Source organism: Bradyrhizobium sp. B124, assembly GCF_038967635.1.
Taxonomy (GTDB): Bacteria; Pseudomonadota; Alphaproteobacteria; order Rhizobiales; family Xanthobacteraceae; genus Bradyrhizobium.
Genome location: NZ_CP152413.1, coordinates 1586467 through 1696505 on the forward strand (window position 1 = coordinate 1586467; position 110039 = coordinate 1696505).

At 64.0% G+C, this 110039-nt stretch carries 112 protein-coding genes and 2 tRNA genes (2 of these 114 only partly in view); 37 read left to right on the top strand and 77 right to left on the bottom strand.

All coding sequences use genetic code 11. The features are described from left to right. Both AAFG13_RS07510 and AAFG13_RS07515 read right to left on the bottom strand, forming a co-directional pair. Positions 1–144, bottom strand: the 5' portion of a protein-coding gene (locus tag AAFG13_RS07510) for a phenylacetaldoxime dehydratase family protein (RefSeq protein ID WP_342711618.1). Its footprint begins 909 nt before the window's first position; the window shows 144 of its 1053 coding nt (coding positions 1–144); it begins with the start codon at positions 142–144; the stop codon falls past the left edge of the window. 35 nt (positions 145–179) lie between these two features. Then, positions 180–1190, bottom strand: a complete 1011-nt coding sequence (locus AAFG13_RS07515) for a carbon-nitrogen hydrolase family protein (RefSeq protein WP_342711619.1) — start codon at positions 1188–1190, stop codon at positions 180–182. A gap of 208 nt (positions 1191–1398) precedes the next feature. Here AAFG13_RS07515 and AAFG13_RS07520 point away from each other — a divergent pair, with 208 nt between their 5' ends. The 3 genes from AAFG13_RS07520 (at position 1399) to AAFG13_RS07530 (ending at position 4413) form a co-directional block, all read left to right on the top strand. Beyond that, complete coding sequence (locus AAFG13_RS07520; protein ID WP_212318600.1) at positions 1399–2355, top strand: helix-turn-helix domain-containing protein; 957 nt, start codon at positions 1399–1401, stop codon at positions 2353–2355. Positions 2356–2507: 152 nt separating this feature from the next. Then, entirely contained in the window at positions 2508–2861 is a 354-nt protein-coding gene (locus tag AAFG13_RS07525; protein ID WP_212318597.1) for a PilZ domain-containing protein, read from the top strand. 130 nt (positions 2862–2991) lie between these two features. Then, positions 2992–4413 (top strand): MFS transporter, encoded by a 1422-nt coding sequence (locus AAFG13_RS07530; protein WP_342711620.1) that lies wholly within the window; start codon positions 2992–2994, stop codon positions 4411–4413. 93 nt (positions 4414–4506) lie between these two features. Here the strand turns inward: AAFG13_RS07530 and clpA are convergent, their stop codons facing one another. Together clpA and clpS are read right to left on the bottom strand one after the other, a co-directional pair. Continuing rightward, positions 4507–6912 carry an ATP-dependent Clp protease ATP-binding subunit ClpA gene (clpA, locus tag AAFG13_RS07535; RefSeq protein ID WP_212318590.1) on the bottom strand — a complete coding sequence of 802 codons (2406 nt, stop codon included), beginning with the start codon at positions 6910–6912 and terminating at the stop codon, positions 4507–4509. A 260-nt stretch (positions 6913–7172) separates the two neighbouring features. Further along, the gene (clpS, locus tag AAFG13_RS07540; RefSeq protein ID WP_106318898.1) at positions 7173–7505 is read right to left on the bottom strand and encodes an ATP-dependent Clp protease adapter ClpS; all 333 of its coding nucleotides are present in this window, start codon (positions 7503–7505) and stop codon (positions 7173–7175) included. A gap of 499 nt (positions 7506–8004) precedes the next feature. On the opposite strand from clpS, the gene AAFG13_RS07545 reads away from it, so the two are divergent. Then, positions 8005–9981, top strand: a complete 1977-nt coding sequence (locus AAFG13_RS07545; protein WP_342711621.1) for a pilus assembly protein — start codon at positions 8005–8007, stop codon at positions 9979–9981. Between the two features lie 73 nt (positions 9982–10054). On the opposite strand, the gene AAFG13_RS07550 is transcribed toward AAFG13_RS07545, so the two are convergent. Continuing rightward, positions 10055–10390, bottom strand: coding sequence for a phasin family protein (locus AAFG13_RS07550; RefSeq protein WP_092114837.1), 336 nt, complete (start codon positions 10388–10390; stop codon positions 10055–10057). A gap of 424 nt (positions 10391–10814) precedes the next feature. On the opposite strand from AAFG13_RS07550, the gene AAFG13_RS07555 reads away from it, so the two are divergent. After that, positions 10815–12611, top strand: a complete 1797-nt coding sequence (locus AAFG13_RS07555; protein ID WP_342711622.1) for a D-alanyl-D-alanine carboxypeptidase — start codon at positions 10815–10817, stop codon at positions 12609–12611. Between the two features lie 244 nt (positions 12612–12855). On the opposite strand, the gene AAFG13_RS07560 is transcribed toward AAFG13_RS07555, so the two are convergent. Then, positions 12856–13575 (bottom strand): DnaJ domain-containing protein, encoded by a 720-nt coding sequence (locus AAFG13_RS07560; RefSeq protein ID WP_212318580.1) that lies wholly within the window; start codon positions 13573–13575, stop codon positions 12856–12858. Between the two features lie 128 nt (positions 13576–13703). On the opposite strand from AAFG13_RS07560, the gene AAFG13_RS07565 reads away from it, so the two are divergent. Then, positions 13704–14111: a DUF302 domain-containing protein gene (locus AAFG13_RS07565; RefSeq protein WP_212318577.1), complete on the top strand. Its 408-nt coding sequence runs from the start codon at positions 13704–13706 to the stop codon at positions 14109–14111. A 13-nt stretch (positions 14112–14124) separates the two neighbouring features. Here the strand turns inward: AAFG13_RS07565 and AAFG13_RS07570 are convergent, their stop codons facing one another. Together AAFG13_RS07570 and AAFG13_RS07575 are read right to left on the bottom strand one after the other, a co-directional pair. Then, the gene (locus AAFG13_RS07570) at positions 14125–14865 is read right to left on the bottom strand and encodes a VWA domain-containing protein (RefSeq protein ID WP_212318574.1); all 741 of its coding nucleotides are present in this window, start codon (positions 14863–14865) and stop codon (positions 14125–14127) included. 97 nt (positions 14866–14962) lie between these two features. Then, a complete protein-coding gene (locus AAFG13_RS07575) occupies positions 14963–15907 on the bottom strand; it encodes an alpha/beta fold hydrolase (protein ID WP_212318571.1) in 945 nt (314 codons plus the stop codon). A 278-nt stretch (positions 15908–16185) separates the two neighbouring features. Here AAFG13_RS07575 and AAFG13_RS07580 point away from each other — a divergent pair, with 278 nt between their 5' ends. After that, positions 16186–16581: a hypothetical protein gene (locus AAFG13_RS07580; RefSeq protein ID WP_342711623.1), complete on the top strand. Its 396-nt coding sequence runs from the start codon at positions 16186–16188 to the stop codon at positions 16579–16581. On the opposite strand, the gene AAFG13_RS07585 is transcribed toward AAFG13_RS07580, so the two are convergent. Next, positions 16578–17699, bottom strand: coding sequence for a serine hydrolase (locus AAFG13_RS07585; protein WP_342711624.1), 1122 nt, complete (start codon positions 17697–17699; stop codon positions 16578–16580). The genes AAFG13_RS07580 and AAFG13_RS07585 overlap by 4 nt on opposite strands. 138 nt (positions 17700–17837) lie before the next feature. Further along, positions 17838–18761, bottom strand: a complete 924-nt coding sequence (locus AAFG13_RS07590; protein WP_092114844.1) for a division plane positioning ATPase MipZ — start codon at positions 18759–18761, stop codon at positions 17838–17840. A gap of 288 nt (positions 18762–19049) precedes the next feature. On the opposite strand from AAFG13_RS07590, the gene panC reads away from it, so the two are divergent. Then, entirely contained in the window at positions 19050–19901 is an 852-nt protein-coding gene (gene panC / locus AAFG13_RS07595; protein WP_212318564.1) for a pantoate--beta-alanine ligase, read from the top strand. A 74-nt stretch (positions 19902–19975) separates the two neighbouring features. Here the strand turns inward: panC and AAFG13_RS07600 are convergent, their stop codons facing one another. The 5 genes from AAFG13_RS07600 to AAFG13_RS07620 all read right to left on the bottom strand — a co-directional run bounded on the left by AAFG13_RS07600 (position 19976) and on the right by AAFG13_RS07620 (position 23186). Next, a complete protein-coding gene (locus AAFG13_RS07600; RefSeq protein WP_342711625.1) occupies positions 19976–20416 on the bottom strand; it encodes a DUF1489 domain-containing protein in 441 nt (146 codons plus the stop codon). A gap of 119 nt (positions 20417–20535) precedes the next feature. After that, positions 20536–21474: a hypothetical protein gene (locus AAFG13_RS07605; RefSeq protein WP_342711626.1), complete on the bottom strand. Its 939-nt coding sequence runs from the start codon at positions 21472–21474 to the stop codon at positions 20536–20538. A gap of 153 nt (positions 21475–21627) precedes the next feature. Next, entirely contained in the window at positions 21628–21831 is a 204-nt protein-coding gene (locus AAFG13_RS07610) for a hypothetical protein (protein WP_092114848.1), read from the bottom strand. A 216-nt stretch (positions 21832–22047) separates the two neighbouring features. Further along, the gene (locus AAFG13_RS07615; protein ID WP_176530795.1) at positions 22048–22416 is read right to left on the bottom strand and encodes a YidB family protein; all 369 of its coding nucleotides are present in this window, start codon (positions 22414–22416) and stop codon (positions 22048–22050) included. Positions 22417–22532: 116 nt separating this feature from the next. Continuing rightward, positions 22533–23186, bottom strand: a complete 654-nt coding sequence (locus tag AAFG13_RS07620; protein ID WP_173642448.1) for a glutathione S-transferase family protein — start codon at positions 23184–23186, stop codon at positions 22533–22535. Positions 23187–23307: 121 nt separating this feature from the next. On the opposite strand from AAFG13_RS07620, the gene AAFG13_RS07625 reads away from it, so the two are divergent. Continuing rightward, positions 23308–23985: a DUF599 domain-containing protein gene (locus tag AAFG13_RS07625; RefSeq protein ID WP_342711628.1), complete on the top strand. Its 678-nt coding sequence runs from the start codon at positions 23308–23310 to the stop codon at positions 23983–23985. Between the two features lie 196 nt (positions 23986–24181). Here AAFG13_RS07625 and AAFG13_RS07630 read toward each other — a convergent pair whose 3' ends face one another. From AAFG13_RS07630 to AAFG13_RS07700, 15 genes are all read right to left on the bottom strand, one after another. Then, on the bottom strand, positions 24182–25087 hold the full coding sequence (locus AAFG13_RS07630; RefSeq protein WP_342711629.1) for a hypothetical protein: 906 nt from the start codon (positions 25085–25087) through the stop codon (positions 24182–24184). Between the two features lie 193 nt (positions 25088–25280). Beyond that, entirely contained in the window at positions 25281–26066 is a 786-nt protein-coding gene (locus AAFG13_RS07635) for an aldo/keto reductase (RefSeq protein ID WP_342711630.1), read from the bottom strand. A 72-nt stretch (positions 26067–26138) separates the two neighbouring features. After that, positions 26139–27458 (bottom strand): cytochrome c peroxidase, encoded by a 1320-nt coding sequence (locus tag AAFG13_RS07640; protein ID WP_342711631.1) that lies wholly within the window; start codon positions 27456–27458, stop codon positions 26139–26141. A gap of 36 nt (positions 27459–27494) precedes the next feature. Further along, on the bottom strand, positions 27495–29198 hold the full coding sequence (locus AAFG13_RS07645) for an alkaline phosphatase family protein (protein WP_342711632.1): 1704 nt from the start codon (positions 29196–29198) through the stop codon (positions 27495–27497). A gap of 376 nt (positions 29199–29574) precedes the next feature. Further along, positions 29575–29814 (bottom strand): hypothetical protein, encoded by a 240-nt coding sequence (locus AAFG13_RS07650; RefSeq protein WP_342711633.1) that lies wholly within the window; start codon positions 29812–29814, stop codon positions 29575–29577. Between the two features lie 22 nt (positions 29815–29836). Further along, on the bottom strand, positions 29837–30721 hold the full coding sequence (locus AAFG13_RS07655; protein WP_212318546.1) for an alpha/beta hydrolase: 885 nt from the start codon (positions 30719–30721) through the stop codon (positions 29837–29839). A 29-nt stretch (positions 30722–30750) separates the two neighbouring features. Next, positions 30751–32163 carry a dihydropyrimidinase gene (gene hydA / locus AAFG13_RS07660; protein ID WP_342711634.1) on the bottom strand — a complete coding sequence of 471 codons (1413 nt, stop codon included), beginning with the start codon at positions 32161–32163 and terminating at the stop codon, positions 30751–30753. After that, a complete protein-coding gene (locus AAFG13_RS07665) occupies positions 32163–32927 on the bottom strand; it encodes an aspartate/glutamate racemase family protein (protein WP_212318541.1) in 765 nt (254 codons plus the stop codon). The genes hydA and AAFG13_RS07665 overlap by 1 nt, the downstream gene beginning before the upstream one ends. Continuing rightward, complete coding sequence (locus tag AAFG13_RS07670; protein ID WP_342711635.1) at positions 32924–33742, bottom strand: GntR family transcriptional regulator; 819 nt, start codon at positions 33740–33742, stop codon at positions 32924–32926. The genes AAFG13_RS07665 and AAFG13_RS07670 overlap by 4 nt, the downstream gene beginning before the upstream one ends. After that, the gene (locus tag AAFG13_RS07675; RefSeq protein WP_342711636.1) at positions 33739–34515 is read right to left on the bottom strand and encodes an aspartate/glutamate racemase family protein; all 777 of its coding nucleotides are present in this window, start codon (positions 34513–34515) and stop codon (positions 33739–33741) included. Before AAFG13_RS07675 ends, AAFG13_RS07670 begins: the two co-directional genes overlap by 4 nt. A 54-nt stretch (positions 34516–34569) precedes the next feature. Continuing rightward, positions 34570–35874, bottom strand: a complete 1305-nt coding sequence (locus AAFG13_RS07680; protein ID WP_342711637.1) for an MFS transporter — start codon at positions 35872–35874, stop codon at positions 34570–34572. A gap of 346 nt (positions 35875–36220) precedes the next feature. After that, a complete protein-coding gene (locus AAFG13_RS07685; protein WP_342711638.1) occupies positions 36221–37387 on the bottom strand; it encodes an MFS transporter in 1167 nt (388 codons plus the stop codon). Further along, positions 37384–37809, bottom strand: a complete 426-nt coding sequence (gene arsC, locus AAFG13_RS07690; RefSeq protein ID WP_342711639.1) for an arsenate reductase (glutaredoxin) — start codon at positions 37807–37809, stop codon at positions 37384–37386. The genes AAFG13_RS07685 and arsC overlap by 4 nt, the downstream gene beginning before the upstream one ends. Continuing rightward, positions 37806–38492 (bottom strand): MIP/aquaporin family protein, encoded by a 687-nt coding sequence (locus AAFG13_RS07695; RefSeq protein ID WP_342711641.1) that lies wholly within the window; start codon positions 38490–38492, stop codon positions 37806–37808. The genes arsC and AAFG13_RS07695 overlap by 4 nt, the downstream gene beginning before the upstream one ends. Beyond that, positions 38492–38851 (bottom strand): metalloregulator ArsR/SmtB family transcription factor, encoded by a 360-nt coding sequence (locus tag AAFG13_RS07700; protein WP_212318526.1) that lies wholly within the window; start codon positions 38849–38851, stop codon positions 38492–38494. Before AAFG13_RS07700 ends, AAFG13_RS07695 begins: the two co-directional genes overlap by 1 nt. 49 nt (positions 38852–38900) lie before the next feature. On the opposite strand from AAFG13_RS07700, the gene AAFG13_RS07705 reads away from it, so the two are divergent. Continuing rightward, complete coding sequence (locus tag AAFG13_RS07705; RefSeq protein WP_312011631.1) at positions 38901–39428, top strand: DUF6428 family protein; 528 nt, start codon at positions 38901–38903, stop codon at positions 39426–39428. Positions 39429–39466: 38 nt separating this feature from the next. Here AAFG13_RS07705 and AAFG13_RS07710 read toward each other — a convergent pair whose 3' ends face one another. From AAFG13_RS07710 to mgtE, 3 genes are all read right to left on the bottom strand, one after another. Then, positions 39467–39676: a hypothetical protein gene (locus AAFG13_RS07710; RefSeq protein WP_212318523.1), complete on the bottom strand. Its 210-nt coding sequence runs from the start codon at positions 39674–39676 to the stop codon at positions 39467–39469. A gap of 610 nt (positions 39677–40286) precedes the next feature. Beyond that, positions 40287–40607, bottom strand: coding sequence for a helix-turn-helix domain-containing protein (locus AAFG13_RS07715; protein ID WP_212318518.1), 321 nt, complete (start codon positions 40605–40607; stop codon positions 40287–40289). A gap of 146 nt (positions 40608–40753) precedes the next feature. Then, positions 40754–42175, bottom strand: a complete 1422-nt coding sequence (mgtE, locus tag AAFG13_RS07720; protein ID WP_212318515.1) for a magnesium transporter — start codon at positions 42173–42175, stop codon at positions 40754–40756. An 84-nt stretch (positions 42176–42259) separates the two neighbouring features. On the opposite strand from mgtE, the gene AAFG13_RS07725 reads away from it, so the two are divergent. Both AAFG13_RS07725 and AAFG13_RS07730 read left to right on the top strand, forming a co-directional pair. Then, positions 42260–43075 (top strand): polysaccharide deacetylase family protein, encoded by an 816-nt coding sequence (locus AAFG13_RS07725; RefSeq protein ID WP_342711642.1) that lies wholly within the window; start codon positions 42260–42262, stop codon positions 43073–43075. 95 nt (positions 43076–43170) lie between these two features. Then, positions 43171–44538 carry a polysaccharide deacetylase family protein gene (locus tag AAFG13_RS07730; RefSeq protein WP_342711643.1) on the top strand — a complete coding sequence of 456 codons (1368 nt, stop codon included), beginning with the start codon at positions 43171–43173 and terminating at the stop codon, positions 44536–44538. Between the two features lie 8 nt (positions 44539–44546). Here AAFG13_RS07730 and AAFG13_RS07735 read toward each other — a convergent pair whose 3' ends face one another. From AAFG13_RS07735 to AAFG13_RS07745, 3 genes are all read right to left on the bottom strand, one after another. Next, a complete protein-coding gene (locus AAFG13_RS07735) occupies positions 44547–44921 on the bottom strand; it encodes a hypothetical protein (protein WP_092114879.1) in 375 nt (124 codons plus the stop codon). Between the two features lie 245 nt (positions 44922–45166). After that, positions 45167–45251, bottom strand: a tRNA-Leu gene (locus AAFG13_RS07740). A gap of 92 nt (positions 45252–45343) precedes the next feature. Further along, positions 45344–45589, bottom strand: coding sequence for a FliM/FliN family flagellar motor switch protein (locus tag AAFG13_RS07745; RefSeq protein ID WP_021080574.1), 246 nt, complete (start codon positions 45587–45589; stop codon positions 45344–45346). A gap of 60 nt (positions 45590–45649) precedes the next feature. Between AAFG13_RS07745 and lipB the strand changes: the two genes are divergently transcribed. Then, on the top strand, positions 45650–46402 hold the full coding sequence (gene lipB, locus AAFG13_RS07750) for a lipoyl(octanoyl) transferase LipB (protein WP_342711644.1): 753 nt from the start codon (positions 45650–45652) through the stop codon (positions 46400–46402). A gap of 28 nt (positions 46403–46430) precedes the next feature. Then, on the top strand, positions 46431–46820 hold the full coding sequence (locus AAFG13_RS07755; RefSeq protein ID WP_342711645.1) for a hypothetical protein: 390 nt from the start codon (positions 46431–46433) through the stop codon (positions 46818–46820). Here AAFG13_RS07755 and AAFG13_RS07760 read toward each other — a convergent pair. After that, positions 46788–47252, bottom strand: coding sequence for a 4-oxalocrotonate tautomerase family protein (locus AAFG13_RS07760; protein WP_342711646.1), 465 nt, complete (start codon positions 47250–47252; stop codon positions 46788–46790). The two genes, AAFG13_RS07755 and AAFG13_RS07760, sit on opposite strands and share 33 nt — an antisense overlap. Positions 47253–47367: 115 nt before the next feature. Here AAFG13_RS07760 and AAFG13_RS07765 point away from each other — a divergent pair, with 115 nt between their 5' ends. Next, positions 47368–48225 carry a LysR family transcriptional regulator gene (locus AAFG13_RS07765; protein WP_212318498.1) on the top strand — a complete coding sequence of 286 codons (858 nt, stop codon included), beginning with the start codon at positions 47368–47370 and terminating at the stop codon, positions 48223–48225. Positions 48226–48246: 21 nt separating this feature from the next. Here AAFG13_RS07765 and AAFG13_RS07770 read toward each other — a convergent pair whose 3' ends face one another. Genes AAFG13_RS07770 through AAFG13_RS07785 form a run of 4 tightly spaced genes read right to left on the bottom strand, consistent with a single transcriptional unit; the run spans position 48247 to position 51365 of the window. Continuing rightward, positions 48247–48672 (bottom strand): hypothetical protein, encoded by a 426-nt coding sequence (locus AAFG13_RS07770; protein ID WP_342711647.1) that lies wholly within the window; start codon positions 48670–48672, stop codon positions 48247–48249. Between the two features lie 10 nt (positions 48673–48682). Next, positions 48683–50119, bottom strand: coding sequence for a TIGR01777 family oxidoreductase (locus AAFG13_RS07775; protein WP_342711648.1), 1437 nt, complete (start codon positions 50117–50119; stop codon positions 48683–48685). Beyond that, on the bottom strand, positions 50116–50781 hold the full coding sequence (locus AAFG13_RS07780; RefSeq protein WP_342711649.1) for a DUF4166 domain-containing protein: 666 nt from the start codon (positions 50779–50781) through the stop codon (positions 50116–50118). The genes AAFG13_RS07775 and AAFG13_RS07780 overlap by 4 nt, the downstream gene beginning before the upstream one ends. Positions 50782–50807: 26 nt before the next feature. Further along, positions 50808–51365, bottom strand: a complete 558-nt coding sequence (locus AAFG13_RS07785) for a MarR family transcriptional regulator (RefSeq protein ID WP_212318486.1) — start codon at positions 51363–51365, stop codon at positions 50808–50810. A gap of 240 nt (positions 51366–51605) precedes the next feature. On the opposite strand from AAFG13_RS07785, the gene AAFG13_RS07790 reads away from it, so the two are divergent. After that, positions 51606–52418 carry a methyltransferase domain-containing protein gene (locus tag AAFG13_RS07790; RefSeq protein ID WP_342711650.1) on the top strand — a complete coding sequence of 271 codons (813 nt, stop codon included), beginning with the start codon at positions 51606–51608 and terminating at the stop codon, positions 52416–52418. Positions 52419–52425: 7 nt separating this feature from the next. On the opposite strand, the gene AAFG13_RS07795 is transcribed toward AAFG13_RS07790, so the two are convergent. From AAFG13_RS07795 to AAFG13_RS07815, 5 genes are all read right to left on the bottom strand, one after another. After that, positions 52426–52725 carry an acylphosphatase gene (locus AAFG13_RS07795; protein ID WP_212318472.1) on the bottom strand — a complete coding sequence of 100 codons (300 nt, stop codon included), beginning with the start codon at positions 52723–52725 and terminating at the stop codon, positions 52426–52428. Continuing rightward, positions 52722–53588 carry an isocitrate lyase/PEP mutase family protein gene (locus AAFG13_RS07800; protein WP_342711651.1) on the bottom strand — a complete coding sequence of 289 codons (867 nt, stop codon included), beginning with the start codon at positions 53586–53588 and terminating at the stop codon, positions 52722–52724. The genes AAFG13_RS07795 and AAFG13_RS07800 overlap by 4 nt, the downstream gene beginning before the upstream one ends. A 123-nt stretch (positions 53589–53711) precedes the next feature. Next, the gene (locus AAFG13_RS07805; protein WP_342711652.1) at positions 53712–55727 is read right to left on the bottom strand and encodes an acetyl/propionyl/methylcrotonyl-CoA carboxylase subunit alpha; all 2016 of its coding nucleotides are present in this window, start codon (positions 55725–55727) and stop codon (positions 53712–53714) included. A gap of 177 nt (positions 55728–55904) precedes the next feature. Then, on the bottom strand, positions 55905–56111 hold the full coding sequence (locus AAFG13_RS07810; protein WP_342711654.1) for a hypothetical protein: 207 nt from the start codon (positions 56109–56111) through the stop codon (positions 55905–55907). 53 nt (positions 56112–56164) lie between these two features. Next, positions 56165–56293, bottom strand: coding sequence for a hypothetical protein (locus AAFG13_RS07815; protein WP_342711656.1), 129 nt, complete (start codon positions 56291–56293; stop codon positions 56165–56167). A 158-nt stretch (positions 56294–56451) separates the two neighbouring features. On the opposite strand from AAFG13_RS07815, the gene AAFG13_RS07820 reads away from it, so the two are divergent. Both AAFG13_RS07820 and AAFG13_RS07825 read left to right on the top strand, forming a co-directional pair. Next, positions 56452–57246 carry a thermonuclease family protein gene (locus tag AAFG13_RS07820; RefSeq protein ID WP_342711657.1) on the top strand — a complete coding sequence of 265 codons (795 nt, stop codon included), beginning with the start codon at positions 56452–56454 and terminating at the stop codon, positions 57244–57246. 91 nt (positions 57247–57337) lie between these two features. After that, positions 57338–59806, top strand: a complete 2469-nt coding sequence (locus tag AAFG13_RS07825; protein ID WP_342711658.1) for a PAS domain-containing protein — start codon at positions 57338–57340, stop codon at positions 59804–59806. A 19-nt stretch (positions 59807–59825) separates the two neighbouring features. Here AAFG13_RS07825 and AAFG13_RS07830 read toward each other — a convergent pair whose 3' ends face one another. The 4 genes from AAFG13_RS07830 to AAFG13_RS07845 all read right to left on the bottom strand — a co-directional run bounded on the left by AAFG13_RS07830 (position 59826) and on the right by AAFG13_RS07845 (position 64314). Further along, entirely contained in the window at positions 59826–60122 is a 297-nt protein-coding gene (locus AAFG13_RS07830) for a septal ring lytic transglycosylase RlpA family protein (RefSeq protein ID WP_249132367.1), read from the bottom strand. Between the two features lie 107 nt (positions 60123–60229). Further along, complete coding sequence (locus AAFG13_RS07835; RefSeq protein WP_342711659.1) at positions 60230–62941, bottom strand: EAL domain-containing protein; 2712 nt, start codon at positions 62939–62941, stop codon at positions 60230–60232. 132 nt (positions 62942–63073) lie between these two features. Beyond that, positions 63074–63580, bottom strand: coding sequence for a hypothetical protein (locus AAFG13_RS07840; protein ID WP_212318460.1), 507 nt, complete (start codon positions 63578–63580; stop codon positions 63074–63076). Between the two features lie 239 nt (positions 63581–63819). Next, complete coding sequence (locus tag AAFG13_RS07845) at positions 63820–64314, bottom strand: ArsI/CadI family heavy metal resistance metalloenzyme (RefSeq protein ID WP_342711660.1); 495 nt, start codon at positions 64312–64314, stop codon at positions 63820–63822. A gap of 94 nt (positions 64315–64408) precedes the next feature. Here AAFG13_RS07845 and AAFG13_RS07850 point away from each other — a divergent pair, with 94 nt between their 5' ends. From AAFG13_RS07850 to AAFG13_RS07870, 5 genes are all read left to right on the top strand, one after another. Then, positions 64409–64636, top strand: coding sequence for a hypothetical protein (locus AAFG13_RS07850; RefSeq protein WP_212318456.1), 228 nt, complete (start codon positions 64409–64411; stop codon positions 64634–64636). Positions 64637–64728: 92 nt separating this feature from the next. Beyond that, positions 64729–65079 carry a hypothetical protein gene (locus AAFG13_RS07855; RefSeq protein ID WP_342711661.1) on the top strand — a complete coding sequence of 117 codons (351 nt, stop codon included), beginning with the start codon at positions 64729–64731 and terminating at the stop codon, positions 65077–65079. A gap of 113 nt (positions 65080–65192) precedes the next feature. Next, positions 65193–66416: an efflux RND transporter periplasmic adaptor subunit gene (locus tag AAFG13_RS07860; protein WP_342711662.1), complete on the top strand. Its 1224-nt coding sequence runs from the start codon at positions 65193–65195 to the stop codon at positions 66414–66416. Continuing rightward, entirely contained in the window at positions 66409–69633 is a 3225-nt protein-coding gene (locus AAFG13_RS07865) for a CusA/CzcA family heavy metal efflux RND transporter (protein ID WP_342711663.1), read from the top strand. The genes AAFG13_RS07860 and AAFG13_RS07865 overlap by 8 nt, the downstream gene beginning before the upstream one ends. 138 nt (positions 69634–69771) lie before the next feature. Continuing rightward, a complete protein-coding gene (locus tag AAFG13_RS07870; RefSeq protein WP_342711664.1) occupies positions 69772–71613 on the top strand; it encodes a nucleotide pyrophosphatase/phosphodiesterase family protein in 1842 nt (613 codons plus the stop codon). Positions 71614–71675: 62 nt separating this feature from the next. On the opposite strand, the gene AAFG13_RS07875 is transcribed toward AAFG13_RS07870, so the two are convergent. Further along, positions 71676–72257, bottom strand: coding sequence for a hypothetical protein (locus AAFG13_RS07875; protein ID WP_092114902.1), 582 nt, complete (start codon positions 72255–72257; stop codon positions 71676–71678). 388 nt (positions 72258–72645) lie between these two features. On the opposite strand from AAFG13_RS07875, the gene AAFG13_RS07880 reads away from it, so the two are divergent. Continuing rightward, a complete protein-coding gene (locus tag AAFG13_RS07880; protein ID WP_212318446.1) occupies positions 72646–73305 on the top strand; it encodes a peroxiredoxin in 660 nt (219 codons plus the stop codon). Positions 73306–73326: 21 nt separating this feature from the next. Beyond that, on the top strand, positions 73327–74790 hold the full coding sequence (locus AAFG13_RS07885; RefSeq protein ID WP_342711665.1) for a deoxyribodipyrimidine photo-lyase: 1464 nt from the start codon (positions 73327–73329) through the stop codon (positions 74788–74790). Here AAFG13_RS07885 and AAFG13_RS07890 read toward each other — a convergent pair. From AAFG13_RS07890 to AAFG13_RS07900, 3 genes are all read right to left on the bottom strand, one after another. Next, positions 74787–75659, bottom strand: a complete 873-nt coding sequence (locus tag AAFG13_RS07890) for a DMT family transporter (protein ID WP_342711666.1) — start codon at positions 75657–75659, stop codon at positions 74787–74789. The two genes, AAFG13_RS07885 and AAFG13_RS07890, sit on opposite strands and share 4 nt — an antisense overlap. Before the next feature lie 515 nt (positions 75660–76174). Next, complete coding sequence (locus AAFG13_RS07895) at positions 76175–76579, bottom strand: hypothetical protein (RefSeq protein ID WP_342711667.1); 405 nt, start codon at positions 76577–76579, stop codon at positions 76175–76177. Between the two features lie 114 nt (positions 76580–76693). Further along, on the bottom strand, positions 76694–77872 hold the full coding sequence (locus tag AAFG13_RS07900) for an MFS transporter (protein WP_342711668.1): 1179 nt from the start codon (positions 77870–77872) through the stop codon (positions 76694–76696). A gap of 135 nt (positions 77873–78007) precedes the next feature. On the opposite strand from AAFG13_RS07900, the gene AAFG13_RS07905 reads away from it, so the two are divergent. Beyond that, positions 78008–78817, top strand: a complete 810-nt coding sequence (locus tag AAFG13_RS07905; RefSeq protein ID WP_342711669.1) for a helix-turn-helix transcriptional regulator — start codon at positions 78008–78010, stop codon at positions 78815–78817. 322 nt (positions 78818–79139) lie between these two features. On the opposite strand, the gene AAFG13_RS07910 is transcribed toward AAFG13_RS07905, so the two are convergent. Both AAFG13_RS07910 and AAFG13_RS07915 read right to left on the bottom strand, forming a co-directional pair. After that, positions 79140–79262: a hypothetical protein gene (locus AAFG13_RS07910; RefSeq protein WP_256459054.1), complete on the bottom strand. Its 123-nt coding sequence runs from the start codon at positions 79260–79262 to the stop codon at positions 79140–79142. 234 nt (positions 79263–79496) lie between these two features. Next, positions 79497–79943 (bottom strand): hypothetical protein, encoded by a 447-nt coding sequence (locus AAFG13_RS07915; RefSeq protein WP_021080599.1) that lies wholly within the window; start codon positions 79941–79943, stop codon positions 79497–79499. A gap of 222 nt (positions 79944–80165) precedes the next feature. Between AAFG13_RS07915 and AAFG13_RS07920 the strand changes: the two genes are divergently transcribed. Both AAFG13_RS07920 and AAFG13_RS07925 read left to right on the top strand, forming a co-directional pair. Next, on the top strand, positions 80166–80450 hold the full coding sequence (locus tag AAFG13_RS07920; RefSeq protein WP_342711670.1) for a hypothetical protein: 285 nt from the start codon (positions 80166–80168) through the stop codon (positions 80448–80450). 85 nt (positions 80451–80535) lie between these two features. Continuing rightward, positions 80536–80612 (top strand) — tRNA-Arg (locus AAFG13_RS07925). 1513 nt (positions 80613–82125) lie between these two features. Here AAFG13_RS07925 and AAFG13_RS07930 read toward each other — a convergent pair. Then, positions 82126–83073 (bottom strand): helix-turn-helix domain-containing protein, encoded by a 948-nt coding sequence (locus AAFG13_RS07930; RefSeq protein WP_342711671.1) that lies wholly within the window; start codon positions 83071–83073, stop codon positions 82126–82128. A gap of 9 nt (positions 83074–83082) precedes the next feature. Continuing rightward, complete coding sequence (locus tag AAFG13_RS07935; protein ID WP_342711672.1) at positions 83083–83562, bottom strand: MarR family transcriptional regulator; 480 nt, start codon at positions 83560–83562, stop codon at positions 83083–83085. A 184-nt stretch (positions 83563–83746) separates the two neighbouring features. Here AAFG13_RS07935 and AAFG13_RS07940 point away from each other — a divergent pair, with 184 nt between their 5' ends. After that, positions 83747–84031, top strand: coding sequence for a hypothetical protein (locus AAFG13_RS07940; protein ID WP_342711673.1), 285 nt, complete (start codon positions 83747–83749; stop codon positions 84029–84031). 746 nt (positions 84032–84777) lie between these two features. Here AAFG13_RS07940 and AAFG13_RS07945 read toward each other — a convergent pair. From AAFG13_RS07945 to AAFG13_RS08005, 13 genes are all read right to left on the bottom strand, one after another. Further along, positions 84778–85017, bottom strand: a complete 240-nt coding sequence (locus tag AAFG13_RS07945; RefSeq protein ID WP_342711674.1) for a hypothetical protein — start codon at positions 85015–85017, stop codon at positions 84778–84780. A gap of 646 nt (positions 85018–85663) precedes the next feature. After that, on the bottom strand, positions 85664–85831 hold the full coding sequence (gene ccoS / locus AAFG13_RS07950) for a cbb3-type cytochrome oxidase assembly protein CcoS (protein ID WP_212313114.1): 168 nt from the start codon (positions 85829–85831) through the stop codon (positions 85664–85666). Further along, positions 85831–88017, bottom strand: coding sequence for a heavy metal translocating P-type ATPase (locus AAFG13_RS07955; protein WP_342711675.1), 2187 nt, complete (start codon positions 88015–88017; stop codon positions 85831–85833). Before AAFG13_RS07955 ends, ccoS begins: the two co-directional genes overlap by 1 nt. 11 nt (positions 88018–88028) lie before the next feature. Continuing rightward, a complete protein-coding gene (locus AAFG13_RS07960; protein ID WP_342711676.1) occupies positions 88029–88529 on the bottom strand; it encodes a FixH family protein in 501 nt (166 codons plus the stop codon). A gap of 16 nt (positions 88530–88545) precedes the next feature. Beyond that, entirely contained in the window at positions 88546–90003 is a 1458-nt protein-coding gene (gene ccoG, locus AAFG13_RS07965) for a cytochrome c oxidase accessory protein CcoG (RefSeq protein ID WP_212313120.1), read from the bottom strand. A gap of 94 nt (positions 90004–90097) precedes the next feature. Continuing rightward, on the bottom strand, positions 90098–90970 hold the full coding sequence (gene ccoP, locus AAFG13_RS07970; protein ID WP_342711677.1) for a cytochrome-c oxidase, cbb3-type subunit III: 873 nt from the start codon (positions 90968–90970) through the stop codon (positions 90098–90100). A gap of 6 nt (positions 90971–90976) precedes the next feature. Continuing rightward, on the bottom strand, positions 90977–91141 hold the full coding sequence (locus AAFG13_RS07975; protein WP_097673061.1) for a cbb3-type cytochrome c oxidase subunit 3: 165 nt from the start codon (positions 91139–91141) through the stop codon (positions 90977–90979). A 9-nt stretch (positions 91142–91150) separates the two neighbouring features. After that, positions 91151–91885: a cytochrome-c oxidase, cbb3-type subunit II gene (gene ccoO / locus AAFG13_RS07980; RefSeq protein WP_212313124.1), complete on the bottom strand. Its 735-nt coding sequence runs from the start codon at positions 91883–91885 to the stop codon at positions 91151–91153. A gap of 8 nt (positions 91886–91893) precedes the next feature. Then, positions 91894–93546, bottom strand: a complete 1653-nt coding sequence (gene ccoN, locus AAFG13_RS07985) for a cytochrome-c oxidase, cbb3-type subunit I (protein ID WP_212313126.1) — start codon at positions 93544–93546, stop codon at positions 91894–91896. Continuing rightward, positions 93543–94040 carry a hypothetical protein gene (locus AAFG13_RS07990; protein ID WP_342711678.1) on the bottom strand — a complete coding sequence of 166 codons (498 nt, stop codon included), beginning with the start codon at positions 94038–94040 and terminating at the stop codon, positions 93543–93545. The genes ccoN and AAFG13_RS07990 overlap by 4 nt, the downstream gene beginning before the upstream one ends. 112 nt (positions 94041–94152) lie before the next feature. Further along, the gene (locus AAFG13_RS07995; protein WP_342711679.1) at positions 94153–94560 is read right to left on the bottom strand and encodes a hypothetical protein; all 408 of its coding nucleotides are present in this window, start codon (positions 94558–94560) and stop codon (positions 94153–94155) included. A gap of 240 nt (positions 94561–94800) precedes the next feature. Next, positions 94801–95550 carry a CBS domain-containing protein gene (locus tag AAFG13_RS08000; RefSeq protein WP_342713567.1) on the bottom strand — a complete coding sequence of 250 codons (750 nt, stop codon included), beginning with the start codon at positions 95548–95550 and terminating at the stop codon, positions 94801–94803. A 130-nt stretch (positions 95551–95680) separates the two neighbouring features. Then, complete coding sequence (locus tag AAFG13_RS08005; RefSeq protein WP_283815085.1) at positions 95681–95809, bottom strand: hypothetical protein; 129 nt, start codon at positions 95807–95809, stop codon at positions 95681–95683. Positions 95810–96246: 437 nt separating this feature from the next. On the opposite strand from AAFG13_RS08005, the gene AAFG13_RS08010 reads away from it, so the two are divergent. The 5 genes from AAFG13_RS08010 (at position 96247) to AAFG13_RS08030 (ending at position 100049) form a co-directional block, all read left to right on the top strand. Further along, entirely contained in the window at positions 96247–96603 is a 357-nt protein-coding gene (locus AAFG13_RS08010; protein ID WP_212313130.1) for a hypothetical protein, read from the top strand. 1 nt (position 96604) lies between these two features. Beyond that, entirely contained in the window at positions 96605–96832 is a 228-nt protein-coding gene (locus AAFG13_RS08015) for a hypothetical protein (protein ID WP_342711680.1), read from the top strand. A 93-nt stretch (positions 96833–96925) separates the two neighbouring features. Then, the gene (locus AAFG13_RS08020; protein WP_212313138.1) at positions 96926–98350 is read left to right on the top strand and encodes a PAS domain S-box protein; all 1425 of its coding nucleotides are present in this window, start codon (positions 96926–96928) and stop codon (positions 98348–98350) included. 2 nt (positions 98351–98352) lie between these two features. Continuing rightward, a complete protein-coding gene (gene fixJ, locus AAFG13_RS08025; protein ID WP_212313140.1) occupies positions 98353–98961 on the top strand; it encodes a response regulator FixJ in 609 nt (202 codons plus the stop codon). A gap of 101 nt (positions 98962–99062) precedes the next feature. Then, positions 99063–100049: a helix-turn-helix domain-containing protein gene (locus AAFG13_RS08030; RefSeq protein ID WP_342711681.1), complete on the top strand. Its 987-nt coding sequence runs from the start codon at positions 99063–99065 to the stop codon at positions 100047–100049. Here the strand turns inward: AAFG13_RS08030 and AAFG13_RS08035 are convergent. Together AAFG13_RS08035 and AAFG13_RS08040 are read right to left on the bottom strand one after the other, a co-directional pair. Next, positions 100046–102040: a cache domain-containing protein gene (locus AAFG13_RS08035; protein ID WP_212313144.1), complete on the bottom strand. Its 1995-nt coding sequence runs from the start codon at positions 102038–102040 to the stop codon at positions 100046–100048. The two genes, AAFG13_RS08030 and AAFG13_RS08035, sit on opposite strands and share 4 nt — an antisense overlap. 206 nt (positions 102041–102246) lie before the next feature. Beyond that, complete coding sequence (locus AAFG13_RS08040) at positions 102247–102543, bottom strand: hypothetical protein (RefSeq protein ID WP_249131868.1); 297 nt, start codon at positions 102541–102543, stop codon at positions 102247–102249. Positions 102544–102688: 145 nt separating this feature from the next. On the opposite strand from AAFG13_RS08040, the gene AAFG13_RS08045 reads away from it, so the two are divergent. Further along, positions 102689–102946: a hypothetical protein gene (locus tag AAFG13_RS08045; protein WP_342711682.1), complete on the top strand. Its 258-nt coding sequence runs from the start codon at positions 102689–102691 to the stop codon at positions 102944–102946. Between the two features lie 54 nt (positions 102947–103000). Here AAFG13_RS08045 and AAFG13_RS08050 read toward each other — a convergent pair whose 3' ends face one another. After that, complete coding sequence (locus tag AAFG13_RS08050) at positions 103001–103336, bottom strand: hypothetical protein (RefSeq protein WP_342711683.1); 336 nt, start codon at positions 103334–103336, stop codon at positions 103001–103003. Between the two features lie 95 nt (positions 103337–103431). Here AAFG13_RS08050 and AAFG13_RS08055 point away from each other — a divergent pair, with 95 nt between their 5' ends. Further along, a complete protein-coding gene (locus AAFG13_RS08055) occupies positions 103432–105843 on the top strand; it encodes a phosphoketolase family protein (RefSeq protein WP_342711684.1) in 2412 nt (803 codons plus the stop codon). 25 nt (positions 105844–105868) lie between these two features. After that, positions 105869–107053: an acetate/propionate family kinase gene (locus AAFG13_RS08060; protein WP_342711685.1), complete on the top strand. Its 1185-nt coding sequence runs from the start codon at positions 105869–105871 to the stop codon at positions 107051–107053. A gap of 82 nt (positions 107054–107135) precedes the next feature. Here the strand turns inward: AAFG13_RS08060 and AAFG13_RS08065 are convergent, their stop codons facing one another. The 3 genes in view from AAFG13_RS08065 to AAFG13_RS08075 are tightly spaced (at most 16 nt apart) and all read right to left on the bottom strand, a layout consistent with a single transcriptional unit that may run on beyond the window. Then, complete coding sequence (locus AAFG13_RS08065) at positions 107136–108242, bottom strand: MlaD family protein (RefSeq protein ID WP_342711686.1); 1107 nt, start codon at positions 108240–108242, stop codon at positions 107136–107138. A 16-nt stretch (positions 108243–108258) separates the two neighbouring features. Continuing rightward, positions 108259–108996, bottom strand: coding sequence for an ATP-binding cassette domain-containing protein (locus AAFG13_RS08070; RefSeq protein ID WP_212313156.1), 738 nt, complete (start codon positions 108994–108996; stop codon positions 108259–108261). Positions 108997–108998: 2 nt separating this feature from the next. Continuing rightward, a protein-coding gene (locus AAFG13_RS08075) for an ABC transporter permease (RefSeq protein WP_342711687.1) crosses the window boundary here: on the bottom strand, positions 108999–110039 show its 3' portion. It continues 72 nt past the right edge of the window; 1041 of the gene's 1113 nt are visible here — the last part of the coding sequence; the start codon falls outside the window, past its right edge; the stop codon is at positions 108999–109001.

Here is a 110039-nt window from a genome sequence, read left to right on the forward strand (position 1 = left end):
TACGCCGAAATAGGCCATGATGACGCTTGCGACCGCGGGCTTGTGGCGCGCGACGAACGACGGATAAGGCGGCGCGTAATCGTCGGGCACACGACGATGGCGGGAGCGCGCTGTTTGCAGATGAGAGGGAATGGCGGATTCCATGGCAGTCGCCTCCGGTTGGATGTTGCCCTGATGCTTCAGCTCGCGGCCGCGTCGACCTCCTCAAGACTGTCGAGCGGCAGCGCGAAATGCTCGACGCGCTTCGATGGCTTCTTGTTCAACAGCAGACGCGTGACGTCGGGCCGCGAGTAATGCCCGGCCGGATCGGCGGCGTTCTTGGCAATCCCGATCGCGCCGAGATCGATATCGGCGAGCAGCAGGCCCTCCTGGTCGGGCGGCAGCTTCTCGGCGATCGAACTGCCGTCCGGCCCGTAGATCGCGGCGTGCCCGCCGCCGACATGCAGCAGCGCGTGCTTGTCGTCGCGGTCGCACATCTCATCGATCATCGCTTGCGAGACGGTGGCACAGGGCGCCAGCACGAAGCACGAGCCCTCGACCGCATAGACCCGCGAGGCCGCGTTGTTGACCTCCCAGCCGAGCGCCGGCGCGAACGGATCGTACAGCGAGAAGCTCGGCCAGGCCGCGACATGCACCTGCTCGTTCTGGGCGTACATCGCGTATTTCGACAGCGGCTGCAGATGCTCCCAGCAGCACAGCGCGCCGAGGCGGCCGATGCCGGGGCGGTCATGCACCGCAAGGTCGCTGCCGTCGCCCTCGCCATAGACGGTGCGCTCGGCATGGGTCGGCCGCAGCTTGCGCCGCTTGGCAATGGTCTCGCCGTCGGGCCCGATCAGCCATTGCGCCAGATAGAGGCTGCCGCCGTCGCGCTCGGACAGGCCGAGCACCGCGGTCAAGCCGGCCTTCTTCACCGCCAGCCGCAGCTTCTCGGCCTGCGGACTGTCATAGCTCAGCGAGTTATCGAAATAGCGCTGCACAAAACCGCGCCCGATCGCCCAGGCCGGCGAGTCCAGCCAGATGTACCAAGGATAGCCGGGAATGAAGGCCTCGGGGAACGCGATCAGTTTTGCACCCTTCGCGGCGGCCTCCTCGATCAAGGCAATGCTCTTGGCGATGGAGGCGTCGAGGTCGAGCCAGGCAGGGGCCGCCTGCACCACCGCAACGCGATATTTCGGATGTTCGATGCCCATGATGTCCTCCTCGTGGCCGGCCGTTCCGGCCGGTTCGTACTTGATCGGCCGCAGCCGCTTCTGACATCATGCTGCCCCGGGACCGGGAGCGCCGTTCGACCAGGACGGAAGGAAAATTCGACTGCGGAGGAGATTTCCCCGGCCGTCCCCGGTACGAAGCTTGCTTTGTCTGCGTGGCCAGCGTTTGCACTCGTGAAGGGAGGAAATCATGCCGGCCCTGTTCACCACGGAAGTCGCGCCCACGCATCGGCGCCTGGCACTGTGGCGCGACATCGTCTGCGACGTGTTCGTGCAGCTCGACTGCAAGTCCGATCTCGGCACCGCCTTCCACGGCGCCATCACCAGCGCGCAACTCGGCGCGGTGAAATGCTCCGTCGTCTCGTCGGGCCGGCAGCGCGTGCTGCGCACGCCGTCGCGGATCGCACGCACCAGCGAGGATTTTGTTCTGTTCGCGCTCGGCCAAAGTGGCGCGGGCGCCGTGCTGCAGGACGGCCGCGAGACCGTGATCCAGCCGGGCGAGTTTGCGTTCTATGACACCACCCGCCCGTATGAGCTGCGCTTCAACGACGACTTCACGCAGACCATCTTCCAGGTGCCGCGCGCGATGCTGCACCGGCGCTTTGCAGGCACCCAGGGCCTGACGGCGACCACGTTCACATCGGATCGCCCGCTGCAGCGGCTCGCCTGGCAGTTCATCAGCGGGCTCTCCGAGATCGCCGACAAGCTCGATCCTGACAATGCGATCCGCCTCGCCGATCAGGCGGCCGACCTGCTCGCGATGGCGATCAGCGAGCGGCTCGGCGGCGTGGCGCTACAGGCCTCGACGCACCGCTCCGCGCTGCTCTATCGGCTGAAGGCGCATGTGCTCGCGCATCTGCCGAACCCCGAGCTCAGTCTCAGCGAAACCGCCGCGGCGCTCGGCATCTCGCCGCGCTACGTCAACAGCTTGCTGGCCGACGAAGACACCTCGTTCCAGCGCTTCGTGCTGGCGCAGCGGCTGGAGCGCTGCAAGCGTGACCTGGCCTCGCCGGCGCACGCGCATCGCCATATCGGCGAAATCGCGTTCGCCTGGGGCTTTAACGATCTCTCGCATTTCGGCCGCGTATTCCGCGACCATTACGGCCTGTCGCCGCGTGATTGGCGGCACAGCCGGGTGCCGAACTGACTTTCTCGGGTCGTTTGCGGCGCAAAATAGCCGGGAATCCTGACCTTCACAGATGCAAACAATTTACACTAACTACAACGGGTTCCGTTCGTACCCTTCTTTTCGCGCGTCCGGACCGGTACAGTCCTGCCATTGATTTAGGAGGATTTCCGATGCAGGACCGGCGCCAGAGCCCACGTGACAAGGTGTTTTACGGTGCGGTTGCGGAGATCAATGAGCGTGGCTCGACGATGGATTGCGTCGTCCGCAACATCAGCGAAGGCGGTGCCTGCGTCGAGTTTGGCGACGCCGCACACTTGCCCGAAGAGATGAATCTCAGCATCGCGCGCAAGGGCCGCTCGTTCCTGGCGCGCATGATCTGGCGCCAAGCCAACAAGGTCGGCCTCGCGTTCCGGATCATGACCTCGGACACCCCGGTCAGCGATCTCGACGAGCGGGTCCGCCGCAGCGAGATCAAGAAACGGCAGTTGCAGCGGCGGATCAAGGAACTGCTCGGCCAGGGCTGAGCGCTCTCCCGCGGCTCCCCGGCCGCGTTTCGATTGCGGCCGGCATCTGTCATTTCGGGGGTTGCAAAGGCCAGGTTAATCCAGCATCCGGTAGGCCCGCCAATGCTGGAACCGAGAGCCATTTCACGACATGTCGTCCGCGATCATCGAGCATCCCGACGGGCTGCCGCAACCGCAGCGCAATTGGGCCATTCTCACGATCGCGCTCGGCCTCGTGATGGCCGTCGTCGACAGCTCGATCGCCAACGTTGCACTGCCGACCATCGCGAGGGATCTTAACGCCAGCCCCGCATTCTCGATCTGGATCGTCAACGGCTATCAGCTGGCAATCACGATCTCGCTGCTGCCGCTGGCCTCGCTCGGCGAGATCATCGGCTATCGCCGCGTCTATCTGGCGGGGCTATTGCTGTTCACGCTGGCGTCGCTGTTCTGCGCGCTGGCGCACACGCTGCCGCTGCTGACGATCGCCCGCATCCTGCAGGGGTTCGGCGCCGCCGGAATCCTCAGCGTCAACACGGCGCTGGTCCGCTTCATCTATCCGCATTCGCAACTCGGCCGCGGCATCGGCGTCAACGCGCTGGTCGTCGCGATCTCGGCCGCGGTCGGCCCGACCATCGCCTCGTTCATCCTGGCGGTCGGGACCTGGCCGTATCTGTTCGCCATCAACGTCCCGCTCGGCATCGTCACGCTGGCGGTGGGCTGGCGCTTCCTGCCGCACACCAGGCCCGCGGTTCACGCCTTCGACTGGCAGAGCGCCGCGATGAGCGCGATCGCGTTCGGGTTCGGCATCAGCGCGATCGACAGCGCCGGCCATGGCGAGGCGCTGTATCTCTGCGCGTTGGAGTTCGCGATTGCCGCGGTCGCTTCCCATCTACTGTACCGGCGGCAACAGCATTTGCCCTCGCCGCTGCTGCCCGTCGACCTCTTGCGGATTCCGATCTTCGCGCTGTCGATCGGCACCTCGATCGCCTCGTTCTGCGGCCAGATGCTGGCCTTCGTCGCGATGCCGTTCTATCTCGAGAACCACTTCGGATATTCGGCGGTGCAGATCGGCCTGCTGATCACGCCGTGGCCGATCACGGTCGCGTTCGCCGCGCCGATCGCCGGCTGGCTGGTCGAGCGCTACCCGGCCGGCCTGCTCGGCGGCATTGGCCTGCTGCTGTTCGCACTGGGATTGGGCACGCTGGCGTTCATGCCGGCCAATGCGACACCGATCGACGTGATCTGGCGCATGGCGCTCGCCGGCGCCGGCTTCGGCCTGTTCCAGACCCCGAACAACCGCACCATGATCGCCGCCGCGCCGCGCGAGCGCTCGGGCGGCGCCAGCGGCATGCTCGGGACCGCGCGCCTGCTAGGACAGACCATCGGTGCCGCCTTGGTGGCGATGCTGCTGGCGCGCTATCCGGCCGACGGCACCAGGATCTCGCTGATGGTCGGCGTCGGCTTTGCCGTCGTGGGCGCTGTGCTGAGCACGCTGCGGCTGTCCTCAGTCGGCAGCCGCGGCGCCGATCAGGTACGGGTCCATGAGGGCCAGCGGCTCAAGGGCGAATGACGTTTCGCGCACGCGATGCGCGACTCCATCGGCGCAAACAAAAAGACCGGCTTGTTCAGCCGGCCTTTTCATTCTGATTATTCGCTTCGCGCCTCAGGCCTTGACCATCGGACCCTTTGAGGCCGGCCCCTTGGTGCCGCCTCCGCCGCCACCCGGACCGCCCTTCGGCGGCTTGCGCTTGCGCGGCGGCAGGTTCTCGGGCTTCGGGGTGACCGGGCCCTCGACATATTCGAACCCGATCTTGTCCTTGGCGGTCGCCTCGTCCTTGACCAGGATGACGCGGACGTGTCCGCCGCCCTTGAGCTGGCCGAACAGCACCTCATCCGCGAGCGGCTTCTTGATGTGCTCCTGGATGATCCGCGCCATCGGACGCGCGCCCATCTGCTCGTCATAGCCGTGCTCGATCAGCCAGGCCTTGGCGGGCTCGGACAGCTCGATCGTGACGTCGCGGTCGGCGAGTTGCGCCTCGAGCTGCAGCACGAACTTCTCGACCACCATGCCGATGACGTCGGCATTGAGGTGCGCGAAGGAGACGATCGCATCCAGCCGGTTGCGGAACTCGGGCGCGAACTGGCGGTTGATCGCCTCGTGGTCGTCGCCTTCCCGCTTCGAGCGGGTGAAGCCGAAGGCCTGCCGCGCGAGGTCGGCCGCGCCCGCGTTCGTGGTCATGATCAGGATCACGTTGCGGAAGTTGACCTGCTTGCCGTTGTGGTCGGTGAGCCGGCCATGATCCATGATCTGCAGCAGCACATTGTACAGATCCGGGTGCGCCTTCTCGATTTCGTCGAGCAGCACCACGCAATGCGGATGCTGGTCCACGCCATCGGTGAGCAGGCCGCCCTGGTCGAAACCGACATAGCCAGGAGGCGCGCCGATCAGGCGCGACACGGTGTGCCGCTCCATGTATTCGGACATGTCAAAGCGGATCAGCTCGACGCCGAGCGAGGCCGCCAGCTGCTTTGCAACCTCGGTCTTGCCGACGCCGGTGGGTCCCGAGAACAGATACGAGCCGATCGGCTTCTCCGGCTCGCGCAAGCCGGCCCGCGACAGCTTGATCGACGCAGCCAGCGCCTCGATCGCCTTGTCCTGGCCGAACACCGTGCGCTTCAGGGTCTGCTCGAGATGCTTCAGCACCTCGGCATCGTCCTTCGACACGCTCTTGGGCGGGATCCGCGCCATGGTCGCGATCGTGGTCTCGATCTCCTTGATGCCGATCGTCTTCTTGCGCTTGCTCTCGGCGACCAGCATCTGCGCGGCACCGGACTCGTCGATCACGTCGATCGCCTTGTCGGGCAGCTTGCGGTCGTGGATGTAGCGCGACGACAGCTGCACCGCCGCCTCGATCGCCTCATTGGTGTATTTCAGCCGATGGTAATCCTCGAAATAGGGCTTGAGGCCCTTGAGGATCGCGATCGCGTCTTCCACCGTCGGCTCGTTGACGTCGATCTTCTGGAAGCGCCGCACCAGCGCGCGGTCCTTCTCGAAGTGCTGACGATATTCCTTGTAGGTGGTCGAGCCCATGCAGCGGATCGTGCCCGAAGCCAGCGCGGGCTTGAGCAGATTGGACGCATCCATCGCGCCGCCGGAAGTGGCGCCGGCGCCGATCACGGTGTGGATCTCGTCGATGAACAGGATGGCGTTCGGATGCGCCTCGAGCTCCTTCAGGACCTGCTTCAGCCGCTCCTCGAAATCGCCGCGGTAGCGGGTGCCTGCGAGCAGCGTGCCCATGTCGAGCGAGAACACGGTCGCGGCCGCCAGCACCTCCGGCACATCGCTGTCGACGATGCGCTTGGCGAGGCCTTCGGCGATCGCGGTCTTGCCGACGCCGGCTTCGCCGACGAACAGCGGGTTGTTCTTCTGGCGGCGGCACAAGACCTGGATCGCACGGTTGATCTCGGCATTGCGGCCGATCACCGGATCGATCTTGCCGTCGCGCGCCTTCTTGTTGAGGTTGACGCAATAGGTGTCGAGCGCCTCGCCCTTCTTCTTGGCGTCCTCGTTGCCCTTGGTCTCGGTTTCCTCGTCGACGCCGCGCACCGGCCGCGCCTCGGACACGCCCGGCCGCTTGGCGATGCCGTGGCTGATGTAATTGACGGCGTCGTAGCGCGTCATGTCCTGCTCCTGCAGGAAATACGCGGCATGGCTCTCGCGCTCGGCGAAGATCGCGATCAGGACGTTGGCGCCGGTCACTTCCTCGCGACCGGACGACTGGACGTGAATCACCGCGCGCTGGATCACGCGCTGGAACCCGGCGGTCGGCTTCGCGTCGTCGGCGCCGTCCGTCACCAGGTTTTCGAATTCGGTCTCGAGATAATTGACGAGGCTGGTCCTCAGCTTGTCGAGATCGACGCTGCAGGCCCGCATCACCGCCGCCGCATCCGAGTCATCGATCAGCGACAGCAGAAGGTGTTCGAGCGTCGCGTATTGATGGTGACGCTCGTTCGCGATCGCCAATGCACGATGCAAGGATTGTTCTAGGCTTTGGGAAAAAGTAGGCATTCGCGTCCTCTATGGCCCCCGGCCATCATGATCGCCATTACCGGGTCAGGCAATAACAACCTTCGTGATCGCCATTGATATAGTTACGACGGATCGTGGCGAAAGACCGGTCCCGCGATGATGGTTTTCTTCTAAAATTCGGGCGCCGGGACGTGATCCGGCCGCGACCCGTGATCATACGGGAACGCCGTTCGCCGCCGTCAAAATGCGCGATGCAAGACCCGTTCCGCTTCCCGCGGCAGGTCAATCGTTCCCGCGAACTATTTCTTTTCCATCACACATTGCAGTGGATGCTGATGCTTGCGCGCAAAGTCCATGACTTGCGTCACCTTGGTCTCGGCGATCTCATAGGTAAACACGCCGCACTCACCGATCCCGTGATGGTGAACGTGCAGCATGATCTTGGTCGCCGCCTCGGCGTCCTTGTTGAAGAATCGTTCCAGCACGTGAACCACGAACTCCATCGGCGTGTAGTCGTCGTTCAGGATCAGGACGCGATACAGGTTCGGGCGCTTGGTCTTCGGCTTGACCTTGGTGATGACCGAGGTCGACGGGCCGCTGCCCGCTCCATTGCGGTTGTCGTCATTGCTCATTTTCGGCTCCGGTGCGGCGGACACCGCGGGCTTGGCCGAAACCGGCTCGGAGATCGGGACTGTCAACGTGTATCGCAGCATGGCTCAGGCGTTCGAATTCCCCAGGGGAAACCGGTTGGCGATTGGAAGGTGGTCGCGATTGCCGCAAGACTGATCGCGGAACCCCCAGCAATGCTTTCCAGATTGCCGCTCCCGGTCCGATCCGGCGGCCGGATCGACCTCCCGAATATGGGCCTCACGACGCCCTGCCGCAAGCGCAGACCCGCCGCAGCCCACCGGTCCGATTCCCGGCGCGGCAACCCTCGGAAGGTTAATCATTTCTGCCTGATTTGACAAAGGAGTCGGGCATCCAATTTAGCCGGCATTGACGATAGCGCGCGCTTTCGCCCTGCTTTTGACCGTCTGGGGGGCCCGCCCGCCGGGTTTCAGTTTCCCGATTCACCATCTGTTTAGCCGCGCACGTCGAGATGGCCGCGCAATCCATTTTGACGAGAGCGCCATGCTTGGTTCAGCCATTTCCAATCGCGTCCGCGCGGCCGTCCGCCGGTTTTCCAGGGCAACCGACGGCAATGTCGCGGTGATCTTCACCTTCGCAATCCTGCCGATCCTCGCCTTCGTGGGCGCAGCGGTCGACTATACCCGCGCCAACAACGCCCGCACTGCGATGCAGTCGGCGCTCGATTCGACCGCGCTGATGCTGTCCAAGGATCTGACCATGGGCACCATCACGGCCGCCCAGATCCCGAGCAAGGCGCAGACCTATTTCAACAGTCTCTTCACCAACAAGGACGGCAAGGGCATTTCCGTCTCGGCCACCTATACGACTCCGACCTCGTCCGCAGCCGCGACCATTCTCCTGAGCGGGTCGGGCTACATCAACACCTATTTCATGAAGTTCGCCAATCTCCTGCCGTCCGGCGGCAATTTCCAGACGATGAATTTTGGCTCCTCGACGACCACCACCTGGGGCAACGTCAAGATGCGCGTCGCCCTCGCCCTCGATAACACGGGATCGATGGCGGACAACGGCAAGATTACCGCGCTGCGCAACGCGGTGGCAGGATCCGGCGGCCTGATCGATCAGCTCAGCGCGCTGAGCAAGAACAACGGCGACGTCTACATTTCCGTTATCCCGTTCGCCAAGGACGTCAATGTCGGCTCCAGCAACTACGGCCAGAGCTGGATCGACTGGACCGACTGGCTAAATCCGCCCACGACCCAGCCCGCCAACGGACAGAGTGTCGCGACGCTTCCCATCAACTGGCATGCCGTGGGACCTGGTTCGAAATGCCCGTTCACGAACACCACTGGCAATACCAATGGCGCCGCAAACGGTGGCTTCGTTTGTAAAACGGGTCCCACAGCAAGCAACAGTTCGACTACGTCAACGATTCCGTCGACGACGGTCACAGTGAACGGCGCATCCGTCCAAAATCCAATTTGCCCGACCGCCGATAACAACACCCAGGCAAAGTACAACGGCTGCTGGAGCAGCGAACCAACCGGCCTCCAGGAGAAATTCTGCAGCGGAAGCTCGAACTGCAGCTGCCCAAAGAACGCCTCTGGTTCCAGCGTCTCGGGTTGCACTTGCACCGGCACCGGCAGCGGCAAGTCCTGTACCGGATGGACCTATGTTCACAACTGGACACAGCCTGGGCCTAACGACCTGACGGACAATTCCAATCAACCCAGAGTTTCCGCCATCGTCGGTTTCAAGGATAACAGCAATACCCCGAACAAGGACCACGTCTGGACCCCCAACGCTGTGGGGGTCGCAAATGACTGGCGCCAGCCTTCCACCAACCCGATCAGCACCTGGACCGGCTGCGTCGCAGACCGCACCCAGCCGAACGATGCGACGGGCGTGCTGCCGGCATCATCCGACGTGACGACGCTGTTTCCGGCCAACGAGTATTTCGACACCTGGGGCAACAACGCCTTTTGCAGCAGCAGCGCATCTACACCGCTCGAGCCCGTCATTCCGCTAAGCTACAATTGGAGTGCGCTCAAGACCGCCGTCAATGCGATGCAGCCGACCGGCGGCACCGACCAGTCGATCGGATTGGCCGTGGCGTGGCAGTCCCTTTTGGTGGGCGGCCCGCTGAATACACCGGCGGAGGACTCCAACACCACCTACAACCGGGTCATCATCCTGCTGTCCGACGGTTTGAATACTCAGGACCGCTGGCCCGATTACGGCGACGGCAGTTCGCAGGCTTCAGGCAATCCGATCGACGCAAGGCAGACCCTGCAGTGCCAGAATCTGCAGAACGCAAGGGATGCCAACGGTGCGCCGATGTACACGATCTACACCATCCAGGTGAACACCAACTCGCCCGCCGATCCGACCTCGACCGTCCTGAAGAACTGTGCCAGCAGCCCCGACAAGTTCTACATGCTGACCAGCTCGACCCAGATCCTGACGACGTTCAACACGATCGGAACCGCTCTCAGCAAGCTGCGGCTGGCGAAATAACCGCCCGCTTCCGGCGCAACAAAAAAGCCCGGCCGAAACGGCCGGGCTTTTCGTTTGTCTTGATCAGTGGCGCTTACTGAGCGGGCGCGAACTTGGAGACCAGGCCCTCGTAGGGCTTGAAGGTCTGCTTGGCGCAATCGCTGTACAGGCCGGCGATCTTCTGCGATTCCGCGACGAAGGTCTCGTAGGACGAGCGCAGGTACTCGGTCTGCGCCTCGAGCGCCTTGTCCAGCGACTTCACGCCCGACAGCTTCTCGACGAACGACTTGGTGTCCTCAAACGACTTCTTGGCGTAGTCGCCATAGGCGGTGGCGATCGCCTGGACGCCGCTCTGCAGGTTGTTCGCAGACGCAGTGACGGACTCGATATGCTCTTTGCCGTAGTTCTGAATGTCTTCGATCTTGACCATGGATTGGAATTCCTTTTCCCAGACTTGAAGGCGCAAATTCCCATTGCCGGGAAGCTCCCGGCCCCCTGACAACGATCGGAATATCGCATCGCACAATAAAGTCAACAAATATTGTGCGACGCACAACGACATTTGCCCGAATCCTGAGCATTTGCGATAAACCCCGGGGGACTACGCAACGGTTGCTTAATCTTTTGGAAACTCGGTCCGCCTAACCTGATTCCTGGACTTTGTTCGCCTTCCGACGGACAGCCTTGAAAGCTGTTTGTGAACAACACCTTAGCTAGAAGAGCGACCTGAGCCGCCACGAGGGCCGATGGTTCTGCCCGAAGTGGTCTGTTGCGCAGGCAAGGATCGACGGCCGCCGGGCACAATTTCGCCTCACGAGCCAGTGATCTAGATAGAAATTGGGACGGGGAAGTAGATGCTTCGAACAACCTTGGCCTCCTCGCGGGCGCTCCGAGTTGGCGTTCTTGGGCTCGTTACCGTCACGACGGCGATCCTGATCACCAGTGATAGCGCGGAGGCGCGCCGTCACCGGCGCCACACCGCCCGTCACCACCACAGCGAGGCCGCGCGCGAAAGCTACAGCCCGCAATTCGCGACGATCGTCGTCGACGGCAACACCGGCTCGGTGCTGACATCGAACAGTCCCGACGGCCTGCGGCACCCTGCCTCGCTCACCAAGATCATGACGCTCTATCTGCTGTTCGAGCGCCTCGATTCCGGAAAGATGAAGCTCGACACCGAGATGCCGGTTTCCGAGCACGCCTCCGAGCAGGACCCGACCAAGCTCGGCCTGCGGCCCGGCCAGACCATCAGGGTCGAAGACGCCATCAAGGGTCTTGTCACCCGTTCCGCCAATGACGCTGCGGTCGTGATCGCTGAGGCGATCGGCGGCAGCGAAGACGACTTCGCACGGATGATGACCCGCAAGGCCCGCGCGCTCGGCATGAGCCGGACCACCTATCGCAACGCCTCAGGCCTGCCCAACGACGAGCAGATCACCACCGCGCGCGATCAATCGACGCTCGGCCGCGCCATCCAAGATCGTTTCCCGCGTTACTATCGCTACTTCTCGACCACGGCGTTCAATTTCCGCGGCCACACGATCACCGGTCACAACCGCCTGCTCGGCAGCGTCGAAGGCGTCGACGGCATCAAGACCGGTTACACCCGCGCCTCCGGCTTCAACCTCGTGACCTCGATCCACCGCGGCAATCGCTTCCTGGTCGGCGTGGTGCTCGGCGGCCGCAGCGGCGGCTCCCGCGACGCCATCATGCGCAACCTCCTGGCCGAGAACATCGGCAAGGGCGCGACCACCCGCACGGCCGCCGCGATCACCGAGCGCAACCCGGCCGACGCCAATGTCGAGGTTGCCGATGCCGACAACGCCCGCAGCGCGGACACCGCGCCGGTCGCGGCGTCGGAGCCCGCCGCGGCAGCCGTCGCGGTGCAGGCGCCGCGCCCGGCCAGCAAGCCCTCGCTGATGGCCGCCGTCGCCGCCGCGCTGCCGCCGCCCCCGGCGAAGCCTGAGCCGCAGGCCAAGCCCGAGCCGGCCCCGCTGACCTCGGGCGTGATCCAGACCCAGCCGATCGCCGCGATCCCCGGCTCGGCCGAACCGATGAAGCCGGTCAAGGTGAAGACCGTGCAGGTCAAGGCCGGCCAGATCAAGCTTGCCGCCGCCGGCCCGGCACAGTCCGCGCCCCCGATCACCAGCACCATCCCGTCGCGCGGCGAAGTTCCCGAGACCTCCAATGCGATGATGGCGCGGGCTGCCGAGACCTCGAGGCCCGAGATGCCGCCGCAGCCGGCGAACTTCGGCACCGGCAACGGCATCCTCGGCGTGCTGCCGGCCTCGTCCGTCCATGCACCGGCCGCCGCCGCGGCACCGCAGGCCGTGGCCTCGATCGAACCGACGACCCGCAGCCTGCAGGCCGCGCCGCAGACCAGTGTCGTCAAGTCAGGCGCCGCGCATTCCGGCTGGATCATCCAGGTTGGCGCGCTCGAGTCCGAAGGCGAGGCCAACAAGCGCATCGACCTCGCGCGCAGCTCGGCCCGCGGCCTCCTCAGCAAGGCGGACCCGTTCACCGAGGTCGTGGCCAAGGACAATCGCAAGCTCTACCGCGCCCGCTTTGCCGGCCTTGAGCGCGATCAGGCCGAAGCGGCGTGCAAGACGCTGAAGCGCGCCGAGATCTCCTGCATCACCGTTCGCAACTGATCGACGCGATCTCTCGATTTCAAGGGGCCGGCGCCGCAAGCGCCGGCCCTTTTGCTTTGCAGGCCGCCGCGCCAACGACCGGCCTTTCCGCGCGCGGCGCGACCATGAGAACTTCTCGTCAATATTTTACGGTTAAGTTTTCCCGAAAGAACGATCGGCCACGCCGGACGGCGGCGGGCCACACGGGGCATCAATCAGAAACGGAAGGCAGCTCTCGGCTGTGGCGTCAATAGCGTAGCCGGAGTTAGAGATGCGTGCGAAGCAGAGTATCCTTGGCCTCGTTCACACGGGCAGCGAGATACGTCGAGCCCCCCTGGTCGGGATGGAGTTTCTTCATCAGGGTGCGGTGAGCCCGGCCGATGTCGTCACGCGACGCTCCCGGCTGCAGGCCAAGGATCTGATAGGCCTCCTCGTTCGTCATTTTGCCGGTCGCCGCCGCGCGGCCCTGCCCCCCTGTCCGGTCGCCCTGTGTGTCCTGACGCCAGGCGGGAAAGCGGCGGTCCAGATAGCTTTCAAGTAGCGCGACACTTTCGGCATCGAAGCTCGGGACCATCGCCAGAAGCTGCGACAGGTCGAACTCGTCGAGCATGCGGCCGGCCTGCGGTCCCGCCACGATCTGGCCCTTGAGCACGCCGCTGTCGTGATCGAGGCTCATGTCGAGATATTGCGAGCGCACCCGCGAGCTTTGTCCCTGATTGCGCGAACCGCCGAACATGCCGCCGAAATTGGGAAAGCCGGTGCTCCCGAACGGCGACCAGCCGAGCAATCCGGCGCCGAAGATGCCGAGCGGGATTGCGACCGCCAGTTCGCCCCGCACGCCGGTGAAGGCCGCAACGGCAAGCGCGAGCACGCCGCCCACGATCTTGATCGCACGCGCAAGCACGGCCGGATTGGCCGCACGAAACATCTGCAGTGCGGAATAAAGGATGACAATTGCGACGACGCCGGCGATCAGGGTTGGCATGCGCGGAATATAGGCGGCCCGGCGGCAAAAAGCATGCGAAGCTTCGTCTCACTGGAGCGTGAAGCGCCCTCGCATGGCGCCGCCCCCGGCGATTGAGTAGCTTGCGGCAACCGCGCTGGAGGAAGCTGATGGCGATTGACGGACTGATCAGCCTTCGCAGCCATGTCGGGCCGAAGCAAACCGCCGACCGGCTCAAGGCCGAACTGCAGGCGCGCGGGCTGACGTTGTTTGCGCAGATCGATCATGCCGCGGGCGCCGCCGGCGCCGGTCTTGCGCTCCGTCCGACTGAACTGTTCGTGTTTGGCAACGCGAAGGGCGGCACGCCGTTGATGCAGGCTGCGCAGACGATCGGGATCGATCTGCCGCTCAAGGCGCTGGTCTGGCAGGACGAAGCCGGCGACTGCTGGTTCTCCTACAATGATCCGGCCTGGCTCGCCGAACGGCACGGCGTCGCGGAAGCGACCGGACAGGTAACGGCCAACATGTCGGCGCTGCTCGGCGCAATTGCCAAAGCCGTGACGTCGGGCGGAGCCTGAAGCGCCAGGCGGCCTATTTCATCTGGCCGATCAGCCTGGCCGCGCCGCTCGTCGTCTTCGCCAGTTGCAGCAGCGCCTCGCGGCCGCCGGCAGCATAGGCTGCAGCGGCGCGCAGCAGCTCGCGGAGCTGCGCCGCCGCGCCGGGATCGAACCTGCACCATGCGCCGCCGGTCAGCCGCGCGATCTCGCGGAACGTCTGCTCGGCAGTTGGGTCCGCGCCCTCCTGGAACATGAAGACCGGCACCTTGAGCAGGCCGAGCTCCCCGGCGCTTGCGCACAGCGTGTCGGCGTTCTCCTCCATCGCGTCGCCCACGAACACGAGCGCGCGCACGCCTGCCGCAACCGCCTCGCGGCGGGTCTCCGACAGCACCTTGCCGATCTGGGTATTGCCGCCCTGGCAGTCGATCTTGCTCATCAGCCGCGCGAGCTGCGCGCTGTCGGAGATCCAGCCCGACGCGCGGCACTCGTTGAAGCCGCGATAGTAGACGAGGCGGATATCCAGGCTGCCGAGCGAGCCGGCCTCGCGGAACATGTCCGCTTGCAGCGTGCAGGCCATGTCCCAGGTCGGCTGCCGGCTCATCGTGGCGTCGAGCGCGAACACCAGCCTGCCGCGTGCGCCGGCGCGATGCGGCGACATCGCGCGCGCCTTCGCCACGAACGCGGCGATGTCATTGGCGCTCGACGCCGGCACGCCAGGCGCATTGGCCGGGCGCACGTCGCTTCCGGATGTCGGTTTGATCGTCTTACCAGCCATCAGCGCTTGCCTCGTACAGCAAACACTATGTGGGCCGCGGCATCGGATTGGTCAACGTGACGCACCCGCCTGCCCGGATCGGATCCCGGGGGCCTTGTCAGTTCGTGACCGACGGATCCTTCTTGGTCTCGCTCTTGGTGAACGAGAGCGACTTCTTGACCTTCTCGCCGAAGGTCTGCGGCGGCTTCTCGACCGGCACGTAGAGCGAGACGGGACCCGGCTCCAGAATCTTCAGCGGCGCATTCCTGGTATCGACCGCCGCGACATCGCTGTCGGTGTCGGCCAGGAATTTATCGAGCATCGCCTGGATCGAGTCCTTGGCCTTCTCGGGTCCGGTATCGCGCATGTCGTTGTGCTGGAAGTTGGTGTTCACAACGGTGATGCCGGCCTTCTCGCACTCCTCCTCGTCCGGCACCACGCCCGGATCGGGCTTGAAGTGCTGATCGTGCGACCGGAATGAAAGGATCTTGAACTTGCCGTCGGTCATGAACGGCACGCGCAGATTGTCCAGCGTGACGACCTTCTTGATCTCGTCCGGATACTGCTTGGCGAAATACATTGCGATGTCGCCGCCATTGGAATGGCCGACCATCGTCAGCTTGCTGTAGTCCGCGTTCGGCTGACGCTTCTTCATCTCCTCGATCGCGAATTTGATGTTGGTGATGCCGCGCTGATACTGCGGCAGGCGCCCGACATAGAGCTCGCCGACCTTGGTCACCATCGGTCCATCCGACGGCAGGTCGTTCTGAATGCTGACGGTCAGGTAGCCGCGCGCCGCGAACACATTCGCGAGGAAGGAATATTCGGTGAATTTGACGGTATTGCCATGATTGAGGATCGCAACCGGGAGCTTGATCATGCCGGCGTCGGCCTGCATCTCCTTGTCGAAGCGCACGGCAACGTCGACCGCGACCGGCCGCTCATCGCGGGTCGGATCCTTGAACATGAGCGTTTCGTGGCGGATCGCCCACTTGCTCGCGGTGAAATACGCACCCGTGATCACTACGGAGAGCGAAAGCAGAACGAGAATTCCACGCTTCATGACGTCCTCGAGGTGCCCGCCTTTACAGGGCGATTTTGGCCGGAGGCTCTTCGGCCTCCTTTTGAGAATATATGTCACAGCGCCGTGACAGGAAGTCCAAATATTGTGGCTTCGGTGGCATAACGTTGTGCGCTGCACCTATAGTTTGTGCAGATGCACACGCCTCACCGCGACCGGGTCGTGCTCTCCTCTCCTCTTCGACGTGAGTTCCCAAGGTTGCGTTCGAGCCTTGGATCGCTCTTGGATCGACGTTCAGGAGAAACTGGATTTCGGCCGCTTTGTTCCGGCTTTTTGGCCGTCGTGTGGCCGAACTCACCGGAAAAACACGGATTTCAACCAATTTCGGTGTAAATAGTCAGCTTCAGGCCGGAATCGTCGTTGGCCTGGAAGCTGGCGTACTCAAAACTGAGCCTGCCGCGTCTGGGGTGGCGGAGCACCTTCCGCCCGGCGACGCTGCTGCTGACGTCATGGGTTCACCACCAGGCGTCGAACTCGGGACAGCCCTGACGGAGCCTCGCCAGCAGGTCGACCGCGTCGTGCTGATGGGCGGCGTTGGAACACAGCGCGGACCCGGGGCTCGACCTGCCCTATCCCTCGATCACGCCAACGATGCCGTTGCGCACGCGGCCGCCAGAGGCAGGCCGTTCAAGATGACGGTGCTCAAGCCGAACTAGGCCGGAGGCGAAACCCCTTGCAGGACGTCCCTGAAGACGCCGTACTGCAATTGAAATGTTTGCGGGCTGTAGTCCTGGTAATATCCCGCGGTCACCACGACAACGAGATCGAGCTCGGGGACGATGCGGATCGACTGCCCGCCTCGTCCGAGCGCGCCAATCCAGTCGACCTTGCGCCCGTTGAGCCGAGACTGGCCGAGCCACCAGAGGTATCCATAGGATTGATGCTCCGTGGCCTTGAGTTTCGGCGCCGTCGAGGTCTCGATCCATGCCGTTGGGACGATCTGGCGACCGTTCCAGCGGCCGCCTGCGAGGACAAGCTGGCCGATCTTTGCCATGTCGCGCGGTCGCAGCCGCAACCCGCCACCGGCATCGCTATCCCCTTTGACCCGGCTCCATTCGAAGCTGGTAATGCCCAGGGGCTCGAACAACGCGGTGCGCGCAAATTCGTCGAGCGGATGTCCGGTCGCCTTGCGGACGATGGCCGACACCAGCGTCAGCGCGCCGGTGTTGTAGAAGAACGCCTGTCCCGGCGGGGCCGTTGCCGAACGACCGAGGACGTAACGGCACGGATCCGCCGCCCGATGCATGCGCACCTCGTCGTTGTCGTCTCCCGTCGCCGGGGTCGCCTCCACCCACGCCAACCCCATCGACATGGTGAGGGCGTGCACGAGCTGGATGCCGTCCTTTTCGGAGGACCGCAGGTCTGACAATTCGGGGAAGAAGCTGAAGATCGGTTCGTTGATGCTGCGTATCAGCCCGCGATCGATCGCGATCCCGACGGCGAGTGACGCGACGCTTTTTGAAGCCGACTTGATGTTGTGCAGCGTATCGGCATTAAACGCGACGTCTTCGACCCGGCTGCCGTAGAAGCGGCTGGGGACCTCGTCGGAACCGCTGAAGTACCGCTCGAACACCAGCTTGCCGCCGCGAACGACCAGCACCGCGTGCATATTGGCACCCGTCGTGAGCCGATCAGCCATCCTGCACAGCGCGGCGCGGTCAGCAAGCTTGTCCTCAGTGATGGAGGCGACGGACCAACCATCGTCCCGCGCGACCGGAACGCCACAGGTGTCGGACGGGTCGGCGTAGGCCGGCAAGGTGGCGAGCGGTGCCAACGCAGCTCCTCCGAGAAGGGACATGAACCGGCGCCGTTCCATTCGATCCTCCGTTCATCGCCTTGCGACCGCTCAAACCAATCGTTCGGAGAATCTGCCCGATGCTAGGCCGCCACCGGGATTACCGGCCTTGCCGGCCTAGCTGCCGATGATGTCGTCGACTTCCAGCGGCTTGTCGACCTGGCTGAACCATTCGGCCCGGTTGGCGGCGCGGCGGCGGCCACGCTCGTCGAGCGGCAGCTTGAGCTGGCGCAACAGACCCATCACCTCCTCGCGGGCGGTGACGTGCCCGAGGCTCGGGCGGGTGCCGAGCGTCGCCTCGTCGATGTCGTCGAGCGCTGTCAGCCCGCGCGGGAAGAATTCGCGGTAGACCACCCGCTCGGCAAAGCCGTCGACCGAACGGAACCCGAGCCGCAGCGACAGCTGCTTCAAGCCATCGGCGACCAGCTGCTTGTTGCGCGAGCCGAGCATCGACAGCCGGTTGCGCACCACGATCCAGTCGGTCGAGGCGCCGTCGAGCTGGCGGCGCTTGCGTCTGGTGTCGCGCACCATCTCCGCGTAATGGCTCTCGCCGATCACCGCATAGGTCGCGGGATCGACGGTGCCCAGCACGTCGAAATCGAGGAAGCTGTCGTTGATCGGCGTCACCAGCGTGTCGGCCATCGAATGCGCGAGCCGCATCAGGTAGCTGTCCGAGCCCGGGGTATCGATGACGATGAAATCATAGGCACGTTCCACCGCGCTCACCGCGGCCATGAACTGCTGGAATTCGGCGTTCTCGTTCTCCTCGATCTGCATCGTCTCGCCGTACTTGATGCAATAATGCGCGGGGAGTTCGAGATCGAGCCCGGAGCGACGCGCCCAGGCCTGGCGATTGCTGATGTAGCGGGTGAAACTCTGCTGGCGGCAGTCGAGATCGATGCTGGCAACGCGCTGTCCGGCCTTCAGGAGCGCAACGGCGATATGCAGCGCGGTGGTCGACTTGCCCGAACCGCCCTTCTCGTTCCCCAGCACCACGACATGTGCGGAGCCGGATTGACCCTGACTAGCCTGCACCAACATGATTCAATCCCCGCAATGATCTTCAAATCGCGCACGGCTGCGGTCAAGTGAAATGCATCACTGCGCAAGGAAATCAATTGCAGCCACCCTTAATGATGAATCGAACGCACAAGCCGGCTGCGTCGATCGGCTGCACGCGGCCTGCGATCCATGCGCGTGCGAGATCGGGTAATGCTTACGCGGCGGTTTGCTGATAGCGGTTCGGACTTGGTAAGCTGCGCCACCTGCCGAACGCCAAACATTCCACCTGGATTCCCCCACCCAGCCTGCCCCACGAGTCGAGACCAGATGCCGAGAAATCCCACCGTCGTCCGTACCGTCCCCGCCCTTCGTCGCGCCGTCGACACCCTACGCGCCAAGAAGGCGACCGTCGCGCTGGTCCCGACCATGGGAGCGCTCCATGACGGCCATGTGTCGCTGGTGCGGCTCGCCAAGCGCCGCGCCAAGCGGGTCGTCGTTTCGATCTTCGTCAATCCGACCCAGTTCGCGCCGACCGAAGATTTCGGTTCGTATCCGCGCACCTGGAAGGAAGATGTCGCCAAGCTCGCCGCCGAAGGCGTCGACCTGATCTGGCACCCCGAGGTGAAGGCGATGTACCCCGACGGCTTCGCCACAAGGATCGTGCCCGAGGGACCGGCCACCGCTGGACTCGAGGATCGCTTCCGGCCGCATTTCTTCGGCGGCGTCGCCACCGTGGTCGGCAAGCTGTTCACCCAGGTCCGGCCCGATGTTGCGATCTTCGGCGAGAAGGACTTTCAGCAGCTTCGGGTCGTGACCCAGATGGCCGCGGACCTCGACCTCGGCGTCAAGGTGATCGGATCGAAGACGGTGCGCGAACGCGACGGCCTCGCGATGTCCTCGCGCAACGTCTACCTCTCGGCGGAGGAACGGCGCGCAGCCCCCGAGCTCAACCGCGTAATGAAGCAAGCGGCGGGCCGCCTGCGCGCCGGCGAGGACGCCGCGACCACAATGGCCACCGGCGCTGCTGAGATCACCAAGGCCGGCTTCGTGCTGGATTATCTCGAGGTCCGCCACGCCGCTTCGCTGGCGCCGATCGGGTCGCTCAAGGACGGTCCGATGCGGATGCTGGTGGCGGCAAGGATCGGCAGCACGCGCCTGATCGATAACATCGCGGTCTGAATGGGGCCGGCTCTATCTCGTGACGCAGAGATCCGCGCCAGCCTTCTTCCGATTGCTCCGAGCGGTCCGATTGCTCAGAGCAATCCGAGGTCGCGCAACTCGCGGCGCATGGGTTCCGGCATCGACGCCACGCTGGCTGCGCTCGACTTGGTGAGATCTGCCGGCGCGGAGTCCGCGGTCAGGTAGCGCCAGCCCTGGAACGGCCGCATCGGCCGCGGCGAGACGGCGATCACCCTGGGCTGCATCACCAGCCGGCAGCGTCCGATGCCGTCCTTGTCGCGGAACGGCTCGATGGCGATAATCTTCTCGCGCGCGGCGATCTCGCCACGGATCACCCAATACAGCGAACCGCCGGCAAGGATCTCCTCCTCGCGCTTCGGCGTCATCCGCGTGATGTGGACGTGACGGAGCGGCAGGCCTTTTTTCTTCGCGGTCGCCATCCGTTCGGCGACCCAGCCCTTGAGTTCCTTGACCGAGTCGCAACCGACGGCAAGCTTGATGAGATGAAGCGGCATGCGCCGGATGTAGCGGCCGGCGCGCGCTTTGGAAAGGGAGCGATAGCAGCGGCAGTGGATATCGGGATTTGCTGCCCGGAACGGTGCGAAGACGGCGGCTCAAGCCGCCGTCATCACACTCATTCCTGGTTCGCGGCCGCCGGCGCACTCGCCGCGGCAGGTGGCGGCGCCGCAGCCGGCGCGATCTGGACCGGACGCTTCGCTGCGGGTGGGCGCTTCGGGGCTGCGGGCGGCGCGGCGGCGGCGCGTGCGGCCGGCGGCTGGGCCGCTGCAGCCGGCTTCGCCGGTTCGGACGTCATGATGCTGACCGGCGGCGTCGAGGACGCGCTCGGAAACTCCGCATTGGTCGGCTTGCCGGTGGGCAACGACTGCGGCAGCGCCGCGACCAGGCCGGAGGCGGCCGACGCCTGCGCGCCGCCCGGAGCGTTCCAGGACGCGGCGTAGCGCGTGACCAGGTTCTCGTAGGTCCGCTCGTTCATGTTGTTGATGATCTGATGGTTGTCGCCCAGCGAGCGGAACGCGGGACACGCGGTCGGCGTGCAGTGGTCTCGCGCCATCAGCGCGTAGGCCACCAGACCGTAGCGGTCGTGCTCGATGGCGCGGCGCAGCGCCTGCAACTCGGTGGTCGAATTGCGCTCCGCGGTTGCGAGGTCGCCGAGCGCGGTCAGGCGCGAAATCTGCGCCGCCGCATAGCTGACCGCCGCCGCGGCTGTATCAGACGAACCGAACAGCACCTTCTCGCAGGCATTCAGAACGGCATCTCCGGCGAGGTCGTCGACGCAGGCCAGCGCTGGCGCGGTCTGGCTGGTGAATTGCGCCGTCCGTGTGTCGGCGGGCGCCGCCTGCCCGCCCGGCCCGAAGCCGCGGATCGTGGCGGCGACCGCAACCGCGATCGACAGCAGCGTGATGACGGTCAGCGCGCCGTTGGCGACGGACTTTTCCGCGCGCAGCAGCGTGACCAGAACGACGATCCCAAAGAAGCCCGCCGCGGCCAGCGTCAGCCACATCGGGAAGGTCGGTGAGCGCCAGATCTGATCCAGCGAGGAAGCCCAATTCATGCGCGATGTCCCTCAACACAGCGTAAGCACAGCCGGCGACGGCGAACGCCGCCATCCCGACGTCCAACCTTCAGCACAATGGGTCTGCGAACAGGGCCTTTTGACGGCGACGGCGCGGAACCCGCTCCAGCCACCGGCTTGCGCACAACGCGTTCAGGACAGCGCGAGCTGACTCTCCTTGGCCACCCGTTCGAAAGCTTCAGTTGAGCTCTTGATGCGATACTGGCAATCGTCACCATCGGTCGGCAGCAGGCGGATCACCTCATAGGTGCCGCTCGCAGCGGGGCGCGCCACGTTGCTGGCCGTGAAATAGACGATCTCGCCAATCGAGTACTTATGCTTCAACGCCCTCTCCATTTTCTTAGAGATTGCTGGCTGAGCTGACAGTCCCGATAGCTCAAGCCGGCATTTTGAGAACCCTGCGGCAACCTAGCACATCGCACCGCCCCAAATCCAGCAAGATTGGGGCATGGCGAAGGTGCGATTTTGCAGGTTTTTCAGGGCGATAGGCAGCAATTTACGTGCCAGCTGGAAATTGCCCGCCGACCTCGGCTGGAACCCGGTTCCACAGCCTCAGGCGGTATGCGGCAACTTTCCGTTGGGGCTCGCGCCGTCGACCGCAGCCGGAAGTTGCTGGGCCAGCACCTTGGACAGCTGGTCGACCGGAATGTTGAACTTGGCGGCGAGCTGTTTGACGGTGTCGCTGCCCAACACCTCCTGGAGCTGCTCGGCGGTGATCGGCAGGTTCTGGCCGGTGCCGATCCAGGATTTGACCTGTTCGCCGAGGCCGGCCTGCTCGAGCTTGGCCACGATCGCCGACAAGCCGCCCTGCCCGCCATTGCCCATCACCTGACCGAGCACGACGGGGATGACGGCCGCCCCGAGCTGGCCAAGCATGCCTTTCAGCTCCGGTGAATTCTCCAGGGAATCGAGAATGCCCATGGTCTAAGTCCTTTCACGACTTGCAAAACCGGTCTTTCGGATTCGACGCCTTCGGCCCCGCGGCGTCAAGCCGCGATCTTTGCCGCCGCTGTCACAATTCGGCAGCGCAGGACCGGTCAGGCGTCCTCGAATCGCTCGATCCGCAGCGTCTCGGCCAGACCGTCGCGGGTCCATTGCTGGAACGCCGGAAGCTGCATCATCGCATCGACATAATGCTGCGCCTCGGCCTTCACCGGGATCGCGTAGGTGCGGAAGCGATGCACCACGGGCGCGTACATCGCGTCTGCCCCGGAGAATGCCCCGAACAGGAACGGGCCCTGCTTGCCGTAGCGCGCGTGGCAATCGGCCCAGATCTCCTCGATCCGCGCCACATTGGCCCGCGCATCGTCCGACAGCGCGACGGCGCGGATCGGCCGGTGCAGGTTCATGCCGCATTCGCTGCGCAGCGGCACGAAGCCGGAGTGCATCTCCGCCGAGATCGCGCGGGCATGCGCGCGCGCGGCGCGATCCGACGGCCAGAGCTTCGCCTCGGGAAACTTCTCGGCGAGATATTCGATGATCGCCAGAGAATCCCACACCGTGACGTCGCCGTCGATCAGCGTCGGCACCTTGCCGGCCTTGCTGAAAGAGAGGATGCGGTCCTTGTCGGCCTGGTCGGTGTAGAGCGGAACGAAGATTTCCTCGAATGGGATGTCGTTGGCGCGCAGCGCCAGCCAGGGCCGCATCGACCATGACGAATAGTTCTTGTTGCCGATGACGAGCTTGAGCATGCCTGTGAATCCTGTTGTCACGCCAGTTTGCCATAGTGCATTGCACGCGTTCAACCTGTACATGACGCGGGATGCAGCGCGGCGCGGACGGGCCGCCGCGCATTGACGAAGGAAGGCACCAATGACCGGCTATTGGGTCGACATCCTGGCCGTCGGCTTCTTCGCGCTGGAATGGCTGGTCTACGCCATCACGCTGGAGCACGCCGCCTACGGACGCGACAGCCTGTCGGCGCGGATGCATGTCTATCGCGAGATCTGGGTGCGGAATCTGCTCAACCGCGACGCGCGGATGGTCGACATGCAGATCATGGCCAGCCTGCAGAACGGCACCGCATTCTTTGCCTCCACCAGCCTGATCGCGATCGGCGGCGCGCTGGCGCTGCTGCGCGCGACCAGCGACGCGCTCGCGGTGCTCGGTGCGCTGCCGGTCAACCTGACACCCTCGCCCGCGCTGTGGGAGATCAAGTGCATCGGGCTGATCCTGATCTTCATCTACACGTTCTTCAAATTCGCCTGGGCCTATCGCCTGTTCAACTATGTTGCGATCCTGTTCGGTGCGATGCCGCCGGCCGGCCAGCGCGATACGCCGGAGGCCGAGGCCCATGTGATCCGCACCACGCGGCTGTTCGAAACCGCGGGCCGGCACTTCAACCGCGGCCAGCGCGCGTTCTTCTTCGCGCTCGGCTATCTCGGCTGGTTCCTCAGCCCCTGGGTGCTGTTCGCCACGACAGCCGCGGTCGTCATCGTGATCTGGCGCCGGCAGTTCGCCTCGAATGCCTGGCAGGCGATGGGAAGCTGAAGGCTTGATCGAGCAATATGCGCGACACTCCCGCTCCCCATTCTTACGGGGAGAGGGTTCGGGTGAGGGGCTGTTTCCGCATCGACCGAGATAGACGGACTCGCGGAGACTCCCCCTCACCCGGATTGCATCTGGCGATGCAACCCGGCCTCTCCCCGCACGCGGGGCGAGGCGAAGTTCGCCGCTCGTCCCTGCCCTACGATGCAAAATCGCGCGGCGTGAAGTCGAGGTCGAGCACCTTCCATTCGCCGTAGCGATCCCGCGGCAGCATCGCGTAAGGCTGGCAGGCCTGCAGCGCCTCGGTCGCGCTCTTGAGCAGCAGCGGCCCCTTTTCCGATGCCGTGGCTTCGATCAGCAACGGCGCCGTGCCGAGCTTGCCGTCGGGCTTCATGAACACCCTGAGCTTGATCCTGACGTCATCGCCGGTGCTCAGCGTCGCCGGGAGCTTCATGCAGCTCTTCAGATGACGGCGGAATTCGGCGACCACGCTGGAGCCGACGTCGGCCTGCTCGGTGGCGGCGGCGTCGAAATTGTCCTTGCCGGGACCGGGGCCGTGCGGCGCTTCGGCCGGCAGCTTGACGGGGATGTCGGGCGGCAAGCCAAGGAGGACATTGTATTTGACGGACAGGTCCGGCTCGGGCTGCACATAGGCGGGTGGCGACGGCGTCGCTGCTTGCTGCGCCATCGGCTGGGGCATCGGCGGCGTCTGCGGTGCCGGCGGCTCGACCGCAGCATGCTGCGGAGCCGGGCTGGGCTTGGGCTCGGGCGGCGTCGCCTGCTTCTGCGGCGGTTGCTGCTGGGCCTGTTGCGGCTGAGGTGCCGGGGCTTGCGCCGGTGGTTCGGACTTGGCGGTGTCGACCGGCTTGTCGAGCGACGGCAACTGCAGCTCGGGCGTCGGCGACGGGCTCGGCACCGGATCGGGCTTGGTCTCAGTCTGGACCTCGCTCCTGGCAACCTCCTGCGGCGTCACGATCTCGACCGGCACCGTGTCAGCGGCGACCGGATCGAACTGATGCACCTCCGAATACAGGAAAATCAGCGCGAGCAGCATCAGGTGCACGAACACCGATGCCATCAGATCCGCGTTTGGCCGAAACTTCATCCCACTCGATCACATCAGTGTCGTCTCCCCGCCGGTCACAATACCGGGTGGAACCCGCCTGCCTCAATCCCCATTCGGTGCAAAACCGCAATCGGCCAGCGCGCAATAGCATGATCGGGAGCGCTGCCCAGCCATATTCCGCGCGGCGATTCACAGGCAAGGACCCAACGCGCCATGGGCCATCAGATGGGCATCACCGCGCGGCCGCGCTCCCGATCGCCAAAATCTCGCGCATGTCCTCATCCGACAACTCGAAGTCGAAGATATCCAGATTTTCCTGGAGCCGCTCGAGCTTCGAGGTGCGCGGGATCGCCGAGACATTCTGCTGCACCAGCCAGCGCAGGCAGACCTGGGCAGCCGTCTTGCGATAACGGTCGCCGATCCGCGCCAGCGCGCGGTCGCCCTTGACGCGGCCCTTCGCGATCGGGCTGTAGGCGACGAATGCCATGCCATGGCGCGCACACGCCTCGATCACGTCGGCCTGGCCCAGATAAGGATGGTACTCGACCTGATCGCAGGCGAGCGGCTCGGGGCACGCCGCCACCGCCTCCTCGATCAGCGCCACGCTGAAGTTCGAGACCCCGATATGCCGCGCCAGCCCCGCCTGCTTGACCCGCGCCAGCGCACCAAGCGTCTCGGCAAGCGGCACGTGGGGATGCGGCCAGTGCAGCAGCAACAGATCGACCTCGGTCAGACGCAAGCGCGCCAGGCTCTCTTTGGCCGAACGTTCGAGATCCTTCGCCATGAAATGTGTGGTCCAGATCTTGGTGGTCAGGAACACATCGTCGCGCTTGACGCCGGAGGCGCGCAGCCCCTCGCCGACCTCGCGCTCATTGTCATAGATCTGGGCGGTGTCGATGTGCCGGTAACCGAGCCGCAGCGCCTGCTCGACGATGCGGGCGCAGGTCCGCCCGCGCAGCTCCCAGGTGCCGAGCCCGATCGCGGGAATTTTGGCGCCGTTGCCTTCGACGACATTCATGCGCCCATTATGCGCGCATGACGAGGACCTGCCAACTCACGCATGGGTTCCGCGATGAGCCGTCGCGATCGCTCACCGCTCCGGCTGGTAACCGTCGGTCAACGTCTTCAGGAAGGCGATGATGTCGGCTTCGTCCTGCGCGGTCATCGCCGGCGTGTCGCCGAGATGGCGCTCGAACGGCGGATCAGCGACGTCGACATTGCCGTGATGTTTTTCCGGCAGATCGTCGTATTTCCGCACCGTACCGTCGGCCGCACGCGGGTAGACCTTCTCCGGATTGGTATCGCGGAAGTTATAGAAATCGAGCACCTGCTCGAGGCTCGTGAAGACGCCGTTGTGGAAGAACACGCGTCGGGTTGCGGTGTTGCGCAAGGTCGGCGTCAGAAACATCCCGCAATATTGCGTCTGCTCCGCAATGTCCGTGCGGTACGGGCCGCAGACCCCGAGATCGAAATAGTTGGGATCGCGGTTGCTGGCGAGCGCGGCGTTGCGTGGCGCGCCGAGCGCCTCATACTGGTGGTCGGTGAACAGCGGCGGCAGGCCGTCGCGGGTCGGCGCCGACGTATGGCAGCCGGCGCAATTGGCCTTGTCCGGATCGTTGAACAATTGCAGGCCGCGCAACTCGCTTTCGCTCAGCCGCGTCTTGCCTTCCAGCCAGTAGTCGAACTTGCTGCTGTAGGGATGGAAGCTCGGCTCTTCCACCTGATAGCGCGCGACCGCGAACATCGCCTCGGCGACCAGCAGCCGCGTATTCTCGAAAACCTGAGCGCCGAACAGTTCGGCAAAGCGCGGGGCATAGCTCGCCTGGCGCAGCTTCTGCGCCACCACCTCGATGCTGCCGCCGTCCATCTCATTGGGATCGAGCAGCGGGAAGATCGCCTGGTCCTGCAGTGTATCGGCGCGGCCGTCCCAGAACAGCCCACCCTGCGGCACGATGTTGACCGCCGACGCCGCGGTCCCGGTCGCGACCTTTTTCGCACGCGCAGCCTGCTGGCCTGCCGCGGCCAGTTGCGCGAAGTCGACGAGATTGTCGTCCTCGTCCTTCTCCGGTCCGATGCTGAAATTCGGCTGGCGTTCCAGATAGGTCAGGCCGGGAACGGCGCGCGTTCCCTGCCGCGATTGCGCGGGCCCGCCGAACATCACCGCCGCATTGTTGGGCGGTCCGTAGGCGTGGTCCGGACTGTGACAGGAGGCGCACGACAATGCGCCCGACGACGACAGCGACGCGTCGAAGAAGATCATCTGCCCGAGCTGCGCCATGCCGGACAGCGGGGCGACCGGCGGACGCCTGAGCTGCACCGGGCTCGGATTTGTCCCCGGAAGTCCCTGGGTCTCGACTGCCGCAACGGCGCCGGCCATGCAGAGCAGGCCGGCGCCGAGAAGCCACAACATGCGGCCGTTCATATGACGTCCAGTGATCCCAGAGCGTTAGTGATGGTGATGATCGTCAGACGGGCTGACGATGACCGTGCCGGCCGTCGGATCGAGGAACAGCTTGTTCTGCCGATCGTCGCCGTCGTGGTCGTGGTCGTGGCCATGATCGAAGTCGAACATGTCCGTGATCGATTCGACGCTGTCGTCGAACGAGCCGCCGCCGAGACGCTGGCCGTGCAGCCAGTTGTCTTCGATGAAGCGCACGACCGACGCCTGCGAGATGCGGGTGTGGCTGACGAAGTTCTTCTTGGCGTAAGGCGAGATCACAATGAACGGGATCCGCGTGCCGGGACCGCAGCGGCCGTTCACCGGCTGGCCGTTCAGGCCATTCGGCTGCGTCTGCTTGCCGATGCCGCGGCCACACTGGCCGGGACCGTTGACCTGGTCGGCGGCCGGATCATACGAGGCGCTGATCGGCGCCGTGTACTGGTGGTCGTACCAGCCGTCGGAGTCGTCATAGGTGATGATGACCGCGGTGTCGCGCCACTCCTTCTGCTTCTGCAGGAAGTTGATCAGCTCGACATTGCCCGCCTGCTCATCGAGCGGATCGGAGTTGCCGGGATGTCCGTCCTGATAGGCCGGCATCTTGATATAGGAGACCGCCGGGAAGTTACCGGCTTTCACCGAAGCGTAGAAGTCCTCGAGATCGTAGGCGTGGTTGGCCGGATCGAGCGTCTTGCTGCCGGGGACATAGGTGTGGCCGACCGCATCGACCGAACTCGGCCGCGCATGGGTCGGGTTGGCGGTCGACTTGTAGTACTGGAACCAGGCGTGGTGCGGGATGTAGTCGACGATGCTGCCGTTGACGTTGCTCGAGAAGGTGCTGCGGGCGCAGTTGGTGGTGCCGTTGCTGTTCTTGAGCGTCAGGTCGAAGCCGCCCATGAAGCTGCCCCAGCTGATGTGCTCGGCGTTGAGCAGGTCGCCGATGTTCTTGCTGGTCATCAGGACCTGGCTGGTCGTGCTCGAGCACGCGTCGTAGGCAGGGTCGGTATCACCGATCAGCGTCAGGCCGCCCTGGCCGTCGGCGATCGACGATGACGTGCCGACGATGTTCTGCGCACCATTGGTCTGGCCGGAGACCACCTCGAGCGCGCCGGGCGTCGACGGACCGAAAGTGTCGGTCCAGTTGTTGTCGCTCATCGCGAAGTTCTGCGCGTAATTCCAGAACGCGGTGACGGTGTTGCCGTCGAAATAACCCATCACCTGCCCGTTGGTGCCGAAGGCGCCGACGCCGCCGGCGGTGCCGCGACCAGTGAACTTCGGAAACAGGTCTTCCTTGCCGTTGTCGACCGCCTGCTGCTCGGGCGTATAGGCGTGATTCTGCGAGCGCGTGTTGGCCTGGGTCCGATCGAGCCGGAACGGATTGGTCGCGCCGGTGCCGTTGGCCGCATTGGTGTTCGGGTTGTTGGTCAGCAGATTGGCGTTGGCGAGGTTGTTGACCTTCGGCGTATGCGGCTTGGCCGTGAACGGAATCGAGCCGGTCGGATTGGCCGCATTCGGGTAGGTTGCGAAATAGTGATCGAACGAGCGGTTCTCGTTGAAGATCACGACGAGATGCTTGATCGGCGTTTCCGTGTGAATGTCGTGCGGATGACGATGATCGTGATCTCGATCATCGTCGTGAGCGGCGGCGCTGCACACAACTGCAGCAGCAGCGACCAGACAGACTCCGACCGTTGAAAGGAATTTCGCCTTCACTTCTTGCCCCATTTTTTAAGGATTTATGACGTCGACATGCGACAAGTTATCCATCGCCGATGACAGCGCTGTGTAAGTTTCATCACAGCGATTCATCATCGCGCGTTCGATTCACGCGTCGGTTGCAGCGCGAGCAAACGGATGTTGCATCGTTGTCATCGAATCGATCGCGGTGTCGATAACGCCGCTATGCCAGCCGCATTTTCAAAAATCTGGTAGATCGAGAAGACTAACTGGAGACCAGGAGGTCCGCCTGCACTTGAACCGTCACGACAAGTCTGCCCAACGGATGCGATGCGACAATCGCCCGCAACACATCGCTAGTGCATATACATCCAAAAGAATTCCTCATCTGCCTTGTTCATGTCGCTCGACATCACAAGCCCGAGTCTTTGGGTGACTTCCTGCACCATAACGTATGCTCGCCGAAATTCGCCCGAGCCCACAGCTCCTTGAAACTCTCTAGCTCCACGGGATGGTTGTGGAGGAACATCTCCACTTGGTGTTCATACTCATTTTTCACTTCTTCGAGGGTTTTCATGTCGATGACAGTGAGAATGGCTGAAGAGTGACGTTCTGTATCGGAGTGCTGGTGATCGCCAATGTAGCTCACCATCGAAGCTGCCAGGCTGATCGCCTTAATCCTTCATCCCGGTGATCGAGGCGCTCACCGCCCTGGGATCGCGCTGTGGCCAGCGGCCGCTTTCGACCTGCGCCAGGAAATCGCCGACGATCCGGTTGTATTCGTCGGGCTCCTCGATGTTGATGGCGTGGCCGCAGTTCGGCATGACGGCGAGCGCGGCGGACGGGATGCTCTGCTTCATCAGGACGCCCGGCAGCAGGCACGGCCAATCCTCGTCGCCGGTGATGATCAGCGTCGGCACCGTGATGCGCTTCATCTCGTCGACCAGCGTGTAGAGCGAGGGACGCTCCTTCTGGACGCCCTGCTGGGTGTTGGCCGATCCCACCGCCGAATGCTCGGCCAGCATGGCCTTGAATTCGGCGTGGCCGCGCGGATCCTTGTTCTCGTACTGCACGCGGGTCGGGCCGTAGGCGTAACGCTCGGCGAACGTCGGCATGCCGTCCTTGCGGATCATGCCCGCGATCACGTCGGCCTCGGCGCGAAACGTCTCGCGCTTGTCGAGCTCGGCGCCATAGCCGCAACCGCCGATGCACAGCGACAGCGCGCGCGCCGGGTGACGCAATCCGAAATGCAGCGTCGCAAACCCGCCCATCGACAGGCCGACGATGTGCGCCTTCGGCGCGCCGATGTGATCGAGCACGGCAAGAATATCGTCGGCGGCGCGCGCCTGCGAATAGGACGAGACCTGCTCGGGCACGTCAGACGGTGGGAAGCCGCGCGCATTGTAGGCGATGGTGCGGAAGCGCTTGCCGAAATGCCGCATCTGCGGCTCGTAGCTGCGCAGGTCGCCGGCGAATTCATGGACCAGGATCACCGGATGGCCGGATCCGGTCTCCTCGAAATAGAGCCGCACGCCGTCATCTGTCGTCGCGTAGGGCATGGTGGTCTCCTGCCTTCTTGCTTTGCAGGTTACGGGATGGTCGCTCCTGCGGGTGGTTTGGCGCGCGGCAAATATGTGCCGTGGTCCTTGCTGCCGACAAGGGTGCCGTCGTCGACGACCACCCTGCCGCGCACCATGGTCAGCACCGGCCAGCCGGTGACCTCGAGCCCTTCATAGGGCGTGTAGTCGGAGCCGTCATGGATCAGTTCGTGGCGGATCGTCACCCTGCGCTTGGGGTCCCACAGCGCGATGTCGGCGTCCGAGCCGACCGCGATCGTGCCCTTGCGCGGATAGAGGCCGTAGATCTTGGCATGATTGGTGGCGCTGAAGGCGACGAAGCTGTTGAGGTCGATGCGGCCCTTGACCACGCCCTCGGAGAACAGGATCGGCAGCCGCGTCGCCACCCCGGGGATGCCGTTCGGTACCCAGCGGAAGCTGGTGCGCCCCTTCGGCGCGAGCTTGCCTTGCGGGTCGTCGTAGCGGAACGGACAGTGGTCCGACGAGAACACCGAGAACACCTTCTGCTGCAAGCCTTCCCAGCAGGCCTGCTGGCTGGCGACATCGCGCGGTGGCGGCGAGCAGACGTACTTTGCGCCCTCCATGTTGAGCTGATCGAGATCCTTCTCGGTCAGCATCAGGTATTGCGGACAGGTTTCGCCCATCACTCGCAAGCCCCGCTGCTGCGCGCGCCGGATCTCGTCCATCGCCTCGCGGTTTGAGACATGCACGATCATGATCGGCACATCGACGAGCTCGGACAGCGAAATCGCGCGGTGCGTCGCCTCGCGCTCGACCGGGATCGGCCGCGAGGTGGCGTGGAAGCGCGGCGCGGTGTTGCCGGCGCGTTCCAGCCGGTCGGTCAGGAAGCGGATCGCGTCGAAGTTTTCCGCATGCACCATCAGCATCGCGCCGGTCTCGCGCGCGACCGACATGGTCTCGAGCAATTCGCGATCCGACAGCGCCAGCCCCTCATAGGTCATGAAGACCTTGAGCGAGGTATAGCCGTCCTCGACCAGCGCCGGCAGCTCCTGGCCCAGCACATGCTCGGTCGGATCGGTGACGATCAGATGGAAGGCGACGTCGACGTGGCATTCGCCTTCGGCCAGCGAATGGTAGTGCTTGAGCGCCTCGCGCAGCGTCTGGCCCTTCTCCTGCAGGCAGAACGGCAGCACGGTGGTGTTGCCGCCGAACGCCGCCGAGCGGGTGCCGCTGGCAAAGCCGTCGGCCATCACGATGCCATCGCCCGATGGCTGGGCGAAATGGACATGGCTGTCGATGCCGCCGGGCAGCACGAGCCGGTCGGTGGCGTCGATGATCGTGGCCGCATCGCCGAGATCGCGGCCGAGCGCCGTGATCTTGCCGTCACGGATTCCGACATCGCAGGCGAAGGTGTCGGCAGCGGTGACGACGGTGCCGCCGCGGATGATGGTGTCGAAGGACATCAGTCCGTCCCCTCTTTCGGTGAGCGATGTTCGATGATTGCAGCAAGCGGCCCGGCCAGCCCGAGCGTTGGTTTCGGATCAGGCCGCCGGAAGGTGCCGGCGACCGCCTTGCGCGGCTTAAGCACGGCAAGCGTCTCCGCCTGGCGCACAGCGGCCGCGACCGGATCGACCACGGGCACCGGAATGCGGTCGCGGACCTTTGCGGCAAGGCCTGCGAGCGGCGCGCCTGACAGGATGACGACGTCGGCGCCGTCCTGTTCGACCGCCTGGTTGGCGAGCGCGACCAGCAGCTCTTCCTTCTCGGCCTGCACGTCGGAGATCGACTGGAAGCTACCGTCGAGCGTGCGGATGCCGGCGCAGCGCGAACTCAGCCCGTGCATGGCGACGCACTCCTCATACCAGGGCGCCAGCGCGCCGGCGAAGGTCACGATGGAGAACCGCCGCCCGAGCATGCAGGCGGTGAGCATCGCGGCCTCGGCCAGGCCCACCACCGGAAACGCGAACAGCTCGCGCGCGCCGAACAGGCCGGGATCGCCGAACGCGGCGATGATGGCGGCATCGATGCCGGCGCCGGCCTCGGCCAGCATCTCCAGCGCGATCGCGCCGCCGATCTGGGCCTCGGCGCGGGTCGCGATATACGGCACGCCGCGCGCGGCGGTCGCGGGCACGAGCTCGGTGCCGGCTGAAGCCACCTTGCTGCCGGCGGCATGGAGCAGATCCGTGACCGCCACTGTCGTGTTAGGATTGAGCAGCAGGATCTTCATGGCGCAACGCTCCTCGTCTTGCGGCCGCGCGGCTTTGCGGGAGTGTCCGGCGCCGCGGCGTCATCCGCCTCGTTGTTCAGTGCCTTGCCATCGAGCGTCTCGGCGACGATCTCGCCGGTGCGGCGCACGTGGTGGGCCAGCGTTTGCCCGGCACGGGCCGCATCGCGGCGCCTGAGCGCGGCCAGGATATCCTGGTGCTCGCGCACCGATTCATCCCAGCGCCCAAGCACCGAGAGTGCAAAGAAGCGCGCCCGCTCGGCCCGCGCCAGCAGTGCCTCGTGCGTCGCCTTCAGCACCGCGTTGCGCGCGAAGCCGACGATCGCCGAATGGATCTGCTGGTTGGCCTGGAAATAGTCGCGCAACTCGCCGCGGCCGTGATGCCACTCGATCTTGTCCTGCAGCGCATCGAGCCGCTCGAAGTCGGCATCCTCCATGCGCAGCGCGGCGAGTTCGGCGGCGCAGCGCTCGATGCCGCTGACGGCCTCGAACAATTCGGTCAGCTCGGCGCGGCGGAACGGCGCCACCACGGCACTGTGGTTGAGCCGCAGCTCGACCAGGCCTTCGTTCGCCAACTGCTTCAGCGCCTCGCGCAGCGGGGTCCGCGAAATGCCGAGCGCGTCGGACAAATCCGCCTCCCCCAGCGACTGACCCGGCGCCAGCTCGCCGCGCACGATCATCGTGCGTAGCCGAGCCGCCGCCTGCTCGTGCAGTCCGACCCGCGGCACGCGCAGCCGGCGCCGTTGCTGCGCCGTGATCGCGCGCTTCGGATCCTTGCTCCGTCTGGTCGCCTTAGCTTCAGTCTTGGCTTCGGTCACCGCACGCCTTCATCGTCATGATCAGGGATCGCGGTCGCTGCGCGCAGATCGGGGTTCGTGAACAGGCTGCCCCAGCCGTGCACGCGCGCCGGGTCGCAGCCCACAGCCGTGAGACACGCCCACAGCGTCACCGCAATCGAATCCAGCACCGGCACGCCAAAACCGCGCTCCAGCCGTTCCGCTGCGCCGGCGCCACGCATGTTGGTGCAGAGCACGACGGCAGCATCGCAGCCTTCGTGCACCACTTCCTCGATCAGGCCCGCGACCTCGGCCTCGCTGACCTCGGCAAATGAGAAATTGTCCTGCAGCGCGAGATGCCGCTCGGCAAAACAATGCAGCCCGGCCGAATTCCAGTTGGCGATGATCCTGTCCTGCACATCCCTGCGATACGGCGTCACCAGCCCGATGCGCCTGGCGCCGATCCGCCGCAGCAGGTCGCGATAGGCCAGCACCGTAGTGCAGGCCTTGATCCCGGTCGCCGCCGTGATCTGCTCGCACAGGCTCTCGTCGCGATCGAAGCCGAGCCAGCTTGCCGAGGTGCCGTTCCAGGCGATGACGTCAACCTTGGCATGCGCCAGCAACTCTGCCGCGCGAAGGATCTCGCTGGCGTCGAACTGGCGCAGCGCCTGTTCCGACAGCGCGATCTCCGTCACCTTGAAGCGCGAGAAATGCGCCGAGACGTCGTCGACGCCTGCCAGCATCGCGCAGGTAATCGGCTCGAGTGCGGTATTCGACGACGGCGTCAGCATGCCGAGCCGGATAGGACGTGTCATTCGTGAGGCCTCATCAACCGGCCGAACCCTTGGCAGGATTCGGCCGTCTTTGTTTCAGACCGGGAGCTTGCGGCTGTAATCGATCAGGGTCGAGCAGATCAACAGCGCAATGCCCGCGGCGGCAAAATACATCAGCGCGAGGAAGTAGGAGCCGGTGGCCTGCACGATGAAGCCGACGATCAGGGGTGTCGTGATGCCGGCGATGTTGCCGCCGAGATTCATGCAGCCGCCGAGGAAGCCGGACTTGCCGCGGCCGGCCAGCGCCGACGGGATCGCCCAGTACATGCCGCACCAGCGCAGGAAGAACAGCGTCGTCGACAGCAGCACCACGACCGCGACCGCGTTGGTGACGTAGGCGACGAGGAAGATCGACACCGTCGCCATGATCGCCGCGATCCCGAACAGGGTGCGGAACACGGTGTTGGGCGCCCCGCCCCGCGCGCGCCAGGCGTCGCCGATCCAGCCGCCGACCAGTTCGCCGACGAAGCCCGCGAAGAAGATGATGAAGGATGCGCCGCCGAGCGCCTTGATGTCGAAGCCGTGCACCTTGAACAGATAGGTCGGCATCCAGGTCAGCAGGCCGTAGAAGGTGGTGTTGAAGAACATCCAGCCCAGGCACATGCACCAGACCGAGCGGAAGCGGAAATAAGCCATCCCACTCGCGCCGGACGACGGCGGCGTCGCCGCGTCCTCGATCGCATGCGCCTCCTCGAGATAGCGCGCCTCCGCTTCATTGACCGACGGATGCTCGCGCGGCGCGTTGCGGATGTAGTACCAGGCCCACAGGCCGCACAGCATGGTGCCGATGCCCGCCAAGACGAAGGCGACGCGCCAGGAGCTGAACGCCGCCATCAGCCAGGCGATCACGATCGAGCCGAGCGCAGCGCCAAGCGGCGCGCCGCCGTCCAGCAGAGTGGCGCCGCGGCCGCGTTCGGTCTGAGTCATCCAGATCGCGTTGAGCTTGCCGCCGGCCGGATAGATCGGCGCTTCCGACGCACCGAGCCCGAGCCGGGTCAGCAGCAACAGCATCCAGCTGGTGGACAGCGCCGCCAGCGCCTGGAAGAAACCCCAGAACAGCGTTGCGAGCGCGATCACGATCCGCGGCTTGAAGCGATCGGCGAGCATGCCGCCCGGCACCTGCATCAGCGCGTAGGTCCAGAAGAACGAGCTCAGGATCAGGCCCTGCATCGCCGGATCGATGTCGAACTCCTTGGCGATGACGGGCATTGCGACCGACAGCGAGGCGCGATCGATATAGTTGATCGAGATCAGGAACAGCATCAGCAGGAAGATCTTCCAGCGCACGCCGGAAGGCTTCGCCGTATCTGCCATTGCGATGGTGGACACCTGATCGCTCATTGCTCGCTCCTCTGCCGGCAGATTGTTTTTGCCCCGCGCGACCTTCGTCATCGAAGGTCATCGGCCCTCTCCTGCCCCGCGCAAAGTCTGCTTCAAGCCGCGTGAGGCCACAAGCACATTTTGTATTCTGCATGCAATTTTATATATCATACTGATATTAATGCATATTTTTCTGAACAAGCCTTGCAATTGAGCAGCTGGTGATCAGCGATTGGGCTTCGGGCGGCGTAGCCCGCTTGAGCAGAGCGATATGCGGAAGCTGATGCCGCCCCGGATATCGCGCCGCTGATCCGGGCTACAACACCTGTCGTTGTTGCGCTCGCTCAGGGGATGAAAGGTCGCGACGCTACTGCGAGGGGGTCTTCGGCTCGGCCTCGAGCGCGAACAATGCCAGCAGCGCAGCCAAGCTAAGCGCCGATGTGACCGCGAACGTATAGCCACCGAGCGGTGCAATCAGAAATCCGAATACCAGCGGTGCGACGGCTTGAGACAGCCGCGATGGCGCGCCGAGCAGCCCCAAGCGGTAGCCGTAATCCTTCGGGCCGAATATCGCCAGCGGCAGCGTGCCACGTGCGATCGTCAGGATGCCGTTTCCCGCGCCGTGCAGCAGTGCGAAGATCCCGGCAAAGCCACCGCCGAACAGGCCGATGACGCAGGCGCCCAAGGGGTGCGTGATGCAGGCCAATCGCGCCGACCAGAGTGGATGGAAGCGCTTCAGCAGGCTCGCTTCGACAATCCGCGCCGCCACCTGCGCCGGGCCGATCAGCGCGCCCGCGGCGATCGCCTGGGTTTGCGTCGCGCCGAGTGACTCCAGAATTCGCGGCAGATGCACCGCCATCGCGGACGTGACGCTCCAGGCGGCCGCGAAGGCAAAGGCGAGCAACACCATCGCGCGGTCGATCGGAATATGCGGCTTTGGCGTGTCGGCCGCGATCCGATGCTCGCTCTTCAGTTTGGGGACCACGAAGGCGTTGAGCGGCAGGCAGATCAGAATGTGCGCCGCCGCCCAGCCGAAGCAGGTCCAACGCCAGCCGATGGTTGCGAGGCCCCACGCGGTCAGCGGCCAGCCTATCGTGCTGGCAAACCCCGCGATCAAGGTGATGCCGGTGATGGAGCGGCGCGCGGTGTTGCCATAGATTCGCCCGAGCGCCGCGAACGCCGCGTCATACAGGCCAAGGCCCATGCCGACGCCGAGCAGCAGCCAGCTTGCAGCCATCAGAACGGCCCCCTGCGAAAGCCCGAGCAGGATCAGGCCGAACGCCAGGATAAGATTGGACGCACAGAGCACTTCGCGCCCGCCCATGCGGTCGATCTGGCGGCCGACGCGCGGGCCGAGCAGTCCTGATATCACGAGCGCCATCGAGAACGCGGCGAACAGCCAGTTCGTCGATATGCCGAGGTCCCGCGCGATCGGGTCCGCAAGAATCGCCGGCAGATAATAGCTCGACGCCCAGGCCAGGGTTTGCGTGGTGCCGAGCGCGACGATCAGGACGTTATCTGCACGGCGGCTCATCCGGCGTGCGCACCCGGCTTCCTGGGCAAGACCACTTCGCCGTCTTCCTTGATGAACCGGCCGATGTCGGCGACGGCCAGGAGATCGAGAACCGCTTCGGACGGCCGGCACAACCTCACGCCCTTGGGCGAGACCACGATCGGCCGGTTGATCAGGATCGGATGCGCGATCATGAAATCGATCAATTCGTCGTCGCTCCATTTCGGATTGGCGAGATCGAGCGCGCCATAGGGCGTGCCCTTCTCGCGCAGCAGCGCGCGCGGCGTCATGCCCATGGCAGCGATCAGCGCGATCAGCTTGTCGCGCGAGGGAGGCGTCTTGAGATACTCGATGATCTCGGGCTCCTCCCCGCTTTGGCGGATCATTGCCAGGGTGTTGCGCGACGTCCCGCAATCGGGATTGTGGTAGATCGTGATCGTCATCGGACTGCTTCCTTAGTGGTTTCGGCGCCCCGCAGCAGCCAGGTCATGAATGCCAGCGCGACCATGGCTCCCAGAACCTCGGCGACGATGAATCCCGGCAGATCCTGCGCGCGGATGCCGGAAAACGTGTCGGTGAACGATCGCGCGATGGCAACGGCCGGATTGGCGAAAGACGTGGATGCGGTGAACCAGTACGCGGCCGTGATATAAAGCCCGACCAGCCATGGAATTGCGGCCTCACGAAACCGGAGGCCACCAATGATCGTTGCGATCAGTCCGAACGCGGCAACGAATTCGGCAAACCATTGCGGAAATCCCGTCCGTGCCTTCGCCGAGAACTCCAGGAGCGGCAGGCCGAACATGGCGTGCGCGACCATCGCGCCGAGGATTCCCCCGAGCACCTGCGCCGTGACGTATTGCGCGGCGTGCGGCGGACGGAGTTTGCCCTTGAGCATGAAGACCAGCGTGACTGCCGGATTGAAATGCGCGCCGGATATTGGTCCGAGGATCGTGATCAGCACCACCAGAATGGCGCCGGTCGGAAGGGTGTTACCGAGCAGCGCCAACGCCACGTCCTTGGTCAACGTCTCGGCCATGATGCCGGAGCCAACGACGGTCGCGACCAGAAGCAAGGTACCGAGGCCCTCGGCCGCCAGGCGCCGCGGCAGGTCGAAGCCGTGCATCAGGCGCGCGCCTTTTTCTTGGCCGTGGACGGCCCGCACTGAACATCGGCGAGCGCCGGCGCGCAGATGTCGGGGTGGCCCGCACAGCAATCCTTCATCAGGAAGGCGATGAGATCGCGCAAGCCGATGAAATCCGCCGAGTAGATGATCGAACGCGCCTCGCGGCGCGGCACGATCATGCCGGCATGCTCGAGGTCCTTCAGATGGAACGACACGTTGGATGGCGATACTGCGACCGCCTCGGCAATCGCCCCTGCCGCCATGCCATCGGGACCGGCCTGTACCAACAGCCGCACGATCCGCAGCCGCGTTTCCTGCGACAGCGCGGCGAAGGCGGTTCGGGCTTGACGCTCCTCCATCTTTCGATAATCCTACAATTCAATAATCATTGAAATGAGGATAGCAGCCGTGAACCCGCTTGCCAATACCCGATCGACCGTCGGCGCCCTGCTCCCGGTCGAAGAGCTCTCGTCCGCAGCACTGCTGTCCAGCCTCGAGGCGCACAGGGAGAAGCCGCTGATCTTCAGTTACGACGGCCGGGATGTCCGCCCCAGCTACCACGTCACCGAGGTCAAGACCGGCTCGTTCAGAGGGCTCGATTGCGGCGCCAACCCCGAGAGCTGGAGCGAGACCTTCATTCAGCTCTGGGACATCGAGGAGGAAAACCGGGGCCACATGCCGGCCGGGAAGTTTCTTGCGATCATCCGCAAGGTCGACGAGGCCGTCGGCTTCGATCCGCGAGCCAAGCTGACCTTCGAGGTCAGCGATGGCGTCCGGCCGATGCAAATCTATCGCGCGGAACGCATGGATACCGGCGACGCCGCCATACGGGTCTATCTCTCGGCGCGTCCATCGAGCTGCAAGCCGCGCGACCGATGGCTGCAGGAACAGCAGTCGTGCTGCGCTCCGAAAGCCAAGCAGCCGTGCTGCGGTTGATCACCAGACGCCAGCCGGGCTGACGCCCCGGCCGCGAGCTATCCGCCCTCGTCGAAGCGAGCCAATGCTCCCTGGATGAGCTCGATCTCCTCGGAAAGAGTCTCGTTCACGACCGATGGCCTGAAACCCGGAAAGCTGTGGGTTCGAACATCGTCCAGCAGGTGTTGGCGATGGTCTCGCAGCTGTTCCAGCGCTTGACGATTCTTCAGCGACACGTAGCCGGCAATGATCTGCTCGATGGCCTTCATGGGAAATCCACGCTTCAAAATAAAACGTACTGCAATCCTTCGATTAAAGCGGCCAAACCGCCTTGCTGGCAAGTCCCATGACGCTGTGCCGGGAGCGTTGACGCGGCTCCCCGCAAGACCACGCCTCGCGCTTCACAAGCTGCGGCGAAGGCCCTGTCGTCTCGTTGCGGCCGGCCCGCGCCGGCACCCGGCGTTCCCTGCGCCCTCTTTAAGAGAGAGGGCGAAACGAGATGCAAAGCTCGGACGATTCATGTCGCGAGAATGCGAAGCTGCGCCCCCACCCACATTGTCATCGCCCGCGCATGCGGGCGATCCAGTACGCCGCGGCTTCTCGATTCGAGCGCCGGCGTCTCTGGAATACTGGATCGCCCGGTCGAGCCGGGCGATGACACCGAGATGGTACGCAATTACGGTGCGTCGTATCGCGCGAGAACCATCCTCATCGTCGTCCTGGCGAAAGCCAGGACCCATTACCCCAAATGGTCATTGCTGCGCGACGCTGGGGCCCCAATCCCTCTCACAATCACATGCGGTGGTTATGGGTCCTGGCTTTCGCCAGGACGACTGCTTCCAAGAGACCGAGTGATGGTGGAGCCCGCGACGTACCCGCTCACGCCGCCGTCGGCTCGCTCGACAGCGCGGCGAACACCGTCTCCGGCGAATGGGCGATCACGGCGAGCAGCGCGCGGGCCGGTCCCCGCGGGGCGCGCTTGCCCTGCTCCCAGTTGCGGATGGTCTCCACCGGTACGCCGAGCTTGGCGGCGAATTCGAGCTGGGTGAGTTGGGCTCGGCGGCGCAGATCGCGCACGGCCGGTTGCGCGGCCGAAGGCTGTATCGCCGCCTCGGCGGGATGTGCGGGCGCGAGCGGGATTTCCTGTCCGTCCCGCAATTCGACGATCCGTCCGTCCGCCTTGAGCCGCAACCGCTGCATGATGGCCCCCCGTGATGGCCCCTTTGGAGATAGGACCATCATCCGCCAACCCCGTTAAGGCGCGATTAACGATAAACCGGCCGGCAAGGCCCCCCGGTAGGCATGACCTTTTCGGAACACCGCTTCACACTTTTCCGGGTCATGCTCTATTTCAGCCCGAACCACAGCGTGGCGATGCCGAGGAACGAGAAAAAGCCGACCACGTCGGTGACGGTCGTGACGAAGGTGCCGGAGGCGACCGCGGGATCGGCGCGCACCCGTTCCAGCACCATCGGAATCAGGATGCCGCCGAGCGCGCCGGCGACCAGGTTGCAGATGATCGCGAGCCCGATCACGATGCCGAGGCCGGGGATCTTGAACCAGGCCACCGCGGCGATGCCGGTGATGACGGCAAAGGCGAGGCCGTTGACGAGCCCGACCATGGTCTCGCGCAACACCACGCGCGTCGCGTTGAACGAACCGAGCTCGCGGGTGGCGAGCGCGCGCACCGCGACCGTCATGGTCTGGGTCGCGGCATTGCCGCCCTGGCTCGCCACGATCGGCGCCAGCACCGCGAGCGCCACCATCTTCTCGAGCTGGCCCTCGAACAGGCCGAGCACCGAAGAGGCCAGGAACGCGGTGGCGAGATTGACCAGCAGCCAGTTGAAGCGGCCGCGGGCGATGGTCCAGACCGTGTCGGACAGCTCTTCAGGGTGGGTAACGCCGCCCAGCGCCTTGAGGTCCTCGTCGGCCTCCTCCTCGATCACGTCGACGACGTCGTCGATGGTGATCACGCCGACCAGCCGCTCGGTGGTGTCGACCACGGGAGCCGCGACCAGATTGTACTTGCCGAACATCCGCGCGACCTCTTCCTGGTCTTCCAGCGCGGAGACCCGGCGGCGGCCCTCGTCGATCAGGTCCTTGACCGGAACCGGGCGGCGCGTGCGCAGCAGCACGTCGAGCGGCACCGCGCCCAGCAAGTGCTTGTCGGCGTCGACCACATAGATCTCGTAGAAGCGGTCCGGCAGATCGGGCGTGTCGCGCATGTAGTCGATCGCCTGCCCGACTTTCCAATCCGGCGGCACCGCGATGAACTCGGTCTGCATCCGCCGGCCGGCGGAATTCTCCGGATACAGCAGGCTGCGCTCGATGTCCTCGCGCTCGGCCGCCGGCAGCTTCTCCAGGATCTCTTCCTGGTCCTCCTCGTCGAGGCTTTCCAGGAGCTCGACGGCGTCATCGGATTCGAGCTCGCGGACGCCCTCTGCAACGGTCTCCGGCTCGAGTTCCTCGAGGATCTCCTCGCGGACCGTCTCGTCGACCTCGTTGAGCGCCGAGAAGTCGAAGTCCGTGCCGGTGATCTCGACCAGGGTGACGCGGTCGTCAGGCTCCAGCGCCTCGATCAGGTCGCCGAGATCGGCCTCATGCAGTTCCGCCACCACCTCGCACAGCAGGGGCCGGTCCGCGGCATGGATGGCCCGGGTGATCTCCGCGACGAATTCGGGGCGGAGCTGGCCCTCCTCGTCCCGCATCGGCATCCGGGCGAGCGGGTCGGCCTCGGCGGGTTCGGCAACGTCGATATTCTCGGCCATGCCGTGTTTCGCCGGTTTGACAGGAGGGGAAAAACTGCTCTGATGAGTGCGGAACGGATTACCTAATCGGTGGGGCCCAGTGCAATGAGAAAGATGTCGAGCGCACCGCGACCGATCCTGAACATTGTCGCGGCGCTGATCGCGCTCGCGCCTGTTGCGCTGATTAGCTCGGCGAAGGCCGCCGAATGCCCGCGCAAGGACGCGCTCGGCACCTCGCGTGTGCTCGAGGTCGACCCTGCGACCTATCCGCGCGTCGGGCAGAAAAGCTTTCCGCAGACCCTGCCGCTGCGGGATGGCGAGGTCGTGCTGACGTTCGACGACGGGCCGACACCTGGCGTCACCGACAAGGTGCTGACGGCACTGGCAACCGAATGCGTGCAGGCCACCTTCTTCATGGTCGGCCGCAATGCGGCCGATCATCCCGACATGGTCCGCAAGATCGCACGCCTCGGCCACAGCATCGGCTATCACAGCTGGGACCATCCGCATCTCAACAAAATGCCGACGGACCAGGCCGAGGCGAACATCAATCGGGGGATCGAAGCAGTCCAGACGGCCCTGCGCGGTACCGCGAGCACGGTCCCGAGCACGCCGTTCTTCCGGTTCCCCTATTTCGAGTCGACGCCTGCCCTGCTCGAGCGCATGGAAAAGCGCGGTATCGCGGTGTTCGGCGCCGATTTCTGGGCCAGCGATTGGAACAAGATGACCCCCGAGGAGGAACTCAAGCTGCTCACCGGGCGGCTCGAGGGCCATCGCAAGGGAATTATCCTGCTGCACGACCCGCAGATGCGAACAGCCGAGATGCTGCCGGCCTTCCTAAGGTATCTGCAGGAGCATAATTATCACGTCGTCCACATCGTCCCGGCGGCGTTGAAAACCGTGTCCGACCGGACACATTGAACCCGGCACCCAAGGTGGATTACAGACCGTTAAGGCGGCATTCATGGGGCCGCACCTAAGGATTCGTCAGTGCGTTTGGAATGCGGCCGAGATTGATGATTGCAGACGTCCTGGTGATGATCCGGAAGCGGTCGCGGACCGTGATCGGCGCGGCGCTGCTGGGCTGCTGCTTGATGACGCCGCAGGCCGGCCTCGCCGCGGATTGCCCGGGTAACCCCAACGCACTCGGCACCTCGCGGACCATCGTCGTCGATCCCCGGGAGCATCCGCGGATCGGCACCATGCAGTATCCGGAGACGCTGCCGCTCGCCGATCACGAGGTGGTGCTGACCTTCGACGACGGGCCGCTGCCGAAATACAGCAACCAGGTGCTGGCCATCCTCGCCAGCCAATGCGTCAAGGCGACCTTCTTCACCATCGGCTCCCAGGCCCGGTTCAATCCGGAGGGCGTGCGCAAGCTGGTCGCCGCCGGGCATACCGTCGGCACGCACAGCCAGAACCATCCGCTGACGATGAACAAGATGCCGCTCGAGCGGGTGCGGCAGGAGGTCGACGACGGCATCGCCTCGACACTCGCCGCGCTCAACGGCGACAAGAGCAAGCTCGCGCCGTTCTTCCGGATCCCCGGCCTGATGCGCGCCGAGATCCCCGAAGCCTATCTGGCGTCACAGGGCATCCAGGTCTGGAGCGCCGACTTCCCGGCCGACGACTGGCGCCACGTCTCGCCGCAGCGGGTCTACGACCTCGCGATCCAGCGGATCGAGGCCAAGCACAAGGGCATCCTGCTGCTGCACGACATCCAGCCGCGCACCGTCGCGGCGCTGCCGCGCATCCTCAACACGCTGAAGGAGCGCGGCTACCGCATCGTCCATGTCGTGCCCGCGACAGCGGACCGCCCGGCGACGCCGACCGAGCCGCAGCAATGGTTCATGCGTCCGCCGACCGAGACGGTCGCGATCACGCGCTGGCCCAAAATTCCGAACTTCGTCTTCACCGCGACGCGGACGCTGCCGGCGCCGGTGTTTGCCGACATGGATTGGCGCGATGCCGACATTCTCGATCACGCGCAGCGCGCGCGCGTCGGCGCATCCGTCCGCACGCTGTGGCCGCAGCCGCAGCTCACCCAGCCCGCGTCGGCCTCGACATTGCCGATCCCGGCGGCTGACGTGTTTCGCGTTCCCGAAGCACTGGACCTGACCCTGCTCGCGGCCCGCTCGGCGGCCGCGCAGCGCGCGACAGCTGTTGTCCCCGGCGTCGGCGCACCGCGCGCGCAAGCGATTTCGGCGCGCCAGGCCAGGCACCCCAAGCAGGCCGCGCATCAGATCCCCGCTGCGGCTCACGGCCGGCTTCACGGCGCACCGCTGCGTGTCGTACCGCCGGCCGCGAGCAATGCGTCGGTCCACGTCGCCAAGCGCACCCCGCGCGCCGAGGCCTTGGCGGCCAGCAAGCGCGTGCCTGACTAGAGCGCGATCTAGCTGACCACGATCTTGGCGACGCAGAGCAGGATCACCAGCGCCAGGAAGAAGATGTCGATATAGGATTTGATTTCGCCGGCATGCCTGAGCGCGGTGACGTCGGCGACGATCTGCTTGCGCGAGGCCACAGCATTGGGCCCCTCGCCGGCCGCAGCGGCGAGCCGCCGCGTCTCGCCTTCGAGGCGCTCGATACGCTGGAAGAAATAGAACGAGCGCAGGCCCGACAAGGCATGCATCGTTGCATAGACCAGGACCAGGATCGCGACCGTCGCGCGCTGCTCGTATTTCTCCAGCAGGTTCAGCGTGAAATAGACCAGTCCCAGGAACACGAAGTTGGAGAGGACACGGTAGGCATAGCTAGCAAAGATCATCGGGTGCTCCGGGTGGGGCAGGCTTGCGGCCGCGCGGTCGGGAGACGCGGCCGCCTCCGGTCGGCAGCGCCACACCGGCAAGGCCATGCATCCGCGAATCTACCTGACCGGTGTTACAGGACCGCATCGACCGGCGCCTCACGTCGCCCGCCGACGCTCATCGGACCTGCCCCGCGCGGGGCCGGCACGGCCAGGCCACGGCTATGCTTCGAAAAATCCAGCGATTTCAAGGATCAGCTGAGGTGTGGTGCGCTCGGAGGGACTCGAACCCCCACGGTGTTACCCACTGCCACCTCAAGGCAGCGCGTCTACCAATTCCGCCACGAGCGCTAAGGATGTCGGATGGAACCCTAAGGCGCCGCCGCATCGAGGGGGCCATGTAACAAATCATGCATGCAGGGACAAGGCGCTTGATGCATGAATTAACTGCGAACCCCGGGAGATTTCGGCAGCATCTGCTTGACCTCGACCGCAATCCGGTTGCGGTCGACCAGGACGACGCCGCTGGCCACCGGCAGGTTGTTGGCGAGGATCTTGACCTCGTCGGCCTCGGTGGCATCCAGTTCGATGATGGCGCCGCGGGACAGCCGCATGACCTGGTGGATCGGCATGGTGGTCGTGCCGAGGACCACCATGAGATCGACGCTGACTTTATCGAGGGTGGGCACTTCTGAACCGCCGAACTGGAACTAAATTGTGGATTCACCTGACCACGTTAGGGTTAGCCAATGGTTAACGACCGCCAAAGCCTCGATTTGACGACCTTTGCGCGCCCTTCGGGCGGCGAAGCGGTCGAGTGGCGGATTTCGGACCGTCCAGTGCCCTACCCCGATTCTCTCACTGCGATGGACACGAGGGTGGCGGCGATCGCCGAGGGCTCGGCGCCGGAACTGGTGTGGCTGCTCGAGCATCCGCCGCTCTACACCTCCGGCACCAGCGGCAAGGCCGATGACCTGCTCGACCCGCGGTTTCCGACCTTCCAGAGCGGCCGCGGCGGCCAGGTCACCTATCACGGCCCGGGCCAGCGCGTTGCCTATGTGATGCTGGACCTGAAGCGGCGCCGGCCGGATGTGCGCGCCTATGTCGCCTCGCTGGAGGAATGGATCATCCGCACACTGGCCGCCTTCAACGTCCGTGGCGAGCGCCGCGAGGACCGCGTCGGGGTCTGGGTGCGGCGCCCGGACAAGGGGCCGGGTCACGAGGACAAGATCGCTGCGATCGGCGTGCGGCTGCGCCGCTGGGTCTCGTTCCACGGCATCGCGATCAATGTCGAGCCCGACCTCTCCCACTTCCAGGCGATCGTGCCCTGCGGGGTGGTCGATCCGCGCTACGGCGTGACCTCGCTGGTCGATCTCGGGCTGCCGGTCACGATGGCCGATGTCGACATCGCGCTCCGGCAGGCATTTTCCGAGGTGTTTGGCGGCATAGACGCCGACCTGTCGGAAGCATCTGCCCCACGCCACAGTGACGCTTCGGTTTAAGGCGCGCATCCAGGAGCCGAGCGATCGTATGTGGTTTGCAGGCACGGTCATCCTCGGAGCCCTTTGTGTGGCGGGCGCGGTCGTGACGCTTATGCGCGTGCGAGGAGAGGTCCGGTTCAAAACCTACGACGAAGTCAATGTCGTCCAGCAATTGATGGTCTGGTCTGCGCAAAAGCTTTCCGGCCGCGAGGGCCAACGCCTCGCAGCCAAGGCGTCGACGCTCAGCAGCGACCAGATCGTGGCCCTGCAATCGATCTCGAGGGATGATCTGGCCGCCCTTGCTCCCTTCATTGATGAATGGATCGCAGGTCATTTGCCTCCGCAGAACTTGCCGGCCGAATATGAGGACTTTCGACCGCGAACCCTGCTGGGATTCAAGCAGCGGCTACAGTCCAAGGGGCTGTGGCCGGAGCGATGAACCGATCGGCGCCGCCTTCTGCGGCGCGACCTCGAGCTTGCCGGCGATGTAGCGGCGCTCCTGGGTCAGGCCGCCGAAGCCATAGGCATCGCCCTTCACCTCGTCGACATGGGCGTAGCTCTCGGTGTGGAGCGGGCCGAGCAATTCGCCCATCCGCTTGAACAGCGCCGCGAGATAGGCCGCCTTCTCGTCCTTGGTGTTGGTGCCTTCGGTGACGTGGACGTCGAGCCAATAGCTCGCGAGCCCCTGCTCGGCGAGCGACTTGCCTCCGGCGAACCAGTCGGTGGCGTCGGCTGACTTCACGATGATCGCGGTGACCTTGGGGTCCTTGTGCAGAATCCCTGCGGTCAGCTCCGACACCGCGGCGGCGATGTCGGACTTCAGTGACGGCCTCTCGCGGGAGGTTGCATAGGTGACGGTGATGAGCGGCATGATCGGTCTCCTTGAATTCGGTTGGCGCGGGTCAATCGCGCCTCCTCTAGCTAGACCTTTGCACATCATCTTGGTATCTTATCTATACGGATAGCAATGATAACGAATATTGATCATGACGGCGACGCTCGATATCGACACCGTGCAGGCCTTCCTCCTCGTCGCCGAGCTGCAGGGCTTCACCCGCGCCGCCGAGGCACTCGGCACCACGCAGGCGGCGATCAGCATGAAATTGCAGCGGCTGGAAACCGTGCTCGGCAAGCGGCTGGTCGAACGCTCGCCGCGCGCGGTGCGGCTGACCGCCGATGGCGCGGCTTTCCTGCACCATGCCCGCGCGTTGATCGAGGTGCATGACCGTGCGCTGTCGGGTGAGAAACCAGCGCGGCAGCAGTTGACACTCGGGATCAGCGATCACGCCGCCGGGCCGGAACTCGTGCCGCTGCTGGAGCGGCTGCACGCAATGGCGTCCCAGCTCGCACTCTCCGTGACCATCGGCTTCTCGCGCGAGATGCTCGACGCCTACGATGCCGGCGAACTCGACGCCGTGATCGTGCGCCAGGAAGGCAGCCGGCGCGGCGGCGAGAAACTGACCGAGGACGAATTCGGCTGGTTCGCCGCCAAGCGCTTCGTCTGGCCGCGCGGCGACGCACTGCCGCTCGCTACGCTGGCACCGCCCTGCGGCGTGCGCGCCCTTGCCGTGCGATCGCTCGACAAGGCCGGCATCGCGTGGACCGAAAGCTTCGTCGGCGGCGGCGTCACCGCGGTCGTGGCTGCCGCGCTCGCAGGCCTTGCCGTTGCGCCCCTCGTCCGCCGCATCGCGCCGCCGGGCCTGCTCGATATCGGACCCGCGCACAAGCTGCCGCGGCTCGGCGCGTCAAAGGTGATGCTGCATTCGAAGGTCAGCGATCCCGCCAAGCTCGCGGCGTTGCGGACGCTGGCGGCGACGTTCCGCAGCGTGGCCTCTGCAGCGTAGTGCGGGCACCGCTCTGCGGTATCACGAGGAATGCTCGGCGGCTTCCAGCTCTCTCACGACAAACCAGTAGGTCAGGCCTGCGACAAATCCGGCTGCGGCGAACAGGCAGACAAGTCCGGATGTCCAGACGGCCGGAGACCGCAGCAGCACCGTGATGCTCAACGCGCCGATCGCAGCGCCTGCACCGGCGAAGAACCCGGCGGATCGGATTTCAAACTCCTCGCTCAGCCAGATCACGACCGCTGAAGGAATGGCGGTCAGCACACACGTGATGACGAGAACCAGGAATGTGGGAAGCAGAAGCGCGATGGCGCCTCCCAGCAGCCTTATGATGTCGCCGCCGGATGCGACCATCAAGAGGGTCTGGACAACGCCGGAGAGAACCGCAGTTGCGGCCCCGCATCCGGCGAGCCAACCTCCAAAGGCACGGCAACCGTCATCAGACATCTCGCCCTCCTCACAAGATCGCCTCGAACGCGCTGCGCAAGGTTTCGTGGCGGAACACAAAGCCGTTGCTCAGCGCCTTGTTCGGCAGCACACGCTGGCCGCCGAGCAATAGCTCATTGGCGAAGTCGCCACCGACGGCGCGGAGCAGCGCGGCAGGCACGCGGAAGATCGCGGGTCGATGCAGGCGCCGCCCCAGCTCCTCGGTGAACTTGGTGTTGGTGACCGGGATCGGCGCGGTCGCGTTGATCGGGCCTGCGAGCTCCGGCTTCGCGATCACATGCGCGATCAAGCGCACCAGATCGTCGCGTTCGATCCATGACATCCACTGCTTGCCCGAGCCGAGCGGGCCGCCGAGACCGAATTCGAAGGGCGTCAGCATCCGCGTAATGAAGCCGCCGTCGGTGCCGACCACGAGACCGATCCGCAAATACGCCACGCGCACGCCATGATCGGCAGCGGGCTTGGCCGCATTCTCCCAGGCCTCGCACAGTTCATGACTGAAGCAGGCGTGGGATTTCGCCGACTCCGTCAGCACCTGGTCCTGCCAGAGACCGTACCAGCCGATCGCGGAGCCACTCACCAGCACCGACGGCTTGCGTTCGAGCCGCGCAATCAGCCTGACGACCTCAGCCGTCATGTCGATACGCGAGGCGATGATCTTGCGGCGCTTCGGTTCGGTCCAAAGACCATTGCCGATCGGCTCGCCCGCGAGATTGACGATGGCGTCGATCCCTGAGTTGGCGGGCAGTTGGTCGAGGCTCGTAATCAGCGTCACCGGCGGCGGCAGCATCTCGGCCTTCGCCGGATTGCGGATCAGCGCAATCACTTGATGGCCGGATGCGGTGAGGCTTGCGGCCAGGCGGCTGCCGACGAATCCGGTCGCACCGGTGACGAGCACGGTCTGCCGCGCCGGCAATTTCTCGACCAAGGTGGCGGCCGGCAGGCTGACCATCCGTCCCAGCCGCCTCGCAGCGGCGAAGTCACGGGCACCGAACAGCGCGGCGCCGAAGGCCGCGGCAGTTGCGAACACGCTCAGCAGGCCCGCATAAGCCGGCTCGACAGCCGTCGGCAGCGTCGCCCAGCCGATCAGCACCGGCACCAGCAGCACCAGAATGGCGCCGTAGTTGATCGCGAGCAGCGTATGATTGATCCGCTCGCTCGGCGGCAGTTTTCGGCTCAGATCCTCCTCGACGAAATCCATCAGCGTGATGACGACCTCGACGACCAGCACGGCCATGATGGCGATCGCAAAGATGCCGTGCACTTGAAGCCAGCCGAGCACGAGGAACAGCAGTGCATAGAGCATGTTGCGCACGCTGTGCAGCTGCAGCTCATGGCGCTGCGAGGAACGCCAGGCGAGCCGCTCGGTGAATTCGTGGTGATAGAAGGTATCGAACGCGCCCATCGCGATCTGGATCGCGACGAGGGTCCAAAGCAGCGGCGTCATGACGAGGCCTCCCTGAACACGGCGGACTGACGGATCAGCCGGCCAAAACGCGGGTGGATGATCTCCAGCGTGAAGCGGAAGTCGCCGCAGCCGAGATCGGAATGGGTCACGGTGAGATCGCCAGGTGTGAGCCATTCGGGCAATTGCATCCGAAACGGCCCGAGCCGCAGCGAATAGCCGACGCTATGAAACACCAGCGCCTCGTGCTCGACCGCGATCCGCAACGCCATGCTGACGCCGAAGCCGACATACTCCTCGAGCCCGGAGGGGCCGGCAAAACGCTTGGCGGAATGAATCACCTGCGGGAAGCCGTCGCGGCGCGCGCAGATGCGGGTCCAGATCTGGCCGCCGCTCGCGGCGTCCTCGGTAACGGTGACGATCATCGGCACGCCGGTCTCGGTGCCGGTCGGAAGCGGTCCGCCGATCAGCCGCGCGGCCTGTGCCAGCCACCAGCCGGCGCGGCTGCTCGAGGCTTCGTCGACCTCGCCGACATAGACGACGGTGTTGCCGTCCTCGAACCGCTTCGAGAAGCGCCGCCAGATCGCAACCGGCAGGCGGCCCCAATCCTCGTCGGGCAGCAACGCGCGGAAGCGATGGTCGTCGAACAGTTTCGTATCGGAAGCCGGCGCTGTCTTTAAGGTGGATATCCTTGCTGACGCCATCGCACACTCCCGTTACGCCGCCGCCCCTATTTGGCTCTGCCTGTCGGCAGGAAACTCACGATCTTCTCGCCGAGCCTGATCAGCGCGACCAGGCGCGGCCGCGGCACGTTCAGCATCTGCGTGTACCAGCGGTCGACCAGCTCGGTGAACGTCAGCATCTCCTTCAGCCGCTTGCTGGCGAGCGGGCTGATGGCGGGATCGTCGGCCGCGTCGGAGACGCAAGCGCGCAGCGCGGCAAGCGCGGGATCGATCTCGCGCTCCTTGCGCCCGGCTGCGATCTTCGCCGCGACCTCCCAGATATCGGTCTCGGCCTCGAAATGGTCGCGGCGGTCGCCGAGGATCGGCACCCGCCGGATCAACCCCCAGGACAGCAATTCCTTGATCGAGTTCGAGACGTTGGAGCGCGCCATGCCGAGCGTGTCGGCGATGTCCTCCGCGGTCATCGGCGCTTCGGCGAGATAGAGCAGCCCGTGGATCTGGCTGACCGAGCGGTTGACGCCCCATTCGTCGCCCATGTCGCCCCAATGCAGGATGAAGCGCTCGACGGCGGCAGGAAGTTTTTTCTTGGCGGTTATTTCTGTCATGACAGAAATATCAGACTGTTCGGAGCGGAAGTCAAGGGTCATCGATGCCGCTCAGGGACGCCGCGCGACCTAGCGTGCGCCTCTCGCCTGTGTGACCCCAGCGCGGGTGATCATCACAGATGACGAATTTTCCTTTGTCGCGACCGACGTCTTCGTCCAAGCTGATCCGGGTGGACGATTTTTCGGCCGGATCGCGGGCTGTCGACATGAGCCAGCTTCACGGCCAACAAGGAGCTTGCGATGCCCGCGTCCGACAAGGAGTTCGTTGGGTCCATTCCAGAACTTTACGACCGGCTCCTCGTGCCGATGATTTTTGAACCCTACGCACGCGATCTCGCACAACGCGCCAAGGCCGTTGGCCCGCGCGACCTGCTTGAGACGGCCGCGGGCACCGGGGCCGTGACCCGCGCGCTGTCGGCAGCGCTCGGCCGCGGCACCCGCATTGTGGCGACCGACCTGAATGAGCCGATGCTCGAACGGGCGAAATCGCGGATGCCGGACGCGGCCGATATCACGTGGCGACAGGCCGACGCGCTCAACCTGCCGTTCGACAATGCGAGCTTCGATGTCGTCGCCTGCCAGTTCGGCGCGATGTTCTTCCCCGACAAGCCCAAGGGCTATTCGGAAGCTCGCCGTGTCCTGAAGCCGGGCGGCCGTTTCCTATTCAGCATGTGGGATCGCATCGAAGAGAACGAGTTTGCCGACGTGGTGACCCAGGCATTGGCAGAGGTCTTCCCGGCCGATCCGCCGCGATTCCTGGCGCGCACGCCCCATGGCCACTACGCGGTAGACCCGATCCGGGCCGATCTTTTGGCCGCGGGCTTCAGCAAGATCGAGATCGACACCGTCCGGCAGCAAAGCCGGGCGAACGCGCCGCACGATCCGGCGATCGGTTTTTGCCAGGGCTCACCGCTGCGCGGCGAGATCGAGGCGCGCGGCGGGATCGGCCTCGACGCCGCGACCGAGCACGCCGCATCGGCGCTCGCGCGGCGCTTCGGCAAGGGCGCGATCGAAGGCCGCATTCAGGCGCTGGTGATCACGGCTGTTGCGTGACCACGCGTCATATCGTCGGCAGGATCGAGAACCGCTCCCCTGCCCGTCGCAGGTTCAGAAGATCGGAATTGCCTGATACGGCGTGCACGGCATCGACCCGCGCCGAGAACGGTCCGCGGCCGCAGGCCGCGATCATGTCAGCGACGACGGCCTCGGGGCCGACGAACACCGCCTCGACGCTGCCGTCGCGGCGATTGCGGACCCAACCCTCGAGGCCGCGCGAGGTCGCCTGCTCGTCCACCCAGGCACGATAGCCGACGCCCTGCACCCGGCCACTGACCGTGACATGGCGGATCACACCGCTCATTTTTTCAGGCCGAGGAACTCGCCGCTGCGCGCCTTGGTCTCCGCCTCGCGCATCACGCGGCTGGTCAGTTCGGACGAGGCGATGCCTTTCAGATTCTTCGGCGAGGCGCCTTCGCGCAGCGCCTTCAACGTTTCGTAGACGGCCTGGGTTGCGGCCGCGAACGGCGCGTGGCCCTGCAGCGCGATCCTGACGCGCTGGCTTGCCAGATAATCCAGCGCGGTCATCTCCTCCGGCGCGCCGCCGAGCACGATCGGCAGCGTCGTGGCGGCCGAGAGCGCCTCGAGCTCACCGCGCGACTTGATACCGGTGAAGAACAGTCCATCGACGCCGACCGCCTGATAGGCCCTGGCGCGCGCAATCGCGTCGTCGAGATCAGTGATCGAAACGGCACCGGTCCGGCCCAGGATGACGAGCGACGGATCGCTGCGGCCGTCAAGCGCGGCCTTCATCTTGCCGACGCCTTCCTCGAGCGAGATCAGCTGCGCCTTGGCCTGGCCGAACGCCTGCGGCAGCAGCGTATCCTCGATGGTGAGGCCGGCTGCGCCGGCGGCTTCGACCTCCTGAACCGTGCGACGAACGTTGAGCGCATTGCCGTAGCCGTGGTCGGCATCGACCAGCACAGGCAGGGTCGAAGCACGCGACATCCGGCGTACCTGTTCAGCGAATTCAGTCAGCGTGATCAGCGCAATATCGGGATCGCCGAGCACGGCGAGCGACGCCACCGAGCCGCCGAACATGCCGAGCTCGAAACCGAGATCCTCCGCGATCCGGATCGAGGTCGCGTCATAGACCGAGCCCGGGCGGATGCAGGATGATCCGCTGAGAATCGATCGCAGTGCTTCGCGGCGTTTGCGGAAAGCCATGGGGACACCCCTCACTCACGTCATTCCGGGGCGATGCAAAGCATCGAACCCTCAGGTGCGCAATTGCGCACCCAAAATCTCGAGATTCCGGGTTCTCGCTTCGCGAGCCCCGGAATGACAATCTCAGGCGAACTCCAGGATCAGCGCATCGACCGCGAGCGTGGCGCCGGCGGCGGCGTGGATCTTCTTGACCGTGCCGTCGCGCTCGGCGCGCAGCACGTTCTGCATCTTCATGGCTTCCACCACCGCGAGCGTCTCGCCGGCCTTGACCTCCTGGCCCTCGGTCACCGCGATCGACACCACGAGCCCGGGCATCGGACACAGCAACTTCTTGCCGGTGTCGGCGGCCGAGGTCACCGGCATCAGCCGCGCCGAGGTCGCCTCGGTCTCGGTGAAGACATAGACCGGCACCTCATAGCCTTGATGCGCGAGCCGGAAGCCATTGTTGATGGCCCGCACCTGCACGGCGACAAAATTGCCGTCGATGGTGCCCTGCCACACCGGCTCGCCCGGCGCCCAGCTCGACACCAGATTGTGCGGATTGCCCGGCAGCCCGTCGGCGCCGATGAAGCGCACTGCGATGGCGTCATCCTCGCGCGCGACGTCGAGCGCGATCTCGGCGCGATCGAGCCACACCGCGCGACGGCGCTCGCGCTGCACCACCCGGCCGCCCATCTGGCCGGAAATCTGCCGCTTGCGCTCGCCCAGCACGTGATCGATCGCGGCACCGACTGCCGCGAGCCGCCGCGCGATCTCGCCCTCGGGGGCGCGCGCCGAGAATCCCTTGGGGAATTCTTCCGCGATGAAGCCGGTCGAGAGCCGGCCCTCGCGCCAGCGCGGATGGTTCATCAGCGCCGACAGGAACGGAATGTTGTGCCTGATGCCGTCGACATAGAAGGCGTCGAGCGCGGTCGCCTGCGCCTCGATCGCCGCGGCGCGCGACGGGGCATGGGTGACGAGCTTGGCGATCATCGGATCGTAGTGGATCGAGATCTCGCCGCCCTCCTGCACACCGGTGTCGTTGCGGATCGTGATGCCGTCATGGCTGGCCTCGGCCGCCGGACGGTACTTCACCAGGCGGCCGATCGACGGCAGGAAGTTGCGGAACGGATCCTCGGCATAGACGCGGGACTCGACCGCCCAGCCGGTCAGCGTGACGTCCTTCTGCGCGAGTGCAAGCTTCTCGCCGGCGGCGACGCGGATCATCTGCTCGACGAGGTCGATGCCGGTGATCAGCTCGGTGACGGGATGCTCGACCTGCAGACGGGTGTTCATCTCCAGGAAGTAGAAGCTCTTGTCCTGGCCGGCGACAAATTCCACGGTGCCGGCCGAATCGTAGTTCACTGCCTTGGCCAGCGCGACCGCCTGCTCGCCCATCTTGCGGCGGGTCTGCTCGTCGAGCAGCGGCGACGGCGCTTCCTCGATGACCTTCTGGTTGCGGCGCTGGATCGAGCACTCGCGCTCGCCGAGATAGATCACGTTGCCATGCTTGTCGCCGAGGATCTGGATCTCGATGTGCCTGGGATCGACGATGAATTTCTCGATGAAGACGCGGTCGTCGCCGAACGACGACTTCGCCTCGGCCTTGGCGAGGTTGAAGCCTTCGGCGACTTCGCTCTTCGAATGCGCGATGCGCATGCCCTTGCCGCCGCCGCCGGCGGAGGCCTTGATCATCACGGGGTAGCCGATCTCGTCGGCGATCTGGACCGCGTGCTTGTCGTCCTCGATCACGCCGAGATGGCCGGGCACGGTCGAGACCTTGGCCTTGGCCGCGGCCTTCTTGGATTCGATCTTGTCGCCCATCGCGGCGATGGCGCCGGGGTTCGGGCCGATGAAGACGATGCCGGCGGCTTCCAGCGCGCGCGGAAACGCCTCGCGCTCGGACAGGAAGCCGTAGCCGGGATGCACGGCCTGTGCGCCGGTCTTGCGACAGGCGTCGACGATCTTGTCGATCAAAAGGTAGCTCTCGGCCGCGGCGGGCGGGCCGATCAACACGGCGTCGTCGGCCATCTCGACATGCAGCGCGTCGCGGTCGGCCTCGGAGTAGACGGCAACCGTCTCAATCCCCATACGGCGCGCAGTCTTGATGACCCGGCAGGCGATCTCGCCGCGGTTGGCGATCAGGATTCGTTTGAACATGCTCTTCTTGCTTGGGCTTTGGGCAGGATTCCTCCCCGCGCAATCCGGCACGGGCGATTGGCGTAACCACTCCGTGGTACAGCAAAATGCCCCGGAGGCAAATGCAGACCGGGCCCGGCGCCTGGCCGGTCCTTGGCCGGTCCTTGGCCGGTTCTTGGCGGTAGCCGGAGGGGTATTTCAGCCCGAATAAGTCTTGAAGCGGCCGCGCGAATGCGCCTTCGCGACGGCCTTCATCAGATCGCTAACCTCGTTCTCCAGGAATTCATTCGCCACGATCAGCGCCCGGATGGTCGCGCGCAAATTGCCGCCGCACGCGGAAATAGCCTGATCGACAGCCGCTTCCAGCCCGTCATCGTCATCAGATTCGGGCCGTGCAGACATCATGGGGCATCCGGGATTCAGGTGGCACATCATGTTCCTATTTTGTTCTCATTAAGTCAATCGGATCTTTGCTCGGAAGCCGTCTGCCGAGGCGCCTCTCGCTTCCGCCGCCAGCGCGCGAGGTATTGCAGGGTCCAGATGTCGGTGATGACATCCGCAATGAGGTTGATGATGAACTCGGCCATATCAGCATCCCTTCGATAGCAATGTCCGGCCGTTCTACGTCGCGGAATGCCGATCGGGATGTGACGGCGCGCACGCATCGCGTGCGAACAGTCCTTGGTTGGATCGCACCTGCCTGTGCTAGAAGTTCGGCTGCCCGCCAAAAATCTGAAGTGAGAAAATGCGGTTTCGGAATCCGGTCATCACGACGCTTCTCCTGACATGCCTGTCCGCGAGCCCTGTCCTGTCTGCGACGGCTGCGCTGTCTGCGACCGGTGGCCCCTCCACGGCTATCGTCAAGGACGCCGGGACGGTTCAGCTCGGCAACACGGTCTATCGGCTCGACGGCATCGACGCGCCGGCGGCCGACCAGCTCTGCATCGACGAGCACGCCGACGTCTGGACCTGCGGGATTGAAGCGCGCGACCAGCTGACCCGACTGATCGGCGGCAAGCCGATTCATTGCGACGATATCGGCGTCGATCCGACCTTCAAGAAGCGCCGCCTCGGCGTCTGCAAGCTCGAGGGCGACCCGACCAGCCTGAGCCAGGTGATGGTGCAGAAGGGCTACGCCCTCAACGTCGAGACGTCGGCCACTGGCCGATTCAAGCCGGATCAAGCCACCGCCACGGACAGTCGTGCGGGGCTGTGGAAGGGCTGCTTCGTGGCGCCGCGCGATTTTCGTCTCGGCAAGAAGGACGGCGCCCTGCTCGGCAACGCCTGCCCGGCCGACCGCGACACGCAGATCCGCAATGCGCTCTTCCCCGACGACCTGCCGATGCCGGCAAGCTGCAACATCAAGGGCAAGTACGCCGTGCGCGCCCGCGTCACCGGCAATGTCGGCATCTATCACCTGCAGGCGTGCCGCAGTTACCCGGGCCTTGGCAATCCGGATCGCTGGTTCTGCTCCGAGGAGGATGCGCAGGCCGCCGGGTTCCGCAGGGCCTATAATTGCCGCCCGCCCAAAGGCAAATGAAGGGCAAGTGACGGGCAAGTGATCGCCGCAAATCACGCTGGAAAAGCCGCCTCGTCCTGTGTGAAACTGCGCCGAGAGGTTGCCGGCGCGTATGACCCCACCCGATCCCGCTGATGTGCTTCCCGAAGCTGCGGCAGCCGAACGGCTGCGGCAGCACCTTGAGGAGATCGCGCGCGAACGCGACCGCGCCCATCGCGAGCTTCAGGAGCGCGAGGCCGAGCTGGCACGGATCCAGCGTATCGCGCGGGTCGGCGGGCTCGAGATCGATTTCCGCGACGGCGTGCGCAACCGCCGCTCTCCCGAATATCTGCTGGTGCACGGCCTGCCGCCCGAGGAGGTCAACGAGACCTATGAGAACTGGGTCGCGCGCATCCACCCCGATGATCGCGAACGAACCATCAAGCACCTGTTCGGCCTGCTGAAGGCCGGCGGCGAGGATTACACCGCCGAGTACCGCATCATCCGCCCGAACGACGGCGAGAGCCGCTGGATCCGTGTCGTCGCCAAGATCGACCGCGACCGCAACGGCCGTGCGCTGCGGCTGGTCGGTGCCGATCTCGACGTCACCGATCAGATGCTGGCGCAGGAAACCCTGCGCGAGAGCGAGGAACGCTTCCGCCTGATCGCCGACAGCGCGCCGGTGCCGATCTGGGTGACCAAGCTCGACCGCACCCGCTCCTTCGCCAACCAGGCCTATCTGGATTTCCTCGGCCTGCCGTTCGAGGAAGCCGTCGTGTTCGACTGGCGCAAGGCGCTGCATCCGGATGATCTGCCGAACATCCTGCAGCAGCAGATCACCGGCGAATTGTCGCTCAAGCCATTCGTGCTCGAGGCACGCTACCGGAATGCCGCGGGCGATTGGCGCTGGCTGCGCTCGGAATCGCAACCGCGCTGGGACCCGAACGGCAAGCATATCGGCTTCATCGGCGTCGCCCACGACATCACCGCGGCCAAGGAAGCCGAGATCGAGCTGCGCAAGCTCAACGAGTCGCTGGAGCGGCGCATCCTGGAGCGCACCGCCCAGCTCGAATCCCGCGAAGCGCAGACCCGCGCGATCCTGGAAACCAGCCATCAATATCAGATGCTGCTCAACCGGGATGGCGACCTGCTCTACACCAACCAGACCGCGCTGGCCGGCATCCGCGCCGAGGCCGCCGACGTCGTCGGCAAACCGTTCTGGGACACGCCCTGGTTCACTGCGACCGACGGCATGCCGCGCGTGATCCAGAATGCCTTTGCGACCGCGATGCGGGGCGAGGAAGTCAAGATCGAGCTGCAGCTGCACCTGCCGATCGGCGAGCGCTATTTCGATTTCGCGATGCGCCCGTTGCAGGACCAGCACGGCACGATCGTCGGCGCGGTGCCGGAGGCTGTCGACATCACCGAACGGCGCCTTGGCGAGGAAGCCCTGCGGCAGTCGCAGAAGATGGAAGCGGTCGGCCAGCTCACCGGCGGCGTCGCGCACGACTTCAACAATCTGCTCACCATCATCCGCTCCGCGACCGACTTCCTGCGCCGCCGCGAGCTGCCGGACGAGCGGCGACGCCGCTACATCGATGCGATCTCGGAGACCGTGGAGCGGGCCTCCAAGCTCACCGCGCAGCTCCTGGCGTTTGCGCGCAGGCAACCGCTCAATCCCGAAGTGTTCAATGTCGGGACGCAGGTCGATAGCGTGGTGCAGCTGATCCGTCCGCTGGTCGGCGCGCGGATCCACATCGAGGTCAGGATCGAGGATCCCGACTGCTTTGCGATCGCCGATATCGGCCAGTTCGAGACCGCGATGATCAACCTTGCGGTCAATGGCCGCGACGCCATGAACGGCGAAGGCCAGCTGACGATCGGCGTCAGGAAGGTCAAGCACATCCCTGCCCTGCGCGCCCAGGCCTCGCGCAGCGGCGATTTCGTGACGGTCTCGATCCAGGATACCGGCACCGGCATCTCGCCGGAAAATCTCGACGCTATCTTCGAACCATTCTTCACGACCAAGGAGGTCGGCAAGGGAACGGGCCTCGGACTGAGCCAGGCGTTCGGTTTCGTCAAGCAATCCGACGGCGATATCGAGGTGACCAGCACGCCCGGGCACGGCGCAACCTTCACCATCTATCTGCCGCAGGCGATGCGCCCGGCGGACGCCAAGGTCGCGGCCAGCGCCGGCATCGAGCAGGCCTCGATCGGCCGCGGCTATCGCGTCCTCGTGGTCGAGGACAACGACGATGTCGGCCAGTTCTCCACCGAGCTGCTCGAGGATCTCGGCTATTCGGTCAAGCGCGCAGCGAACGCCAACGCGGCGCTGTCGATCCTCTCCGAGAACGAGTTCGCCGCCGACCTCGTGTTCTCCGACGTGATCATGCCCGGCATGAACGGCGTCGAGCTCGCCGGCGTGATCCGCGATCGCTTTCCCGGCCTGCCGGTGGTGCTGACCAGCGGCTACAGCAACGTGCTCGCCGAGAACGCGCATAGCGGCTTCGAGCTGATCCAGAAACCCTATTCGGTCGAGGCGCTGTCGCGCACGCTCCGCAAGGCGATCGCCGAGCAGCGGGCGACCACCTCAAAACCCTGATCCCGCCGCCGGCCGCGCGCTACTCGATCACCACATGCGCGACGCCGAGCTGAAGGATGCCGAGCGCGCGCGCCGCCGTGGTCGAGACATCGATGATCCGTCCGCGAACGAACGGTCCGCGGTCGTTGACCCGGCACCGGATCGATTTCCCGTGATAGGACACGGTGACCATGCTGCCGAATGGCCGCTTGCGATGCGCGCAGGTCATCTCGCCACTCCTGCCGATCCCCCGATAATAGGACGCAAGGCCGCTCTCTGCGTTCGCCATGCTTGAGGCAAACAGCAGCATGGCCGCGGACACTACTGCGGTTTTCATTGATCGCCTGCCGGTCGAGCCCCGCAAAGGAACGCGGTTCCACGATTTCGGTTCCGCGCCGGTCGCGTCGGCAGGTCGATTTTTTGGAACTTTTCAGGGAAAGCCGCTCAGGCGGCGTCCTCGACGCTATCGGCCGCGAGCAGCGTCCGGAGGTCCTGCGCGGGAACCGGCTTGCTGAACAGATAGCCCTGCATCTGCGTGCAGCCGAGCATCTGCACGGTATCGCGCTGCTGATCGGTCTCGACGCCCTCGGCGGTCGTGATCATGTTGCGGTCGGCGGCGATCGAGACCACTGCGCGGATGATCGAGGCCGAGCCGCTGTTGCGGGTCACTTCCTTGACGAAGCTGCGGTCGATCTTGATCTTGTCGAACGGGAAGCGCTGCAGATATTGCAGCGACGAGTAGCCGGTGCCGAAATCGTCGAGCGCAATGTGGACGCCGAGCGCGCGCAGCTGGCCGAGCGTGACAAGCGCCGCATCGTCGTCGGCGATCAGCACCGCCTCGGTGATCTCGAGCTCGAGCCTGCGCGGGTCGAGCCCGCTCTCGGCGAGCGCGCTTGCAACTTTCAGCGCCAGCGTCTCCGACTTGAACTGGATCGGCGAGACGTTGACCGCCAAGCGCACATGCGCCGGCCAGCCCGCCGCCTCGATGCAGGCGGTGCGCAACACCCACTGCCCGATTTCCTCGATCAGCCCGGTTTCCTCGGCGACCGGGATGAACTCCGCCGGGGAGATCATGCCGCGCACCGGATGCCGCCAGCGCAGCAGCGCCTCGCAGCCGGTCACCTCGTCGCTGCGCAGGTCGACCAGCGGCTGATAGTGCAGCTCGAAGCGGTCTTCCGCCAACGCACTTCGCAGATCGGCCTCCAGCGCGCGGCGCAGATTGGCCTGCTTCTCCATCGCCGGATCGAAGAAGCGATAGGTCCTGCGGCCGGCGGCCTTGGCCGCGTACATGGCGAGGTCGGCGCATTTGAGCAGGCCGAACAGGTCGGAGCCGTGACGCGGGGCGATCGCGATGCCGATGCTGGCGTCGCTCGACAGCCAATGACCGTGGCAGTCGAACGGCGTGCGCAGTGACTGATAGACGCGCGCGACCAGATCGCTGACGTCGTCGTCCGACATGATGTCATGCTGGACGATCGCGAACTCGTCGCCGCCGAGGCGCGCGATGAAGTCGTTCGATCCGACCGACTGGCGCAGCTTGTCGGCCACGCGCCGGAGGAATTCATCGCCGATCGGATGACCCAGCGTGTCGTTGATCCGCTTGAACTCGTCGATATCGATGTAATGGATCGCGAACTCGCGGACGGTCGCCTCGCGCAACAATTCTTCCGCGTGACGCTGGAACAGCGTCCGGTTCGGCAGATTGGTCAAGGCATCGTAATGCGCGAGATACTCGATCTGCGCCTGCGCACGCCGCCCGTCGGTGACGTCCTCGAGCGTGGTAGCCCAGCCGCCGTCGGGTGCGCGTTTGTAGATCAGGCGGATGCTGCGGCCGTCGGGCGTCACGATCACCGAATCCCGGATTTCGTCACCCTTGGGATTGGTGAACCGCGCACAGTATTCATCGACATCGCCGACAAATGAACCGAGCGCCTGGCGATGCAGGATCAGATCGCGCAGATGGCAGCCGGGCCTGGCGACATCGGGCGACAGGCCGAACATGTCGATATATCGCTGGTTGCAAATCACGAGCCGCGCCGAGGCATCGAACAGCAAAAGCCCCTGCGTCATGGTGTTGATGGCGGTGTCGAGATGCTGGCTCTTCTCGGACAGCCGGCGCTGCGCCGCATCGTGCTGCCGCTGCAGCTGGCGGACGATCAGGAAGACCGCGAAGCTGATGACCAGTACCGCCAACACGGCCGCGCAGAATTGCAGCTTGGTCTGGGCGCGCCAGTCCTCCAGCGCGCTCGATGTCTTCGTAGTGGCGAGGATCAGGATCGGAAAATGCGACAGCAATCTGACCGCACCGACGTTCTCCTCGCCAGAAGCGCCAACGAACCGTCCCGACGTGTTGCCGCCAAAGCTGATGACCTTTTGGAACACTGGCAGGTTGATGATGTTGCGGCCGATCACGCCGGCATCCTGCGGATAGCGCGCGATGATCGTGCCGTCGCGGTGGATCATCGAAATCACGGTGTCGCCGCTCAATGCCAGCGAGGCGAGGAAATACTCGAAATGGCTGGGCTCGACGCCGCGGCTCGCAAAGCCGATGATCTCGCCGTTGCGCCCGGTGATCTTGCGCGCAAAGATCGTGGTCCAGTTGCCCGTCACCTTGCTCATCGCAGGTTCGACGATGACAGGCGACGTCGGTCGTCCCGAGGTGAACTCCTGGAAATAGCGCCGTTCGGCAATGCTGACGTCGGGCACCGGCCACATCTCGGACGAGTTGATCAGCCATCCCTTGGCATTGAACAAATTGAGCCCGCCGACATGCGGCAGCGCGGCCAGCCGCGTGCGCAGCATCTCGTGTGCGCTCAAAAGCGACATGTTCTTTTCGAACTGATCGGCGGTCTCGACCTGCTCCGACCGCAGATAGTTCACGATGTCGTCGTGGACATGCTGGAGGTCGCTGAGCTGCTGGTCGAAATGCCGCGACAGCAGCAGCGCGGTGTTGTTGAGCTCGCGTTCGGACATCTCCAGCGCGCGCTCGCGAAACTGCAGCGCGAGATAGCCGGTGCCAAGCGTGATGGCGAGCACCAGCAGCGCGGCGCTCAGGACGAGCCACTGAATGGCGCCCATCCTGGTGGCGCGCAACACACCCTTGATCGACAGCCGCCGGTGCTCCGGCTTCACGCTGTTCGTTGACACAACCGACATTTTCCTGCCCCTGCGGGTGCCCTTCTAAGGGAACACAACCCAAGGGCTCGTTAGGAAAGTCAGTTATCGGACTGTTAAGGTGGATGAATAGCTGAGCGCGATCAGCACGGGAATCCTCAGGGCGCGACCGCCTCAGGCCTCCTTCAGGCTGCACTCGATCAACGCGCCCTCGATGCTGAACTTCGAGAATGGCGAGAACGGCGTCGCGGCCTTGAGCGCGGCGAAGAATTGCGAGTCGCCCGGACTCTTGAGGAGAAAACGGATGTGGCTGGCCGCCAGCGCATCACGCGACAGCCAGACGACGCCGGAGAACAGGGCCACGAGCATCTGCGCGTAATCGCTGACATCGGCGAGGCCGAGATCGTAGATCGGAGACACATTGATGAAGCGCGTGCTGAGCGCCGGCGACGTATATCGGCTCATCAACAGACGTCTGACCTGGCAGACCGCGTGGACCCGTTCGCCGTCGGTCAGGTGATACAGCCCCTGACTGTCACCTTCCCTGGCCGTCAGCGCTTCAAAGGCTCCGATGCCGCCAAAGGTGGCAAAATCCTCTCCGACGCCTTCAGCGTCCTTCTTCCATTGTGCCTTGATGAGACGCCAGGACCGCTCAGGATCCTTGATTGGCAAAAGCCGCATGGTTAAGGGGCTGTTAGCACGGAGGGGAGTCGTCGCTGAGATAATATGTCGCAGGCATTAAGCATTTGCTTACAGCGGTAGCCGGCTGCGCCGACGCGACGGCTGGCCCGGCGGTGCGTAGCCCGGATGAAGCGCAGCGCAATCCGGGACCTGTATCAACGGTTGGCGGCTCCCGGATTTCGCTGCGCTTCATCCGGGCTACAAGAACTTCGACCCCTAGTGTGCGCGGCCGCTTCGACTCACGCCTTGCAGCAGGCCGGAGCCTCGGGCGGCGCGGCCTGGGGCTGTGGCGCACAACAGGCGCTTTGCTGCCCGTCCAGCTTCTCGTGTGCGACGCGCGCGGTCCGCTCGCCGCTGCCGTCGCCGTAGACGATGCTTTCGCCGGTCGTATGGAAGGTCTCCCACGCGATCCCCGCGGGATCATCGATCCACGACTTCTCGGACCTGGCATAGCAGCACACCGTCTGGCCCTGCTCGATCACCTCGCCGCCCGCCTTGCGCAGCCGGCCATAGACCTCGCCGAGCTCCTCGGCGCTCTCCACCTGAATGCCGAGGTGATCGAGCCCCGGCTCGCGGCCTCGGGTCGAGATCGCGAAGTTGACGCGGGGATCGTCGAGCATCCATTTGGCATAATCGGATTTCACGATCGTCGGTTCGGCGCCGAACAACGCCGAGTAGAAGCTGACCGATTGCGGGATGTCCTTGACGGCGACGTGAACATGCATGCGCTTCATGGGGGCAATCCTTTCAGGCAGCGACGCTGGATGGATATTCCAGCCCAAGCATGCTCAGATATCAACTGCGTTACAACAGGAGTCCTGCTGCGGAATGGATGCGCTCACGCTGTTCGGTTTGTTCGCCGTGACCATGATGCTCGTCTGCTACGCAGCCGAGGATCGCAGTCCCTGGTTCATCCTGGCTTTCGCCGTCTCCTGCGCGCTCGGCTCGGCCTACGGTTTCCTGCAGGGCGCCTGGCCGTTCGGGCTGGTCGAAGCGATCTGGGCTGTCGTCGCAGCGCGACGCTGGCTGATGCGCCGAACCGCTGAGAAAGTGTAACGTTATAGTATCCGCGGCAATTCTGTCGCAGCGTCGAACTTGAATGCGCGCGGTCGCGGCGCTAATTAGGGCCCATGGACGCTTCGCGCACCATGACTCAGCCTTCCACTCATGCAACAGGATCGCGCCGCTGGCGCAGCCTGCTTGCGGGGCTGATTTCGCTTGCGCTGGTGCTGTCGTTCTTCCACGGCTGGGCCTTCGACGGCGATGACGATGCAGCTCCCGGCTTCTCGATCGCGCAGTCGATCAACGATACCGGCGGCAAGGCTCCCGCGCATCCGGCCTCACTGCATGGCGATCACTGCCTGACCCACGTCGCCTCGGTGGCGCCGCAGGAGACGGCATTCCCGATCGCCTATGCGCAGCACAGCTATGGCGACAGCAGCATCGGGCTGCCGGCGTCGGCCGATCGCCTCTCCCCCTTCAAACCACCGCGCGCCTGATCCAGTCGGCATGACCGGCCGTGCGCCGCTGCCATCCGGTAGCGCGCACGCTTCCGCACAGATCGATGTCGCGACAGCGCAGGGCCAATGGCATGCGCTGCGGAGAGGCGCACATGAAACGGGTTGTTCTATTCTTCGCCGGCGTGGCTGCCGGCATTGCACTGATCATTCTGGCGGCCGGATGGATCGGCTGGCCAGTCAGGTTCCCGGCCACGACGCAGGAGACGGCGACCGCAGATCCACCGAAAGTCGAGGCCGCGCATGAAGCTCCCGGACATATCGAGCTAAGCGAAGACCAGATCCGTGAATCTGGCATCACGCTCGCACCGGCCGGCGGCGGCATGCTGAAGCGGCATTTCCTCGCGCCGGGATCGTTGATCCCCGACGCCGATCATATCGGCCGCGTCTCGGTCCGCGTGCTCGCGACGGTCACGGAACTGCGCAAGCGTCTCGGCGACGTGGTCGAGAAAGGCGAGATCGTCGCTGCGATCGAAAGTCGTGAGGTGGCCGACGCCAAGAGCGAATACCTCGCCGCGCGGCTCACCAACGACCTGCAGCAGACGCTCTACGCGCGACAGAAGACGCTGGTCGAGACCCGCATCGTCTCGGAAAACGAGTTCCTGCGCACGCGACTGACCGCGAACGACGCCCAGATCAAGCTCGACGGCGCGCGGCAAAAACTGTTTGCGCTCGGCCTGTCGGAAAGCGAGATCACCGATCTGCCCAACCAGCCGCCCGAAAGCCTGCGGACGCAGTTCCTGCGCGCGCCGATCAGCGGCCGGGTGTCCGAACGGCGCGTCGATCTCGGCGGCCTGGTCGGGCGCGAGGGGCAGGAAAGCGAACTCTACGTCATCGTCAATCTCGACGACATCTGGGTCGATCTGGCGGTTTCGCCCGAAGACATCGGCGCGGTCCGCGAAGGCGTTTCGGTCAAGATCCGCGCCATCGGCACCGAGGATGAAGCCAATGCCGGCGTGATCTTCGTCAGCCCCCTGCTCGACCGCGAGACCCGCAATGCCCGCGTGATCGCGACCATGCCCAACAAGGAGCACCGCTGGAAGCCCGGCACCTTCGTCACCGCGGAAGTGCCGCTGTCAGGCGCGCCGTCGACGGTGATGGTGACGAAGAAGGCCATTCAAACCATCAAGGGAACGCCGACCGTGTTCGTGCGCGACGCCGACGGCTTCGAGGCGAGGTCGGTACGGACCGGCCGTGAGGACGATAACGACATCGAAATCGTCGCGGGTCTTGCCGCCGGCGAGACCATTGCGGTGCAGAACACCTTCACGTTGAAGGCCGAAGTCGAGAAGGACGAAGCGGAGCACGGCCATGATTGAGCGCATCATCGGTCTCGCGATCCAGCGGCGCTGGGTCGTTGTCACACTGGCGGCCATCCTGATGTTTCTCGGCGGCCTCGCATTGACCAGGCTGCCGATCGACGCAGTGCCCGACATCACCAACAAGCAGGTCCAGATCAACACCGTCGCCCCGGCGTTGTCGCCGGCGGAAATCGAGAAGCAGATCACCTTCCCGATCGAGACGGCGCTGGCGGGCGCGCCGGGGCTGGAGAGCACGCGGTCGCTCTCCCGCAACGGCTTCTCGCAGATCACCGCGGTGTTCAGCGAAGCCACCGACATCTATTTCGCCCGCCAGCAGGTCGGCGAGCGCCTGACCGAGGTGCGCGCGCGCCTGCCCCAGGGCATCGAGCCGCGAATTGGCCCGACCACGACGGGTCTTGGCGAAATCTACATGTGGACCGTCCACTACTCCGGCCAGAAGGTGCAGACCGACGGCGCGCCGGGCCTGCAGAGCGACGGCCGCTTCCTGACGGCGGACGGCCAGGTGTTGCAAAGCGAGGTCGAGAAAGACGCCTATCTGCGCACAGTGCAGGACTGGATCATCAAGCCGCAGATCAAGATGGTGCCTGGCGTCGCCGGCGTCGATTCGATCGGCGGCTATCTCAAGCAGTACCAGGTGCAGCCCGATGCGGCGAAGCTGATCGCGCTCGGCCTCACCTTCGCCGACGTCGCCAAGGCGATCGAGAGCAACAATGTCAGCCGCGGTGCGCGCTATATCGAGCGCAACGGCGAAGGATTCGTGGTTCGGTCCGGCGGCCGCCTCGAGAACATCGAGGAGCTCGGCGCGGTCGTCGTCACCACCCGCGGCGGCGTCCCGGTCCGGATCCGCGACCTCGCCTCGCTCTCGATCGGCGGCGAGACGCGCACCGGCAGCGCCAGCGAGAACGGCCGCGAGGTCGTGGTCGGCACCGCACTGATGCTGATCGGCGCCAACAGCCGCACGGTATCGGCCGCGGTCGACGCCAAACTGCGTGCGATCACGCCATCCTTGCCGGCAGGCGTCGCAGTCGAGACGGTGCTCGATCGCACCCAGCTGGTCGATGCGACCATCGGCACGGTGGCGCGAAACCTCGCCGAAGGCGCGCTGCTGGTGATCGCGGTTCTGTTCGTGCTGCTCGGCAATTTCCGCGCGGCATTGATCACGGCACTGGTGATCCCGATCGCCATGCTGATGACGGCGATCGGCATGTTTCAGGGCCGCATCAGCGCCAATCTGATGAGCCTCGGTGCACTGGATTTCGGCCTGATCGTCGATGGCGCCGTCATCATCACCGAGAACAGCCTGCGTCATCTTGCCGAGAAGCAGCATGTGCTTGGCCGCGTGCTGACCCGCAACGAACGGCTGGCGACGGTGCAGGCGTCTGCCGTGGAGATGGTGCAGCCGAGCCTCTACGGCCAGGCCATCATCCTGCTGGTCTATGTGCCGCTCCTCACCTTCACCGGCGTCGAAGGCAAGATGTTCGAGCCGATGGCGCTGACCGTGATTCTCGCGCTCGCTGCCGCCTTCGTGCTGTCGCTGACACTGGTTCCGGCGCTGATCGCGATCGGCATCACCGGCCGCGTGCAGGAGAAGGAGAACTGGCTCGTTGCCACATTGAAGCGCTGGTACAGCCCGCTGCTCCGGCGCGCGGTTGCAACGCCCCTACCCGTCATCGCCGTGGCGGTCGTGTTGTTCGCGACCGCCCTGTTCGGGTTCTTCCGGCTCGGCCAGGAGTTCATCCCCTCGCTCGACGAGAAGAACATCGCCATGCACGCGCTGAGAATTCCGAGCACGGCGCTGTCGCAGTCGCAGGCGATGCAACTCTCGGTCGAGAAGGCCGTCAGCCGCTTTCCGCAAGTGTCGTTCGTCTTCTCCAAGACCGGCACCGCGGAGGTGGCGAGCGACCCGATGCCGCCGAACGCATCCGACACCTTCATCATCCTGAAGCCGCGCGCGCAGTGGCCGGATCCGTCGCTGACCAAGGAGCAGTTGATCGAAGACATTTCGAAGGCGGTCGGCCGGCTGCCCGGCAACGTCTATGAATTCACCCAGCCGATCCAGATGCGCTTCAACGAACTGCTCGCCGGCGTTCGCGGCGACATCGCGGTCAAGGTGTTCGGCGACGAGTTCGAGCCGATGCAGAAGGCCGCCAACCAGATCGCCGCCGCGCTGCGCGGCGTGCGCGGCGCGACCGACGTCAAGGTCGAACAGGCCGGTGGCCTGCCCGTGCTCGAGATCAAGGTCGACAAGGCGGCGATCGCCCGGCGGGGCCTCAGCGTCTCCGAGGTCCAGGACGTGATCGGTGCGGCGGTCGGCGGCCAGGATGCCGGCGTCGTCTACGAGGGCGATCGCAGCTTCGACATCGTGGTGCGGTTGCCGGAGAGCGTCCGCTCCGATCTCGAGGCGTTGAGCAATTTGCCGGTCGCCTTGCCGAAGGCAACGCCGAGTTCGCCGGTGCAGAGCCTGCCGCTCAACCGCGTCGCGCAGTTCTCCTTCACCGAGGGGCCGAACCAGATCAGCCGCGAGAACGGCAAGCGCCGCATCGTGGTGACGGCCAATGTCCGCGGCCGCGATCTCGGCTCGGTGGTCGAAGAAGCTCAGGCAAAGGTCACGCAATCGGTGCAGCTGCCGCCCGGCTACTGGATGACCTGGGGCGGCCAATCGGAAAATCTCGCCGCGGCGCGCCAGCGCCTTGCCGTCGTGGTGCCGGCCTGTTTTGCGATGATCTTCCTGTTGCTGCTGGCGGCGATGGGCTCGACGCGCCATGCGCTGCTGGTGTTCAGCGCGGTGCCGCTGGCGCTCACCGGCGGCGTCGCGGCGCTGTGGCTGCGCGGCATGCCGTTCTCGATCTCGGCGGCGGTCGGCTTCATCGCGCTGTCCGGCGTTGCGGTGCTGAACGGGCTCGTGATGCTGAGCTTCGTCAGGCAATTGCGCGAGCGCGGCGTGCCGATGCGGGAGGCCATCGAGCAAGGCGCCCTCACCCGCTTCCGGCCGGTGGTGATGACTGCGCTGGTGGCCTCGCTCGGTTTCGTGCCGATGGCGTTCGCCACCGGCACCGGCGCCGAGGTGCAGAAGCCGCTCGCCACCGTCGTGATCGGCGGCCTGATCAGCGCGACCCTGCTCACGCTCGCCGTCCTGCCCGCGCTCTATGCACGGTACGGGCATGCCGGCAGCGCCGCGCGCAATGAGAGCACCGCGGTTCAGCCCGCGGAATGACGGCGGGTTGACCGGCCGTCGCTAAGAAAAATCCGGCAGTTACAGCGCCCGGCAGGCGCTGTAACATTTCTGTCATGTGGCAAAACTAAACGAAGGCTGCGGCGGGCTGCCGCGGGGCTTCATCAGGGGAATAACAAAATGCGCCGTGCCATTACATTACTGTCCGCGAGCATGATCGCGCTTTCAGCCGGCGCCGCTTCCGCGCAAAATGCAAAACCCCGCAACCTCATCCTGTTCGTCCCCGACGGCCTGCGCGGCGGCATCGTGACGCCGCAGACGGCGCCTGCGATGGCCGAGATCCGCGACAAGGGCGTCCATTTCAAGAACTCGCATTCGCTGTTCCCGACCTTCACGATGGCGAACAGCTCGGCGCTCTCGACCGGCCACTATCTCGGCGACACCGGCACCTTCTCCAACACGATCTTTACCGGCTACACCTCGGTGCCTGCCGGCGACACCGTGGTTCCCTTCATCGAGAACGACGCCGTGCTCGCCGATATCGACGATCACTTCAACGGCGACTATCTCAACGAGGAGACGTTGCTGAAGATGGCCCGTGGCCAGGGTTTTAGCACCGCAGCCATCGGCAAGGTCGGCCCGACCCTGCTGTTCGACCACACCGATCGCGGCAAGAACACCATCGTGGTCGACGATTCCACTGGCGGCAAGGCCGGCGTGCCGCTCTCCGATGAGATGAAGGACGCGCTGACCAAGGCCGGCCTGCCGCTCGCCACGCCGAGCCGCGGCGACAATGCCAAGGCCGGCGATGCCAAGACGTCCGGCACCACGGTGGCCAACGTCGCACAGCAGGCCTACATGGCCGACGTCGCGACCAAGGTCGTGCTGCCGATGTTCAAGGCGCGCAACAAGCCGTTCGTGCTGGTGTTCTGGTCGCGCGATCCGGACGGCAGCCAGCACAATACCGGCGACAGCCTCAACACCATCACGCCCGGCATCAACGGCCCGACCTCGATGGCCGGCATCAAGAATGCCGACAACAACCTCGCCCAGCTCCGCAAGGCGCTCGACGAGCTCGGACTTTCCGCCAACACCAACATCATGGTCTCCTCCGACCATGGCTTCTCGACGATCTCGAAGGAGAGCAAGACCAGCCCCTCGGCCAAGATCGCCTACGACGACACGCCGACGGATTTCCTGCCGATGGGCTTTCTGGCGATCGATCTCGCCAAGGCGCTGAACCTGCCGCTGTTCGACCCCAACGACAAGAATGCCAAGGTCGCCGACAATGCCCATCCGAAGGCCGGCAACGGCGTGCTCGGCCAGGACCCGGCCAAGCCTGACGTCGTGATCGCCACCAATGGCGGCTCGGATCTGGTCTATCTGCCGAACCGCGACAAGAAGCTCGCCGACCGCGTGGTCAAGGCGCTGCTCGAGCAGGACTATGTCAGCGGCCTGTTCGTCGACGACAAGCTCGGCACCTTCCCCGGCACGCTGCCGATGTCGAACCTCAATTTGAAGGGCAAGGCGGTGACGCCGAACCCGTCGATCGTGGTCAACTTCCGCTCCTGGTCGAGCGGCTGCGAGATCCCGACCAACTGCTCGGTGCAGGTTGCCGACACCGTGCTGCGCCAGGGCCAGGGCATGCATGGCAGCTTCAGCCGCGGCGACACCTTCAACTTCACCGCCGCGATCGGCCCCGACTTCAAGGCGGGCTATGTCGATCCGCTACCGGTCAGCAACGCCGATGTCGGCATGACCGCGGCGCAACTGCTCGGGCTGCGCGCGCCGAACAATGGCGGGCTGATCGGCCGGGTGATGTCGGAAGCGCTCCCGAACGGCATCGTACCGAAGATGGCCGAGGGCACCATCATGTCGAAGAAGCCGTCGGCCAACGGCCTGCGCACCGTGCTGAAATTCCAGCGCGTGCTCTCGACCCGCTATTTCGACGTCGCCGGGTTCCCGGGGCGGACGCTCGGGCTCGAGGAGAGCGGCGGCAAACAGAAAACGGCGGGGAAGTGATCCCCGCCGCTCTCGCCTGAAGCCGTTGGTTCGGGATGATGCACAGGCATCATCCCGAATGATCACATCATCCCGATGTCGAACACGTTGGGCAGCTGGGCTGCGAGCGGCAGCGCGGTGGCGCCGACCAGCGTCGCTACCATCGCCGCGAGCGCGCGACCGGTGCGGCGCTGACCGCGCATCCGGCCCGCGATCCATTCCAGAACCTTGGTGTCCATCTTGGTGCCTTGCGTCGGCGCCCACCGATCGATGTTCGTATCCGGCGACAGCGCCACCGTGCGCGGCGGCACCGGCAGACCGGACTCGGACGCGGCATGATGGGCGATCGCCTTGGCGAGCAGGTCGTCGAACCGGCCGCCATCGCTGCGCTCGGCAGCAGCCTCGTTGATCGCGAACAGCGCCTCGATCTCGGCCCGGCTGACCGGCTGGTGCTCGACCGCGGCCGCCGTCAGGATGCGCGCGCACCAGGCAGCGTCATCGGCATCGAGTGACCGGGAGAAATGGATACGGCCCTTGGTGGTGGGACCTTCGCCGGTGATCACGCCGTCGCGCACAATGGTCAGCGCGTGGGCGGCGGTCTTGCGGCAGGATGGATGCAACGCACCGCTGAGAGCCTCAGCGGTCTTGGTACTTGGGGTAGACATTGTGGGAGCTTTCAATTCCTATCTGAGGCCAGCTTTTCCATGCGGGCGTAAACGAGTGGTTAATGATTCGGAACTTGGGTTCCGAGATTTTTAGATGGTTGCTATTTGGTCGCTTTAAACGCTGTCACGGTTCAGTCCTATAGCAGCCGGGGCCGGCGTGATGACGGCGATAAGCGGCTTTATCTGGGCATTTCCAAGCTTTTGTGCCGCCGTTGATATCTCGTCGCAGGAGTACGGATCAAAACAAATTGCTCGGAATTTCGCCCTCAAGGAGAAATGTCTCACCTTTTTTCAGAACCCGTTCACTTAAGCCTTTTCGCGTCCTATACTGGAACAGACCACCTCAAATACAATTTTATCTGCAACTTCAAAGAGATGAGGTAAAATCATGGCACTTCAGATTGGCGCCGTCGCCCCCGACTTCGAAGCCGAGACCACCGAAGGGAAGATCAAGTTCCACGACTGGATCGGCAGCAGCTGGGTGCTTTTGTTCTCCCATCCCAAGGACTTCACTCCGGTCTGCACCACCGAGCTCGGTGCGCTCGCCCGCCTGAAGCCCGAATTCGACAAGCGCGGCGTCAAGCTCATGGGGCTGTCGGTCGATCCGGTCGATCGTCACGCCAAATGGTCCGAGGACATCAAGGAAACCCAGGGCGCCGCGCCGAACTATCCGATGATCGGCGACACCGATTTCAACGTGTCGAAGCTCTACGACATGCTGCCTGCCTCGACCTCGGGCGATCCCCTCACCCGCACGCCGGCGGATAATCAGACGGTCCGCAACGTCTTCATCATCGGCCCCGACAAGAAGATCAAGCTGGTGCTGGTCTACCCGATGACCACCGGCCGGAACTTCCAGGAGATCCTGCGCGTCATCGACTCGCTGCAGCTCACGGCCACGCACCGCGTCGCCACCCCCGCCGACTGGAAGCAGGGCGAGGACGTGATCATTGCGGGCTCGGTCAGCAACGACGAGGCCAAGACGATCTATCCGCAGGGCTGGAAAGAACCGAAGCCCTACATCCGCATCGTGCCGCAGCCGAAGTAACGGCCGGTAAGCAGCGTCCGGGTGGCCCGCGCACAGCCTGTTATCGTCTGGTTCCGCGACGATCTGCGGCTGTCGGATCACCCGGCCCTGCATGAAGCGGCCAGCCGCGGCGCGCCCGTGGTTGCTCTCTATGTCCGCGACGAAGCAAGCCGTGCCCTGAAACCTCCAGCCGCGCGCCCTCTCGGGGGCGCGACGCGCTGGTGGCTGGCGCAGTCGCTGCGCGCGCTCCGCAAGAGCCTTGAGGCGATCGGCGGAACGCTGGTGTTGCGCACCGGACCGGCCGCCTCCGTGATCGCCACACTGGCCCGCGACATCCATGCGGGTGCCGTGCTCTGGAACGACATCGCACAGGCGCCGCATCGAGCCGTTGCCAGAGATGTCGAAGCTGCGCTCGCAACTGACGGCATCTCTTCGCAAATTTTTGCCGGCGACCTGCTCGTCGCGCCCCAGGCGATCCGCAACAAGGACAACCGTGGCCTGCGTGTCTTCACGCCGTTCTGGCGACGTGTGCAGGGGCTCGGCGATCCGCCAAAGCCGCTGCCGGCACCGAGGAAGCTCGCATCCGTCAGCGGCGTCGCGAGCGAAACCGTCGACGACTGGGATCTCGAGCCGACACGGCCCGATTGGGCCGGCGGCCTGCGCGAAAGCTGGACCCCCGGCGAAGCCGCGGCGCGCGATCGACTGAAGACATTCCTCGACGAGCGTATCAGCGGCTATGCCGGCGACCGCGACCGGCCGGACCGCGACGGCACCTCGCGCCTGTCGCCGCATCTGCGCTTCGGCGAGATCAGCCCGCGCCAAGTCTGGCACGCCGCTCGTTTCGCCGCCGCCGAGCACCCGCGCCTCGGCGGCGACATCGATAAATTTCTCAGCGAGCTCGGCTGGCGCGAGTTCTGCCGTCACCTGCTGTTCGATGTGCCTGATATGGCGGATCGGAATCTGCAGGAGCAGTTCGACGCGTTTCCGTGGAAGCGCGACGCGCGCGCATTGAAGGCCTGGCAGCGCGGCCTGACCGGCTATCCGATCGTCGACGCCGGCATGCGCGAGCTCTGGCACACCGGCGTGATGCACAACCGGGTACGCATGGTGGTCGCCTCGTTCCTGGTGAAGCACCTGCTGATCGACTGGCGTAGCGGCGAAGCATGGTTCTGGGACACGCTGGTCGATGCCGATGCCGGCTCCAATCCAGCGAATTGGCAATGGGTCGCAGGCTCTGGCGCCGACGCCGCGCCGTATTTCCGCGTCTTCAATCCGATCCTGCAGGGCGAGAAATTCGATCCGGACGGCGCCTATGTCAGGCGCTGGGTGCCGGAGCTCGCGCGTTTGCCGACCGACCTCATCCACCAGCCATGGACTGCAACACCGATCGAACTGGCGAGCGCCGGCATCGAACTCGGCAAGACCTATCCGCCGCCGATCGTCGATCACAAGCAGGGCCGCGAACGCGCGCTAGCCGCCTACGCTAAGATCCGCGGCAAGGATTAAGCGCGGCGGTTGACCACCAGCACTGCCGCTGCGCAGGCGGCCATGCCGGCCATCGCGACGTAATCCAGCCGCTCGCCGAACAGCACATAGGCCATCAGCGCGGTCACCGCCGGCACCAGATAGAACAGACTCGCGACCGAGGTCGCGGCATGGTGACGGATCAGCCAGTACAATAGCCCAATCGAGCCGATCGACAGCGCGAACACCAGCCAGGCGATCGCCAGCACGAACTCACGGGTCCAATGCACGACATTGGTCTCGAACAGCCAGGCGCCGATGCCGAAGAAGATCGTCACCGCAACGTATTGCACGAGGTTGCCGGCGCGCCAGTCGATCTGGTTGCAGTAACGGCGCTGGTAGAGCGTGCCGAGCGTGATGCTGATCAGCGAGACGCCGGAGGCAAGCCAACCCCATCCCGCGTCACCCGTCATCGGCCGGTTGTGCAGGATCAGCACGACGCCGGCGAGGCCGAGCAGCAGCCCGCCCCATTGCCGCGGCGTGACGCGCTCGCCGAGCCAGCGGTTGGCGATGGTCGAGGTCAGGATCGGCTGCAGGCCCGGGATCAACGCCGAGAGCCCTGCGGGAATCGAATGCGCGATCGCAATCGCGGTGCCGCCGAGATAGAAGCCGTGCACTAGGATGCCGGCCACCGCACTGTGGAAAACGCCTGTCCGGTCCGGCCATTTCGGCCGTGCGACCGCGGCGATGACCGCCATCACCACCACCACGAACGCCATCCTGATCGCCAGATAGGTCAGCGGCTCCGCATTGTTGATGACGTATTTGGTGCCGATGAATCCCGTACTCCACAGCACGACAAAAATCGCCGGCGCCAGACGAGCGGCAGTTTCCTCGAAGCTCTTGTTCATTGCAGGCCGTCATTGCCTGAAGAAGAGGCAACCGGCAATCGCGAATTTTTGCGGGCTAGCCGGACTGGCGCCCCAGGCACACTGTCGTCCCTGCGAAAGCAGGGACCCATACTCCGCGGTGGATGTTGTGAAAGGGACGCGTCGTTCCAGCGACCTTCAACGATGACCATCGGTGGTTATGGGTCCCTGCTTTCGCAGGGACGACACTGAACGTGTTGCACCGTCTGTTAGTCACACTTCGCATTCTCGCGAGATGATCTGTCCGAGCTTTGCATCTCGTTCCGCCGGGTTGCTTTGTCGCCTGAAACCGCTCTGACCCTGCAGACTGTCGCGCCCGTTCGCTACAAATCACGACCATTTGTCCTCAAGGATGCCATGCGTGTTTGTCGGATGCAGCCGCCATCCCTGACGACGACGACGATCCCGCGCCGCCTTACCAGCCGGCTCTTCTCCAGCGCTCGAAGGAACTGGGCGTGATACGCACCACGTGACGGCACCCGGCACAGGTCAGATCGTCATCTGAGGTGATACTTCCTGCCGTTCGTGTTCGGGTCGGTATTGTCGCTTGTCGAGAACATCAAGGCCGGCCCGAAATAGCCCCAGCGATCCCGGTAAAGTCCAAATCGGCCGGCGCCCTTGCCGATGATCTCCTGCTGGGTGCTGTTCGCCGGGCCGAGCAGCCTGTCGTCTTCATACAGCCGGGCAGTCTTGATCTCGCCATCCACGTATTTGACCGGGACGAGAAACGCGTGCCCCTGATAAAAGTGAAAGGTGCCGCGCAGAAGTTGTCTGTCGATCGGGCTCGCCGGAACCAGATAGAGCAATGCACTCGACGCCAGGGCAAAAAGCGTCGATCCGATCACGATGCGCGTATTGGCGGATATCCTCAACGGCACTTTCCCCGGGCGCTTGCTTGCCACGCGCCTCTGTAGCGCGCGGCTTCATCACATACAACCGACGGGCATCCGCCATCCCCGGTATGCGGCCGGTGTGGAAGCCGATCTGACAGGCCGTATGTCCGCACAGAACAAGCATCAGATCGTGGACGCGGCGAAGTTGCCAAGGACTGCCATCAGCACCGTCGCGACGGCACAGCAGACGAGCGCGACCTCCCAGCCACCGGTCGCATCGTGGGCAAGTCCGGCAAGCGGTGGGCCTGCAGCCGCGAGCGTATAGCCGAGGCATTGCGCCATGCCTGACAGCGCGGCCGCCTGATGGCTGTGCGCGGTTCGCAGGCTGACGAATGTGAGACCGAGGATAAACGCCGCTCCCGCTCCGAAGCCGAACAGCGCGACCCACACCATCGCAAGCGACGGAAGCTGCCACAAGCCGAGCAGCGCGACGCAGGTCGCGAGCGACACCGCGATCGCGATGCCGCGCTGATCCTTCATGCGGCGGACCATCGGACCGAGGATCAAGCCGGGAACCGCCGTCGCCAATTGCGACACACCGTGCAACGTGCCCGCCGCCGCCGCTGAATAACCTGCCTGCACGAGAATGGCGGGCAGCCATCCGACGATGATGTAGAACACCAGCGAGGTCAGGCCGAGAAAGCCGGTGACCTGCCAGGCGAGCGGCGAGTGCCAGATGTGCCCGCGATGCGACGATGAACCAGGCTCGATCGCCGGAGCCGAGTGCATCCCCAGTTGCGGTGCCCAGACCATTAGCGCCACCAGCGGAAAGATCAGTGTGCTCGCAAGCGAAAGGTGCCAGTTCGATCCGGGCAACAGGGCGAGCGGGATCGCCACAACAGATGCGAGCGCCTGCGCCAATGCGGACGTGATCGCGTAGGCCCCCGTCAGGCTGGCGATGCGGGTCGGGAAGTCCCGCTTGAGCAGGCTCGGCAGCAGGACATTTGCGACAGCGATCCCGGCACCAAGGGTGGCAGTGCCGGCGAACAGCGCCCAGACCGGACCGGACGAGCGCAGCGCGATCCCGGCCGCAATGACCAGCAGCGCGCCGAATAGCGACCGCTCCATGCCGCATCTGCGCCCGAGGATGGCTGCAACCGGTGAGATCGCGGCGAACGCAAGCAAGGGCAGCGTCGTCAGGATCCCCGCCTCTGCCGCGCTGACCCCGCTGCTCTCGCGGATCAGGCCGAGCATCGGCGCCACGCCAGTGATGGGCGCACGGAGCGCCGAGGCGATCAGCAGGATCCCCGCGACCAGGAGCCCCTGCCCGCCCAACGTCCGCATCGGCGCAATCATCGTCATCGCGTGCTCCCGGCTATCTGCATGCGCGGAAACTATCGACTTGGCCGCCGGAAGAATTTACATATTTGCTCTATCGATCGCTAAATTCCGTCACGCGATGGGTTTTCAGCTCCGCTATGGGTTTTGAGCTTCGCTATGGGTTTCGAGCTTCGCTATCCCTGGCCGGACCTCGATCCGGATGACGTCACGGCCCCGGCGCTCGCCGTGCGCCTCGACATCACCGCGAACAGGGTCGAGGCGGCCGAGCATGCGCACCGCAAGGGACAGCTAGTGTTTGCGCTCGGCGGCGGCGTGATGTGCCGCGTTCCGAACGGACTGTGGATGGTGCCGCCGCATTGCGGCGTCTGGCTGCCCGGCGGCACCCGCCACACCAATATCGCAACCGCCAATGCGCGGATCTTCTTCGTTTTCATCGAGCCCGGGGCCGCCGACCTGCCCGACCGCTGCTGCACGCTGTCGATCTCGCCGCTGCTCCGCGAGCTTATCATCGCGCTTTCGGATCGCATGCAGCACGATGTCGGCGATGCGACGCTCGTCGCGCAATTGCTGCTGAACGAATTGCCGCAAATGCCGGTCCAGCAGCTGCATCTGCCGATCTCAGGCGAACCGCGCCTGCGACGGATCGCGGCTGATCTCGCCGACGATCCCTCCGATCGCAGCACGATGGTCGAATGGGCCAACCGTGTGGCAATGAGCGAGAGCAGCCTCGCACGTCTCGTCCTGAGCGAAACCGGCCTGACGTTCGGCCGCTGGCGCCAGCAGCTGCATTTGATCGTCGCGTTGCGTGAGTTGTCGGCCGGCGCAAGTGTTCAGCAGGTCTCGACCGCGCTCGGTTATGAATCCGTCACGGCGTTCATCACCATGTTCAAGAAGGCACTCGGCAAGCCGCCGGCGAAGTATCTCAGTGACATCGTGCAAGGCGGCGGTTCGGCCTTCGCGGCGTGAAGGGCTCCGGCTTCGGTCCTTTCTGGCAAGGAAGGCCGCCGACCGGCGCCTAGAGATCGCAAACGCGTGATTGGCGCAACCGACCGCTGCCTTCATTTGGGCATCTATGAGGAACAGGGTTCCCAGCGGAGAGCAAAGGCGGCCGCCGCAGGGGGTGCCTGCAATTGACGTATCGATCCCACAGCAGCTGGCAGGACGTGGATCTGCGCAATCTCGTTCGGGTCATCTCGGCCTGCACCCTCGGACTCTGGGCATTTGCGGCCGGTCTCCTGATCGGGACCTTCCTGTTTTCATGACTGGCTTGGTGGATCCGCCGTCCGGCCTACCCGCCGCTCAGATGATGGGCGGCGACGAACAGCACGAGCGCGCTCAGCACCAACGCTGACGCGGCGCCGGCAACGCCGCGGGCGAGTTCAGCCTTCGAAAGATTGGACCTGGTTGCCATCACAACCTCCTGCGCGGGCGAGCTGAGGCCGGTCCGTTCCGGCGGTGAGGCTCGCTCTCGCTGCTCGGACCCACAATCGCATCATGAGGATGAACGCATCATGAGCAAAACGAATGGCCCGTGCTGCCGGTTCCAAATTCTGACCGCAGGCTCTCGGATCGCGGGCATTGGCCGCACGCGACAAGCAGGCAAAGCCGCGCTGGAAGAAGGTCCGGAGCGCGCGAGCGTCCGCGCCTACCACTCTTCTGGACAGGGATCGACGATCTTCCAGAGATCGACGCCGTTCTTGATCTTCTTCATCTCGGTGGTGAGCCCGCCATTGCGGCGGATCCAGTCCTTCACCGTGTCGGGATAGTAGGACATCAGGTCGGAGGTGCCCTCGAGGCTGGTGACCTTGATGCCGAAGGTGAAGGCCTTGTCGTAATAGGCCTGGTGGAAGCCGATGCTGGCCTTCGGCGTCACGCAAATCTTGTTCAGCGGCACGATGCCGAACACCAGCGTGCAGGCCGAATTGCAGATGCCGTCGATCACGACGCGCTCGCGGCGGTCGCGGATCTGCTTGTACTTGGCCTTGTACTCCTCGACATAGCCGCCATGGTCGCGCGTGATGTGCAGAACGGCTCGCGCTGGCGTGACCGCCAGAACCGAGAGCAGCAAGGCAACAAGGGGCGTGATGCGCATGGAATGTTCGAAACCGAGGGAAAGGCGGCCCGGGCGGACCTGACCGCAAGACTCTGGCCGGACTGTGTTGGCAATCCGTTAAGCATCCCCAAAAAGGCAAAATTTGGCGCGCTGTGGCTGATTTCCCGCAGCTTTTGGCCGGAATCCGGGTTAAATGAAGCGCCAGAGGATCTTGGACCGGCTGCGGAAGCCGATTCCAGCGTGAATGCCAGGAGGCCGCCAATGACGAAGACCAAGCTTTTCGCCGCCCTCGCCGTGACCGTTTCCCTGGCCATCCCGGCCTTCACCCCGGCTGCAGCGGCCGACCTCTCGGCCACCCCGCACCATCACCGGCATCACCACCACGCGCATTGGGGCCTGCCCTACCACATCAGCTATCTGCACAATTACGGCCCGGGCCCGGCCGCCGGCAGCTTCGCCTATTATGACGGCCCGTCGACCAACAAGTGCTACCAGAGCTCGGCTGCCTATATCGGCCAGGATCGTCGCCGGCATCCCTGCTTCTGAGCTCAAAGCAAGGCCGGCGGGAGGCGTGGACGCCGTGCCGTCCCTGCTGGCCCCGACAGCCCAAGTCTGATAATCGAACCGCAACGCGCTCGTAGCTCAGCTGGATAGAGCATCGGATTTCGATTCCGAGGGTCGGGAGTTCGAATCTCTCCGAGCGCGCCAGTCCGCCCCACTCTAAACACTCTAGATTTGCTTTGGTTTTTGGCTTTCAAGCCATCGATAACCCTTGCCTGTTCCGCGAGAACGCAAGGAGATCGAAGAGCACCAAAACGCCCCTAAGAGTCCGGACAGTCCCAGAAAAAGTCCCAGACTGGTTCATGGCCCGTTCTCGGACCCGCAGAGAGCCTCCTCACCCGCCCTCCATAACTCGACGCTCAGCCGCTCAAGCGGGTTGGAGGGAGACATCCTGTGCCTAGACGTTTCCCCAAAACGCGAAGCCCCGCCGCGGCAAACGGCAGGGCCCATCGCAAAGCTCAGTGCTCGGCAGCAACTGATAGCTCAGCATATTACCCGGGTAAATCCGGCGCAAGAGTCTCTGTCTTCGTCGGCAGAAAGTACGTCGGTGCCATCTTTGAAGTCGACGGCGTCCATCTGGTCCTGAGTGTCAGCGGTACTAATCCAGGCACCCTCGCAACTCGGAAGGCCGCTGCCGGCGCTCTCAGCGAGGTGACGCACGGCTGATCGAACCGTTGGTTCGGTTGGTCGCGCGCACCTCGTTGCGGGCCTGCACGGTGGCCCCCGCCGCAACTGAGTGAATACGACCAACCGGCCGCGAGAATAGTGGCGGGTCGAGATCGGCCATGTCCCCGCCGCCGGCGAAATCGCTCACTGAGGTGAGCGATTTGCCGCAGATGAATGACCGCAAGGTCGATCAGCATCGTCGACGGGATGACCACCCGAACCGAGCTGGCCGGCGAGACGAGCCGAAAAAATCGTCTCAAGCGGACACGGTGGGGACAACGCCGTGCGGACCTCCAAGATATGGTCCGAAGGGAAACTAGTACGCGGGGCTTCGGCCCTCTCTCTCGTCAGGAGCTTCAGTCGGGTTTGTCACCTGACTGAAGGCGGAAAGGGCGAAGCTGTGCCTGCACGGTGGACGAAAGCCCAACTGCGAGCCGCCTCCCGCGGTGGCTGCGTCCCCGTCTGCCCGGCCCGCACTTCAAGGTTAGGAGGGGCGCAGTCGGAAGCCGTTCCGGGTGGAAGGCTCCGTTGGCAACACCAAGCAAATGCGCCCTGTATTGTCGTCGGCCTGCTTCAGCTCTTCGCTCATCTCCTCTCGGGCCCCTCGCTGCTCTTCGCCCGTACCTATCCAAGCGGTGATAGCAAGACGGCGCACTCCAGATGTCAAAAAGGGGAAACACCATTGGCGATACGCTACACCTAAAAATTTGAGCCTCCCCATCGCTACCGATTACGTGGGCGCTCTCCGACCATGCAAGGAGACTTGATAGAGACGGGATTCAGGCCGGCCCGGCCGGAGGCGCGGGCCAACAGCTTCGCCCAGCAACTCAGGCACCTTGCCGACCGGGTAAGCCTTAACTTCGTCGAGCTTTGAGAAACCAAGCCGCCTTCTTCAATCCGTTCGGTCACGCTGCCGATTCTGCCTCGTCGTGACCGATTGCTGGCGACCAGCTGGATACCGCTGCCCCAAACGCGAACGCGGTGCTCTCGCCAACTAGGCCCCTCGCGCCCGTGCGAGGGTTTCCGAAGGCATCTCGCCAAATGCGTGGCCATAACATCTGGCGAAATCGCTCATGTGCCAGAAGCCGTTGGCCCGCGCTGCCGCGGTCACCGTAAGGAGCGGGCCTCCTTTGACGAGGAGCTTGCGGACCGACCACATGCGTTTCGATCGCAAATGTTGATGCAGGCTAACGCCGCAGACCTGCTGTACCGCGGTTTGGAGCGTACGAACGGAAACGCCTAGCGTCTGCGCGAGACTAGCACTGTAAGGGTCGGCCTCGCCGATCGCGGCCACCAGTTCATCCAGGTGCTCGACCAGCTTCCGATGCCGGTCGAACGAGCCGGGCAGTGCCCGCTTGACGCTGTCCTCGACCAAGGCGCTGTCGAGCCCGGCTATAAGCGTCTCCTGCAGCTGCCCGCTCAATAGCTCGAACTCCTTGAGTTCCCTACAGCTGGACGCCAGGCAAAACATGTCCAGAATCGCCGATCGTATCGCCAACATCTTCGCCGGTGTCAGCCTGAACAGCTCTATTCCGCTCTCGAAGTCGGCCCATCCGCGATTGCGCATGTCGGAGCCGAAGCGCAGCATGAGGTAGGTATTTGCATGTCGTTCGACGACATCGACGGGCGCCCGGCCGCGGATGACTCCGATCGTAGAATCGCCGACCGCGTTCCCGTTCATCGTCGCGTGGAAGGCCAGAGGAACAACGACTCCAACCCCGCGATTGGCTCCGAGATCCCCCTCCATTCGCCGGGCGAAAGATCGCTGCAGCACGAGAAGGCAATCAGGAAGCGCCAGAATGCTCCGCGAGACCGAGATGGGCGAGGAATCCAGCGGCGTGCTTCTCATTCCGCCGATAACATCGTTCGGACGAAATTCGTCGAAACTGTTGAAACGCTCGATGCGCAGGACCGGCGATGGATCGAGCCAACGGACAGGCATCGTGACCTCCTAGGAAAGCGGATGATCCAGCAGGGCCTCACCCGTGCGCGCAATTCCCTTCATCAGTTCGACCGCCGACCGGAAACTGTCTTCGCCGAACCGTTGGGCCAGCTTCGCCTGTACTTCTCTCCAGCGCGGTAGCGCGCGAGACAAGACCTGCCTGCCGCTGGAGGAGATAGAGATGTCGCGCACGCGACGGTCCGCTCCGGGCGCGATTCTCACCAGACCGCGGCGCGCAAGAATTGAGACGTTGCGCGCGAGCGCGCTTGGGTCCATCGACATCCTCACCGCAAGTGCCCCCATGGTCACAGTCCCTTGCCGCGCACAGGCAACGAGCAGCATGAATTGCGTTGGCTCCACCCCGACGGGTGCGAGAGCCTCGGCATAGAGCCGGGTGATCACGCGGCTTGCCTTCCGGACATTGAAGGCGGCGCAGCAACTACCCACCACGGCCAGTTCCTCGGGCATTGGCGACACAACCTGCTTCATCGAGCACCTGCGTTATATGCATATACCGATAATTTATCGGCATATGCCGTTTTCAAATGGTTAATCACAAGATTCCCACAATTTGCCGGATTCCGATAATCGGATTGATCAAGCAATTAAGTCGATGCCCTCAATATCCCTCGACACGACATCAACACCGAGCGCACGCGAAGGGAGAAGCACCATGCCGGACATCGCCAACCTCGATCGACGTAGGCGCCACCGCCCCGCGCCGTCGCTGGTATGCCGGGCAGCGCCGATCGATTCGTCTGAGCCTTGGAGTGCTCACCGGCAGAAGGCGCGCGAGGCGCTACAAGAGGCGGTTTTTGCCCTTCAGATCACTCATGCACAAACATCCATTGTGATCGAAAAGATCGAAAATCCGGAGAACCGCAAGCAACTACAAGCTCAATCCGCGCGGATCGGTACGTTGATCGACCTCGCCTGGTGCCGACTCGGCGATATCTGATCACTGGTCGCCGGGTTCGGCGGAGGGCGTCGCACTGCCCTGCATCCGATTGCTACCGCGATGCTGGCGATCGTTGGGCATCGAAAAGAGAGCTCGACATCCCGATGGGCGTCGAGCGTCCAACGCGCTGCTAACGAAGGCAACTGCGATCACCGGTCATCGAGCGGCCCGACCTGCCCTCGGGAACGCCGATGACGCAGCCCGGCAGGAAACTTCCTGCCGGGCTGCCATGCATGCTGCGACCATACGTATCGCTCCTGGGCGTCAAACCGAGAATTCGTCGAAGCCGGCGCAAACGGCGAAACGAGACTTGTCGCTATCTCACAACGCGATCTCACAACGCGCGACCCGCGTCGGTCACGAAGACGCCCCCGCAGCACAGGGCCAGTGATCCAAATATGCTGACCGGCCGTAACCGCCCGCATCGAATGAAGCCTAACGACCGCGCGAGTTGCGGCACGCACGGTCGCGCGCGGCATTATGGCGCACAACATCAAGCTAAAGTGCGAAGAAAGCGATTAGCGCCAGTACGCCCAGCAGAACGCATGCATCCGAAGATGGCGACCCAATGTGTCGCACGCTCATGGCAGAATACTAATCCTTCAGGTTCTGATCGGATAGCTGTAGAAAGATGTTGTTGCTCGACAGCTCTTTCAACCTGTTCCTTTGCGCGCTTGTCCGCGCGACAAATTGCAATCCCCTCCGGCGCGACGCCGTGTCGTACCTCCGCTTTGTCGGGCTAACTCCTATTGATGATAGAGCTTGCGAAGCACTTTGAGGGCCACGCGTTGCTCCTCAACGTACTGCTGCACTAGTTTCCGAAGCTCCTCGGATAGCAACTCGGCGGCGTCGCGCTCAACTTCGTCGAGTATTGCTTCGGCATCAGCTAACCGTATCATTACCACCTCGACGTGCCTGACAGGCCCCGGTATTTGAGGCGGCAACTTCCAGCGATAGAACGGGAACCAGTCGGACCAGAGCTTCAATCTATAGCGGATCGATGGGGACGCATTGACCTAGCTCAAGGCTCGGCGGCCTCTGAGATCGGCGATATTGCGAGGCGAACTCCTGGGCCACGTAAGCTGTTGCAGCACCATCGCGGCCGAGGCATGCGATCAACGCCCCAATCATTTCATCGAGAGTGTCAGTTTCCAGCTCTGCGATTGCGCTACGTCAACCGTTCAAGCGAGTGAGCGTGTCACGATAAATGCTTCAGCGGAGTAACTTACGATATGCGTCGGCTTTTGACCTCGACGATTCGAGCGCTGACTTTGTTGGGATGGCGGGACATCGCGTCCGCCCCGTTCGGCTGCGCGATCCAGCTTGCTGTAATCGATGACGATCAACATCCGCTCGGTTTCCCCTGTGTCCGGCGCGCTGACGGATGGTTCGATGCCACCACGATGCAACCCGTCATGGTGTCCGCGACACACTGGCGCTATTGGCGGCCTGACGTGCTGCCGATGTGCTGCTGCTGATAATGGCACGGTTTGGTACCATCAACCGGCTGGTCTCGGTCCTGCTCCTGCGGTCTCGGGTGTCGCAATCGCGGCGGACGGACTGGACACTCCTGCTGGCGCTCGCCTGCACCGCGTTGACGATCGCATCGGCGGTTTCACTCGTGTATTTTCATTATTTGGACTGACCCTGACCGCTGACGGGCTCGTCGTCGGCGATGGCGCGCCATGCCGCGCCATCGAGGTCGTCATATTGGCCGCTCTTGAGCGACCATAGAAAGCCGAGTAGCCCGGCAAAGCCAAGCGCGAGCGCCAGCGGCACCAGAATAACCAGAACTTCCATCAGCCCGTCTCCGTCGTTCGTGCTCTCAGCGCGTTCAGCATCACGATCACCGATGAACCCGACATCGCCGCCGCGGCGATCAGCGGTGTGACCAGGCCGGCAACCGCGATCGGTACCGCCAGCACATTGTAAACGACGGCAAGCCAGAGATTCTGCCGCATCAACCGCAACGCCTTGCGGGACACCTTGACCGCTGTCAGCACTGGCACGAGACGTTCGCCGAGAAAGACCGCATCGGCGACCGCCTGGCTCATGTGGGTCGCCGTAACGGGCGACATTGAGGCGTGCGCGGCAGCCAGCGCTGGCGCATCGTTCAGGCCGTCGCCGACCATCAGCACCTTGCAGCCTTGGCGCGCCAGCTCCTCGATCCGGTCGATCTTGTCGACCGGAGACACTTCCGCACGCCATTCATGCACGCCGAGCACCTCGGCCGCGAGGCGGACCGCGTGTTCGCGATCTCCGGACACGATCTCGACGGCGATGCCCATACGCGCCAGCCCTGCCACCACCTCGGCCGCGTCCGGCCGCAGCCGTTGCCGAACGGCGAAGACATATCTGCTCTCGCCATAGCTGAATGCGACGACGGATGCTTCCGTATCGTGGCACAGGATCTCGTTGGCGAGGTCATCAGCGCCGCAGAATGACGGGCGACCCAGCCGGATCGGACGCCCCTCGTAAAGGCCGTAGACACCCTGCCCCGGCTCTTCCTGGATATCGGGCAACGGTGAGGCCGTACCCGCCTTGCGCGCGACCGCGGCAGCGACCGGATGACGACTCGAGAGCGCCAGCCGGCCTGCAAGCCTCACGACATCGTCCGGGATTTCCGCGACATTGGCGACATCGAGCTCGGGCAGCGTCAATGTACCTGTCTTGTCGAAGATCACCCGGTCGATCTCGGCAAGCCGCTCGATCGCATCGCCGGCGTTGAGCAGCACGCCCGAGCCGAACAGCGCGCCGGACGCGACGGTCTGCACCGCCGGAATGGCAAGACCCAGTGCGCAGGGACAGGTGATGATCAGGACTGCAATCGCTGTCACGATCGAATCATGAAAGCTCGCGCCATAGGCCAGCCAGCCCAGCATCGTGAGCAACGCGGTCGCGTGCACCACCGGGGCATAGAGCCTCGAGGCCCGCTCCGCCAATCGAAGATAGCGCGAGCGCGCCTGCAGCGCGCGATCGAGCAGCTGAGATATCTCATCCAGCAACGTACCACCCGAGGCGGCCGATGCGCGGACGCGCAATGTTCCGGTACGGATCAGCGTGCCCGCGAACACAGCGCTGCCAGGCGTCGCTATCGCCGGCAAGGTTTCGCCCGTGATCAGGCTCTGGTCGACCTCCGAGCGGCCCTCGATCACGTTGCCATCGACCGAACAGCGCTCGCCGGGCCGCAGCAGCACGATGTCGCCGGGCCGGATCGCAGCTACCGGGACCGTTCTGATCTCAGTCGGACTGATGAACTTCGTCGCGGTCTCCGCCTTGAGGGCAGCCAGGTTGCCGGCAAAGGCACGGGTACGCCGCCGCATGTTCTGGTCGAGGTAGCGGCCAGCGAGCAGGAATGCGATCAGCATGATAGCGGCATCGAAATAGGCGTGTTCGGCGTGGTTGAGGGTCTCGATCACCGAGGTCGCCAGCGCAAGCACGATGCCGATGCTGATCGGCACGTCCATGTTGACGCCGCGTGCCCGCAGCGCTGACAGCGCCGACGAAAAGAAGGGCTGCGCCGAATAGGCGGCGGCCGGCAGCACGATCAGCGCCGACAGCCAGTGAAAGAAGTCGCGCTGTTCCGGCAGCATGTCGGAGACGTTGCCGGACCATACCGGGACCGACAGCATCATGACGTTCATCGCGGCAAAGGCCGCGACGCCCAGTCGTCGCAACAAGCCTTGCGCTCGCTGCGCTTCCAGCGTTTCGGCATCATTCCGCTCGAACGGATAGGCCTTGTAGCCGAGCTCGGCGAGCCGGCTTACAAACAGCGCCGGATCAAGTGCACCCGCCTTCCATTCCAGGGCCAGGCGGCTGTCGGTCAGGTTCACGCGGGCCGAGGTGACGTCCGGTATGGTCGACAGATTACGCTCGATCTTGGCCATGCAGCCCGCGCAATTGATGCCCTCGACTGCGAGATCGAGATGGATGAGCCCGGTACCCGCGCTCTTCAGATAGTGAGAGAAATCGATATCCGGCTGCATGGGATGCACCTTCAGTTCAGCAGGATTCGGTTCTTCGACAGGAACATGCGCCGGCCATCGGCGTCGCCCTCGATCACGAGGTCCCACTGCCCTGCCGCGACGCCTTCGGCGCGGCCGCTATAGCTCCCACCCCCGGCCTCGCCAATCTCGATTGCCCGATCGGCGCGACGATCGATCGGTCGTTCGAGTCGAGCGAGGAAGCTCAATCCGGTCAGAGGCACGCCGGCGTGGTCGCGCGCCTCGAGTGCTATTGCGGCGCTGCCGTCAGGCCGCCGATCGATATGGGCCTGGACCCGCCAATCGCGCTCGTTCTGCTGCCTGGCCGCATCGATCTCGTGTTGGTAGGCGAGGCTCGCACTATAGGCGCTGTCGACCTCTGTGCCCGGAAGAGTCGAAATGGCAAGGCGCATCATGACCATATTCACGCTGATGACGACGGCGAAGAATGCGATCGTCGTGACCAGGACGAAACGTCCGGTGATGGGTCGCGCGGCTGGACGAGAGGCTGCCATGGCGAGATTTCCGTGGTTAGGGAAGGACGAAGTGGTCGGTCGCGGAGGCGATCTCTCCGAGGCCGATGTCGGTGACGCGGAACGTGACCGGCACCGACTTTTCCGCCTTTTCATCGAACGGCGCCGTCACCAACACGCGAAGCTCGGTGGTGGTGTCGCGGCCAAGGACGATCATCGGACGGTCTGGCGTCACGGAGTCCGCACCGATGACGTGCAGCTTCGCGTCGGCTGGCCCATCGACATCGATCGCGATCACGCGATCAAAGCCGCGCTTGTTGAGGAAACGCAGCGTGTATCCGTTGCGGATCGCGCCGTCACTGAGACGCACCGCAATTGGGTTGCGGTCATGGAGCACATTGACGTCGAGCAGGGTTCGCGACATCAACGCGTAAAGCATCACAGCGCAGACGACGGTGATCAGGCTGGCGTAGACGACGGTACGGGCGCGAACGGGCTTGAAAATCTCCTGCTTGCCGGCAACGCGCCGCTGAACGTTGATATCGTTGTCGTATCCGATCAGGCCGGTCTCGCGGCTGACCTTTGTCATGACGGCATCACAGGCATCGATGCACAGGCCGCACTGGATGCAGCCGAGTTGCGCGCCATCACGGATGTCGATTCCGGTCGGGCACACGGCAACGCACTGGTTGCAATCGATGCAATCGCCGGCCTTCTCGCCGAGCGAGCGAATGTCGAACGCCTTCTTGACCGAACAACGCGGCTCACCGCGATCGTATTTGTATGTGACGTTGAGCGCCCACTCGTCGGTCAGCGCGGCCTGTATCCGCGGCCACGGGCACATATAGACGCAGACCTGCTCGCGCATGTAGCCGGCCAGCAGATAGGTCGATGCGGTCAGCATCGCGATCCAGACATAGGCGATCGCCGGCGCCTGAAAGGTCGCAAGGTCGCGCACCAGGGTCGGCGCATCGGCGAAGTAGAGCACCCAGGCGCCACCCGTCCACCAGGCGATCATCAGCCAGATTGCGTGCTTCAACGCACGGCGACCGGCTCGCTTTGCGGTCATTGGGCCAGCGTCGGCCTTCATCTGCGCGCGGCGGTCACCTTCGACCAGCCGCTCGACCGCATAGAACAGATCGGTCCAGACCGTCTGCGGGCAGAGATAGCCGCACCAGATCCGCCCACCCAGCGCATTCATCAGGAACAAGGCGAGCGCCGCCAGCACCAGAAGGCCGGTGAAATAGTAGATTTCCTGCGGCCACAGCTCGATGAAGAAGAAATAGAAGCGTCGGTTTGGAAAATCGATCAGGACCGCCTGGTCGGGCGCGCCGAGGCCCCGATGCCAGCGCACGAACGGCAGCAGATAGTAGACGCCGAGACAGACGGCCATCAGCCGCCATTTGATCGAGCGGAATCGGCCTGAGACGCTTTGGGGAAAAACCTTCTTGCGAGGCGCATAAAGCGGCCCGTCTTCGTCGGTTATGAGTTCATCAGGCGACACGGGCTTGTTCATGGGTTGCTCGAGTGAGGCTCTGGTTGAAACCTACATCCCTGCACCGTGTCCGGGTTTGACCTCGGTCAATGATCCCGGCCCCTCGCGGTGGCGGCTACTTGCCGCCACCCAACGAGTGCACATAGACCGCCAGCGCCTTGACGGTGACAGGGTCCAGGCGGCCGACCCAGGCCGGCATGACGCCGGCGCGGCCGTTGGTGATGGTCTCGACCAGCGTCTCCTCATCGGAGCCATAGAGCCAGATCTGGTCGGTCAGGTTCGGCGCACCGAGCTCCGGGTTGCCCTTGCCGTTGTCACCGTGGCAGCTGGTGCAATTCTCGGTGAAGAGCTTCTTCCCGGCGGCGGGGTCGAACTTCGGCGCGGTGGAAAGGCCGGAAAGGGAGCGCACATAGTTCGCGACGGTCACGATCTCGTCCTTCTTGAGGACGCCGTCGCGGCCGAACGCCAGCATCTGCCCTTCATGGGTCTTTGCGTGCCCGGAACGTGCGCCGAACTGGATGGTCTGCATGATCTGGTCAAGCGAGCCGCCCCACAGCCAGTCGTCGTCGTTCAGATTCGGATAGCCCTTTGTACCCGCGCCGCCGCTGCCGTGGCAGGGCGCGCAATTGTCGGCGAACACGGTCCTGCCGCGGGCGCGAGCCAGCGCCAGCAGAGCGGGATCCTTCTCGATGTCGGCCAGCGACGCATTGCCGAGCACCGCCATCTTCTCGCCGCGCAGCTTCTCGAGATCGGCAAGGTCGGTCGCGACACTTGCGCGGGTGGAATACTGGAACAGACCGGTGGTGTAGCCCGAGACCAGCGGCCAGGCCGGATAGACGACCCAATAGCCGATCGCCCAGATGATCGTGGCATAGAATGTCAGGACCCACCACCGCGGCAGCGGCGTGTTCAGCTCCTTGATGCCGTCCCACTCATGACCGGTCGTGCTGCGGCCGGAAACGCGGTCGATCTCATTGTGCTCGCTCATGATCGGTCAGTCCTCCCGCAGCGGCATCCGGGCCGCGGCGTCGAAGAGAGATTTGTTGCGGGGCCACAGCGCGTAGGCGACGATGGCGATGAAGATTCCAACGAAGATGGGCGTCCAGAGAGTGCCGACCAGGCTCGACGCAAAATTCTCGACTTGAATGATTGCTTTCATCTCGTGCCCTCAGCGCAGATTGGCTTTTTCGTTGTAGAGCTTGAAGTCGACGAGCGTGCCGAGCATCTGCAGGTAGGCGATCAGCGCGTCGAGCTCGGTCGGATTACCGGCCTTGCCGTCGAAGTTACGGACCACCGCCTTCGGATAGCGCTTCTGGAACGCATCGGAGCCGGGGCTGTCGGGGTCGACCTGTGCTTTCAGATCGGCGGCCGCGTTGGCGATCTGCTCGTCGGTATAGGGCACGCCGACCGCGCGGTTGGTCCGCAGATGGGCCATGGCGTCGGACGGGTCGAGCTCCGTCCTGGCGAGCGCCGGGTATCCGGGCATCACCGATTGCGGGACGATTGAGCGTGGATTGATCAGGTGCGTGACGTGCCAGTCGTCGGAGTACTTGCCGCCGACGCGCGCCAGGTCCGGTCCGGTGCGCTTGGAACCCCACTGGAACGGGTGGTCGTACATGCTCTCGGCGGCCAGCGAATAGTGGCCGTAGCGCTCGACCTCGTCGCGCAGCGGCCGGATCATCTGCGAATGGCAGAGATAGCAGCCCTCGCGGACATAGATGTTGCGGCCGGCGAGCTCGAGCGGCGTATAGGGCCGCACGCCGTCGACCGCCTCGATCGTGCTCTTCAGGTAGAACAGCGGCGTGATCTCGACCAGTCCGCCGATGGCGATGACGACGAGAATGCCGACGATCAAAATGATCGAGTTCTTCTCAAAGATCTTGTGTCGATTCCAGAGAGACATATCGTGACCTATTCGGCAGGCTGGAGAGCACCGGCGCCCTCGGTTTCGCTGGCTTGGCCGGCATTGACCGTCATCCAGAGATTGAAGGCCATGATCAGGGCGCCGACCAGGAACAGCGCGCCGCCGGCCGCGCGGATGATGTAGAAGGGATGCATGGCCTCGACGGACTCGATGAAGGAGTATTCGAGGAAGCCGAGCGAAGTGTAGGCACGCCACATCAGGCCCTGCAGGATTCCCGACACCCACATCGCGGAAATGTAGAGCACGATGCCGATCGTCGAGATCCAGAAGTGCCAGTTGACGAGCTTCAGGCTGTAGAGCTGGCGATTCCAGAGCCACGGGACGAGGCAATACAGCGCGCCGAACGAGACGAAGCCGACCCAGCCCAATGCACCGGAATGCACATGGCCGATGGTCCAGTCGGTGTAGTGGCTCAGCGAGTTGACAACCTTGATCGACATCATCGGGCCTTCAAAGGTCGACATGCCGTAGAAAGCGACCGACACCACCATCATGCGCAGCACGGGATCGGTCCGCAGCTTGTCCCAAGCTCCCGACAGCGTCATCAGGCCGTTGATCATGCCGCCCCAGGACGGCATCCAGAGCATGATCGAGAACGTCATGCCGAGCGTCTGCGCCCAGTCCGGCAGCGCCGTGTAGTGCAGATGATGCGGCCCGGCCCAGATGTAGAGGAAGATCAGCGCCCAGAAATGGATGATCGACAGCCGGTAGGAGTAAACCGGACGCTCCGCCCGCTTCGGAATGAAGTAGTACATGATCGCCAGGAAGCCGGCGGTCAGGAAGAAGCCGACCGCGTTGTGGCCGTACCACCACTGGAACATCGCATCCTGCACACCGCCCCAGGCGATATAGGACTTCGAGCCGAGGAAGGAGACCGGCAGCGCGGGGTTGTTGCCGAGATGGAGCACCGCGATCGTGATGATGAACGCCAGGTAGAACCAGTTGGCGACGAAGATATGCGGCTCCTTGCGCTTCACGAGCGTCATCAGGAACACGAGCAGATACGTCACCCAGACGATCGTCAGCCAGAGATCGGCGTACCATTCCGGCTCGGCGTATTCCTTCGACTGAGTCACGCCGAGCAGATAGCCCGTGCCGGCGATCAGGATGAAGAAGTTGTAGCCGACCACGACGAACCAGGGCGACAGGTCGCCTGCAAGGCGCGTCCGGCAGGTCTTTTGCACGACATAGAACGACGTTGCGATCAGGACGTTGCCGCCGAACGCGAAGATCACGGCCGACGTATGCAGCGGCCGCAGGCGGCCAAATGTCGTCCAGGGCAGATCGAAATTGAGCGCCGGCCACGCCAGTTGCGAGGCGATGATCAGACCCACGGCGAAACCCGCGATGCCCCAGAACATCGCCATGGCGGAAGCGAACTTGATCGGGCCGAGATTGTAATTGGGGCGGCCGCCGATCTCCGCCGGAGGCAGCTCGGCCGGACGATCAAGGTACCGATTGCCGATCATGATCACGGAGATCAGGCTGGCGGCGCAAGCAAGCGACGCGTGAAAACTGAACGCCGCATCATGGCCCATCGCAGCGCCGAGAAAGCTAACGAAGGCAAAAACTGCGAGTGCCGACGCCAAGCCGGCTTCGCCCATCGTCATCGACTTTGAAACGGAAGATGGACCTGTCATGTGGAGGCTTTCTTTGGGTGCGATGACGTCATGGAAAACACAATCTGGCCGGTCGTCGCTTGATCGGCATCAATTCCTGCGCCATGCCGCGAGCCGCTGGCGCCGCGGCTCAGCGCGGTCAGAGTCAGTTCGTTTGGACAGTATTTTGCCGGACTGGCCCGCCGCTCCCGCGCCAGATCCGCGGCGCAACGTGCCTTCTCACGGCACAGGCCGCACACTCGCTGCAGATCACGCAACACATCGCAATGGGAAGAAGCGAGCATCTGCTCGGACAAGCCTGCATGCTCGAGACGCTTGCTCAGCAATTCCGGCGAGCCTTGCTCGCGGGCTAGCGCACGAAGGTCCGACGTCGAGAGGTTGAGCTCGTGAGCGATCTCGTCGACCTCTCGAGGCGTCATGAGATCGAATTCGTGTCGCCGAGCAAGAAATGCTCGCAAGCGGCCGAGTAGATTCTCGAATTGCGGCGAGCTATTGCCAGCTGATCGGTCGGTCATTTCTCAAGCCCCGTTCTGGTTCTCCACCTCTAGCGGAGAGATCCGATTCCCGATTTGATCTTGGTCAAACGCGCGATGTCGCGGCAACCGATCGTGACCGCTGCCAAAATCGTTAGCCGCCCCAGGCTGATGGCAATGCCGGCGGTGTTCGAAGCTCCATGGAGTCGGCAAAGATCGTCCAGTCTCGGACACCCTTCTGTCTGCAGAAGTCGGCCTCGGCAAGCTGTGCAGCCGTGGAAAGCGAGGCGGCGTCGACCTTGAACGTTGCCTGACAGGCGCGATGTTCGTGGCCGGTGTCGTCGCAAACGGTCTTGATGAAACGAACGTCAAATGATGGCATGGCATCCTCGCATGGGCTGGTTGGTTGTTGTTTACGCTGCCATGAGTGCGCGATGCCGGTATTGATCTTTCGCAAGAATGTCGTGCAAGGAGCAGATGTCTTGCTGCGGCGAATATCGAAGGCGAGCAGAGCCTTGAACGATCTCGATCGCGCGGACCACGCGCATTTCGTGCGGCTCACGTGATCAGGAACGACAACCGGACCGGACGAGGTACTATTCGTAGCGAGATTTCCAGTCTGCGGATCCCGGCCGGACTGCCGGTATTGATGTCGCCTTTCGGCTAGCGGTCCATCCGGCGGCAGCGATCGCGAAGCCCACGATCGCGCAGATCGCAAGCAGCGTTGCGGCGAATCCCACGACATCGGCGCTGATCACTGCGATCGCGATCAACGGGATCAGTATGATTGCGGGGCGAACGATCATCCTGCCGTCTGCCTCACCGCTTTGGCGGCAGCCGCTCGTTCGTCTTCCACGGACTGGATATAGAAGCCGGAATAGGTGTCGACGTAGCACAGATGATCATGCACCTCCTTGACGCCGGCGGCATTCTCCGCGGCGACAATCGCCGCCTGTCTCGCCCGCTCATCCATGATGACCCCGCGGAGGTGCACCACGCCGTTGCGCACCGAGACTTGCAGCCCGAGCGGACACCAGTTTGCACCGTCGAGTGCCCGTACGATGCGATCGTGGATGTGCTCGTCATCCGCCGTGGGATCTGGAATCTGGTGCGCGATGGACGCGACTGCCCGCAGCAGGTCCGCGCGTGTCACGAGGCCAACGAGGCGCCCGTCGCTCATCACCGGCAGCCGCTTGACGCCCTTCTTCTCCATGAGATCGACCAGATCAGGCAGAGGCGTTTCTTCCGTCACGGTGACGGGATCGCACGACATGATCTCTCCGACCTTCCGCCCGCGCTCGTGGACGAAGTCCGCGGCTGCATAGCCGGAGCCGAGAAGGAACTGAAACCAGCGGCCACGCCGGCGTTGCGTGCCGATCTCGCTTCGCCGCAGAAAATCGCTCTCCGACAGGATTCCGACCAGTCTTCCGGCCGCATCGACCACCGGCAGGCCGCTGATATGGTGATCCATCATCAGTTTGGCGGCGTCGAGAATGGATGTCTCGGCTCCGACAGTGATGACGTGTCTTGCCATGATCTGATGTGCGCGCATTTCTGATCTCCTTCCATCGCCTGCCACCAGGGTCACACGCAACAGGCTCGTCTGCCTTGATCTCCCTCAACGCCTGCGCTTGACGGAAATCAAGGCGACGCGACCGATGATCGACGATGCTGACGCCCTGTCAGGAGACCAAAATCATGTTGCAGAACCTGCTTGCCTCGATGGGGGTACTGGCGATTGCCGTCGTGACGTTCGCCAGGATGCGCTTGCCGCCAAAGCGGCCGGTCAGGCAACCCGCCAGGTCAAGCACCCGCCAGCTCCGTCGGCGCCGACCGTTCTAGGCCGCCGCCTGCCCCGATCCGACCATCCGACCGGAATTTTGATCTGCATCAAAACGGAGCGCCGCGCCACCGTTAAGGATGCTCGTCCGTCAGGATCGTGCAAATGGCAGACATAAGGGCTTGGCGCCCCATCATCTTCTCGTGTCCAAATACCGGCGATCGAGTTCAAGGCCTGCTACCGGCCGACGCGTCCGAGCCCCTGGCTGACGATCTGCACTCGATCTCCTGCGCTGCCTGCGACGGCGTCCACTTCATCAATCTGCGAACCGGTGCCGTCGTCAGTCCCAAGCGCAGCTAGCCTGGTCGCGAGAATCACGCGGGCCAGAAGCTATCGAGTTGACACGCGTCAACGCGCAGGGGCCGCCCGCATGAGAAGCAATGCTCCCTACAACGAAGGATGTTGGACATGACAGACCATAGCGAAGCCCGTCCCGTCTCCGACGCCATCCAGAGCTACGCGAAGCGGGCGATGGCGGTGCAGTCGGAATTCTCGGAGAAACTGATCGAGGCAAACCAGCACTGGTTCGAGCAGATCCAGATCGAATCGAACGAAGCCTGGGAGCTTTTCCGCAGGTTCAACTCCACCGCCTCGGCGGCCGAGAAGATCACGGCTCTGCAGGACTGGGCCAAGGGCGTCGCCGCGCGTAGCGCGAACGACGCGACGTACGCGATCGAGACCGCGCGTTCGCTGGGCACGATCGAGCTGAACCTGTTTGCACGAAAGACCAGCGGCGTCGACGAGGCTATTCAGGAGGCAGCCTGACGTGCCAACACGCGACGCTCCAGAGCGCCCAGAAGCGGGCGTCAGCGCGACATGGGAGGGGGTCGCGACGGCCCCCTTCGGTCGAGATCTTGAACTCGCCGTGATCGAGGGCAACGCCATTCACAAGCTCGTCTTTCCATGCCGCCGCATCCTGGGTGGCTGGGTGACGGCGAAGACTGCCGAACGCATCCTGGTGCAGCCCACACATTGGCGTGCCTGGGTCAAATAGGCCAGCTCGCAACTACCCCGGATAGAGTGGCTGGTGGCATAAAGCGTCCGAACGTTGTAGGATTGAACACGCTGAGGGTCTTGCCGGGGAAATATGACTGACCGCATCTGGTACCGCTATGGCACTGCCGCGGCAGCGGCCGCGCTTGTATTCGTGGTGCGCGCGGGGCTTGATAATTATTTCGAGGACCGGACCTTTACGATCATCTACGTGCCCGCCGTGCTGTTTGCCGCTTTCGCCGGCGGCCGTGGTCCGGCGATCGCCACCACCCTGCTCTGCCTCGTCGTCAGCGCCAAATTCCTCGGCTGGAGCCTGGTCACTGAGCCCGCGAATCTGATCGATATCGTCTGCTTTGCGATCCTCGGCCCGATCCTTGGCTTCATAGGCGACCGGCTGTTGAGGGAAAGCGACCAGGCTCGAAATCGCCAAGCCCATCTGCAGTCGATCCTCGACACGGTCCCTGACGCGATGATCGTCATCGACGACCACGGCATGATTCGTTCCTTCAGCGCGGCAGCCGAGCGACTGTTTGGCTGGAAACCGGACCAGGTCGTCGGTAAGAACGTTTCGAGTCTGATGCCACAGCCCTATCGCGGCGAGCACGACCGGTACCTCGAACGCTACCTTTCGACCGGCGAGCGGCGCATCATCGGCATTGGCCGCATCGTGGTCGGAGAACGGAGCGACGGCTCGACCTTTCCTATGGAGCTCGCGGTCGGCGAGGCCAAGGTACGCGGAGAGCGCTTTTTCACCGGCTTTATCCGCGATCTCACCGAGCGCCGCGCGCAGGAACGGCGGCTTCAGGAGCTGCAGTCCGAGCTGGTCCATGTATCGCGCCTGACTGCCATGGGGGAGATGGCGTCCTCGATCGCGCATGAGATCAACCAGCCGCTCTCGGCCATCACGAACTACATGCGCGGTGCGAGGGCGCTGCTGGCGCCGGAAACGCCGGAAGCTGCCCGCATCCGGGACGCGCTCGAGCGGGCCGCGCAGCAAGCACTGCGGGCCGGCGACATCATCAAGCGCCTGCGCGAATTCGTCGCCAAGGGCGAAACGCAACACTCCCTGGAGAGCCCCGCCACCCTGCTTGAAGAGGCCGTCGCGCTCGCGCTGCTCGGCGCCAAGGAGCAGGGCGTTCGGGTGGCGATCCGCAGCGACCGGGACATGCCCTCGATCATCGTCGACAAGATCCAGATTCAGCAGGTCGTGCTCAACCTGGTTCGCAATGCGATCGAGGCTATGGCCTCCAGCCCGCGCCGCGAATTGACCGTCGGCGTCGCCAAGACTAACGGTGTTGCGACGTTCACCATTGCCGATACCGGTCCGGGCATCAGCCCTGACATCGCCGACCGCCTGTTTCAGCCTTTCATCACGACCAAGGAGCATGGCATGGGCGTCGGCCTCTCGATCTGCCGGACCATCATCGAATCCCATGGCGGACGCATCGACGTGATGCCAAACACCGGTGGCGGCACGGTTTTTCAGTTCATCCTTCCCTTCGCGGAGGACGGAGAATAAGCATGATGACGCGGCGCACAATTCTCGTGATCGACGATGATCCAGCGATGCGGGATTCACTGGCCTTTCTCCTCGACGTCAACGGGTTTGCCGTAACGACGCACGAGACGGCGACCGATTTTCTCGATCAGTTCAAGAGCAGCACGGTCGACTGCATCGTATCTGATATTCGCATGCCCGGCATGAGCGGCCTCGAACTGGTCCGCAAACTGAAGGCCGACGCGGTAGCATGTCCGGTCATTCTGATGACTGGCCACGGAGACGTCTCGCTCGCGGTCGAGGCCATGAAGGCCGGAGCTGTTGACTTCATCGAAAAGCCGTTCGAGGACGAGGCGCTGTTGCGTGCAATCGGCGAAGCCTTGCAAACACAGTCGGCGGCACCGGCCGACGATACGGTCAAGCGCGAAGCCGAAGCTCGCCTGGTGGACCTCTCGCCGCGCGAGCGTGACGTTCTGCGGGGCCTCGTGGCAGGCAAGATCAACAAGGTGATCGCCCACGACCTTGGCATCAGCCCGCGCACGGTCGAGGTCTACAGGGCGAACCTGATGGCCAAGACCAATGTCCGCAGCATGTCGGAGCTGATGCGGATCGCGATCGCTGCCGGGCTCTAGCCGAGGGGCCACCGCTCCCCGAGGCATAAGTAATTGTACGTAATTTCAATTGGGCGCCGCCGGTACAATAGTCCGCGGATCGCCCAATCGAGTTACAGCAAATGCTCTTCGACGGCCTCTCTGCATCGCCCGCGCTCGACCTGCAGGCCTATGCCGACATCGATCATTTTCGCGAAAGTGAGCGTTATGTGCAGGCTTCGAGCATTCCGCTCACGGCAAAGCCGTTTTCGGTCCTGCGGGCCAGTCTGTCTTTGCCCTCGGCTACGCTCTCTCTCGTACGAACGTTCCCACGGATCATCAACGGCTACGAGTTGTCCGGGCGGCTCGTCTTCGTTGTCCCGATGGACCGAATCGCGTCCGCGCGTCTCAATGGACAAGCAGTCCGTCATTCGATCATCGTTATCAACAAGAGCGCAAACTGTACGGTGTTCGAACCGGAGCCGCGGCTGGTTGCCATTCTTTCCATGCGGCCGGAACTTCTTGCTCCGAAATGGACAGAGTTGAGCGCCGGCTACCTGTTGCTTGGATTGCCACAAGATTCGTTGGCATATCTTCAGACCCTTATACGATCGACGTTGAGGTTCGCGGCCCACCAGTCGAAGCCGGTCAACGGCCACCAGTTGTTGGCAATACAAGGAACATTATTCTCGACGCTCGATGAAGTGCTTCGTCGCGGGGCATTTGAAGGAGGTAAAGCCAATATTGCGGAACGCAATAAGCGGATCATTGATCGCATAGACGATGCAATCTTTTCGAACCCCGCCTCCAACAAGACATGCGATGAGCTAGCGAACGAACTCGGGATCTCAGTTCGCACGCTTCATGCCGCGGCACAATCGATCTGTGGCACCGGCATTCATCAATACCGAAGGCTACGTCAGCTTTGGCTTGTTCGACAGCATATGCGCATGGGCTACCCCGGCCTCACAGTCAAGGCGAGCGCACTGGCCCACGGCTTTTGGCACATGGGCGAGTTCTCAAGGATGTATCGATCTGCCTTTGGAGAAGTGCCGTCCAGGACGCTTGTCGAAGCGCAAGGCAAGCCGGCAACCTTGCGAGCAAAATCACCCCCGAGAAGCCGTTCCTAAGCCACTGCGGCCCGCGCGCGCTCGGTTGAAAGTATCTCAGACAGTTTTTTCTCGCTCTCTGCCGTCAGCTTCAGATTGATCAACACCGAGCCGCGGTCCATACGCCCGACAACACCGCCAAGCCGGAATGAAAGCCCCTCGATCGTCAGCTCGACCGACTCGCCCATCGCTGCGTCCGGCAAGTTGCACTCGACCAAGACCGCGCCGAGCGACACGTCACGGACCTCGATAGGCTTCGTCTCGCTGCGCCATAACAATGCTCCAGACCGCCGAAAAGGCACGCGCGAAGACAGCCGGCGATCAACATCGGTTGTCGACGTACGGATGACACGAATGAGCGTCGTGCGCAGTTCGGCGACATTCTCCGCAATAGCCGTCGATCCGTCGTGCATTTCCGAGGCGCGTCGGCCGGTTTCGACCGCTTCGGTCGACACTGAGGCAATTTGGGATGCTACCTCGCGGGCGGCGTGTGAGGTCTCTTCGACCGTCCGCGAGATATCGGCCGTGACAGCGTTTTGCTCCTCGACCGCGGCTGAGATTGCGGCCGACACAGATTCGACGCTGCGGATGACCTCACCAATGGTCGTGATGGATGCAACCGATGCATGCGTCGCCTCCTGGATTTCGGTGATTTGCTGCGCGATCTCATTTGTCGCTTTCGCAGTCTGCTCGGCCAGCGACTTCACTTCGGCCGCGACAACCGCGAAACCGCGGCCAGCGATCCCGGCTCGCGCTGCTTCGATTGTGGCATTCAATGCCAGGAGGTTCGTCTGGCCGGCGATTTCGCTGATCAGGCTCGTCACAGTTCCTACCTTTGACGCGGCTTCCGACAGCTTGGCGATTGTGGCCTGGGCTTCCGTCGATGCCGTCACGGCCTCCAGCGTCAAGGAACGCGACGTCCCTACCTGATCGGCGATCTGCGATATTGACGCGGCGAGCTGCGAGGATGCTCTTGCGACGGTCTGCGCATTTGCAAGTGCCTCTTCGGCAGCCGCAGCGACACTGCTGCTGTTTCTCTCCAGCGTAAGTGCCGTATCCCTCATCATGGAAGCGTTCCTTGCCATCCGATCCGTACCGGAGGCAACCTCGCCGACAGCGACTTTTGTGGCGTTCTCGACATTTGCGGCCATCTGCTGCAATGCTGACGCCCGGACTTCCTCGGTCGCGCGGCGCCTCTCCTCGTCCTGCCTCGCCTCGTCACGAACCTTTTCAGCAGCCCTGACCCTGAACTGTTCGATTGAACGCGCCATGTCGCCCAGCTCATCGGGCCGCTCGAGCCCTGGGAGCTTCATGTCGAAATCACCGCCGCTTAACCGGTTAAGGGCGTCCGTCATTGTGACGAGAGCCTTGGATACCCGTCGGGCAAGCAGCAGTGTTACCAGCCCCACGGAAAGTACGATCGCTGCAGCAATCGTGATGATGCGTTGTGCCCGTTCCCAAACCTGAGCCTGGAGATCGTCGACATACACTCCTGTCCCAATGACCCAATTCCACGGTTGAAAGCCCGCGACAAACGATAGCTTCGGCTGAGGTGCATCCAACCCCGGCTTCGGCCACTGATAGTCGACGAACCCTTCGCCCTTCCGCTTCACGATCTCGGCAAACTCGACAAAGAGCCGCTTGCCGGTCGGATCCTTGATGTCACGCAAGTCTTTGCCATCGAGTTCCGGCTTGATCGGATGCTTGATCATCGTGGGGCCGAGATCGTTGATCCAGAAGTAATCTCCGTTCCCGAACCTTAGTGCGCCGATTCTGGCTGCAGCGTTGCGACGGGCAACGTCTCCATCTGCGCCGCGGCCTGCGACGGCGTCATGCTCTTCCTGCGCAATGCTCAGAGCCAACTGAGTGAGGTGCTTCAGCTCGCTCTGCCGCTGCCCGCGCAACGCGTCCGCCAAATTGCTTGTTTGGATAGCGGCCAGGCCGGTGAGCCCGCAAAAGCTCAACCCGACGATTGCGTAGATGCGGTGCGCCAAAGAAATTCTGAAATTCATCGCTTTTCACCAACTGATTTACCGCAAATGGGTTGCCCGATCTGACCTAGGCACGCGCAAGTCAATATGGGCTCACCTGCGCCGGTGCGGACTATTGAGCCGCGAGATTTAACTCACGTAAAATCCCCTATCGGAATTCTGCAGCAGAGCTCATTTTTCGGATAGCGACGAACAGGGCGATCGATCGCCCGCGATGTGAGCCGGCATCAATCGCCGATGAGCGCTCGCGCATGCTGCCGCGTGGCCGCAAGGCGACCGACTAGTTGGTCGTGCTGCTGCTGCAGCTTCGTCCTGGCCTCTCCGGCCGGACACCCGGCGACCAAGCCGCTGATCTGGAGCAGTTGCAGTTCGAGCATCAACAACACTTGACGGAAGGAATGGCGAATGTCCGCTCTCGACGCCACCTCTTCGTGGTTCGCCCGACGCGATTGCGGAAAATACACGAGGTTTCCCATGACGCTGACCAGCCCATCTTCCAGAGAGGGGAGCTCAAAGGCACGCAAGCTCCCTTTCGAACCCTCAACAGCAACGAGATGTGCCTATTCCGCCTTGATCCGGATCAAACGAAATGAGCTGAGGCAGATCAAAATAGCTGTCACCGCACAATGCTTTGCTGAGTGACGTCGAGCGAACGAGAAAGGGGCATCAATGGACGGGATCACGCATTTCATTGCCCTGCCGTACGACCGGACCGATGGCGGGCTCGTTCCGGGCCAGCAGGCCAAGTGCGGCAGCCCTGCAGCGGCGATAGAGCATGCCAAGCACTTATGGAAGACATTCGGCCATGCTGGTGCCGCAGCTATCGTCTGTACCGGCTATCCGGAGACGAGAACCACCGTGCTGAGGACATATGGAATGGTGCCAAACGACCTGGAGCAAGAGCCATCCGCCCCCCATTTGCGGTGAGGAGCAATCTGCGATTCCTTGCGCTGGCTCAAATCGCCGCGGGCCGCCGCATGATTACATAAAGTTACTAGGACGAGCACCCCATACTCCCGTGAGGTTGTCTCGATATTTAATGCCCGGCTCGCTTTTGCCGGGCATCTTTTTGTCCCGCCGGGTGAGCTGACGACAGAGCGCAGGCAGATGACGGATGTTGACCTCGACCGCGTAGCGCCACGCCAACGCAGGCATGCCCACGAAGCGACGCATCACCGGAACTCCTGGAGCGCGAGCGAAACTGACCTCGTGAACGTCCGGTTCCGTTTGCGAGATCGAGCTTTCCGTTCCTTGAACGTCCCGTGGTTGATGCACGTCACCGGGAACGTTGACGATCTGGTCCGAATTGGCGTGCATCTTTGAGCTGGCTCAAGCCATTCCCGTCATATTCGCCCTCTAACGTGGAACCGATAGCGGCGTCCAAGGTCATCTTCGAATTACGGGAGAGCGACATGCAATCAGCGACCACTCCAAACGAGCAAGCACGCACGGATGATCTTGAGCTGCTCGATCGCTATTGGCGAGCCGCCAATTATCTCTCCGTTGGACAGATCTATCTGCTGGCGAATCCTCTCCTGAAAGAGCCGCTGAAGCCTGAGCACATCAAGCCGCGCCTACTTGGACATTGGGGCACCACGCCGGGGCTCAATTTCATTTATGCCCACCTCAATCGCGCAATCCGCGCTTCCGACCTCAACGTCATCTACATCTGCGGTCCCGGCCACGGCGGTCCCGGCATGGTCGCGAACACCTATCTCGAAGGCACATACACGGAAATTTACCCGGAGGTGACGCGCGACGCGGACGGCTTGCGCAAGCTGTTCCGCCAGTTCTCCTTCCCCGGCGGTATTCCGAGCCACGCGGCGCCTGAGACGCCCGGATCGATCCACGAAGGTGGTGAGCTCGGCTATGCACTGATTCACGCGTATGGCGCAGTGTTCGACAACCCCGATTTGATTGCCGTTTGCGTCGTCGGCGACGGCGAGGCCGAGACCGGCCCGCTCGCGGCATCCTGGCATTCCAACAAGTTCTTGAACCCGGTGCAGGACGGCGCAGTGCTGCCAATCCTGCACCTCAATGGCTACAAGATTGCCAATCCCACCGTGCTTGGGCGGATGGATGACCAGGAAGTCCGCAGCCTCTTCATCGGTTACGGTTACGAACCGCTATTCGTCGAAGGCGACGATCCGCGTGCTATGCATCGGTTGATGGCCGACACGCTCGATACCGCGCTCGCCTGCATCCGCTCGATCCAGCAAGCCGCGCGCCAGCAGACCGGCGGCCTTAAGCGACCGCGATGGCCGATGATCGTGCTGCGCAGCCCGAAGGGCTGGACCGGACCGAAGGAAGTCGACGGACTGAAGGTCGAAGGCTTCTGGCGTGCACACCAGGTGCCGATCGCCAATCCGCGCGGCAACCCCGAGCATCTGAAACTGCTCGAACATTGGATGAGCACCTACGAGCCCGACAAGCTGTTCGATTCGAACGGCCGGCTCGTACCTGAATTGCAAGCCCTTGCGCCAGCAGGCGACCGTCGGATGGGGGCGAACCCGCACGCCAACGGGGGCCTCCTGAAGCGGGAACTGAAGCTGCCGGATTTCCGTGCGCATGCGGTCGAAGTCACCGCTCCGGGTGACGCCGTCGCCGAAGCCACGCGAGAACTCGGCAAGTTCTTGCGCGAGGTCGTGGAGCTGAATGCGGAGGCCCGCAATTTCCGCATCATGGGTCCGGACGAAACCGCATCCAACCGGCTCGACGCGGTGTTCGAGGCCACCGACCGGGTCTGGATGGAGGGCATCGAACCTTATGACGTCCACCTCGCCCATGACGGCCGCGTGATGGAAGTCCTGAGCGAGCATCTCTGCCAGGGCTGGCTCGAAGGCTATCTGCTCACCGGCCGCCACGGCTTCTTCTCCTGCTATGAGGCCTTCATCCACATCGTGGATTCGATGTTCAATCAGCATGCCAAATGGCTGAAGGTCTCGCGCGCGCTGCCCTGGCGGCGGCCGATCGCGTCGCTGAACTATCTCCTCACCTCGCATGTCTGGCGTCAGGACCACAACGGATTCAGTCATCAGGATCCCGGCTTCGTCGATCTCGTCACCAACAAGAAGGCCGATATCGTCCGCGTCTACTTCCCGCCCGATGCCAACACCCTGCTCTGGGTCGCCGATCACTGCCTGCGTACCTATGATCGTATCAATGTGATTGTGGCGGGCAAGCAGCCTGCCCCACAATGGCTTTCGATGCGTGAGGCAATCACCCATTGCGAAGCCGGCATCGGGATATGGAATTGGGCCGGCACCGAAGCAGTCGACGCTGAGCCCGACGTGGTGATGGCCTGCGCCGGCGACGTTCCGACGCTGGAGACGCTCGCCGCCGTCGATCTGCTCCGCAAGGCCCTGCCGCAGTTGAAGATCCGCGTCGTCAACGTGGTCGACCTGATGACGCTGCAGCCGACGGAGCAGCATCCGCACGGCCTGTCCGACCGCAACTTCGACAGCCTGTTCACCCGCGACAAGCCGGTCATCTTCGCCTATCACGGCTATCCCTATCTGATCCATCGCCTGACCTACAGCCGCACCAATCATGATGGAATGCACGTGCGGGGCTTTGCGGAGGAAGGCACCACCACGACGCCGTTCGACATGGTGGTGTTGAACGGTCTCGACCGCTTCCATCTCGCCATCGAGGCAATCGAGCGCGTGCCGGAGCTCGACATCGCGGCAGCTCACGTCAAGCAGCAGTTCCGTGACGCGCTGACCGAGCACACCCGCTACGTGCGCGAGCATGGCGAGGACATGCCGCAGATCCGTGACTGGGTGTGGCCCTACGGCGCGACAGGTCACAGATCTGTTGACTGAGGCAACGAACGCGAGAGAGCCCGCTATGTCCGACAGCGTCCTGGTGCTTAACGCAGGCTCGTCCAGCATCAAGTTCGGCCTTTTCGACATCGCGCCGGCCGAACCAAAGCTGCAATGCAAGGGCCTGCTTGACGAGCAGGAGAAGACCCCGCGCATCGTGGTAAGCGATGCCTCGGGCAAGCAGCTGTTCGAGAAGCGCCGCGCGAGCGGCACGTTGGAGGACAACGGCCTGTTCAGCGATATATTTGCCTGGATCGAGGATTATCTCGACGGCAGCAGGCTCGCCGCCGTCGGCCACCGCATCGTCCATGGCGGGCGTGCGTTCTATCGGCCGGTCGTCATCACAGGGCAGACTCTCGCTGTGCTGGAGGCGTTGACGCCGCTTGCGCCGCTGCATCAGCCGCGCTGTCTGGCGCCGGTTCGGGCCGTGCTGTCGCTGCAGCCGGAGCTGACGCAGATCGCCTGCTTCGATACGGCTTTCCATCACCGCCTGGCGCCGCCAGTGAGCCGCTTTGCCATTCCGCGGCAATTTGAGGAGCGCGGCATCCGCCGCTACGGCTTCCATGGCCTCTCCTTCGAATACGTCGCGAGCCAACTCGCCGCGATCGCCCCGCAATGGGCCGACAGCCGCGTCGTCGTGGCACACCTCGGCAATGGTGCGAGCCTCTGCGCATTGCGAAAGGGCGACAGCGTCGACACCACAATGGGATTGACCCCACTCGACGGTCTCGTGATGGGGACACGCTGTGGAACGATCGACCCCGGCGTGCTGCTTTATCTCATGCAGCAAGAGAAAATGTCGGTCGACGACGTGCAGCACCTGCTCTACGAACATTCGGGTCTGCTCGGCGTCTCCGGGGTGTCAGCCGACATGCGCGCCCTGCTGGCGAGCCACGATCCTGCGGCTCGCGAAGCGGTCGATCTCTTCACATTTCGTGTCGCCGCAGAAGTCGCCGTGATGGCAAATGCCCTCGCCGGCCTCGATGGCCTGGTTTTTGCCGGCGGCATCGGCGAGCACGCCCCCGAAATCCGACAGCGCATCTGCGATCGCCTCTCCTGGCTCGGCGTCAGCGTCGATGCAGCCGCAAATGCTCAGAGCGCGCAGCGTATCGCCGCGAAGGGCAGCCCGGTCGACGTACTGATCATTCCGACCAATGAGGAAGTCAGTATTGCGCGGCACTGCCGCAGCCTGCTGGTCACAGGTCGCTAGGTCGCGACGCCCCTGGGTTGTCGGCGGCCGCCGAGCAAATCTAATCCAGGACGTTCGTTGTGAGACCCTGCAGCGATCTGGTTCAGTCCGTCGCCGCAACCCACATCACGAGCTCCCTTGCGAGGGTGCCGAAAGCCTTGTCGAAGGCAGCGGCCGCCTCGGACGGTGTCAGCGAGCTAATTCCTTCGGATCCCTCAAGAAGCTTTGCAGCCTTTACTTGACCATTTCGATCCACGATCTTTGCGGACAAGGAGATCGTCGCGCGCGGTTGCGGCCCCTGCACAATTTCGAACCGGCGCAGGTCGATCAGCAGACGCGGCGCACCTTCTACGGCGCTGTCGGCGCGCAGTGGCGCATGCTCGACGTCATAATTCTCGAAGCTCTGCAGCAACCGCGCCTGCACCAGAACCGGGAGACTGTCGCTCCACTGCGCACCTTCGAATCCCTGGGTTTCCTCATCGGGCGTGAACAAAAAGCGCTGAGTCTGGAGGCGGGCGATCGCGGTCGGCTCCGCCATGACCAACTGCTCGGGCAGATTCGCACGGCGTTGCGCGCCGAAGCTGTCCACCGCGTGAAGGTCGTACGCCACCTTGCGCGGCGCGGGCGCACCGCCGGTCATGCGCTCAAGTCCGGCCACGATTCCATCGAGCTTCGGCGTGTTGCGCGCGAGGCCTTCGGCGAACGTGCTGAGATTGTCGATCGTGCTGTGCAGCGGCGCGGCGTTGTCGGACAGGACGGCATCGACCCGGCGGAGCGCATCGCGGGCGGCCTGCGTCATGCTCCGCCCGGCGCCCTTTTCGGCCACCAGCGGTTCGCGCGCCGGCGGCGCCTGGGGATCATCACCGCCTTCCAGCGCGATCACCGGAACGCCGGTCAATCCCTGGAAGTCGAGGCCGACACGCGTATCGGTATGCACCGGCGTCCGCTCGGCGACTGCGATCCTGGCGCGAACCTCGCGCGGGCGTTCCGGAACCAGTTCAAGGGCTGTGACCTCGCCGACGCGGATACCGTTGAAGAGAACGCCTGCCCCGACGAGCAGACCCGGCACGGGATCGGTAAAGACGAGCTGATATGTCTCCCGCTTTCCGATTCCACCGAAATTGTTCAGCCAGTAGACGAAGCCGAACACGGCGACGATTGCCGACAGTACGAATGCACCAATGACAATGTAGGGCGCGCGAATTTCCATATGCGTCTCTTTCTGCCTAATTGCCGAGGCCAAGCTTCTGCGCCCGGGCTCCGTGAAAGTAAGCCTGGACCCAAGGGTGATCAGACTTGAGCACCGATGACAGCCGCCCGATGGCTGCGATCCTGCCGTCGGCGAGTGCGGCGACGCGGTCGCAGATGGCTTGCAGGCTGTTCAAGTCGTGCGTCACCATGAACACAGTGAAACGCAACGTCCGATGTAACGTCCGGATCAGGGTATCGAATTCGCCCGCAGCGATAGGATCGAGCCCGGACGTTGGCTCATCGAGAAACAACAGCGAGGGGTCGAGCGCCAGTGCCCGCGCGAGCGCAACCCGCTTGGTCATGCCGCCCGAGAGTTCGGACGGATACTTGTCCCCGTCTTCGCGCGTAAGGCCGACCATCTCGAGCTTCGCATCCGCAATTTCGTCCAGCAGCCCTGGCGACAGCCGCGCGCGCTCGCGCAGCGGAAACTGGATGTTCTGGCGAGCCGTCAAGGCCGAGAACAGCGCCCCCTGCTGGAACAGCACGCCCCAGCGGCGTTCGTCATCGCCGTCGTCTGCGAAATCGACCTGCCCGCTCCGCTTCGGAAGTAAACCGACCAATGTCCGCATCAGCACCGACTTTCCGCCGCCGGATGCGCCCACGAGGCCGAGAATTTCGCCGTCGTTCACGTCGAGATCGAGATGATCAAGAATGATCTTCTCGCCGAAGCCGACCACGAGGTCACGGATATGGATCGCTGGCGTGTCGGCCATGGCTACATCCCGATCGAAGCGAAGAAAACTGCGAACAACCCGTCGAGCACGATCACAAGGAAGATCGATTTCACGACCGACGCCGTCGTCTGCTGCCCCAACGACTCCGCGCTGCCCTTGACGCTCAATCCTTCTACCGCCGCGACAAGCCCGATCACGAGTGCCATGAATGGCGCTTTGATGATGCCGACCTCGAAATGAGTGACTGAAACCGCGTCGTGAAGGCGTGCGATGAAGATCGCCGGGCTCATGCCGCCATAAAGCCAGGCGATGAGCCCACCGCCGTAGAGCGCCGCGAGCGAGCCGAGAAAGGTGAGAATCGGCAGCGCCACCACCAGTGCCAGGATCCGCGGCAGGATCAGGACTGCGACAGGATCGAGCCCCATGGTGCTGAGCGCGTCGATCTCCTCACGCATCTTCATCGCACCGATCTCGGCGGTATAGGCACTGCCCGAGCGTCCGGCCACCATGATGGCCACGATCAGCACGCCAATCTCGCGCAGCACGAGGATGCCCACCATGTCGACGACATAGGATTCCGCGCCGAAGCGGCGGAAATGGAAGATGCCTTGCTGAGCAATGATGGCGCCGATCAGGAACGTAATCAGCACCATGATCGGCACCGCTTGCCAGCCCACCCGGCCGAGCTGATAGACGGTCGACGTCAGTCGGAACGATCGCGGGTGCCTGAGAATGCCGAGCAGCGCTGCGCTGAAGGCGCCAAGCATATGCAGGAATGCCGCCGAATCAGACGCCAACCGCCTGCTGCCGCGGCCGAGCTGATCGAGTCTCTGCAGCACGGGGTTGACTGATCTGCGTTCGGTTGGGCCGCCACGGTTCAGTCCTCGCACCTCTTCCAGCAGGTCGCCATATGGACCATCGGCACCGGTGAGCGCTGCCCTGGTCGCACCGCCGCGGGCCAGCCTTTCGAGCAGCCAAGCCCCGACCGTGTCGAGCGCAGTGACGCGACGCAGATCAATCGCCCCAATGTCGGCGCGCGCTGCCCCCTCGCACAGCCGCTCCAGCCGCTCGACATTGGCAAC

What these genes read in the sequence shown, in the direction of transcription:
- AAFG13_RS07515 (WP_342711619.1), bottom strand. Translation starts at nt 1,190, where the DNA reads ATGGGCATCGAACATCCGAAATATCGCGTTGCGGTGGTGCAGGCGGCC.
- AAFG13_RS07520 (WP_212318600.1), top strand. Translation starts at nt 1,399, where the DNA reads ATGCCGGCCCTGTTCACCACGGAAGTCGCGCCCACGCATCGGCGCCTG.
- AAFG13_RS07525 (WP_212318597.1), top strand. Translation starts at nt 2,508, where the DNA reads ATGCAGGACCGGCGCCAGAGCCCACGTGACAAGGTGTTTTACGGTGCG.
- AAFG13_RS07530 (WP_342711620.1), top strand. Translation starts at nt 2,992, where the DNA reads ATGTCGTCCGCGATCATCGAGCATCCCGACGGGCTGCCGCAACCGCAG.
- clpA (WP_212318590.1), bottom strand. Translation starts at nt 6,912, where the DNA reads ATGCCTACTTTTTCCCAAAGCCTAGAACAATCCTTGCATCGTGCATTG.
- clpS (WP_106318898.1), bottom strand. Translation starts at nt 7,505, where the DNA reads ATGAGCAATGACGACAACCGCAATGGAGCGGGCAGCGGCCCGTCGACC.
- AAFG13_RS07545 (WP_342711621.1), top strand. Translation starts at nt 8,005, where the DNA reads ATGCTTGGTTCAGCCATTTCCAATCGCGTCCGCGCGGCCGTCCGCCGG.
- AAFG13_RS07550 (WP_092114837.1), bottom strand. Translation starts at nt 10,390, where the DNA reads ATGGTCAAGATCGAAGACATTCAGAACTACGGCAAAGAGCATATCGAG.
- AAFG13_RS07555 (WP_342711622.1), top strand. Translation starts at nt 10,815, where the DNA reads ATGCTTCGAACAACCTTGGCCTCCTCGCGGGCGCTCCGAGTTGGCGTT.
- AAFG13_RS07560 (WP_212318580.1), bottom strand. Translation starts at nt 13,575, where the DNA reads ATGCCAACCCTGATCGCCGGCGTCGTCGCAATTGTCATCCTTTATTCC.
- AAFG13_RS07565 (WP_212318577.1), top strand. Translation starts at nt 13,704, where the DNA reads ATGGCGATTGACGGACTGATCAGCCTTCGCAGCCATGTCGGGCCGAAG.
- AAFG13_RS07570 (WP_212318574.1), bottom strand. Translation starts at nt 14,865, where the DNA reads ATGGCTGGTAAGACGATCAAACCGACATCCGGAAGCGACGTGCGCCCG.
- AAFG13_RS07575 (WP_212318571.1), bottom strand. Translation starts at nt 15,907, where the DNA reads ATGAAGCGTGGAATTCTCGTTCTGCTTTCGCTCTCCGTAGTGATCACG.
- AAFG13_RS07590 (WP_092114844.1), bottom strand. Translation starts at nt 18,761, where the DNA reads ATGTTGGTGCAGGCTAGTCAGGGTCAATCCGGCTCCGCACATGTCGTG.
- panC (WP_212318564.1), top strand. Translation starts at nt 19,050, where the DNA reads ATGCCGAGAAATCCCACCGTCGTCCGTACCGTCCCCGCCCTTCGTCGC.
- AAFG13_RS07600 (WP_342711625.1), bottom strand. Translation starts at nt 20,416, where the DNA reads ATGCCGCTTCATCTCATCAAGCTTGCCGTCGGTTGCGACTCGGTCAAG.
- AAFG13_RS07605 (WP_342711626.1), bottom strand. Translation starts at nt 21,474, where the DNA reads ATGAATTGGGCTTCCTCGCTGGATCAGATCTGGCGCTCACCGACCTTC.
- AAFG13_RS07610 (WP_092114848.1), bottom strand. Translation starts at nt 21,831, where the DNA reads ATGGAGAGGGCGTTGAAGCATAAGTACTCGATTGGCGAGATCGTCTAT.
- AAFG13_RS07615 (WP_176530795.1), bottom strand. Translation starts at nt 22,416, where the DNA reads ATGGGCATTCTCGATTCCCTGGAGAATTCACCGGAGCTGAAAGGCATG.
- AAFG13_RS07620 (WP_173642448.1), bottom strand. Translation starts at nt 23,186, where the DNA reads ATGCTCAAGCTCGTCATCGGCAACAAGAACTATTCGTCATGGTCGATG.
- AAFG13_RS07625 (WP_342711628.1), top strand. Translation starts at nt 23,308, where the DNA reads ATGACCGGCTATTGGGTCGACATCCTGGCCGTCGGCTTCTTCGCGCTG.
- AAFG13_RS07630 (WP_342711629.1), bottom strand. Translation starts at nt 25,087, where the DNA reads ATGAAGTTTCGGCCAAACGCGGATCTGATGGCATCGGTGTTCGTGCAC.
- AAFG13_RS07635 (WP_342711630.1), bottom strand. Translation starts at nt 26,066, where the DNA reads ATGAATGTCGTCGAAGGCAACGGCGCCAAAATTCCCGCGATCGGGCTC.
- AAFG13_RS07640 (WP_342711631.1), bottom strand. Translation starts at nt 27,458, where the DNA reads ATGTTGTGGCTTCTCGGCGCCGGCCTGCTCTGCATGGCCGGCGCCGTT.
- AAFG13_RS07650 (WP_342711633.1), bottom strand. Translation starts at nt 29,814, where the DNA reads ATGGTGAGCTACATTGGCGATCACCAGCACTCCGATACAGAACGTCAC.
- AAFG13_RS07655 (WP_212318546.1), bottom strand. Translation starts at nt 30,721, where the DNA reads ATGCCCTACGCGACGACAGATGACGGCGTGCGGCTCTATTTCGAGGAG.
- hydA (WP_342711634.1), bottom strand. Translation starts at nt 32,163, where the DNA reads ATGTCCTTCGACACCATCATCCGCGGCGGCACCGTCGTCACCGCTGCC.
- AAFG13_RS07665 (WP_212318541.1), bottom strand. Translation starts at nt 32,927, where the DNA reads ATGAAGATCCTGCTGCTCAATCCTAACACGACAGTGGCGGTCACGGAT.
- AAFG13_RS07675 (WP_342711636.1), bottom strand. Translation starts at nt 34,515, where the DNA reads ATGACACGTCCTATCCGGCTCGGCATGCTGACGCCGTCGTCGAATACC.
- AAFG13_RS07680 (WP_342711637.1), bottom strand. Translation starts at nt 35,874, where the DNA reads ATGAGCGATCAGGTGTCCACCATCGCAATGGCAGATACGGCGAAGCCT.
- AAFG13_RS07685 (WP_342711638.1), bottom strand. Translation starts at nt 37,387, where the DNA reads ATGAGCCGCCGTGCAGATAACGTCCTGATCGTCGCGCTCGGCACCACG.
- arsC (WP_342711639.1), bottom strand. Translation starts at nt 37,809, where the DNA reads ATGACGATCACGATCTACCACAATCCCGATTGCGGGACGTCGCGCAAC.
- AAFG13_RS07695 (WP_342711641.1), bottom strand. Translation starts at nt 38,492, where the DNA reads ATGCACGGCTTCGACCTGCCGCGGCGCCTGGCGGCCGAGGGCCTCGGT.
- AAFG13_RS07700 (WP_212318526.1), bottom strand. Translation starts at nt 38,851, where the DNA reads ATGGAGGAGCGTCAAGCCCGAACCGCCTTCGCCGCGCTGTCGCAGGAA.
- AAFG13_RS07710 (WP_212318523.1), bottom strand. Translation starts at nt 39,676, where the DNA reads ATGAAGGCCATCGAGCAGATCATTGCCGGCTACGTGTCGCTGAAGAAT.
- AAFG13_RS07715 (WP_212318518.1), bottom strand. Translation starts at nt 40,607, where the DNA reads ATGCAGCGGTTGCGGCTCAAGGCGGACGGACGGATCGTCGAATTGCGG.
- mgtE (WP_212318515.1), bottom strand. Translation starts at nt 42,175, where the DNA reads ATGGCCGAGAATATCGACGTTGCCGAACCCGCCGAGGCCGACCCGCTC.
- AAFG13_RS07725 (WP_342711642.1), top strand. Translation starts at nt 42,260, where the DNA reads ATGAGAAAGATGTCGAGCGCACCGCGACCGATCCTGAACATTGTCGCG.
- AAFG13_RS07730 (WP_342711643.1), top strand. Translation starts at nt 43,171, where the DNA reads ATGATTGCAGACGTCCTGGTGATGATCCGGAAGCGGTCGCGGACCGTG.
- AAFG13_RS07735 (WP_092114879.1), bottom strand. Translation starts at nt 44,921, where the DNA reads ATGATCTTTGCTAGCTATGCCTACCGTGTCCTCTCCAACTTCGTGTTC.
- lipB (WP_342711644.1), top strand. Translation starts at nt 45,650, where the DNA reads ATGGTTAACGACCGCCAAAGCCTCGATTTGACGACCTTTGCGCGCCCT.
- AAFG13_RS07755 (WP_342711645.1), top strand. Translation starts at nt 46,431, where the DNA reads ATGTGGTTTGCAGGCACGGTCATCCTCGGAGCCCTTTGTGTGGCGGGC.
- AAFG13_RS07760 (WP_342711646.1), bottom strand. Translation starts at nt 47,252, where the DNA reads ATGCCGCTCATCACCGTCACCTATGCAACCTCCCGCGAGAGGCCGTCA.
- AAFG13_RS07765 (WP_212318498.1), top strand. Translation starts at nt 47,368, where the DNA reads ATGACGGCGACGCTCGATATCGACACCGTGCAGGCCTTCCTCCTCGTC.
- AAFG13_RS07770 (WP_342711647.1), bottom strand. Translation starts at nt 48,672, where the DNA reads ATGTCTGATGACGGTTGCCGTGCCTTTGGAGGTTGGCTCGCCGGATGC.
- AAFG13_RS07775 (WP_342711648.1), bottom strand. Translation starts at nt 50,119, where the DNA reads ATGACGCCGCTGCTTTGGACCCTCGTCGCGATCCAGATCGCGATGGGC.
- AAFG13_RS07780 (WP_342711649.1), bottom strand. Translation starts at nt 50,781, where the DNA reads ATGGCGTCAGCAAGGATATCCACCTTAAAGACAGCGCCGGCTTCCGAT.
- AAFG13_RS07785 (WP_212318486.1), bottom strand. Translation starts at nt 51,365, where the DNA reads ATGACAGAAATAACCGCCAAGAAAAAACTTCCTGCCGCCGTCGAGCGC.
- AAFG13_RS07790 (WP_342711650.1), top strand. Translation starts at nt 51,606, where the DNA reads ATGCCCGCGTCCGACAAGGAGTTCGTTGGGTCCATTCCAGAACTTTAC.
- AAFG13_RS07795 (WP_212318472.1), bottom strand. Translation starts at nt 52,725, where the DNA reads ATGAGCGGTGTGATCCGCCATGTCACGGTCAGTGGCCGGGTGCAGGGC.
- AAFG13_RS07800 (WP_342711651.1), bottom strand. Translation starts at nt 53,588, where the DNA reads ATGGCTTTCCGCAAACGCCGCGAAGCACTGCGATCGATTCTCAGCGGA.
- AAFG13_RS07805 (WP_342711652.1), bottom strand. Translation starts at nt 55,727, where the DNA reads ATGTTCAAACGAATCCTGATCGCCAACCGCGGCGAGATCGCCTGCCGG.
- AAFG13_RS07810 (WP_342711654.1), bottom strand. Translation starts at nt 56,111, where the DNA reads ATGATGTCTGCACGGCCCGAATCTGATGACGATGACGGGCTGGAAGCG.
- AAFG13_RS07815 (WP_342711656.1), bottom strand. Translation starts at nt 56,293, where the DNA reads ATGGCCGAGTTCATCATCAACCTCATTGCGGATGTCATCACCGACATC.
- AAFG13_RS07820 (WP_342711657.1), top strand. Translation starts at nt 56,452, where the DNA reads ATGCGGTTTCGGAATCCGGTCATCACGACGCTTCTCCTGACATGCCTG.
- AAFG13_RS07825 (WP_342711658.1), top strand. Translation starts at nt 57,338, where the DNA reads ATGACCCCACCCGATCCCGCTGATGTGCTTCCCGAAGCTGCGGCAGCC.
- AAFG13_RS07830 (WP_249132367.1), bottom strand. Translation starts at nt 60,122, where the DNA reads ATGAAAACCGCAGTAGTGTCCGCGGCCATGCTGCTGTTTGCCTCAAGC.
- AAFG13_RS07835 (WP_342711659.1), bottom strand. Translation starts at nt 62,941, where the DNA reads ATGTCGGTTGTGTCAACGAACAGCGTGAAGCCGGAGCACCGGCGGCTG.
- AAFG13_RS07840 (WP_212318460.1), bottom strand. Translation starts at nt 63,580, where the DNA reads ATGCGGCTTTTGCCAATCAAGGATCCTGAGCGGTCCTGGCGTCTCATC.
- AAFG13_RS07845 (WP_342711660.1), bottom strand. Translation starts at nt 64,314, where the DNA reads ATGAAGCGCATGCATGTTCACGTCGCCGTCAAGGACATCCCGCAATCG.
- AAFG13_RS07850 (WP_212318456.1), top strand. Translation starts at nt 64,409, where the DNA reads ATGGATGCGCTCACGCTGTTCGGTTTGTTCGCCGTGACCATGATGCTC.
- AAFG13_RS07855 (WP_342711661.1), top strand. Translation starts at nt 64,729, where the DNA reads ATGACTCAGCCTTCCACTCATGCAACAGGATCGCGCCGCTGGCGCAGC.
- AAFG13_RS07860 (WP_342711662.1), top strand. Translation starts at nt 65,193, where the DNA reads ATGAAACGGGTTGTTCTATTCTTCGCCGGCGTGGCTGCCGGCATTGCA.
- AAFG13_RS07865 (WP_342711663.1), top strand. Translation starts at nt 66,409, where the DNA reads ATGATTGAGCGCATCATCGGTCTCGCGATCCAGCGGCGCTGGGTCGTT.
- AAFG13_RS07870 (WP_342711664.1), top strand. Translation starts at nt 69,772, where the DNA reads ATGCGCCGTGCCATTACATTACTGTCCGCGAGCATGATCGCGCTTTCA.
- AAFG13_RS07875 (WP_092114902.1), bottom strand. Translation starts at nt 72,257, where the DNA reads ATGTCTACCCCAAGTACCAAGACCGCTGAGGCTCTCAGCGGTGCGTTG.
- AAFG13_RS07880 (WP_212318446.1), top strand. Translation starts at nt 72,646, where the DNA reads ATGGCACTTCAGATTGGCGCCGTCGCCCCCGACTTCGAAGCCGAGACC.
- AAFG13_RS07890 (WP_342711666.1), bottom strand. Translation starts at nt 75,659, where the DNA reads ATGAACAAGAGCTTCGAGGAAACTGCCGCTCGTCTGGCGCCGGCGATT.
- AAFG13_RS07900 (WP_342711668.1), bottom strand. Translation starts at nt 77,872, where the DNA reads ATGACGATGATTGCGCCGATGCGGACGTTGGGCGGGCAGGGGCTCCTG.
- AAFG13_RS07905 (WP_342711669.1), top strand. Translation starts at nt 78,008, where the DNA reads ATGGGTTTCGAGCTTCGCTATCCCTGGCCGGACCTCGATCCGGATGAC.
- AAFG13_RS07910 (WP_256459054.1), bottom strand. Translation starts at nt 79,262, where the DNA reads ATGGCAACCAGGTCCAATCTTTCGAAGGCTGAACTCGCCCGCGGCGTT.
- AAFG13_RS07915 (WP_021080599.1), bottom strand. Translation starts at nt 79,943, where the DNA reads ATGCGCATCACGCCCCTTGTTGCCTTGCTGCTCTCGGTTCTGGCGGTC.
- AAFG13_RS07920 (WP_342711670.1), top strand. Translation starts at nt 80,166, where the DNA reads ATGACGAAGACCAAGCTTTTCGCCGCCCTCGCCGTGACCGTTTCCCTG.
- AAFG13_RS07930 (WP_342711671.1), bottom strand. Translation starts at nt 83,073, where the DNA reads ATGCCTGTCCGTTGGCTCGATCCATCGCCGGTCCTGCGCATCGAGCGT.
- AAFG13_RS07935 (WP_342711672.1), bottom strand. Translation starts at nt 83,562, where the DNA reads ATGAAGCAGGTTGTGTCGCCAATGCCCGAGGAACTGGCCGTGGTGGGT.
- AAFG13_RS07940 (WP_342711673.1), top strand. Translation starts at nt 83,747, where the DNA reads ATGCCGGACATCGCCAACCTCGATCGACGTAGGCGCCACCGCCCCGCG.
- ccoS (WP_212313114.1), bottom strand. Translation starts at nt 85,831, where the DNA reads ATGGAAGTTCTGGTTATTCTGGTGCCGCTGGCGCTCGCGCTTGGCTTT.
- AAFG13_RS07955 (WP_342711675.1), bottom strand. Translation starts at nt 88,017, where the DNA reads ATGCAGCCGGATATCGATTTCTCTCACTATCTGAAGAGCGCGGGTACC.
- AAFG13_RS07960 (WP_342711676.1), bottom strand. Translation starts at nt 88,529, where the DNA reads ATGGCAGCCTCTCGTCCAGCCGCGCGACCCATCACCGGACGTTTCGTC.
- ccoG (WP_212313120.1), bottom strand. Translation starts at nt 90,003, where the DNA reads ATGAACAAGCCCGTGTCGCCTGATGAACTCATAACCGACGAAGACGGG.
- ccoP (WP_342711677.1), bottom strand. Translation starts at nt 90,970, where the DNA reads ATGAGCGAGCACAATGAGATCGACCGCGTTTCCGGCCGCAGCACGACC.
- AAFG13_RS07975 (WP_097673061.1), bottom strand. Translation starts at nt 91,141, where the DNA reads ATGAAAGCAATCATTCAAGTCGAGAATTTTGCGTCGAGCCTGGTCGGC.
- ccoO (WP_212313124.1), bottom strand. Translation starts at nt 91,885, where the DNA reads ATGTCTCTCTGGAATCGACACAAGATCTTTGAGAAGAACTCGATCATT.
- ccoN (WP_212313126.1), bottom strand. Translation starts at nt 93,546, where the DNA reads ATGACAGGTCCATCTTCCGTTTCAAAGTCGATGACGATGGGCGAAGCC.
- AAFG13_RS07990 (WP_342711678.1), bottom strand. Translation starts at nt 94,040, where the DNA reads ATGACCGACCGATCAGCTGGCAATAGCTCGCCGCAATTCGAGAATCTA.
- AAFG13_RS08000 (WP_342713567.1), bottom strand. Translation starts at nt 95,550, where the DNA reads ATGCGCGCACATCAGATCATGGCAAGACACGTCATCACTGTCGGAGCC.
- AAFG13_RS08010 (WP_212313130.1), top strand. Translation starts at nt 96,247, where the DNA reads ATGACAGACCATAGCGAAGCCCGTCCCGTCTCCGACGCCATCCAGAGC.
- AAFG13_RS08020 (WP_212313138.1), top strand. Translation starts at nt 96,926, where the DNA reads ATGACTGACCGCATCTGGTACCGCTATGGCACTGCCGCGGCAGCGGCC.
- fixJ (WP_212313140.1), top strand. Translation starts at nt 98,353, where the DNA reads ATGATGACGCGGCGCACAATTCTCGTGATCGACGATGATCCAGCGATG.
- AAFG13_RS08030 (WP_342711681.1), top strand. Translation starts at nt 99,063, where the DNA reads ATGCTCTTCGACGGCCTCTCTGCATCGCCCGCGCTCGACCTGCAGGCC.
- AAFG13_RS08035 (WP_212313144.1), bottom strand. Translation starts at nt 102,040, where the DNA reads ATGAATTTCAGAATTTCTTTGGCGCACCGCATCTACGCAATCGTCGGG.
- AAFG13_RS08045 (WP_342711682.1), top strand. Translation starts at nt 102,689, where the DNA reads ATGGACGGGATCACGCATTTCATTGCCCTGCCGTACGACCGGACCGAT.
- AAFG13_RS08050 (WP_342711683.1), bottom strand. Translation starts at nt 103,336, where the DNA reads ATGCACGCCAATTCGGACCAGATCGTCAACGTTCCCGGTGACGTGCAT.
- AAFG13_RS08055 (WP_342711684.1), top strand. Translation starts at nt 103,432, where the DNA reads ATGCAATCAGCGACCACTCCAAACGAGCAAGCACGCACGGATGATCTT.
- AAFG13_RS08060 (WP_342711685.1), top strand. Translation starts at nt 105,869, where the DNA reads ATGTCCGACAGCGTCCTGGTGCTTAACGCAGGCTCGTCCAGCATCAAG.
- AAFG13_RS08065 (WP_342711686.1), bottom strand. Translation starts at nt 108,242, where the DNA reads ATGGAAATTCGCGCGCCCTACATTGTCATTGGTGCATTCGTACTGTCG.
- AAFG13_RS08070 (WP_212313156.1), bottom strand. Translation starts at nt 108,996, where the DNA reads ATGGCCGACACGCCAGCGATCCATATCCGTGACCTCGTGGTCGGCTTC.